General features: G+C 34.2%; 104 protein-coding genes and 2 riboswitches (2 of these 106 cut by a window edge). Of the genes, 13 read left to right on the top strand and 91 right to left on the bottom strand.

Annotation, left to right across the window (positions count from 1 at the left end):
• Nucleotides 1–412 carry the 3' portion of an S-layer homology domain-containing protein gene (locus tag C1Y58_RS13760; RefSeq protein ID WP_105616637.1) on the top strand. It extends 647 nt beyond the left edge of the window, so the window shows 412 of its 1059 coding nt (coding positions 648–1059); the start codon falls outside the window, past its left edge; it ends in the stop codon at nucleotides 410–412.
• 48 nt (nucleotides 413–460) lie between these two features.
• Here the strand turns inward: C1Y58_RS13760 and C1Y58_RS13755 are convergent, their stop codons facing one another.
• From C1Y58_RS13755 to tsaE, 16 genes are all read right to left on the bottom strand, one after another.
• Entirely contained in the window at nucleotides 461–1219 is a 759-nt protein-coding gene (locus C1Y58_RS13755; RefSeq protein WP_105616636.1) for a response regulator transcription factor, read from the bottom strand.
• Nucleotides 1220–1242: 23 nt separating this feature from the next.
• On the bottom strand, nucleotides 1243–2985 hold the full coding sequence (locus C1Y58_RS13750; protein WP_105616635.1) for a sensor histidine kinase: 1743 nt from the start codon (nucleotides 2983–2985) through the stop codon (nucleotides 1243–1245).
• A 71-nt stretch (nucleotides 2986–3056) separates the two neighbouring features.
• On the bottom strand, nucleotides 3057–4625 hold the full coding sequence (locus C1Y58_RS13745) for a type 2 periplasmic-binding domain-containing protein (protein ID WP_105616634.1): 1569 nt from the start codon (nucleotides 4623–4625) through the stop codon (nucleotides 3057–3059).
• Nucleotides 4626–4697: 72 nt separating this feature from the next.
• Nucleotides 4698–5567, bottom strand: a complete 870-nt coding sequence (locus C1Y58_RS13740) for a carbohydrate ABC transporter permease (protein WP_105616633.1) — start codon at nucleotides 5565–5567, stop codon at nucleotides 4698–4700.
• Nucleotides 5568–5585: 18 nt separating this feature from the next.
• Nucleotides 5586–6530 (bottom strand): ABC transporter permease, encoded by a 945-nt coding sequence (locus C1Y58_RS13735; RefSeq protein ID WP_242985403.1) that lies wholly within the window; start codon nucleotides 6528–6530, stop codon nucleotides 5586–5588.
• 152 nt (nucleotides 6531–6682) lie between these two features.
• Complete coding sequence (locus C1Y58_RS13730; RefSeq protein ID WP_105616632.1) at nucleotides 6683–8710, bottom strand: glycoside hydrolase family protein; 2028 nt, start codon at nucleotides 8708–8710, stop codon at nucleotides 6683–6685.
• Between the two features lie 158 nt (nucleotides 8711–8868).
• Nucleotides 8869–9870, bottom strand: a complete 1002-nt coding sequence (gene tsaD / locus C1Y58_RS13725; RefSeq protein ID WP_105616631.1) for a tRNA (adenosine(37)-N6)-threonylcarbamoyltransferase complex transferase subunit TsaD — start codon at nucleotides 9868–9870, stop codon at nucleotides 8869–8871.
• 2 nt (nucleotides 9871–9872) lie between these two features.
• Nucleotides 9873–10448: a DUF6715 family protein gene (locus C1Y58_RS13720; RefSeq protein WP_105616630.1), complete on the bottom strand. Its 576-nt coding sequence runs from the start codon at nucleotides 10446–10448 to the stop codon at nucleotides 9873–9875.
• A gap of 70 nt (nucleotides 10449–10518) precedes the next feature.
• A complete protein-coding gene (locus C1Y58_RS13715; protein WP_105616629.1) occupies nucleotides 10519–11433 on the bottom strand; it encodes a ribonuclease Z in 915 nt (304 codons plus the stop codon).
• A 198-nt stretch (nucleotides 11434–11631) separates the two neighbouring features.
• A complete protein-coding gene (locus C1Y58_RS13710; RefSeq protein WP_105616628.1) occupies nucleotides 11632–11874 on the bottom strand; it encodes a hypothetical protein in 243 nt (80 codons plus the stop codon).
• A gap of 45 nt (nucleotides 11875–11919) precedes the next feature.
• Nucleotides 11920–12972 (bottom strand): type I phosphomannose isomerase catalytic subunit, encoded by a 1053-nt coding sequence (locus tag C1Y58_RS13705; protein WP_105616627.1) that lies wholly within the window; start codon nucleotides 12970–12972, stop codon nucleotides 11920–11922.
• Between the two features lie 108 nt (nucleotides 12973–13080).
• The gene (tkt, locus tag C1Y58_RS13700) at nucleotides 13081–15066 is read right to left on the bottom strand and encodes a transketolase (protein ID WP_105616626.1); all 1986 of its coding nucleotides are present in this window, start codon (nucleotides 15064–15066) and stop codon (nucleotides 13081–13083) included.
• Between the two features lie 264 nt (nucleotides 15067–15330).
• Nucleotides 15331–17691 (bottom strand): Lon protease family protein, encoded by a 2361-nt coding sequence (locus C1Y58_RS13695; RefSeq protein ID WP_105616625.1) that lies wholly within the window; start codon nucleotides 17689–17691, stop codon nucleotides 15331–15333.
• Between the two features lie 159 nt (nucleotides 17692–17850).
• Nucleotides 17851–18282 (bottom strand): ribosomal protein S18-alanine N-acetyltransferase, encoded by a 432-nt coding sequence (rimI, locus tag C1Y58_RS13690; RefSeq protein ID WP_105616624.1) that lies wholly within the window; start codon nucleotides 18280–18282, stop codon nucleotides 17851–17853.
• Between the two features lie 5 nt (nucleotides 18283–18287).
• The gene (gene tsaB, locus C1Y58_RS13685; protein WP_105616623.1) at nucleotides 18288–18989 is read right to left on the bottom strand and encodes a tRNA (adenosine(37)-N6)-threonylcarbamoyltransferase complex dimerization subunit type 1 TsaB; all 702 of its coding nucleotides are present in this window, start codon (nucleotides 18987–18989) and stop codon (nucleotides 18288–18290) included.
• Nucleotides 18989–19423, bottom strand: a complete 435-nt coding sequence (gene tsaE / locus C1Y58_RS13680) for a tRNA (adenosine(37)-N6)-threonylcarbamoyltransferase complex ATPase subunit type 1 TsaE (protein WP_105616622.1) — start codon at nucleotides 19421–19423, stop codon at nucleotides 18989–18991. The genes tsaB and tsaE overlap by 1 nt, the downstream gene beginning before the upstream one ends.
• Nucleotides 19424–19685: 262 nt before the next feature.
• On the opposite strand from tsaE, the gene C1Y58_RS13675 reads away from it, so the two are divergent.
• Nucleotides 19686–19991, top strand: coding sequence for a hypothetical protein (locus C1Y58_RS13675; RefSeq protein WP_105616621.1), 306 nt, complete (start codon nucleotides 19686–19688; stop codon nucleotides 19989–19991).
• Between the two features lie 64 nt (nucleotides 19992–20055).
• Here C1Y58_RS13675 and C1Y58_RS13670 read toward each other — a convergent pair whose 3' ends face one another.
• The 7 genes from C1Y58_RS13670 to C1Y58_RS13640 all read right to left on the bottom strand — a co-directional run bounded on the left by C1Y58_RS13670 (nucleotide 20056) and on the right by C1Y58_RS13640 (nucleotide 27132).
• The gene (locus tag C1Y58_RS13670) at nucleotides 20056–20490 is read right to left on the bottom strand and encodes a hypothetical protein (protein WP_105616620.1); all 435 of its coding nucleotides are present in this window, start codon (nucleotides 20488–20490) and stop codon (nucleotides 20056–20058) included.
• Nucleotide 20491: 1 nt separating this feature from the next.
• Nucleotides 20492–20692, bottom strand: coding sequence for a helix-turn-helix transcriptional regulator (locus C1Y58_RS13665; protein ID WP_105616619.1), 201 nt, complete (start codon nucleotides 20690–20692; stop codon nucleotides 20492–20494).
• Between the two features lie 169 nt (nucleotides 20693–20861).
• Nucleotides 20862–21776, bottom strand: coding sequence for a PocR ligand-binding domain-containing protein (locus tag C1Y58_RS13660; protein ID WP_105616618.1), 915 nt, complete (start codon nucleotides 21774–21776; stop codon nucleotides 20862–20864).
• A 28-nt stretch (nucleotides 21777–21804) separates the two neighbouring features.
• Nucleotides 21805–23079, bottom strand: coding sequence for an extracellular solute-binding protein (locus C1Y58_RS13655; protein ID WP_105616617.1), 1275 nt, complete (start codon nucleotides 23077–23079; stop codon nucleotides 21805–21807).
• 104 nt (nucleotides 23080–23183) lie between these two features.
• Entirely contained in the window at nucleotides 23184–24683 is a 1500-nt protein-coding gene (locus C1Y58_RS13650; protein WP_105616616.1) for a BCCT family transporter, read from the bottom strand.
• Between the two features lie 158 nt (nucleotides 24684–24841).
• Nucleotides 24842–25804, bottom strand: a complete 963-nt coding sequence (locus tag C1Y58_RS13645; protein WP_105616615.1) for a sugar phosphate isomerase/epimerase family protein — start codon at nucleotides 25802–25804, stop codon at nucleotides 24842–24844.
• Between the two features lie 41 nt (nucleotides 25805–25845).
• Complete coding sequence (locus C1Y58_RS13640; RefSeq protein WP_105616614.1) at nucleotides 25846–27132, bottom strand: MFS transporter; 1287 nt, start codon at nucleotides 27130–27132, stop codon at nucleotides 25846–25848.
• Nucleotides 27133–27374: 242 nt separating this feature from the next.
• Between C1Y58_RS13640 and C1Y58_RS13635 the strand changes: the two genes are divergently transcribed.
• A complete protein-coding gene (locus C1Y58_RS13635; RefSeq protein ID WP_157950098.1) occupies nucleotides 27375–29153 on the top strand; it encodes a sensor histidine kinase in 1779 nt (592 codons plus the stop codon).
• A gap of 5 nt (nucleotides 29154–29158) precedes the next feature.
• On the top strand, nucleotides 29159–30727 hold the full coding sequence (locus C1Y58_RS13630; RefSeq protein ID WP_170311596.1) for a response regulator transcription factor: 1569 nt from the start codon (nucleotides 29159–29161) through the stop codon (nucleotides 30725–30727).
• A 131-nt stretch (nucleotides 30728–30858) separates the two neighbouring features.
• Here C1Y58_RS13630 and dhaL (C1Y58_RS27145) read toward each other — a convergent pair whose 3' ends face one another.
• The 15 genes from dhaL (C1Y58_RS27145) to C1Y58_RS13560 form a co-directional block, all read right to left on the bottom strand.
• Nucleotides 30859–31503 carry a dihydroxyacetone kinase subunit DhaL gene (gene dhaL, locus C1Y58_RS27145; protein WP_170311595.1) on the bottom strand — a complete coding sequence of 215 codons (645 nt, stop codon included), beginning with the start codon at nucleotides 31501–31503 and terminating at the stop codon, nucleotides 30859–30861.
• A gap of 59 nt (nucleotides 31504–31562) precedes the next feature.
• Nucleotides 31563–32558, bottom strand: a complete 996-nt coding sequence (dhaK, locus tag C1Y58_RS27140; RefSeq protein ID WP_170311594.1) for a dihydroxyacetone kinase subunit DhaK — start codon at nucleotides 32556–32558, stop codon at nucleotides 31563–31565.
• Nucleotides 32559–32619: 61 nt separating this feature from the next.
• On the bottom strand, nucleotides 32620–33705 hold the full coding sequence (locus tag C1Y58_RS13620) for a glycerol dehydrogenase (RefSeq protein ID WP_105616611.1): 1086 nt from the start codon (nucleotides 33703–33705) through the stop codon (nucleotides 32620–32622).
• A gap of 278 nt (nucleotides 33706–33983) precedes the next feature.
• The gene (locus tag C1Y58_RS13615; protein WP_105616610.1) at nucleotides 33984–34646 is read right to left on the bottom strand and encodes a BUD32 family EKC/KEOPS complex subunit; all 663 of its coding nucleotides are present in this window, start codon (nucleotides 34644–34646) and stop codon (nucleotides 33984–33986) included.
• Nucleotides 34643–35404: a molybdopterin-guanine dinucleotide biosynthesis protein B gene (mobB, locus tag C1Y58_RS13610; protein WP_105616609.1), complete on the bottom strand. Its 762-nt coding sequence runs from the start codon at nucleotides 35402–35404 to the stop codon at nucleotides 34643–34645. Before mobB ends, C1Y58_RS13615 begins: the two co-directional genes overlap by 4 nt.
• A gap of 1 nt (nucleotide 35405) precedes the next feature.
• The gene (locus C1Y58_RS13605; protein WP_105616608.1) at nucleotides 35406–36152 is read right to left on the bottom strand and encodes an energy-coupling factor transporter transmembrane component T family protein; all 747 of its coding nucleotides are present in this window, start codon (nucleotides 36150–36152) and stop codon (nucleotides 35406–35408) included.
• Nucleotides 36127–36801, bottom strand: coding sequence for an energy-coupling factor ABC transporter ATP-binding protein (locus tag C1Y58_RS13600; RefSeq protein ID WP_157950097.1), 675 nt, complete (start codon nucleotides 36799–36801; stop codon nucleotides 36127–36129). Before C1Y58_RS13600 ends, C1Y58_RS13605 begins: the two co-directional genes overlap by 26 nt.
• Nucleotides 36802–36814: 13 nt before the next feature.
• Nucleotides 36815–37486 (bottom strand): energy-coupling factor ABC transporter ATP-binding protein, encoded by a 672-nt coding sequence (locus C1Y58_RS13595; protein ID WP_157950096.1) that lies wholly within the window; start codon nucleotides 37484–37486, stop codon nucleotides 36815–36817.
• On the bottom strand, nucleotides 37483–37998 hold the full coding sequence (locus C1Y58_RS13590; protein ID WP_105616605.1) for a molybdopterin-dependent oxidoreductase: 516 nt from the start codon (nucleotides 37996–37998) through the stop codon (nucleotides 37483–37485). The genes C1Y58_RS13595 and C1Y58_RS13590 overlap by 4 nt, the downstream gene beginning before the upstream one ends.
• Nucleotides 37988–39412: an alkaline phosphatase family protein gene (locus tag C1Y58_RS13585; protein ID WP_105616604.1), complete on the bottom strand. Its 1425-nt coding sequence runs from the start codon at nucleotides 39410–39412 to the stop codon at nucleotides 37988–37990. The genes C1Y58_RS13590 and C1Y58_RS13585 overlap by 11 nt, the downstream gene beginning before the upstream one ends.
• A gap of 9 nt (nucleotides 39413–39421) precedes the next feature.
• A complete protein-coding gene (locus C1Y58_RS13580) occupies nucleotides 39422–39973 on the bottom strand; it encodes an ECF transporter S component (protein ID WP_105616603.1) in 552 nt (183 codons plus the stop codon).
• Between the two features lie 15 nt (nucleotides 39974–39988).
• The gene (locus C1Y58_RS13575; RefSeq protein WP_105616602.1) at nucleotides 39989–41098 is read right to left on the bottom strand and encodes a molybdopterin-dependent oxidoreductase; all 1110 of its coding nucleotides are present in this window, start codon (nucleotides 41096–41098) and stop codon (nucleotides 39989–39991) included.
• A 1-nt stretch (nucleotide 41099) separates the two neighbouring features.
• Nucleotides 41100–41624 (bottom strand): FMN-binding protein, encoded by a 525-nt coding sequence (locus C1Y58_RS13570; RefSeq protein ID WP_105616601.1) that lies wholly within the window; start codon nucleotides 41622–41624, stop codon nucleotides 41100–41102.
• Between the two features lie 112 nt (nucleotides 41625–41736).
• A riboswitch (molybdenum cofactor riboswitch) is annotated at nucleotides 41737–41855 on the bottom strand.
• A gap of 233 nt (nucleotides 41856–42088) precedes the next feature.
• Nucleotides 42089–43003: a metallophosphoesterase gene (locus tag C1Y58_RS13565; protein WP_105616600.1), complete on the bottom strand. Its 915-nt coding sequence runs from the start codon at nucleotides 43001–43003 to the stop codon at nucleotides 42089–42091.
• A gap of 102 nt (nucleotides 43004–43105) precedes the next feature.
• Nucleotides 43106–44179 carry a DUF4474 domain-containing protein gene (locus tag C1Y58_RS13560; RefSeq protein ID WP_242985402.1) on the bottom strand — a complete coding sequence of 358 codons (1074 nt, stop codon included), beginning with the start codon at nucleotides 44177–44179 and terminating at the stop codon, nucleotides 43106–43108.
• Nucleotides 44180–44398: 219 nt separating this feature from the next.
• Between C1Y58_RS13560 and C1Y58_RS13555 the strand changes: the two genes are divergently transcribed.
• Nucleotides 44399–44986 carry an HD domain-containing protein gene (locus C1Y58_RS13555; RefSeq protein WP_105616599.1) on the top strand — a complete coding sequence of 196 codons (588 nt, stop codon included), beginning with the start codon at nucleotides 44399–44401 and terminating at the stop codon, nucleotides 44984–44986.
• A 104-nt stretch (nucleotides 44987–45090) separates the two neighbouring features.
• Here C1Y58_RS13555 and C1Y58_RS13550 read toward each other — a convergent pair whose 3' ends face one another.
• From C1Y58_RS13550 to C1Y58_RS13445, 22 genes are all read right to left on the bottom strand, one after another.
• Nucleotides 45091–45720 (bottom strand): ECF transporter S component, encoded by a 630-nt coding sequence (locus C1Y58_RS13550; RefSeq protein ID WP_105616598.1) that lies wholly within the window; start codon nucleotides 45718–45720, stop codon nucleotides 45091–45093.
• An 86-nt stretch (nucleotides 45721–45806) separates the two neighbouring features.
• A riboswitch (FMN riboswitch) is annotated at nucleotides 45807–45928 on the bottom strand.
• A 64-nt stretch (nucleotides 45929–45992) separates the two neighbouring features.
• Entirely contained in the window at nucleotides 45993–47180 is a 1188-nt protein-coding gene (locus C1Y58_RS13545; protein ID WP_105616597.1) for a patatin-like phospholipase family protein, read from the bottom strand.
• 173 nt (nucleotides 47181–47353) lie between these two features.
• On the bottom strand, nucleotides 47354–48124 hold the full coding sequence (locus C1Y58_RS13540; protein WP_105616596.1) for a TIGR00266 family protein: 771 nt from the start codon (nucleotides 48122–48124) through the stop codon (nucleotides 47354–47356).
• Between the two features lie 204 nt (nucleotides 48125–48328).
• Nucleotides 48329–48700, bottom strand: a complete 372-nt coding sequence (locus C1Y58_RS13535; RefSeq protein WP_105616595.1) for a DUF1667 domain-containing protein — start codon at nucleotides 48698–48700, stop codon at nucleotides 48329–48331.
• Complete coding sequence (locus C1Y58_RS13530) at nucleotides 48697–49968, bottom strand: NAD(P)/FAD-dependent oxidoreductase (RefSeq protein WP_105616594.1); 1272 nt, start codon at nucleotides 49966–49968, stop codon at nucleotides 48697–48699. The genes C1Y58_RS13535 and C1Y58_RS13530 overlap by 4 nt, the downstream gene beginning before the upstream one ends.
• 64 nt (nucleotides 49969–50032) lie before the next feature.
• A complete protein-coding gene (locus C1Y58_RS13525; protein ID WP_105616593.1) occupies nucleotides 50033–51484 on the bottom strand; it encodes an NAD(P)/FAD-dependent oxidoreductase in 1452 nt (483 codons plus the stop codon).
• A 95-nt stretch (nucleotides 51485–51579) separates the two neighbouring features.
• The gene (glpK, locus tag C1Y58_RS13520; protein ID WP_105616592.1) at nucleotides 51580–53067 is read right to left on the bottom strand and encodes a glycerol kinase GlpK; all 1488 of its coding nucleotides are present in this window, start codon (nucleotides 53065–53067) and stop codon (nucleotides 51580–51582) included.
• Between the two features lie 75 nt (nucleotides 53068–53142).
• On the bottom strand, nucleotides 53143–53478 hold the full coding sequence (locus C1Y58_RS13515) for a Lin0368 family putative glycerol transporter subunit (protein ID WP_105616591.1): 336 nt from the start codon (nucleotides 53476–53478) through the stop codon (nucleotides 53143–53145).
• Nucleotides 53479–53513: 35 nt separating this feature from the next.
• The gene (locus tag C1Y58_RS13510; RefSeq protein WP_105616590.1) at nucleotides 53514–53867 is read right to left on the bottom strand and encodes a Lin0368 family putative glycerol transporter subunit; all 354 of its coding nucleotides are present in this window, start codon (nucleotides 53865–53867) and stop codon (nucleotides 53514–53516) included.
• Nucleotides 53868–54147: 280 nt separating this feature from the next.
• The gene (locus tag C1Y58_RS13505) at nucleotides 54148–54711 is read right to left on the bottom strand and encodes a glycerol-3-phosphate responsive antiterminator (protein WP_105616589.1); all 564 of its coding nucleotides are present in this window, start codon (nucleotides 54709–54711) and stop codon (nucleotides 54148–54150) included.
• Nucleotides 54712–54979: 268 nt separating this feature from the next.
• On the bottom strand, nucleotides 54980–55543 hold the full coding sequence (locus C1Y58_RS13500; protein ID WP_105616588.1) for a glycerol-3-phosphate responsive antiterminator: 564 nt from the start codon (nucleotides 55541–55543) through the stop codon (nucleotides 54980–54982).
• A gap of 123 nt (nucleotides 55544–55666) precedes the next feature.
• Nucleotides 55667–56164, bottom strand: coding sequence for a dihydrofolate reductase (locus C1Y58_RS13495; protein ID WP_105616587.1), 498 nt, complete (start codon nucleotides 56162–56164; stop codon nucleotides 55667–55669).
• Nucleotides 56165–56174: 10 nt separating this feature from the next.
• Nucleotides 56175–57005, bottom strand: a complete 831-nt coding sequence (thyA, locus tag C1Y58_RS13490) for a thymidylate synthase (RefSeq protein ID WP_105616586.1) — start codon at nucleotides 57003–57005, stop codon at nucleotides 56175–56177.
• A gap of 270 nt (nucleotides 57006–57275) precedes the next feature.
• Complete coding sequence (locus C1Y58_RS13485; protein ID WP_105616585.1) at nucleotides 57276–58115, bottom strand: hypothetical protein; 840 nt, start codon at nucleotides 58113–58115, stop codon at nucleotides 57276–57278.
• An 87-nt stretch (nucleotides 58116–58202) separates the two neighbouring features.
• Complete coding sequence (locus tag C1Y58_RS13480; protein WP_105616584.1) at nucleotides 58203–59780, bottom strand: response regulator transcription factor; 1578 nt, start codon at nucleotides 59778–59780, stop codon at nucleotides 58203–58205.
• A gap of 1 nt (nucleotide 59781) precedes the next feature.
• The gene (locus tag C1Y58_RS13475) at nucleotides 59782–61539 is read right to left on the bottom strand and encodes a cache domain-containing sensor histidine kinase (RefSeq protein ID WP_105616583.1); all 1758 of its coding nucleotides are present in this window, start codon (nucleotides 61537–61539) and stop codon (nucleotides 59782–59784) included.
• Nucleotides 61540–61681: 142 nt separating this feature from the next.
• The gene (locus tag C1Y58_RS13470; protein WP_105616778.1) at nucleotides 61682–62488 is read right to left on the bottom strand and encodes a carbohydrate ABC transporter permease; all 807 of its coding nucleotides are present in this window, start codon (nucleotides 62486–62488) and stop codon (nucleotides 61682–61684) included.
• Between the two features lie 10 nt (nucleotides 62489–62498).
• A complete protein-coding gene (locus tag C1Y58_RS13465; RefSeq protein ID WP_242985401.1) occupies nucleotides 62499–63392 on the bottom strand; it encodes a carbohydrate ABC transporter permease in 894 nt (297 codons plus the stop codon).
• 57 nt (nucleotides 63393–63449) lie between these two features.
• Nucleotides 63450–64769: an ABC transporter substrate-binding protein gene (locus C1Y58_RS13460; RefSeq protein ID WP_105616582.1), complete on the bottom strand. Its 1320-nt coding sequence runs from the start codon at nucleotides 64767–64769 to the stop codon at nucleotides 63450–63452.
• Nucleotides 64770–65049: 280 nt separating this feature from the next.
• On the bottom strand, nucleotides 65050–65886 hold the full coding sequence (locus C1Y58_RS13455; RefSeq protein ID WP_105616581.1) for a sugar phosphate isomerase/epimerase family protein: 837 nt from the start codon (nucleotides 65884–65886) through the stop codon (nucleotides 65050–65052).
• A 103-nt stretch (nucleotides 65887–65989) separates the two neighbouring features.
• On the bottom strand, nucleotides 65990–67021 hold the full coding sequence (locus C1Y58_RS13450) for a LacI family DNA-binding transcriptional regulator (RefSeq protein ID WP_105616580.1): 1032 nt from the start codon (nucleotides 67019–67021) through the stop codon (nucleotides 65990–65992).
• Between the two features lie 275 nt (nucleotides 67022–67296).
• Entirely contained in the window at nucleotides 67297–68586 is a 1290-nt protein-coding gene (locus tag C1Y58_RS13445; RefSeq protein ID WP_157950095.1) for an ABC transporter substrate-binding protein, read from the bottom strand.
• Nucleotides 68587–68772: 186 nt separating this feature from the next.
• On the opposite strand from C1Y58_RS13445, the gene C1Y58_RS13440 reads away from it, so the two are divergent.
• Nucleotides 68773–69585 (top strand): helix-turn-helix domain-containing protein, encoded by an 813-nt coding sequence (locus C1Y58_RS13440; RefSeq protein WP_105616578.1) that lies wholly within the window; start codon nucleotides 68773–68775, stop codon nucleotides 69583–69585.
• 55 nt (nucleotides 69586–69640) lie between these two features.
• On the opposite strand, the gene C1Y58_RS13435 is transcribed toward C1Y58_RS13440, so the two are convergent.
• The 18 genes from C1Y58_RS13435 to C1Y58_RS13350 form a co-directional block, all read right to left on the bottom strand.
• Nucleotides 69641–72781 carry an alpha-mannosidase gene (locus tag C1Y58_RS13435; RefSeq protein WP_105616577.1) on the bottom strand — a complete coding sequence of 1047 codons (3141 nt, stop codon included), beginning with the start codon at nucleotides 72779–72781 and terminating at the stop codon, nucleotides 69641–69643.
• A gap of 203 nt (nucleotides 72782–72984) precedes the next feature.
• Nucleotides 72985–76167: a cellobiose phosphorylase gene (locus C1Y58_RS13430; RefSeq protein ID WP_105616576.1), complete on the bottom strand. Its 3183-nt coding sequence runs from the start codon at nucleotides 76165–76167 to the stop codon at nucleotides 72985–72987.
• A gap of 24 nt (nucleotides 76168–76191) precedes the next feature.
• Nucleotides 76192–77529 carry a glycoside hydrolase family 30 protein gene (locus C1Y58_RS13425; RefSeq protein WP_105616575.1) on the bottom strand — a complete coding sequence of 446 codons (1338 nt, stop codon included), beginning with the start codon at nucleotides 77527–77529 and terminating at the stop codon, nucleotides 76192–76194.
• A gap of 21 nt (nucleotides 77530–77550) precedes the next feature.
• Nucleotides 77551–78258: a response regulator transcription factor gene (locus C1Y58_RS13420; protein WP_105616574.1), complete on the bottom strand. Its 708-nt coding sequence runs from the start codon at nucleotides 78256–78258 to the stop codon at nucleotides 77551–77553.
• Entirely contained in the window at nucleotides 78255–80027 is a 1773-nt protein-coding gene (locus C1Y58_RS13415; protein WP_157950094.1) for a sensor histidine kinase, read from the bottom strand. Before C1Y58_RS13415 ends, C1Y58_RS13420 begins: the two co-directional genes overlap by 4 nt.
• A 199-nt stretch (nucleotides 80028–80226) precedes the next feature.
• A complete protein-coding gene (locus C1Y58_RS13410) occupies nucleotides 80227–81906 on the bottom strand; it encodes an extracellular solute-binding protein (protein WP_105616572.1) in 1680 nt (559 codons plus the stop codon).
• 68 nt (nucleotides 81907–81974) lie between these two features.
• The gene (locus tag C1Y58_RS13405; protein ID WP_242985400.1) at nucleotides 81975–82955 is read right to left on the bottom strand and encodes a carbohydrate ABC transporter permease; all 981 of its coding nucleotides are present in this window, start codon (nucleotides 82953–82955) and stop codon (nucleotides 81975–81977) included.
• 13 nt (nucleotides 82956–82968) lie between these two features.
• Nucleotides 82969–83883, bottom strand: coding sequence for an ABC transporter permease (locus C1Y58_RS13400; RefSeq protein ID WP_242985399.1), 915 nt, complete (start codon nucleotides 83881–83883; stop codon nucleotides 82969–82971).
• Nucleotides 83884–84129: 246 nt separating this feature from the next.
• Entirely contained in the window at nucleotides 84130–84444 is a 315-nt protein-coding gene (locus C1Y58_RS13395; protein WP_105616570.1) for a hypothetical protein, read from the bottom strand.
• A 14-nt stretch (nucleotides 84445–84458) separates the two neighbouring features.
• Nucleotides 84459–85004, bottom strand: a complete 546-nt coding sequence (locus C1Y58_RS13390) for a DUF1097 domain-containing protein (RefSeq protein ID WP_105616569.1) — start codon at nucleotides 85002–85004, stop codon at nucleotides 84459–84461.
• A 30-nt stretch (nucleotides 85005–85034) separates the two neighbouring features.
• Nucleotides 85035–85910, bottom strand: a complete 876-nt coding sequence (lsrF, locus tag C1Y58_RS13385; RefSeq protein WP_105616568.1) for a 3-hydroxy-5-phosphonooxypentane-2,4-dione thiolase — start codon at nucleotides 85908–85910, stop codon at nucleotides 85035–85037.
• Between the two features lie 42 nt (nucleotides 85911–85952).
• Nucleotides 85953–86951 carry a dihydroxyacetone kinase subunit DhaK gene (locus C1Y58_RS13380; RefSeq protein ID WP_105616567.1) on the bottom strand — a complete coding sequence of 333 codons (999 nt, stop codon included), beginning with the start codon at nucleotides 86949–86951 and terminating at the stop codon, nucleotides 85953–85955.
• A 26-nt stretch (nucleotides 86952–86977) separates the two neighbouring features.
• Nucleotides 86978–87592 carry a dihydroxyacetone kinase subunit DhaL gene (dhaL, locus tag C1Y58_RS13375; protein ID WP_157950093.1) on the bottom strand — a complete coding sequence of 205 codons (615 nt, stop codon included), beginning with the start codon at nucleotides 87590–87592 and terminating at the stop codon, nucleotides 86978–86980.
• A 155-nt stretch (nucleotides 87593–87747) separates the two neighbouring features.
• Nucleotides 87748–88683, bottom strand: coding sequence for a sugar-binding transcriptional regulator (locus C1Y58_RS13370; RefSeq protein ID WP_105616565.1), 936 nt, complete (start codon nucleotides 88681–88683; stop codon nucleotides 87748–87750).
• 196 nt (nucleotides 88684–88879) lie between these two features.
• The gene (locus C1Y58_RS13365) at nucleotides 88880–89596 is read right to left on the bottom strand and encodes an amino acid ABC transporter ATP-binding protein (protein WP_105616564.1); all 717 of its coding nucleotides are present in this window, start codon (nucleotides 89594–89596) and stop codon (nucleotides 88880–88882) included.
• A gap of 9 nt (nucleotides 89597–89605) precedes the next feature.
• Nucleotides 89606–90247 carry an amino acid ABC transporter permease gene (locus tag C1Y58_RS13360; RefSeq protein WP_105616563.1) on the bottom strand — a complete coding sequence of 214 codons (642 nt, stop codon included), beginning with the start codon at nucleotides 90245–90247 and terminating at the stop codon, nucleotides 89606–89608.
• Between the two features lie 12 nt (nucleotides 90248–90259).
• On the bottom strand, nucleotides 90260–91063 hold the full coding sequence (locus tag C1Y58_RS13355; protein WP_105616562.1) for an amino acid ABC transporter substrate-binding protein: 804 nt from the start codon (nucleotides 91061–91063) through the stop codon (nucleotides 90260–90262).
• A gap of 159 nt (nucleotides 91064–91222) precedes the next feature.
• On the bottom strand, nucleotides 91223–91522 hold the full coding sequence (locus C1Y58_RS13350; protein ID WP_105616561.1) for a cupin domain-containing protein: 300 nt from the start codon (nucleotides 91520–91522) through the stop codon (nucleotides 91223–91225).
• 129 nt (nucleotides 91523–91651) lie between these two features.
• Between C1Y58_RS13350 and C1Y58_RS13345 the strand changes: the two genes are divergently transcribed.
• The 5 genes from C1Y58_RS13345 (at nucleotide 91652) to C1Y58_RS13325 (ending at nucleotide 97686) form a co-directional block, all read left to right on the top strand.
• Entirely contained in the window at nucleotides 91652–93049 is a 1398-nt protein-coding gene (locus C1Y58_RS13345) for a sensor histidine kinase (RefSeq protein WP_170311593.1), read from the top strand.
• Between the two features lies 1 nt (nucleotide 93050).
• Nucleotides 93051–94547 (top strand): response regulator transcription factor, encoded by a 1497-nt coding sequence (locus C1Y58_RS13340; RefSeq protein WP_105616559.1) that lies wholly within the window; start codon nucleotides 93051–93053, stop codon nucleotides 94545–94547.
• 172 nt (nucleotides 94548–94719) lie between these two features.
• A complete protein-coding gene (locus C1Y58_RS13335) occupies nucleotides 94720–95793 on the top strand; it encodes a TRAP transporter substrate-binding protein (protein WP_105616558.1) in 1074 nt (357 codons plus the stop codon).
• A gap of 123 nt (nucleotides 95794–95916) precedes the next feature.
• Entirely contained in the window at nucleotides 95917–96381 is a 465-nt protein-coding gene (locus C1Y58_RS13330) for a TRAP transporter small permease (RefSeq protein WP_105616557.1), read from the top strand.
• 12 nt (nucleotides 96382–96393) lie between these two features.
• Nucleotides 96394–97686, top strand: coding sequence for a TRAP transporter large permease (locus tag C1Y58_RS13325; RefSeq protein ID WP_105616556.1), 1293 nt, complete (start codon nucleotides 96394–96396; stop codon nucleotides 97684–97686).
• A gap of 28 nt (nucleotides 97687–97714) precedes the next feature.
• Here C1Y58_RS13325 and C1Y58_RS13320 read toward each other — a convergent pair whose 3' ends face one another.
• From C1Y58_RS13320 to C1Y58_RS13270, 11 genes are all read right to left on the bottom strand, one after another.
• Nucleotides 97715–99121: a stalk domain-containing protein gene (locus C1Y58_RS13320; protein ID WP_105616555.1), complete on the bottom strand. Its 1407-nt coding sequence runs from the start codon at nucleotides 99119–99121 to the stop codon at nucleotides 97715–97717.
• A gap of 272 nt (nucleotides 99122–99393) precedes the next feature.
• Nucleotides 99394–100548: a M20 metallopeptidase family protein gene (locus tag C1Y58_RS13315; RefSeq protein ID WP_157950092.1), complete on the bottom strand. Its 1155-nt coding sequence runs from the start codon at nucleotides 100546–100548 to the stop codon at nucleotides 99394–99396.
• A 116-nt stretch (nucleotides 100549–100664) separates the two neighbouring features.
• Nucleotides 100665–101699 carry a LacI family DNA-binding transcriptional regulator gene (locus C1Y58_RS13310; RefSeq protein ID WP_207655751.1) on the bottom strand — a complete coding sequence of 345 codons (1035 nt, stop codon included), beginning with the start codon at nucleotides 101697–101699 and terminating at the stop codon, nucleotides 100665–100667.
• 42 nt (nucleotides 101700–101741) lie between these two features.
• Nucleotides 101742–102932 carry an MFS transporter gene (locus tag C1Y58_RS13305; RefSeq protein ID WP_105616553.1) on the bottom strand — a complete coding sequence of 397 codons (1191 nt, stop codon included), beginning with the start codon at nucleotides 102930–102932 and terminating at the stop codon, nucleotides 101742–101744.
• 175 nt (nucleotides 102933–103107) lie between these two features.
• Complete coding sequence (locus C1Y58_RS13300; RefSeq protein ID WP_105616552.1) at nucleotides 103108–103785, bottom strand: PIG-L family deacetylase; 678 nt, start codon at nucleotides 103783–103785, stop codon at nucleotides 103108–103110.
• 15 nt (nucleotides 103786–103800) lie between these two features.
• The gene (locus C1Y58_RS13295; protein WP_408646596.1) at nucleotides 103801–104628 is read right to left on the bottom strand and encodes a carbohydrate ABC transporter permease; all 828 of its coding nucleotides are present in this window, start codon (nucleotides 104626–104628) and stop codon (nucleotides 103801–103803) included.
• Nucleotides 104629–104635: 7 nt separating this feature from the next.
• Complete coding sequence (locus C1Y58_RS13290) at nucleotides 104636–105535, bottom strand: carbohydrate ABC transporter permease (protein WP_105616551.1); 900 nt, start codon at nucleotides 105533–105535, stop codon at nucleotides 104636–104638.
• 157 nt (nucleotides 105536–105692) lie between these two features.
• Nucleotides 105693–107021: an ABC transporter substrate-binding protein gene (locus tag C1Y58_RS13285; protein WP_105616550.1), complete on the bottom strand. Its 1329-nt coding sequence runs from the start codon at nucleotides 107019–107021 to the stop codon at nucleotides 105693–105695.
• 193 nt (nucleotides 107022–107214) lie between these two features.
• Nucleotides 107215–108135: a carbohydrate kinase family protein gene (locus C1Y58_RS13280; protein ID WP_105616549.1), complete on the bottom strand. Its 921-nt coding sequence runs from the start codon at nucleotides 108133–108135 to the stop codon at nucleotides 107215–107217.
• Entirely contained in the window at nucleotides 108135–109517 is a 1383-nt protein-coding gene (locus C1Y58_RS13275; RefSeq protein ID WP_105616548.1) for a family 4 glycosyl hydrolase, read from the bottom strand. The genes C1Y58_RS13280 and C1Y58_RS13275 overlap by 1 nt, the downstream gene beginning before the upstream one ends.
• 700 nt (nucleotides 109518–110217) lie before the next feature.
• The gene (locus C1Y58_RS13270) at nucleotides 110218–111849 is read right to left on the bottom strand and encodes a glycoside hydrolase family 13 protein (protein WP_105616547.1); all 1632 of its coding nucleotides are present in this window, start codon (nucleotides 111847–111849) and stop codon (nucleotides 110218–110220) included.
• A 158-nt stretch (nucleotides 111850–112007) separates the two neighbouring features.
• On the opposite strand from C1Y58_RS13270, the gene C1Y58_RS13265 reads away from it, so the two are divergent.
• Nucleotides 112008–112463: a MarR family winged helix-turn-helix transcriptional regulator gene (locus C1Y58_RS13265; protein ID WP_157950090.1), complete on the top strand. Its 456-nt coding sequence runs from the start codon at nucleotides 112008–112010 to the stop codon at nucleotides 112461–112463.
• A gap of 314 nt (nucleotides 112464–112777) precedes the next feature.
• On the opposite strand, the gene C1Y58_RS13260 is transcribed toward C1Y58_RS13265, so the two are convergent.
• Nucleotides 112778–113368, bottom strand: coding sequence for a DUF3793 family protein (locus tag C1Y58_RS13260; protein WP_105616545.1), 591 nt, complete (start codon nucleotides 113366–113368; stop codon nucleotides 112778–112780).
• A 386-nt stretch (nucleotides 113369–113754) separates the two neighbouring features.
• Here C1Y58_RS13260 and C1Y58_RS13255 point away from each other — a divergent pair, with 386 nt between their 5' ends.
• Nucleotides 113755–114180 carry a flavodoxin gene (locus C1Y58_RS13255; protein WP_105616544.1) on the top strand — a complete coding sequence of 142 codons (426 nt, stop codon included), beginning with the start codon at nucleotides 113755–113757 and terminating at the stop codon, nucleotides 114178–114180.
• Between the two features lie 233 nt (nucleotides 114181–114413).
• On the opposite strand, the gene C1Y58_RS13250 is transcribed toward C1Y58_RS13255, so the two are convergent.
• On the bottom strand, nucleotides 114414–115343 hold the 3' portion of the coding sequence (locus C1Y58_RS13250) for an MATE family efflux transporter (protein WP_105616543.1). Its footprint extends 429 nt past the window's final position; the window shows 930 of its 1359 coding nt (coding positions 430–1359); its start codon lies beyond the right edge, outside the window; the stop codon is at nucleotides 114414–114416.

Genomic DNA, 115343 nt, shown 5'->3' with positions numbered 1-115343 from the left:
TGAAGATAAAGTAACTTATGACGATGAAAAGGTGACCTATGACGAAGAAGATTTAGAATTATCTACTGAGAGAGAAGCGCCTTATCTCGAATACGCTGTAACCGATGATGGTGTAGTTCTTGAATGGGATGAAGTGAGCTCACGTGGATTCAAGTATTATAAAGTAGTTGTTTCAAAGTATAATAAAACGCCTGAATATCCTGATGATGGTTACCTTGTATGTTTAGAAAATGTTCGTAATAACAGATACGTAGTAAAGCCTTATGCTAAATATAATGATAGTGATTTTGGTGATAAAATTCAACCTGGTGATTCCTATTACATCAGCATAACTGCTGTCTACAAAGATGAAACTATTACCGGAAATACGATTTATGTTGAAGTTCCTGATGAAGAATATGAAGACGATTAAAAAAATACTTCCTAGTCACATGAATATGTGCTAGGAAGTATTTTTATTTCACTCTCTATAACGGTTACGATACTGCTGGGGGCTTTCTCCGCGATGTTTTTTAAATAACTTACTAAAATGGACGTAATCACTATAGCCGATTTTATCGCTTATTTCATTAATGCTCAATTCTGTTTGAATAAGTAAATCTTCAGCCCTTGCAAGTCGTAAATCAAGTATATAACTAGTAAATGATTTCCCCGTTTCTTGCTTAAACTGCTGACTTAAGTAGCTGGAATTGATAAAATATTTCTCGGCATAATAGGATAGTTTTAGTTTCTTATAATAGTTTTGTCTGACATCATTGATCACCCGCTTTATAATACTTTTTGCATTTTCAGTATTCTCCTCATTGTTAGCCAGCAGATTCCTTGCAACCTTATTTCGCTGTTTATCTTCCAAGATTTTTTTTAGTCGTTGAAGTTCATTGAGGAGCATCATATCATCAACGGGCTTAAGCAAATAACCTTGAGCTCCTAGATGTATAGCCTCTCTCGCATAATTAAACTCACTATAGGCTGTAAGATAGATAACCTCGATTGTACTTTTCTGTTCACGTAAACGTCTTAAAAATGAAATACCATCCTCTTCTGGCATCTTAATATCACAAAACAAAAGATCTGGTTTGAATTTTTTAATGAGTCTTTCTGCCATTTTTGTATCCTGAACAGCTGCAACAATTTCAAATCCAACTTCTTGCCAATCGATAACCGATTTGAAATCTTCTAAGACCCAATATTCGTCATCTAATAGCATAACACTAAACATTTTAATCCCCCTTAACGGTTATATTAAATCCTATCACCTGATAGTAAGGGTAGTTTCATTATCATAACCGTTCCTCTACCCTCCCAACTTCTGACTTCAATACCGTATTGTTGTCCATATTCTAGTTGTATCCTTCGTTGAATATTGTGTAAGCCTATATGCTCTTCTTGATTCTTTTCAGCTTTAAAAAATGTATTAATAAGCTTCAATCTCTCTAATGTCATTCCACATCCATTATCCATCACCTTTATTAACAAATCCTTCTCTATTTTCTTTATTGTAATTTTAATAATACCTCTTCCACACCATTGATTTAAACCATGTTTAGCAGCATTTTCTATCAGAGGTTGCATCAAGAGCTTTAACAGTTTTTCTTCTTTAACTTCAGTACCAACATCTACGATTACCTTAATTTTATTATTAAACCGCTTTTGCTGAATATAAGTATAATTTTTTAGATGCTCTAATTCTTCTTTTATACTAACGTATTGAGATTCTCTTGCTATATAACGAAGATAAGCTACCAATTTATTGATGAGTTCACCCATTTCCTGCTTTTGCCCCGAATAAGCCATGCCCCTTATCATGTTGAGGGTATTATACAAGAAATGTGAACTGATCTGATTCTGCAAAGAACGATATTCAAATTGCTTTTTATCCAATTCAGCTTCATACAACATACTCTGATTCTTTATTATATTTTTATTAAGTGTATAGATTTCATTCATCATGTTATTAAAGTTTTGCTCAATAGCTGTAATTTCATTTTTATATGTGAATTTCAAACGTGATTTCAGATCTCCAGTGGCTACTTTATCAAATGCATCTGCCAGCTCCTTAATAGGTTTAGTGACATGAATATTTAATAACAAGCTACCGATAACAGTAATTATTAACAAAATGATCATAGCAATAACGATATAAGTTGAGTAAACATAAAGATCTCTATAAAAATAATCTCTTGGTAAGTGACAAATTAATGTAAAATTGTTATCGAAAGCATCAATACCGGTTTTTTTGATGATAAACCCTTTCTTCTCCTCTTCCAGTGTATAATAATATCCTTGAGTATCATTGGTCGATGCTAAAATCTTACCAGCCTCATCAATCAAATAAGTAGCTGTAGCTGGTGGAAGATTACTGTTGTGGAGTATACTGTTGACTTCATCTTGCTTCATGGCCATAATGCCAATTCCTATCTCTTCTAAATAATTCGGTAAGTCAATACTCATCCCTTTAACTCGTCTAATAAAGTAGAAATCATCGGACTCCACATTGTCCAATATTAAGGGTCCTATTACATGTAACTTATAATCTTTAATATGTTTTAAGTAGTTTTCTCTTTTTAAAAAGGTATCCACAGGATAAACATGAATATAGTCATTATAATAATAGTAATCCCCATCATTCTTCATAAAGATAATATCGTTCATTGTGGTATCCATTTCCATATATTTGCCAATTAGATTATCATAATCTTGATACTCCTGCCAATTCCCACTATACCCAAGAGCTATGGTCTGCATGGCCGCATTATAAAATACTACTTCTGACATAACCTCTACTTGATCAAAGTACCTCTGTAAGCGTTCAGATACTTCATAGAAATAGATATCCGTGAGGTTATTAACATTCTCCTCCATTTTATTATAATATATGGTGAAACCACCTACGCTAAAAATGAGAATAGCACTAAGAGCTATTAATAGATTAATAGTAATTAACTGTATTCGTAACTTGTACTTATGAAAGTATTGAAGCCCCACCAATACCCCTCCTAAAAGAAATGACAAAAATTCCTATGCACCTACATAGGAATCTTTGCAACTCTATTGAATTAATTCATAGCCTCATTTACTGCATCTTGATATTCCTGTCCTACATTATACCATCCATCTACATGTGCTTGCCAATCAGACTCAACATCTTCTGAATCTGCAATTAATTTGATTAAACTTTCAATGGTATACTCTTTAACCTGAGCTTGAACAGCAGGATCAACATCCACATCCACATAAAGCAATGGATCACCATTTGCAGCTGCCATAGAATCCTTGTAGGACTCTAAACACTCTTCAGCATTTGGTATCGCCTCTGGGAATAATCCATCTAGCCATACGACTAAATGATGTAATTCACCATGCTTTTCTACTTGGTGAAGTTGTTTACCCTCTGGTAATAAAGAAACGATTTTGTCACCTTCCATCTTATAGTGCTCGCCTTCTACACCATAGAAGAATAATTTTTGGCCTTCTTCGCTTCCTAAGAAATTTAATAATTCAAGGGATTTTTGAATCTTCACCTCATCTCCAGTATTACCAAGGCAAGTAGCTGCCCAATAGTTAGCACCACCGTCTAGACGCTTCACACCACTCTCAGGACCTGCCACAATTGGCATCCAAGTAAACATATCTTGTGGATCTTGTTCAGGATAAGCATCTTGAAGTTGATCATAAACTACATTGTAGTGAATCCCCGCATTCTTGATCATAACCCCAGCTTTGCCAGATACGAAGTTTTCATAAACGCGACCACTCTTGCTGATCATGAATTCTTGATCTAATACGCCATCAGAATAGAGTTTATTAAGATATTTAACTGCATCTTTCATATTATCTGTTAAGGCTTCTGGTACCCACTCATCATCAACTTCGGTGAAACGTCTCTCACTTGCATCAAACATATTATAGAAAAAGTATAACCAATAGGTACTATCCATCGTTACACCAAAAGTATCATTTTTACCGTTTCCATCTGGATCATCGAAAGTAAATGCATAGAGTAGATCATTTAACTCATCAAATGTTGTAGGCATTTCTATCCCTAGATTCTCCATCCAATCTGTTCGTACAAAGAAAGCGTGATCATTAACCACTTCTGCATCTTGTACTTGACGTTGGATATTTAACATATAGTATTGATTATTAGTTAAATTCTTAGCATCTGGAAATTTTTCAAGCTGTGCTTTGACAACAGGATAATCATCCATATATGCATCATATGGTAGGATTAAACCTTGCTTAATCCATTTTTGCATCTCTTCTGAATAAGGTTTTGCTGAAGTAAAGAATAAATCAGGAATTTCTCCTGTAGCTAAACTAATGTTAACTTTTTCTTTTCTATTCTCAACAGTTGTCTCAATAACATTAATTTTAATACCAAGCTGTCTTTGAAGTTCTTGATAAACTAATGAGGACTCATCTGGACCTTCTCCTTTATGAGTGATCATTGTTAATTCCACTAATTCTTCTTGATCTTTTGCTTTCCCTTCTTTACCTTGACTAGTCTTATCAACTTTAGTACTTTCATTCGTCTCTTGACTATCGCTGGCACACCCCACCACTAAAGAAACAACTAGACTCACTACAAGTGCTAATGATATGATCTTTCTCCATTTAATCATCATTAACAAACCCTCCTTATAATATTATATCATATTTAATAAATCATAGACATTTAATGTCGAATGATTGTATTACTAACTTTTAACAGCTCCAACCATTGTCCCCTTAACGAAATACTTCTGTACAAATGGGTATATACATAAGATTGGGATAACTGCAACAACTACTGAAGCATATTTTATACCATCACTGAAGAAAAATTCATTTGTTGAAAAGAACATGGTTTCAGGATCAGCTTCAACAACCATACTTCTTAAAATCAATGCCATAGGCCATAATTCTCTATCATTCAAATACAGCATGGGTGTAAACCAGTTATTCCATTGACTAACAGCAATGAATAATGAGATGGTTGCTATAACAGGCTTCGACAGAGGTATGATCATGGTCCAAAATATTCTTTGATACCCTGCTCCATCAATTTTGGCTGCTTCCTTTATCTCTTCAGGTATTCCTAAGAAAAAGGTTCTCATTAAAATGATATGAAAGGCATTTGAGAATACAGGTAAAATCATGACGAGTAAGTTATCAACTAGACCTAATTGTCTAATCAAGAGATAAACAGGTATCATCCCTCCCGAAAAGAACATGGTGAAGATAATAAGCTTAAATATCAATTTTCTACCTGGTAAGTTCTCAAAGGTTAAGCCATAAGATACCATTGCCGTAACGATAACATGGTAAACCGTTGATATAGTTGTAATACCAAATGAGATCATTATACCCCTTAAAAATGTATCATCAGAAAAGATATATTCATAAGAGCTAAGATCAATAGAAGTCGGTATCAATACTATAGAACTCTGAATTTGATCTGAGAAAGGTAAAACTGATCCTACAACTACAACCCAAAAGGGGAATAGTGTTATAAATCCTGCTAAAGCTAAAATGATATAAATAAAGACATCTGCTGTTCTTTCTAAAATATTACCTTTATAATACAAATTACTTCCCCCTCTCTCTTAATACAGACCTGTACCACTTACTTTTTTGGATATTTTATTAACTGCTACTAAGATAAATAAATTGATAACATTTAAGAACAGATTGACTGCAGTTGCAGACTCGTATTGACCTTTTGTAACCCCGATACGGTATACATAAGTTTCTACAATATCTCCAACTTCATAAACTGCTTCATTATAGAGGTTCAGTATTTGATCAAAACCAGCAGTCATTAACTTACCACAATCTAAAATTAATAATGTTGAAATCGTTGGCAAGATAGAAGGTAAAGTGATATGCCACATTTTTTTCCATCGATTGGCACCATCAACAGTTGCTGATTCATATAAGCTTGGATCAATTCCCGCTAAGGCTGCAAGATAAATGATCGACTTCCATCCTGCATTCTTCCAGATTTGAGAGATTATTACCATGGGTCTAAAGTAATCTGGATTAGAGAGGAAATTGATTTTTTCTTCCCCTATATTAACGAAGAAAGAATTGACAACTCCTGTACTGCCTAATAAGGCATAAATAACACCATACATGATGACCCATGAAACGAAATGAGGTAAATAGACAACGGTTTGTATAGTCTTTTTAAATTTATTATGATAGACTTCATTTAGTAATAATGCTAATATAATAGGCATTGGAAAACCAAATATTAATTTTTCAAAACTGATAATTAATGTATTACCCATAACCTCCCAAAACTTTTCTAGTTGAAAGATTTCTATAAAGTTCTCAAAACCAACCCAAGGACTTCCTGCAATTCCTTCCATTACCCAGTATTCTTTAAAAGCTAACTGAATCCCATAGAGAGGAGCATAATTGAATATTGCAAAGCCAATAATTGCAGGTAACATCATTAAATACACTGATTTGTATTCCATGATACGACTCAATGTTGTCTTTTTCTTAACCATTCGTAATGAAGATGCGTTTTGTTTAACTCTCACCTTATTATGCCTCCATTCCTTTGTCTTAATCTTATTATGACAGTTAAAGACCCCTATGAACATGTATCCAGTTAATGAAAATATGGTGTTTTATTAGAAAAGAAAAGACTGCTTCAAAATAAAATTTGAAGCAGTCTCAATATTTTTCTTTGTTATTCTAACTCTTCCCAATCATCCAACCGCATTAATGTAACCAGCCTAAAAGCTGTAGGCCACGCAACAAGCCAGTTATTAATACGATGCTTATTATCTCCTTCTGTGTGAAAAGCCCAATTGGTATGAAAATAGGCTTCATTCTGAGACCCTTTTGGTCTAATCAATCCATGTATTTCAAGTGTTCCATTAGATAAGCAATGCTGCGCATTTTGCCATGTTGCTAATGCTCGATGACGCCACCTTTCATCACCTGTAAGCTTAGCAAGTCTTAACCAATCTAAAGCAATTAATGCTCCCCATGGATCAAGATGATGATGTTGTGCTGAAACAGATGTACCACCATAGGTCTTATAGCCATATCGATTAAATTCATCATCTAGCTTTTCTTCTGATACTGTTTCGTAATGATACATCCAACTCAATAAATAATAGCCAGCTTTTATTGACTGGTTCTTATAATACTCATCTTTGGTTATTTCATAAAGATCAATACCTGTCTTTAATAATGGCCAACAAGTCTCTTTATCAACGCAGCATGTATCTAAAGCACCTGCCGTACAAACCATTTGATCTAGATCACGTTCAGAATAGTTCCTATAAGCTTTTGTAGCACATTTAAGATATGATGGATTATTAGTCATCTCATAAGCCTTTATAAGGGCAATAATCATAAATGCACCAATGGTTCCTCCTGTATCTAACGGTGTACCATTAGTAACATCCCAGCTCTTACCGAAAAACCATTCTTCATTATAGTTATCCAAAAAGAAATCACATAATTTCATTGCCGTATCAAGCCATTTTGGCTTATCTATCCCTGCCTCTTTAGCTAGATTATAAGCCTCCATCATCTGCCAAGCTCCCCAAGCTAAGTTGCAAGTATCAGCTACATTATTCTTTCTCACTTCATCCAATGACTTATTATAATCTACATAGAATAAGCCGTTTTCTCTAACAGCATGCGCTTGCCAAGTATCGAGAACTTTTATTCCCTTTTCTAAAGAATTTTTATTCCCTTTTAATAAGTAATCTTTAATTAGAGCACAGGATAATGCTCCATTTTGACCACACCACCCGATTTCATACTTGCTATGGGGACGATAATCCCATTTCTTTGCTCCTTCTGTTTTAACATAATGCTTTCCTTCTGGAAGTAAACCCATCCGAAAGAGCCCATCATTTCCTAAATCTTCATATAAAATATCACCAGCATAGCTTATACCTAATTCCCAAATCTGTTGTGGAGAAAGAGGCATTTTTATATCTTTCTTAAATATATCTAAAGCATGATCATAAGCTTTTGTCCAGCCTGTATAAGCTTCATGTACATGACCCACACTTATGTATACAGTAACTCCATAAACTTCTTGAGATTGTAAAGTCAAGGTATTGGTTAAAGCATCTGTATACTGATCGCGATCACAATATGTATAAGGTCCTTCTACTTCCGGCCATGTGATACGATGCATCATTTTGTTATCAGCAGTTTTCTCAAGAGAACCTGCGGAGTTCATACTCCTCTTTTCGTCTGTTGCAAAAATCCCTAGTGAATACTGATTGTTTTCTGAGAATGTGGCTGATGGCAAACCTGTTCGACTAAAGGAGAATACCAACGGTTGTCCATCCCGCGTTAAACCTTTGGGTTCATTACCATTCCCCCATGGATTTCCGTTATAACTTACCCCTGGAATCAAATAATAAGCAGGTTCAAAGGATGAGACTATGTCAAAGAATAGATTCACATTTTTATCTCTCTGTGACTGATTACACCATGATCGTCTAACTTGATAAAAACCTTCTCCAATCTCTTTTACTCTATCAGTCATAAGCCATCCTTCAGCTTCAAATTCCATGCACAACACGTCATTTACTTCAATAGCTTTTTTTCTACTAAAGCAAATAGGTTTATTATTTTCTTTGACACCTATGATTTGATTGTTCTTATTCTGCATGAGAAATAGATTCTTGTTGCCATCATTGACGCCCCAAGTCTTCTCTGTACAAGTCATCTCATATCGATTCATAACATCTCCGCCTTTTTATAACTTTTTGGTTCATTAATAATTATTTTAGTCAATTATATCAAATATATTATAGCTAAACAAGCAGAAAATTCTAGGATGAATGAAAAAAACCAGTACACTAAGTTTTCTATCCTTAGCATACTGGTTAACGTTATAGGTTATTTATCACCTAATTTTAAATTAGGTACGGCATTTAAAGTCATATCGTGAACAATACCTTTTTGATAATCGTAATAAGCAGCTGCCCCAATCATTGCAGCATTATCTGTACACAAAACATGAGAGGGGTACTGGAATGTTATTTGATGATCATCGCAAGCTTTCTGCATCGCTTCACGAAGACCAGAATTAGCTGCAACACCACCAGCGATGGCTACTTGTTGAACGCCTTTTTCCTTTGCTGCTTTGATTGTCTTTGTGACTAAAACATCTATGACAGCTTCTTGAAAACTTGCAGCGATATCTGCCTCAATCATTTCCTCATCTTTCATTTTACACTGATTGAGATAGTTAAGAACTGCTGATTTGAGACCACTAAAACTGAAATCATAGGCTTCAACTTGAGCTCGTGGAAAGTTTATTGATGCCTTCCCCTCTTTTGAGAGTTTATCAATTTTAGGACCCCCAGGATAACCAAGACCAATTGCTCTCGCTACCTTATCAAATGCTTCTCCAGCAGCGTCGTCTCTGGTTTTACCCATGATCTCATATTCACCATAGTCTTTTACATAAACAAGATGTGTATGCCCACCCGATACAACAAGGCATATATATGGCGGTTTAAATTCTGGATTCTCAATATAATTAGCTGATATATGTCCCTCGATATGATGCACACCGATGAGAGGCTTTTTCAATGCATAAGCCAATGCCTTAGCTTCTGCTAACCCAACTAACAATGCTCCTACTAATCCAGGTCCATAAGTAACTGCTATTGCATCAATATCTTCAAAGGTCATATCTGCTTCCGTTAACGCTTCATCAATAACAGGATTTATTTTTTCAATATGTTTTCTAGAAGCAATCTCTGGCACAACGCCACCAAATAATTTATGCAGCTCAATCTGAGATGAAATAATATTGGATAATACTTTAGTACCATCTTTCACCACAGCTGCTGATGTCTCATCACAAGATGACTCAATTGCAAGTATGTTCATATCTATTCCTCCGCTATTTTAAACATTTCAATCTGCTTAAATCCAACTATTTTCCACTGCTTATCTGTTTTTCTTAACCCAAATTCCATATAAATATTTTGTGAAACTGTTGTATAATAAACAATTCTTACCTTAGCCATTTCTCTATCTTCCTCATCCTTAGATGGTAAGTACTCAGGATGCATGATTTTACTATCAATGATATAGATTTCTTTCATATCATAATCTTCTAGTTCCTTTTTTAATTTCTCAACCTGCACTTCATAAGGATTATAAAGTAATAATTCCTCATCGTATAGCTTTCTTTGTAATTGTATGATCTTAGGTAACTGTTCTGCATAAAAGGTTTCTAGATCCATATCTTCTTTGGGACCATAAGTATATTCCATCATTTCATTATAAACAACCATTACTTCATCTATGGTTGTAGGATATTCATTTTCAAAGTCATAACCCATCAAGGCTTCGAATTCGCTTGGTGGCTTATTCTGAGCATTCTCACTCATCTTAGAGCCGGTGTACCAGAATAATAAAACACCTAGTAATATCAAAACTGTTATAGCAATCGCTTTCCTCATAAAATCACATCCTCAATTATTTCAGGCATTATCATCTATGCCCATGTTATGTCCTTTGTCTTCTACTATTTTAATCGTCAGAAAACTTCAAAACTTTAGTTTTGCGGTCATATCCAAAGTAAGTGGGATTAAAGATTTTCTTTACTTGGTCTTTATACTTTTCTGGATAAATCAAAGCAGGACTGTAGTGGGTTAACCATAATTCACCGACACCAGCTTCTTTGGCTAATTCTGCTGCTTCATAGATAGTCATGTGCTTATATTTTTTAGCATTTTCCTGCTTCTCATCATCACCATACATGCCTTCACAGATGAATAAGTCTGCCCCTTTAGCATGTTCAGTAATACTTTTTGCAGGTCGCGTATCCGTACAGTAAGTAACCTTCAAACCTTTTCTTTCTGAACCAAGAACCATATCAGATGTATAGGTTTTTCCATCATATTCTACAGAATTACCTTTTTGCAGCTGCCCCCAATATTGAACAGGTAATCCTAAGGCTTTTGCCTGCTCAGGTATAAATTTGGGCTGTCGACTAACGGTCATACTATAGCCTAAGCATGGCATTCCATGATCCACTGGGAAAGCAGTTAATTGAATTTCACCTAATTCTAAGGTATTAACTTTATTATTTTCCAGCTCAATAAATTCAATTCTAAATGGTAAATCAGGCGCAATCAACAGTAGACCTTTAACAACTCGACTTAAACCTTTTGGTCCAATTAAAATTAATGGCTCTCTTCTATCAGAGTTACCGATTGTCAGCAATAAACCTGGTAAACCACCTATATGGTCTCCGTGATAATGTGTAAAGCATATATAATCAATGGACTTAAAGCTCCATCCAAGTTCCCTTAAAGTAATTTGTGTACCTTCTCCACAGTCAATTAAAATACTGCTGCCATTATAACGACCAATCATTGCAGTTAGCCATCTACCTGGCAACGGCATCATTCCACCAGTACCTAGTAGTGAAATATCAAACATCTTTTACACTCCTCTTGTTCTTCCATCATTTTCATAAGTTCTTACCTATTGTATCACATAACTGAAACTTCGTACAACACTTAAACGGGGTCACCCATTATGGATGCTGCTCACTGATTAATGTGCGAAGTTAAAAAATTTATTATAGATTAATTATATCCGAAAAAAGGATAAAAAAACCGACACAAATTGTGCCGGTTAGTCATCTTTAAGAGAAAACTTATGTTTAAAGGATTTAATCCATTTTTCATAACAATCATTACATACATCTAGCTCATGACTCTGCCCATCAAAAGCCGAATTATACCCCCAGGTTTTTTTAATGGTAATATAATCTTCCATTAAACCATATTGATCTTTATTTATTTCTCTACCACAGCAATTGCAAATAACAGAATCAACTTCAGTCTTTTTTATAACAATTGTTTTGTACTTTTTCATGAGCTACCCCTCATCTCTTTAGATTCTATAGGATGGACCTATGTACTAAAATCTAATATCGATTTTTTGCTTCAGCTCTAGGATGGTACACCCACTTGTCTGATGAAGAGTTTGTATATAATTATTCTCATCTGGTACATAGCTTCTTAATAGTTCAGCATTTCCTTCAATACTATATTCCCCTAAGTTAGCAGGTATCATGAAGGTTTGTCCAGCCTTGAATGAAATATCTTGATCTGTATATCTTATTATACCTCGTCCTGCTACGCATGTATAGAGGTAAAAATTGATATTATCTGTATGATCACACCAGCTACCATGAATATCTAGCTTCTCCATAGCAAAGTACTGATTAGCTATGTAATAAGTCATGGTATAATCATTGTTCTTAAGGGCTAACCCCTTAACCTTTTCAGATTTTAGTTGTCCTTCAAAATCTATAACCTTTAAAGCATCTTCAATATGAAGTTCTCTAGGTTTTCCATCTAATCCTACTCTATTCCAATCATATACACGATATGTTGTATCTGAATTCTGTTGAATTTCAGCAAGTACAATACCATCCTCTATGGCGTGCAACATTCCGGCTGGAATATTGATCACGTCTCCTGCCTGAACTTCTAGTTCTTCAATATGTTCTTCTAATTGCCCTTCGATAATCCCTTGGTTAAACATTTCCATAGTTGTGCCAGGTTTAGTCCCCAAAACTAACTTAGCATCTTTTTTAGCGCTTAAAACATACCACATTTCTGTTTTTCCTAATTCGCCATTAGCATATTGATGAGCATAAACATCGTCAGGATGAACTTGAATAGACAATTTATCATTAGCATCAATGAGCTTAACGAGCAATGGAAATTTATTAGCATCTTTAAAACGAGGACCTAGTAAGTTCACTTTCTCTTCTTCCATTAAATCCTTAAGTGATTTTCCTTTGTAAATACCATTAGCAACAATACTTGTTCCATTTTCATGGCAGGCTATTTCCCAACTTTCACCCGTATGCTCTGACGGTAGCTCTCTGTCATACATCTCTTTCAGGTGTTGGCCACCCCATACAGTTTCTTTATAAATGGGATCAAAAAAAATTGGGTACATATCGATTCCTCCCTTATACCAATTAGCTTTTGAGTTCAATATCTATTCCTTGATTTACTCTAAAAAGCTTTTTGAAAAAGCTATGGTAATATACCATAGCTTTAATAATTATTGTACCATAGCTTTAACTTTTTCTACAACATTATTTACTGTGAATCCATATGCTTCAAATACTTGTGCTGCAGGAGCAGATGCACCAAATGTATCAATGGAGATAACGTCACCATCTAATCCTATATACTTAAACCAGTTTGTGCTGCATCCTGCCTCCACAGCTAATCTTGCTCTAACTGCATTTGGCATTACAGATTCTCTATAATCTGAGTCTTGTGCATCAAATAGTTCCATAGATGGTACACTGATTACACGTACATCAACGCCCTCTTCTTTCAAAGCTTTACGTGCCTCATAGACTAATTCAACTTCTGAACCACTAGCCATTAAGATAGCATCTGGAGTTTCTTTATCACTATCCACAAGTGTATAAGCACCTTTTAATGCTTCTTTACTTGATTCTTTATATTGAGGTAAGTTTTGTCTTGTTAAAACAAGACCTACTGGACCATCATTCTTTGTCATAGCTAAATACCATGCTGCAGCTGTCTCTGTAGCATCGGCTGGACGGAAAATAGTGAAGTTTGGTATTGTTCTTAATGAGGTCAAGTGTTCAACTGGTTGATGAGTTGGTCCATCTTCACCTACACCAATACTATCATGAGTTAATACATAAGTTACAGGTTGCTTCATTAAAGCTGATAAACGCATTGAATGTTTCATATAATCACAGAAGACGAAGAATGTTGATACGTAGGTTCTTAATCCACCATGTAGGCTCATTCCATTACCAATAGCGGCCATAGCATGTTCACGTACACCAAAGTGTAAGTTTGATCCTGAGTAGTCTTCTGCAGAAAAATGTCCTCTGTCATTCATAATCGTTTTAGTAGACGGTGATAAGTCCGCAGAACCACCGATTAAATTTGGTACACGTTTAGCTAATTTATTGATCATTTGTCCAGATAAAGCTCTTGTAGCCACTGCCTTATCTTCATAATTCCAATAGTCTTCATCATTTAATAAATCTACAGCAATCTCACTGTTATGCCACACCTTCCATTCAGCGGCTAATTCAGGATACTTCTCCGTATAAGTCTTAAATAATTCATTCCATGCTTCTTCAGCTTTTTCGCCTTTAGTCCCGACCTCTTTCATATGATTATAGACTTCAGCAGGAACATAGAAATCTTGATCAACTGGCCATCCAAGATTTTCTTTAGTTGCAACAAGATTGTCCGTACCTAAAGGTTCTCCATGAGCTGATGCTTTACCTTGTTTAGCTGGGCAGCCAAAGCCGATTTGTGTCTTAACTATGATAAGTGATGGCTGATCTGTACAACCTTTAGCTTCTTCGATAGCTTTTGAAATGGCTACTAAATCATTACCATCTTCAACAGTAAGCACTTGCCAGTTATAGGATTCATAGCGTTTAGCAACATCCTCTGTAAAAGCAATATCTGTATTACCTTCGATGCTTATTTTATTTGAATCATAGAAGGCAATAAGTTTACCTAATTTTAATGTTCCAGCAAGTGAGGATGCTTCGCTTGTGATACCTTCCATCATACAACCGTCACCAGCTAATGCATATGTATAGTGATCTACAAGTTTCAAATCATCTTTATTAAATTTAGCAGCAATATGAGCTTCTGCCATAGCCATACCAACAGCATTGGCCAAGCCTTGTCCTAAAGGTCCTGTAGTAGTCTCAACACCTACTGTATGACCATACTCTGGATGACCTGGTGTCATACTATCCCATTGTCTAAATTGCTTTAAATCTTCAATGGTTAATCCGTACCCAAATAAATGAAGTAATGAATATAAAAGCATAGAACCATGTCCTGCTGATAAAACAAAACGATCTCGATTTTCCCAATTTGGATTCTTTGGATTGTGAGTCATGTGATTTGCCCAAAGTTCATACGCAATAGGTGCAGTCCCCATTGGTAACCCTGGATGACCTGAATTGGCTTTTTGAATAGCTTCTGCAGATAAAATTCGAATGGCATTAACAGTTGATTGTGCTGTTCCCATCTGTATCCTCCTTATGTATCTTTTATTTTACAGAACTCGCTTTATGTATAGGCTCATTCTGCGACGTACATTGAATATAAATCATGTATCATTATAGCCGCAAGCGTGTTAAAAGTCAATGAAGCATTAAGATTATCTTGGCTACGTCATTTGACCTAAGTAAAAATATGTTGAAAGGATACGTGATATACAATGAAGTAGTGAACATGTACGTGTAGTTATTACTAAGACAAAAGCATAGGCTTTCACCTATGCTTAAAGAATTTATAAAATACCACGTTTTTTATTGTCTGATCGTAACTTCTTTGATATAACGGTATGAATTTTATCAGCTGGCATTCCCATAAGAATTTCAAGAGCTTCATCCACATTTTCCACAGCATATATGTGGAATTTTTTCTCCCGAACAGCTTCCAATATTTCTTCTTTCAACACTAAATCTCTTACATTTTGGTATGGGACAATAACCCCTTGATTGCCAGTCAGTCCTTTCTTCTTACAAACATTATAAAATCCTTCTACTTTATAAGTTGCCCCACCAATGGGTTGTATTTCCCCAAACTGATTGATTGAACCAGTTACAGCAATACTCTGTTTAATCGGTATCTCGGATATACTGGATATAATGGCATAAAGTTCAGCTGATGAAGCACTATCGCCATCCACATAACTGTAATTTTGTTCAAAACATATCTGACACGTCAAAGACAACGGAAACTGTTTAGCATATTTATGTCCTAAATAGCCGGATAGAACATGCACACCTTTATTATGCACGTTACCACTCATATTGGATTCCTTCTCAATATTAATGATTCCAGCTTTACCTTTATACGCTGTAGCAGTAATTCTAGATGGTTTCGCAAAAGTATAATCTCCTAGATCAATGACCGCCAGCGCATTAATTTGACCGACTTTATCCCCATTAACATCAATCAAAATTTGATTATTAGAGATGAGTTCATCAAGTCGCTCCTCAACATAATTACTGCGCTCTTCTCTTTCTTTGATTACTTTTTCAATTAGATCTTCTGTAATAATATCTATATCAAGCTTATGTGCCCATTGACAACATTCTACTAACAATTCACGTATTGGTTCCAGATCTGAAGTAATTTTATCACTTTCCATTACCAAACGTGTTGCATATTTTAAAATAGCTACTAAAGCCTTTTTATCAATACTCGTAATATTCTTTTTCTTAACAAAATTAATGATGAATGCAACTAATTTCTCTTTATTTTCTTCGGTTTTCTTAGCTTCATGTTGAAAATAAATTTTCATTTTGAATAAATCTCTAAAATTGCTGTCATACTCAGATAATAATTGATAGTAAACACTCTCACCAATTAAAACAATCTTAATATCCAGTGGTATAGGTAGTGGATGTAGAGATTCTGTTGGTGTAGTTGTAGAATCCTTGATTTCTTTAAAATGTATCTTCCCTGTCTTCAGTATAAGCTTCAATATATACCACGAATACCCGTGATTCAAAAGTTCATCCATTTCTAAAATAAGAAAACCACCGTTAGCTTTATGAAGTAGTCCTGGCTTTATTTTTGTAAAATCAGACTTTATGTTACCTAAATCCGTTTCATGTTCAACCTTACCAACCAGATTGTAAAAAGATGGACTAATACCATATACAATAGGAGCTCCTTCTGTCTCTCCATGATCAATAAGTAGGTTAACCTCATACCTTTTTTTGTGATCTTTATTATTCCCCTTGTATAAGCTTGGTAATAGTGAAACTAAGCTATCTGACCCTTCATCAGTACTAATCCAACTATCAATGCTGTCAACAATATCTGCTTCTACCTCTTCTAAATAGGTGCTTACATCAGATGCGTCTTTATACTTTTCCATCAACGATAAAATATGTTCTCTTAATAAAATAAGGGCTATGCTGGTCTGCAATTCAATAACCTTTGAATCTGACTCCTTCTGATTCTCCCGAATCATTTTTAGTACTTTAGTCGCTCGTTGTTGTAATATTTCAGATTTTCGTACTATAGAGTCTTGTTGTTCGTCTGTCAGGTTATCAAACATCTCCTCACTTAATTTTTCACCATTAATGATGGGGATAAAATAGATATCCTTCTCTGTCACCTGAGTATCAAATTGAAATTCTTCTGCATCAATTTTGATTTGCTTCATTAAATTCTCATTTTTCTCTTTAAAAGCATTCACTATTTTACTTTTTTGTAGTTGAAATTCTATACTATCAAATTGTTTATCTATTTCTTTTTCAAACTCTGTAATAAAGAGTTTCATATCATTTTTAAATTCTTTCCCTTTACCAGGACTTAACCTTATAGGCTTCGGCATTGAAGGATCGTTGAAATTATATACGTAACACCAATCATCTGGTGTATCGAATTCTTTTGCTTTTCGTTTAATAAACTTTTCTATATACCTTGCTTTATTGACAACCGAATGACCTGCTAAGTAGATATTGTAGCCATGTTCCTGTATACTAAGTCCAAAATCCAAGGCTTGAAACGATTTCTCTTGCCCTAATAAATCGTCTTCCTCAACCTTAACGTCATCACTACATTCATCAGCTATTTGATCGCAACATATGGCTTTCAACTCTGAGAATGACAACTCCCTTTTCGTCAACATGAAATATCTCCTTTCTTGCCCGTATACTATAGTTTATACAGAAGGAAAGGAGATTGCTAATTAATTTTTATACAATTTAAATCTTTTATATAGATTGAAGTTAGTACACCCCACTTAATCCGTTGTGTTCTATATGTTTTATAGATTTTATAATTTAAATTATCTTTTCCACATGATTAACGCATCCTCTTTAGGATGGGAATAATAGTTCTTTCGTCTACCTGCTACTTCAAACCCTTGCTTTCGATAAAGTGATATAGCAGGTTCATTACTTGCACGGACTTCCAAGGTCATGGATATACAACCTCTATCACTGGTCTCATCTATAGCTCTCAATAATAATTCCTTACCATAACCTAACCCACGATAACTTGGTTTAACTGCAATATTGGTGATGTGAGCTTCATCACCGATGACCCACATCCCCATATAAGCAATGAGTTCATCTTCATTTATTCCTACTAAATACAATGCAAGAGGATTGTTAATTTCATTTGTAAAAGCTTGTTTTGACCACGGTTCACGAAAAGAAGCTGCTTCAACTAAATGAACATCCTCTATATGTTCTTCTGACATTTGAAGAATCTTCATTAAATCTACCCTCTTTGTCTCTCTTCATATTCTCTCTCAGCTTGTGATTTTCGAATATACATAGGTGCATGATCCATATGGTTTTCTACTCGACCTTCAGCATAATATCTTCTACCTAATGAGGCTATGGTACTTGCTCTTTGACGATTAAGATGTGCATCAGCAAAAAATACACCTTCTAATTCCTCTTTCAGTTGATCTCTAAAGACAGGTATACCATCACCTACAAATATTATATTTGATTCTTTTTCTTTCAAGTTTTCAATGAGTTCATCAATGGTGATATTTAAATAATCCGTATCTCTTACGAGTTGTTCATCTTCCCAATGGTAAATAGCTGAATATACTTGGCTACGTCTAGCGTCCATAATAGGGCAAATTAAATACTCCGTGTAGTGAATATTGTATGCTAATCCATCTAATGTTGGTACTGGAATAATAGGTTTATTGAGTCCATAAGCCAGTCCTTTTACAGTTGCAGCTCCAATTCTCAAACCAGTAAAGGACCCCGGACCACTTGCTACTGCAATAGCATCCACTTCTTCAAGCTTCAGATGACAAGATTGACAAACATCATCCAACATAGGCATTAATGTCTGAGAATGTGTTAATTTATAATTTAAGGTAAACTCACTTATCAATAAATCATCTTCAATATAAGCTACTGAAGCTACATTAGAAGATGTATCTACACCTAGTATTTTCATTAGATTTCCTCCCTGTTATCAACTATAGCAACTCGACGATAATCAAGTCCTTTTTCAAGATCTTTTTCAATTTTAATCCATTTACAATCAACTGGTAAAAGTTCCTCAATAAGATTAGCCCATTCAATAAGAACAATACCATTACCGCCAATGTATTCTTCAAATCCGATCTCATACATTTCTTCAATATCAGCAATACGATAAACATCAAAATGATAGAAAGGTATATCCCCATCATATTCATTAACGATTGTAAAAGTAGGACTCGTAATATGTTCATCAATCCCTAATCCTTTAGCAAATCCCTTTGTAAAGATTGTTTTACCTACTCCTAAATCACCAACCAAGCAATAAACTTGTCCTTTTTCGGTTTTCTGTCCTAACTCTAATGCTATATTATAAGTTTCCTCTGGCGAGTAACTTTCCATAATCATCTTATATTCTCCTTCTGTCTCTTAACTCAGTATATAAAAATTAAACTACTTTTTGGTTTTAATCATATTATACCCTAAAAAAGAGAAACTTCAAGCTATTGGTACCTAAAAGCAAACAATTTATCTACTTAGGCAATTAGCATATTTTAACATTTTCAATAAACATGGTATACTATGTTTATTGAACTGATTAACTATAAGGCATTGTTCTTGAGTCCAATATGTTTTCATTGATTCTGGATATTTAATTAGGAGGTCTATCATGAGAAAATTTAATTACAGATTAATTGTGTTAACCCTACTTTTATTATCATTACTTATGTTGATGACTGGATGTATGCCAGGAGATGGCTCCTATACCCCAAACGACCCCGCAGGATTTTTATCAGGTATATGGCACGGATGGATCGCACCCATTTCATTAATTGTATCTTTGTTTTCTGATAACATTCATTTGTATGAACCCATTAACACAGGTTTTTGGTATGAATTTGGCTTCTATATAGCGATCATTAGTGGTTTTGGAGGCTTATCATTATCGAGACGTAGAAGAAAGAATAAGGATTAGTTTATAAAGACTAGAACTCCCTACTCAATTGGTAGGGAGTTCTCATTTATTTGGACATCTTTTACTACTTAAATCTTTTAAAACTATAATATAAAGCAACGTATACCACCATCATTAGTCCAATAATTGATGCTAATCTCATAATCATCGTAGAATCGTTAAAAACATAATAGATAGATGCTATATATAAAATAAGGGTTGTTGTTAACATTGAATAATAGCCAGCTTTATAACCTAATAAGAGGTTTCTTTCATCTGTTTCCTCAATCATCATACTCTTTTGCTTATCTTTGTTTCTTAATGCCATTAAATTTTTAATAATCAATACCACACTTGCACCAAATAGACCTCCACCTGACCCCGTTAAATAACCTGCTGCAAAGCTTTCAATATCTTGTGATGATTCTGCTACTATGCCACTGATAAGGGCGATGATCGCCACTACTGCTAATACTGCATATAACATAATTCTTGATTTCAGTTTCTTTTCATAATTCATATTACTCATCCTCCTCATAAATAAATATGGCTTCTATAGGTTGTTTGAAAATTCTTGAAATTTTAATTGCTAAAATAACTGAAGGGTTAAATTTTCCCCTTTCAATGGCATTGATAGTTTGGCGGGAAACTTCTAGCATATCAGCTAACTGTTGTTGGGTATAACCATGTTCTTTCCTCAGTTGCAATAAAATATTCTCCAATATTTACTCACCTCACAATGTAAAGTTTTATTTACATATAGCATATATCACTTTTAACATAATGTCAAGTTTTATTTACATATCTTCTTATATCACACTGCAAAAAAAATGTATAAATAAACAGTTCACTTCAATCAGTAGTCTTTGCTGAAGTAAACTGCTTTCTCTTTTAATTGCTTCTTAAAGTTTTACGGTATTTAGCTGGTGTTACTTTATAACATTTTTTAAATATTTTAATGAAGTAACCACAGTCATCATAACCTAAATCTAAGGATATATTAATGATAGGTAAAGTAGTATTTTCTAGTAATTCTTTAGCCTTCTCAAGTTTAATTTGATTAACATATGCTGAGAAGTTTATACCAATTTGTCTCTTAAATAGTTTGCTAAAATAGCTTGTACTAATATTACATCGTTTGGCCATATCATCCATCATTATTTTTTTCTGATAATTTGATTTTATATAATCTAGCGCTGGCAGCAATAAATTATTTTGAGATTTAGACTCAGTTGTATAGTATAGCTGAACATCATGTACTTCATCATATATTGCACTTTTGAATACTGCTTCGTCGATAAAATAGCTGATCATATGTTGCATTGTTTGCGCTATAGCTTCAATCTTCTTTTTAGATAGAATAGGAATACTCTTAAATAACTCTTTTAGTTCTGGATACTGTTCTAAGTTAATCTGGTATGTATTACTCACGATCCGTTCTAAGTTCTCTGAGTTTTCTTCCTCTATAACTCTTACCTGTCCTGCCATAAGTGCACCTAAATACTGGTCTTCAATAATTATAGGTATAGCTATATCCACTAATCCTACATGACATTGATACATAAATGCTTTTTGACTTCTTGCTGCTTCTAATCCTCCTCTGGAGTCACACTTTTCGCATAACCTATTTAATTTTGAATCTTTTCGAACTCCATAGCAAAATTGGCTACAATTGCTATGCCTGGTAATAGGGTTTCCTTTGTAATCTACAAGAATAATAGCTATATCCATTGCTATAGCAAGATTATCCTGTATGTATTGTATTTTTTCAATATTTATAATGGTATTAAGATTTAAACTTTGCATATTAACCTCTGCATACTGTCATGATTAATTATTCTCTTTCAATCTTATCGAGTTCCTTTTGAGCCTTAGCTTTAGCTTCATTTAAAACAATTTCTGCCGGAATATTATCATTGATTAACTTCTCAGCAGCCTCTATAATAGCTTCGTTGATTTTACCACCTGTTGGGTCATAATAGGGTGGACTTGTATAGGATAATTGATTTCTTGATACATTTATCCTTTCATTTGACTCTGCATATTCTTTAAATAGTTGTGTCTCATAGGCATTCAAGTTCCCTGGTAAATATCCTGATAATTTTACCCACTTAGCACTTACTTCTGGGGACATAAGATATTCAATCCACCGACTCGCTGCCTCCTTATCTTCCTCATCCACATTTCTTGGAATAACAAGACCAATGGCATAAGTTACAGGTGCAGAAATTCCCTCTTCCCATCCTAAATGTAGCATAGGTGTTACTTCTTCATCACTAAAAATATCCATATCACTTACTGAACTGATACAACCAATAGCCCTACCTGACTTCACATCGTTAATAACCTCATAATAATTGTCCCATCCTAAATTCTTATCATAATAGCGAATAAGCTCATCCTCATGTATCCATTTTCTAAATTCTTCCCAAACTTCTATCCATTCTGGCTTGTCAATGAGCACTTCCTTGTAATCACTACTTATAAACTCTCCTCCATTAGACATAACTGCATTAATAAGGGTGGTATCATCATTAATTATCTCAAATACTAGTGACTCATCATCACTTATTTTTCGGCGTTCACTTAGCACTTTCATTAATTCTTGAAACGAATAGATATCTTTACCGTCTTCAAGCTCATCTATAAAATCATTACGCATATAGGTAATCCAAACCGTAGCATACATGGGCAAACTATACATATAATCATCTTGAGTGAACATCTGAAGAAATTGGTCTGGAATATCCTCTGTATCTACAATGGAATCACTTAGTACACTAAGTGCATCTCTTTTTATTAATGAGATAATATCCCGTTGTTCTAACAATGCAACACTTGGTGGCATATTGGTTGCAATTGCAATCTCCAAAGAATTAAATGTTTCAGTATAGTTTCCTTGTCTATGACCAACGACTATTACATCATCTTGTGATCGATTGAAATCTTCTATTAATATTTCTACATAATCACCTAAGACACCCTCAAGTCCATACCAAAAACTAATCTCGTTTTTCTGGATTATTACTACTTCTTCGTTAAATTTACAGCTTGTTAATATTGTTAGTGATATCGTTAAAAGCATTAACCCCAGTACCAACCTTTTCATAAGCTTACCTCCCCCTCTAAGTCAGCTTATCATTATCACATGCATCATAGTTATTATTCATTATAGCATCATATATTAACATATGAATAGTTTCTCTATAACAATCAACGATCTTCATTTACCATTTTTATGTATGCCCACGCAGTCAAAACGCCAATCAATGTAACGGGAAGTGCAGCTACTATAGATGCAGTCTGTAGTATGGAAAGCTCACTCTCTAATAAGATAAAACTAATAGGAACTACTCCAAGTGTTAAAGCCCAAAATACCCGAATCCATCGATCTGGCTCATAATTTTCTACTTGTTTTTTATGTACTGTAACTGCCATCACATAGGAAGCTGAATCAAACGTCGTTGCCATAAAAACGATGGAAACGATGGTCACTAATAGTATAATAACTTTACTTACTGGCATTGTTTCTAGAATATTAATAATTGTTACAGCTCCTCCAAAATTACTAAGACTATCAATGACATTATATGAACCTGATAGCTGAAGATTAAGTCCGTAATTGCCAAGAATGATAAAAAACACTGCGCAACCAATGGACCCAAATGTAATAGAACCTAGTAACATATTTTTAACCGTTCTGCCTTTGGAGATCCTAGCAATAAACATTCCCATAAAGGGGGCATATGCTACCCACCAAGCCCAATAAAATACTGTCCAATCTTGTGGAAATCCTGACTTCCCTACAGGATCTAACCATGTCATCATAATTGGAAATTTATCAATAAGAACCCCTATAGATGAAGTACCCATGTTAATCATAAAAATCGTATCACCAACAACAAATACAAATAGTAATAAAAAGATGGTCAATATAATATTAATGTTACTTAATATTTTTATACCTTTCTTCAATCCAGAATATGCACTTACTGCAAATAAAAGTGTAATAATAAGCAGTACAGCTATCTCAAGAAAAATGGTAATTTCAATATTGAAAATTCTAGCAATACCTTCTGTTGCAAGTGGTGTACCAAGTCCTAAACTTGTACCAGCTCCTCCTAGTAATCCAAGAATAAATAATACATCAATCCCTTTACCTAGAATTCCATCCACTTTCTCCTTTAGGATTGGACGGCAAGCCTCACTTATTCTAAGTACCGGAACTTTTCTTACATGATATAAATAACCGATAGATGCTGAGGATACAGCGTAAATTGACCATGCTACTGGCCCCCAATGAAAAATACCATATGTTGCCGCAAGTTCTGCTGCTTGAAAAGATTCAATTTTTCCCCCATACGGTAAGGCTATATAATAATACGCCCATTCAATGACACCCCAATAGATAACACTTGCTCCAATACCTGCGCAAAATAGCATTGCTGCCCAACTGAAAGTCTTGAATTCTGGCCCCTCTTCTTTACTTCCAAGCCTTACTCGTCCATATTTAGAAAAAGAGATTCCAATAACAAAAACAAATGCAAATATGCCATACCAGATATAGATGTATCCATATTGATTCGTAATAATCTCCTGTGTTTGAGTGATTATTCTCTTGCTCGTTTCTGGATTAATTATGATTCCAAAGCTAATACCTAATACAATCAAAATGGATGGAATCATTATTCCCTTCTCTATACGTTTTAACATACTAACTCTCTCCTTAATGCGTTAACATACAATAAGAAGTTCTTCTAGCTTCATTTTATATAAATCGAAGGGCATAACCCATGTCATACCCTTCATAGAAGTTTGTGTTGTCACCTCTTATAGAAATTTACTCTACCTTCATTAACTATTTCATCCCTTTAGCCCTGTCTATACGCAAGAACCATTTCATTCAATCTAACGCCTTTTTCTTTTGCATCAACAAGATTCTTCATTTCTTCCTCCTCAGTATCACCATAAACGCCAACTTCTAATGTTATAGGTAATTCATAAGGTGAATCAGCAATAAGTTGAGCTAAATCTTCCCAGTTTATAGCTCCTGTAAAAGGCACTTTATGTTTATCATGTTTAAGAACCTGTATATCATCATCACGCAACTCTTCTTCAATACCATCTGTATCTTGAAGATGAAGAGCTATTAATCGATCTTTATACCTTCTTGCAAAGAATAAATAATCCTCATGACAAACTACTGAACCATGCCCAGAATCGAAGCAAAATCCCATAAAATCAGAATCATATCTGTCAAAAAGTTTATCAAATTGTTTCATTTGATCTTCCTGAGGGGTACAGATTAAGTTTTCCATAGCCACTTTCACACCCTTGTCCTTACAATATTCCTGTAGTTCATCAAGGGACTTAAAAGTTTGACTCCAATAGGCATCGTTGAATTCCTTTGACTCTCTAAGTTCCACATAGGGCATTTGCATATGTAATACGATTTCTTGAGCACCAATTGCCACAGCTAAGTCCACTCGATTTTTGAGTAGCTCTACTCCTGCTAATCTTGTATACTCATTAAGACAAGTATAATCTTTACGGTTTTCAAGATTTCGATAGCGGTTGACAAAAGTAAAAACACCATCTACCTTTCTAGCCCTTGTACCACCTTCTGTTGCATGAATACCTTTTAACTTAAATCCATATTTGTCGATAAGTTCTTTTATCTGAATAAGTTCACTAGGACTGTACATATACTCACCTTGCCAGTCATGTACCCATTGAATATGAGTGAACCCTGCTTTTGCAATATTTGATAATTGTTCTTCTATTGCTTCTATACTAAGTATATCATTTTTATAATCCGTATTAATTGCTACCATGATATGCCTCCAAACCTTCCCAAATTACTCTTTTCACCGGCTTAAGCAACACTTTCTGTCGCGCTCTTAGCATCTTGTTCATTTTGCTGTTTTTTTAGCTTCTTTTGTTGTCTAATAATCAATGTTGTAAATATAAACCCAATAGCTAATAATGCGAATTGTAACATGTGAACATTAGTGTAACCCGCTGCGTTCCAACTTCCGTCTGCATGAGTTATAAAATTCGCAACCCAAGTATGTATAAAGGTATCAGCTGAATAGGCTAATATTGAAATCACACCTGTAGCAGTACCCAAAATATGATTTGGGATAGCTGCTTCGGCCATTTGTCCAAAATATATAGACCTAACACCTAACTGTAAGAATGCAACCATTAATACAATAACAATAGCCATGATTATTAAAGAATCATTTATTGGTGCAAACATCAATGCTGCAATTAAAATAGCTTCTATTACTGCAACTATTCTAATTAATTTTGCATTAGATTTCATTTTAATGCCAATAGCTGCTAAAATTGGTCCAGCGACTAAGCCAAGACCATTGGCTCTAAAAACTGCTACAAATGATGCTTGAGCATCTGACATACCATAACCTTCGGATAAAAGTTGGTTAAAAGAGTTTGTTGTAGCAAGACATGCATAGAAAGCAAAAACAACTATACCAACATACCAAACACCAGGAGTTTTTAAAACTTCACCTAAATGTGCTAGCTTAAATTTATCATCTTTATTATCTGAGGATAAATTCCGAGGTAAAATAACTTGGAATACTATGGCACCTATTAAATGGATGCCTGCTATTATATACACTAAGAGTGGGATTTTTGATGCATCATTACCAACAATGGCAGTTGCAACTAACCCAATAACAATGTTTCCAAGGGCAACAACTGTATATCCATATGCAAATGACTTCCCTTGATCTTCATCACTTCCAGCTTTAGCTAAAGCTACTAACCAAGAAGACCAGAAAGTAAATATAGTAGTAAGTGATAACAATACCATAATGACTTTTAATTGAGTAATAGAACTAGTTGTTGCATACCAAACTAACAATACAGTTGTTGCTAACATGGAAAATACTATACCTCTTTTTGCACCTACTATATCGGTGAAGATACCAGCAGGAACGTAAGAAATCATAGCAATAAGACCATACAAAGCTAGGAAACCTGCTATGGTTGGTAAATCAGTTTGAAAATAATCAGCCATTTGATTACCTAATGTATAATACATGTAAGGTACAAAATAAACCATCGGTTGAAAAAAACCCAATAACACAACGCGCATCCAGTAAGCTGATTTACTTAAATTTTTAGAACTCATAAAACCCTCCTATATACATATATTTATGAGTTGAATTATAGCAACTTATGAGGTTTAAAAAAATAATTCACATTGACTTCTTCTATGGGATATTGACCTTATTGGTACTTTTGTATACTTTTACTATTATCTATCCTTTTTTTTGTATATTATCATGCATTATATTCATCTTTTCAGATATTTACATTAGGTATTTTCTATGATAACATTAAATCAACTTTTTTGAGAGGATGATCTCTTTTATGCTAGAACTTATTCGTAAACTAAGTTTCAAAAAAATACAACATAGAATAACCTTTAACTTTACAGTCGTTATGACAATAACATTGTTAATCATCCTCTTACTCATTAATTTTTTAACAAGTCAGACTCTATTAAATCATCTAACAATTAATGCAAAAAAGGATCTGCAACTCTACTCTAACGCCATTAATACTCAAATAGACGAACTCTATTCATTTCATTATAATATTGTAAGTGATTCGGAGATTCAACAACTAATGCTTCCTCCAGTCACTAAAACATCTGAAAGTTCAATTAGCAGTATACTTAAAAATTATGTAAATAATTATCCTATGATCAATGCTGTATTTATTTTTGATGTTGATGGTAAGGTAATTAACCCAATATATCAACAACCTCCTTACGATCAATTAATAAGCAATTATACAGAACTTTATACATTTATGAAGAGTGAAAAAGCATTTCAACTATCAAAGCCTACTCAATTTCCACTCAATCCAGAGATTCATTTCTCAGCCAAGCGTGATAACCTTTCTTTTTTCACTCAATTTGTTGATATACAATCCTTAAAAAAGACAGGCTATTTATTAATTAACTTTAAAAGAAAATGGGTATTTGAAGAAATGATAAAAGATAATCTTGGAATTTTTGATGCCTTAGCTGTACTTGATGAAAATGATACCCCTATTTTTTACATTCAAAAAGAAGTTACCGCCTCTCCAATTGACGTGAATTCATTATCTCAAACCCATGAGAAATCATTGTTCTTAAAGAGAGGAGAATACATAAGTTTTGATAATCCCCTTGATAGCTATGATAATTGGAGAATAGTTGGTCTAATGCCCCAAGATATTATACTAAATGAAATTCAACCCATGTCCCTGGCAATCTTATTTATTGGTTTTATCGGTCTCTTACTAATGGCGCTTTTTAATACATGGATTTCCAGCAAAATAACTTATCCTATTAATCTTGTCATGAGATCTTTTGCAAAATTTGAAAATAAGGAATGGCCAGAGCCTATAGAACATTTCGCTAGAGATGAAACACAACAACTTACAAATGGGGTTAATAACTTATTTACTTATATACAGCAATTGATGAATGACATACAACAAGAACATGAGGAGAATATCAATTTAGAATTTGACTTATTACAAGCTCAGATAAACCCCCATTTCATTCATAATACTATGAATGCACTTGAATGTATTGCTCTTGAAGAAGAAAATGAGCAAATTGCAACCACCATTCAAGCTATGAATTATTTATTCAGGATAAGCATATCTCTAAAAAAAAATACTTATACCGTAAAAAGGGAATTTGAATGCATCCATCATTTTGTACAGATCATGAAGATTCGTTACAAAGATCGTTTTACCTACGAATGCAAAATCGATCAACAATTAAATAGTTTGCAAATCCCCAAATTTTTGCTTCAACCTATTGTAGAGAATGCTATTTTTCATGGTATATTGCCAAGTGATAAAGAAGGGTTAATAACTATTTATGGTATAAACAATGAGTCTTCTATGTTATTTATTATACGAGACAACGGTATTGGCTTTGATACAAATTCTTTATTTAATGAGACCGATATTCATACGGATAACACCCAACCATTCATACCAAAATCCAGACGAGGTTATGGACATATTGGTCTATCCAATATTAAGGATAGGCTAGCGCTTTTTTATAAAGATCAATATGGCTTTGCTATCGAAAGTCAACGTGGCAAAGGTACTATCATAACGATTGAGCTACCAAAGAAAGGATGAGCATTATGTTTAAAATAGTTATCATTGATGATGAGCCATTATCTATAAGAAAATTGGAATTATTGATTACAAAATCACAGTTACCTGTTGAAATACTAGGAACTGCAAATGATGGTGATGAAGGTCTCGCATTAATACATGAGAAAAAACCTAATCTCATTTTTTCTGATATTCAGATGCCTAAAATGGATGGACTTGAAATGATCAGGATGTTAAGAGACTCTCAAATTGAAACTCCCATTATCATTTTGAGTTGTCATGAAAATTTCTACTATGCCAAAGAAGCAATTAAATTAAACACTTATGATTATCTTTTAAAAGATTTGTTGGATGAGAATAGCCTTAATTCCCTATTTGCTAGATTAATAGTAGATAAACCAACCTTAAACAAAGTTACTCCTTCTGCTACAACAGATGATCATCTTGAGTTACAACTTCAACAGCTTTTAATGTATCATGGCAAAGACTCCCTTCACTTATTATCTCAACACTACGCCCTGTCTTCTCATTCAAATCGATTTGTTCTATATTATATAAAGCTTGCCTTTACCAGTCCTTTTTTTGGTCATACATATAATAGTAGTACTCTAAAAAAATTAGTAACAAAGTTAAATCAGCAGACTACTACAACAGCAATCATCACCTCTATCAATCAAAATATTATTATTCTTGATAAAATTGATTGTGGTGCAAGTCGACTGGATTACTATACTGAATGTCAAAAAACCAGTAGAGAATTAGTTATGACATTAAAAAAAGAAAATATATCTCTCTTTATGGTTAGTATTAGCTCATCATTCTATCATTTACACGATATTAATACGTATTATCAAGAAGTACTTGATAGTAGCTTCAACCTACTACCATCACAAATGAACCCTGTTTTTTTTGCCAATGATACACATTATACTCCTAATATGACTTATGATATTATTGATCAAAATCTCCAAACACTAATATGCTATATTAATGAAATGGATAATCAAGGCGTTCAGGCGATTATACATGAACTTTTCAATGATGAAGAAAATGGCTTCTTACAAATCAATTATCTCGATTACATCCATCTTTGTTTACTTACCTGTATCAAACAGTCCATTGATATACATAAAATTGTGAAGAAAGAGATTTTCGGCTATGGACATATATCATTTGATGAGATAAAATCGTTGGAAAATCTAAAAGAAATAGAGAGTTGGTATATATCGAAAATCAATAAAATAATCAACTTGCTCAATACTCGTAAACTAACCAACTATTCCTTCAAGATTAGCAAATGTATTCAAATTATAGATGCTAATCCAAGCATTTCTCTAACAGAATTATCAGACCAAATTCAAACAAATAAATCTTACTTATGTCGCTTATTTAAGAAAGAGGTTAAAATCAACTTAACAGACTATACCTTAAATGTTCGGATTGAAAAAGCAAAGAAGTTATTAGTCGAAACCGAGTTAAAAGTTAATGCTATTAGTCAAGAACTTGGCTATATTTATCCTCATCAATTCAGTAAAGATTTTAAAAAGGTTACGAATATCATTCCAACTGATTATCGACGAAAATATCAAATATAGCAACTCAAGTATAAAGAAAAAAGGAGCTGCTCTATCTAATAATTTGATAGGGCAGCTCTTAATTTTCTATTTAGCAGAGTCTTAACGTCTAATATTAATAGTAACTTCTAATACATATAAACTTCTAATAGTTATTTAATTGACTCCATCATTTCTGTAAAAATGACTCCAAGTGCCATTGCACCTGCATCTGGATAATCAAGGCTACGCTCACCTACATAGCTTGCGCGACCTCTTTTAGCAACCATTTTCTTTGTTTTTTCAGCACCTTCTCGTGCTGCTTTTGCGCCTTTTTCCATAGCCACTGTTAGTTCCACGTTTTTTGCAGCGCATTCTCTAAGAGCTACTGCTGTAGGGATTAATGCATCAAGTAAGGTTTTATCACCTAACTTAGAATTACCTCTTTTTTGTATCCCCTCAACTGCAGCTTCTACCATACTTGCTAATTCATCTAGATTTACTTCTTTTTTCCCTTTCGCCTCTTTTGCAGCTGCTCTGAAGCCAGATCCCCATATTGGTCCAGATGCACCACCACAATATTCAGTAATAATCATACTTGTGTCTCTTAAGAATGATCCAATATTATCATTTGATAAGTCATCCCACTCTTTTTTAAGTTGCTTAAATCCTTTAGCAACCGACATGCCAAAATCACCATCTCCAGCTACAGAATCAAGTTCACAAAAATATGTTTCATTAGCAATAATTATATCAGCCATTTTATCAATAAGTCCCATCATACTTTCTGTTGTAATAGTGTTGGTTTTTGTTATCATCACACTACCTCCTATTGTCTTATCATTTACTTTTGAAGAACTCTATGATTCCTTCTTTTCTATCGATTAATTGCAATTGTATTTACCGGTGCATCTAATAATTCCTTCAATTCATCATCCAGCTTTAACATGGTTACTGAAGCGCCTGCCATATCTATTGATGTCATATAATTGCCAACCATAGTATCATAAATCTTGATATTGTATCCATTTAGTAATTTACTTACTGCATTATTAAATACATAGAGCTCTTTCAATGGTGTTGCTCCAAACCCATTTATCATTAATGCCACTTCGTCTCCACTTTCAAAAGGTAGATCTTTAAGAAGCAAAGAGATACAATCTTGAGCAAGTTCATTTGCTGTCTTAATTGCTTGCCTTGCTACACCTGGTTCCCCATGAATACCTACACCAAACTCAATTTCTTTTTCTGATATCTCAAATGTAGGTGTCCCTTTTGCAGGTACTGTACATGAAGTAAGGGCAAATCCAATAGATCTAACATTGTTAATAACTTTTTCTGCCACTGCTTTGACTTCTTCAAGGGATTTCTCAGCTTCAGCAGCAGCTCCAGCTAATTTATGTACGTAAACAGTACCAGCAACCCCTCTACGACCTACTGTATACAGGCTATCTTTTACTGCAATATCATCATTAACATATACTTTAGCAACTTCCATATCACAGTCTTCTTCTGCCATTTCTGCAGCAGCTTCAAAATTCATCACATCTCCTGAATAATTTTTAATAACCAATAGCGTACCTTTATTAGATTCTGATTCGAGAATGGCATTATATACTTGAATAGTTGACGGAGAAGCAAACACGTCTCCACAGACTGCAACATCTAGCATACCTTCACCTACGTATCCCGCATGGGCAGGTTCATGCCCAGATCCCCCACCGCTAATCAAACTAACTTTATTGGAATTCAGTTTCTTTCTCATCAGCAGTTTGTATTTTCTATTGAAGGCCAATTTTTTAGGATGTGCCGCAACCATACCTTCACACATCTCAATTACCATATTTTCTGCCTTATTGATTATCTTTTTCATATTCTTTATCTCCCTTTTTCACTATATTAATAGCTACTTATCATTAAACCCTAATGAAATATTAATTTCTACCTAACTTATCAGCAGTATAGATCGCTGCATAAACATCTTCCATAGTTACTTCAAATGGCATGTTGTGAATCGTCTCATTTTGGGCAGTTGATAGTTTGGCTACTGCACGTACTTTTTCATCCGTTACTTCTTTTACACCTAAGTCAGCTAGACATGTTGGTAAACCGACAGACTTACAATAAGCATATACTTCTTCAATTTCTTCCTGTGGAGCATTTTCTAAGATCAAGTGCACAATCGTTCCAAAAGAAACTTTTTCACCATGATAACAATGATGTGTTTCCTCTAATGCAGTCAATCCATTGTGAATAGCATGAGCAGCAGCAAGTCCTGATGATTCAAATCCTAGTCCACTAAGTAATGTGTTCGCTTCAATAATGTTTTCTAATGCTTGTGTGACCACATTGGCCTTACATGCTGCTACAGCTTTTAGTGAATCTTCTAGTAGGGTTTCATAACACAATTTTGCAGCCGCTATAGCCAGCTTTGTACTTTTTCCACCTGGAATATTACTTGCAAATGCACGCCGGCAAGCTCTTGCTTCAAAATACGTAGATAATGCATCCCCCATTCCAGCAACTAAAAATCTTACTGGTGCTTTAGCAATAATCGCCGTATCTACTAAAACCACATCTGGATTACTCTTATAAAATCTGTATTCTTGAAATTCTCCTTTATCATTATAAACAACGGATAATGAAGAACAGGGGGCATCTGTTGATGCTATCGTTGGTATGGTGATAACTGGTAAGTCCGATGCATCGGCAACTGCTTTTGCAGTATCTAAAGCTTTACCCCCGCCAAGACCAATGGCAACTTCACATTGCTTTTCTTTGCATACAGAAATGAGTCGTTCAACTTCTTCTCCTGTACATTCTGCTCCAAAACCTCCATATACGATTTGGAAAGCTTTTTTGTTTAAGGCTTTATCTAAAGTTCCTTGTACACGACTACAATCTTCCTCTGATGCTACCAGTAATGCTTTCTTTCCAAAAGAAAGAACATATTCTCCTAAATTTTCTAAAGCTCCATTTTCTTGTACATACTTTGATGGTGAAATTAGTATTTTCCTCATATCTTCTCCTCTTCCTGGGAACTGCATCCCATATCTTTGTAATTACTATGACTATAACTTTAACTGCATTAAGTATAATTGAAACTAAAATATTTTACATCCAATTAACTTTCCAAGATCATGTACTTTTTTATAGATTTATTATGTATTTTTGTAATAAAAAAATCGTAATATTATGTCTTGAATGTACATAATATTACGATTTCATTAGCATAAAAGTAGTTATATCCCCTAAGAAATTATAGTCTCTTGAGTCGTATGCTATAAAGTGATTTATACTATTTCTTCTTGAAGATAGAACGTCGCTCTTTGATTATATCAAGATAATAATTTGTTGCTTTTTCTAATCTGTTCTTTTCGTAGTGAAAGTCTTCAATCATGATACTCTGTAAAACCCCACAAGCCTTTTGCTTCCATGATGTATATTCAGGATAGTAGGTTAGAAGATGTGCGCAGATTGCTCCTCCATCTTCTTCTGGTGATCCTTCTCTGCAATCTTCAAAATCAAAACCATATAGATGATCATTTATAATAAAGTTTCTAAAGTTGACATCTCCAAAGATCATTTTCTTTTCTAAGACATTCTCTGTAATTCTATAGAATTGACCTAACCAAGAAAGTAACTGGTTAAATACCTCCTTAACCATTGGTAATTCGGGATCAATTTGTCTTTCTTCTAGATTGATAATTCGTTCCAATAATAATTCTCCTGCTAAATACTCCAGTAGGATCATTTGGTCATGCTGGTCAAGAATCTTAGGTACCTTAATATTATGATCACGAAGAAGCTGTAAATAGAAGATTTCTTGTTGCTTACTCTCTATGGAATTAAAGTCTTTGAGCACCGCCCTTTTCTTCTCCCCATTAGATGAGAATTCTACAGCATAGACGTGATTTTTCTTACTCTTATATTTTTCAATCCTTTCAATGGGAGTCATCATATTGATTTACCCTTCAATTCGATATGAATATCACTGCCTTCACAAAACCCATCTAACTCACTTACTATTCCCATGACAGCATTTCTGAGAATATTTTGTACAAAGGGAACAAGATCCAGCTCTTTATTACCTACTGTTAAACGTATTGTATTATCATCTTTGATTTTACATTGAGACAATAGAGCTTTTCCTTGAAGCACTCGCTTCAAATGTTCTTTACAGTTGGTACCGCATAACCCACAACAGGTTTCACTAAAATCCGGTAATGGCTCTATAGCATAATCTTCTATTCGATCGACTAACTCCTCAATATTATCCAAACTGTTCATAACAGGCAATTCTTTATACGTGGATTTCTCATTAGCTATCCTACCAGAGATTATAAATACATGACCATCAATCCGAGTAGTTATATCCGCTTCAGTTTTGGCAGTTAAAATTTTGGGACAATTACAATCTGTAACACCTTCCATAATCACATAATCGTAAAGTTTATATAGATTCAATATCTCCTGAATGGATAGCTTTTCTTGGTACAATATATCCGTTTCAGTATATCCTCTAGCTGTAACCAGTTCTGAGCCAGCTTCTTTATGTCGATAAGTATTGGTCCCTTCTTGATCTATCGTGAATCCTTCAAAATGTATCTCTTTAACCGAAGCTACCTTGTATCGCCTTCTTTTCAATTCCTTTATAATATTTTCAATGGTGGTGGTCTTCCCTGTTCCAGAGTAACCGTATACTGATATAACCTTCATTTTAACCTCCCACAACACGAATAGTTAAATATAAACCTAAAATTCCTACTGCCACCAAACATAATACATAATCTAACCATCGAAACCTTAATTCTATTAAACTTGTCCGCTGGTGATAAGCTCTAAATCCCCTACTCTCCATAGAAATAGCTAACTGTTTTGACTTATTCAAAGCCCCTAAAATAATGGGCGTTAATACATACTGATAGAGCTTCAATTTGTTTGACATGGACATGGCTTTAGGATTCACGCCCCTTAACATAATTGCGTTTAAACTATCTTGCATTTCTTCTTTCAGTAAAGGCAGAAATCGAATAGCTATGGATACCATATAAGCTAATTCATAGGGTAGCCCTAGTTGAATTAATCCTTGCAATAATCTCCTCTCACTAGAGGTCATCAAAATGGAGACAGACAATATGACGATGGTTATACGGAGTAGATAATTAACACCACGCCATATCCCTATATCTGTTATTAAGTTTAGGTTACCAACTTGAAGTACGGGGTTTCCACCTCTTGTAAAGATGCTTTGTATAATGATTATTCCAATAAGTAATATATAAAGCTTTTTTAATTTAACTATTAGGGGCTTTAACTTTCCTCCCATACATAAAGACGTAAGTATAACAAGTAGCAGTAAAGCTACTAACCATATAAGGCCATTAACCAAAACAGCAGAGGTAGAAAAAGTAATAACTAGGATGAGTTTAGTGCGAGGATCAATAGTATGCATTCTCATTATCATAAACCCGTCCTTTCTTAATGTTCAGGAACCTTTCCCCTAGCTCTTTTGAAAATTCTTCATCGTGAGTAATGATAAGAAAACCTGTCCCCTGATTGTTAAGATCCTTTATGATTCTCATCAGTTGCTTTTTCCTTTTAATATCCAATCCTGTTGTTGGTTCATCCAAAATAATATACTGAGGATTATTCATTAAGATCGCTGCTAAGGCTAGCCGTTGTTTTTCACCGTAGCTTAGGGTATGTATCAACTGATTACACTTATCGTGAAGATCAAATTGCTTTAAAAGACTATCAGCCCGATTCTTCACCTCTTGTTGACCACCTCTCTGTAAGGTTGATAAAAAAACTAGTTCTTCTTCAACAGTCAAGGCGAAAAGTTGCTTCTCTGGATTCTGAAATAAATAACCTAGACTTTTACCAATTTCATGTAAAGATAATTGGCTTATATCCTGTCCATTAAGGCTAACGATGCCTTCTGTAGGTTTTAGTATCCCTATCAATAACTTACTTAGGGTAGTCTTACCACACCCGTTTTCTCCCCTAAGGAAAGTAACTTCCCCTTGGTTGAGTGAAAGATTGATGTGATGAAGAATGCTCTTCTTCTTCTCATATTGAAAGGATACGTTGTTTAAGCATATCTTTCCTTCCATACCTCTTCTCCCTTTAAACAATTAGCCGTCCTTCCTGCATACGGAGCAGGCGGTCACCAATATGTAAGTCTTCCAGTTGATGGTCAATCATTAAAATGCCTTTCCCTCTTTTCTTCAATTCGATTAATACAGTAAGCATTTGCTTTTTGATTCCAAGGCTCAGCTGACTAAATGCTTCATCCAGTATAAGTATATCAGGATCCATGCAAAGGATGGAGCCTAATACTACCAACTGTTTTTGTCCGCCAGATAACTGATTAGGGTTGTCTTTAAGCAAGTCCGCCAGACCAATTAAATCACTTATTTCCTTGATTTTATCTCTCATCTCTTCTCTACTAATACAGTGATTCTCCATACCAAAAGCTAGTTCGTCTTCTACTGTCGAAGAGAAAATCTGATAGTCTGGATTCTGAAAGACAACTCCCATACGCTTAGATATCTCAGCTAAAGTTAGTTTCTCCATCTCTACACCCATTAGATAAACATGTCCATCAAAAGGCTTGTGTATCAATTTAGGGATAACCCCACATGCAATATGGCAAAGAGTACTTTTCCCACAGCCACTATGTCCGGTTAGGGCTATGATCTCTCCTTGATATAACTCTAAATTTAAGTCTTGTATTAACTGCAATCGTTGATTACTGTATCGGAAGTTAATCTCTTTTAACTCTAAAAGCGGGGTCATTGAACATCCACCTCTATAGCCCATTTACACCAATATTGACTGAATGGATCTTTACTAATTATAATCTGATAAGGTCCATCGCCACCGTCTTCCTTATTACCAATAGCTTCACCTTCTCGTTTAACAGCTATATAGACATTGTTTTCTTCCAATACTTTATCAAGTGCTATGGCACTAGAGTATCCATCAACAGCAGTTGCCACTACAGCCTTTGCCTGACTTAAGTCCACCTTAGCATCTTCAAGTACTGTTTTAAGTAAAACACCTGTATAGGTGTATGTGACAGGCTCTTGTCCATTCTTTTTAAGATTTGCTTGAAAGTCTTCCATGCCTAATTCATTGAGTGCTTGTAAATTGTATGTCTTAACAATCTCTCCATTGGTTTTTATATTCAGTTCAGCATCATTTTGCATAGCTTTTCGAGCTTCTAAATTTCTAGCGTTGAGAATTCCAAATATAACAACACATACAATAATGATACCCATGATTATACCAACCACTTTATTCTTCATTGTATTTACCTCCTTTAGTCACTATATAGGGAACAACCATGTCTTCATAACGAGCTGTTCCATGATTGCCTCCTATTTTTTCTTGATGCATGCCGTGGTCAGATGTGATAATAACAAACCCCTCCCAGTTAGCAATGAGCTCAGTTACATAACCATTAATAGCTTCTATTTGCTCCATAGTCTTATTATGCATTGGACCATAAGAATGACCAAAATCGTCTATGCTATGAAAATGAGCCATTAATAAATCTGGTTCCTCTTCTATCAAAGCTAAAGTCTTTTCATAGATTTCATCATCAATGGTACCATTTTTATTCGTATCAATATGTAGGAGGGGGTCTACTTCTGTGTTAAGTATTTTAATATCCCCTTCCACCAGGTAGGTTTCTTTATCTAAATCCTTAGCTTTTTGAAAGATACTACCTACACGCAACTCTCTATACTCACGATTTAAAACACCGTTTTCTTTAGGCGATTTACCTGTAATCATTGCAGCGAAACCAGCATTTGTTACCGGTTGATAGACCGATAACACTGGATTTACCTGATAGTCTTTAAAGGTTGATAGCTTGAACTGTTTATAACTTAAGCCATCCAAAAAAAGTATTAATACCTGTTGATTATTTTCTAGATAATGAAGGGTATCATAGTATAGGTCCATAATCGATCCCATTGAATTATCTGATACCATCCCTTTAACATCTGAAATGTATAACCTTTCATCTGGCTCATAATAATTAATTTGGTTCTCATATAATTCCAAGTATCCACCTTTAATAGGTATACATGTTCCATCGGCACCGAATAACACTTGTTGCTGACCTGCTTCAATTAATGAAGAAATCGGAAGCAGTTTCCTCTCCTTTATGGCAATTAGATTATACGCTTTATCATCGACGATTTGAGTAGGGTTTCCTTGAATATCATTCAGCCGATAAGAAGACTGCAAATAAAGTTGTCCAGGTGTAATATGACCTAAATTAGTACTCTGAGAAAAAATAGTAAAACCTTGATCCCCTAGATTTCCTTCAGCTATAACGACTATTTCCTTCACATCTTTTATCTTAGAACTAGGAGGATAGTTCTCTGCAATAAGTACCCATCCCTCTTCTTTCTCAAATTGTAGAACACAATCCTCCTTTGTAGTTCCCTTTAATTGAACCATGACACCATCATGACCTACAACAATAAAGCTATACTCCTCATTACGTGGTTGCGCTGCATCTAAGACTTCTTCAAGGCGAAAATATTTATTATTTTTTATATGAGGCTCTGACTCATTAGTTCCTAAGGTCAAAACATTCTCCACATCACCTATAATTTTGATTGTAGGTATGAATGACTTACTCTGACTCCATAAGAACATAGTCAAACCAATCAAGATTAGGATCCATATTAACCAGTACTTTTTCATAAGAACCACCTACTCGCTTTCTATAATCTCATAAGCTCGAAATCTATTGATGAGAAAATATGCTATATAGCCTCCTATCCCGCCAGAAAAAGCCGCTAAACTTATCGAAAATAATAATGGGATGATGGGTAGTCTAAAAAATAATAGATTACTCATAAAAGTACCTGTTATATTAGCTAAGATGCAAGCAAAAAAACAAGCACCTAAAGAACGACATTGTCCTTTAAATAATAGTAAGAAAATATCTATCATTATTCCTGGCAATGTATAGCTAATAATGCTTAAAGCACCATGTGAACCATAGAACCCCATAACCATCACCATAACCCCTTGGACTAGAGCGATTAATGTAGCCGTTCCCTTCTTATTAATGAATCCTGCTCCTAATATCAGCCACATCATATAGAAGCCTCCAGCTAAAGATCCACCTGGTATATATAAAGGTCCAGTAATCATATGGATGAGAGGAACAATGATACTCTTGGTTGCAATCCCTAAACTAGCCATTAATGCAATTAGCATCATTTCAAAAACGGTAAAGTACCTTAGCTTTTGTCTCATAAAATTCACCTGCTATCACTTTTCAAGTTCTATGGTTTCTATACCTTTGACCTTACTCCATTTTTCTCCATCCATATATGTCAGAATATATCCTGCATCTTCTCGCTCATAAATATAACTGTTGTTAAGTTGTTCAGCAGTCAAAACACAATTATAACCGTCAAAACCTGTACACACATAGTTGCCCTCCCCCATCACACCTAACTCTTTTAAGATAGGAGCTAACTCTATGGCATCATAATCCTCAATTTTGACTTTTTCATAAATCTCCATAGCACTGGATAATGATATAAAAGCATCACTTTGATAACTCATCGTTAGAATCTCTTTGATGTGCATTCCCTTAGGTAATTCTGGTGATAAGAAAAGCGGCGTGTCTTTACCTGTTATCTTGAAATAGCCAGTCTTAAGCACTTCAATAGTTTCCTCTTTTTCTAGACCATCCTTTGCTTTAATGGAAGCCTTTTTGCCAGCAGTATCAATATCATAATATGTAAATAATTCTTCAACAGCAATAGCCTTATCAACAGCATCATAGTAAGTATAGTCAACAGCCTCTAAATGATCTTTTGCTGTATCAATTATAATCAGTCTAGCTAAAGATTGTCCCTCTTCTCTCATCAGATTGATTTCAACCAAATTCTTTACCCAATACATGGATCTCTCATCAGGAATAGCTGTCATTAATGGCTGTGCTTTATCCTCGAGAGGTTCACCATCTACTTCGTATGCTAAAACAATATCCCTTTTCTTTATTATTTCAAGAGGAACAACCATGGAATAACCGTCACCGGCTACTAATTGTATGGCACTGAAGTCTTCTTCACAACTATCATAATCCTTTAAAAGATCTTGAAGCAAAATACCTTTAATAGAATTTTTCTTAATTTCTCCACTGGATCTAATGGATTCTATAGTCATATCTTTGGCTTCTCTCTCTTTTATATCAGTTATAGATATCAGGACATCCCCCTGTGACAAACCAGTAATTTTAACTGTCTGATTCCCTGCCTCTTGTACTTGAAGTGTAGCCTGACTATTTTTTTCTTCTTTTTGTGCTTGACAGCTGGTTAGAACCATTAAGATGGCTAATAAACTGATTATCCATATCCTTTGAAATCTCATTTTAATCCCCTTTCATTTCCTCATAATATACTAAACAATCATTAACTGCCTTTACTACTCCTTTACTAGTAATCGTAGCACCTGTAATAGCTACAATCTCATTGGGATTTTCAGCTTTCATTTTGACAACTTCTATAGTCTCCTTAGTTGCTATACCTTGAAAACGATTTAAAAACCAAGACTCAGTAACGTATTCTCCATAACCTATGGACTCCTTTTCGTCCAATATTTCTATTTCAGTAATAATTTCCTTTTGTGTGTCAATTACCACCAATGCTTGTATCATATCTTCATAACCTTTTTCTTCTACTACAAAGCAAATATATTCTTCTAATTGTTGATTATTAATGATATAGGCTTGCTGAACAGCATTTTCACTATCCACTTTAATCTTTTCTATTACATATCCTTCGTATTTCTTAATCAACTGCTCTTGTAATGAGTCTTCACTTGTACAACTTGCAACAACTATTGTGAGACTGCATAAAAGAGCTAGTAGTCTTAAATGTAACGTCCACTTTTTCATTTATCAACCTCCAATGCATGAATTTTTCTTAAATTCTGTCAATAATAGTTTTAAATAAAAAATAGCTACGGAAAGATAGCTATCTGCGCACAAATATATCATGAGTCAATTGATACTCATGGCATATTTCCTTTCCAAATACGGGAGGCAATATAATTTCTCATATTACCCATCGGCATACTATCATGCGATCAATCGTTTAGATTCATATGCTCGGAAATAACAAGATTCAGTTTTTGAACTATTTAATATTTATTTATCCCCCTCTCTTGACTAATGCTTTCATATGTTTTTTTCGTTGAAGTATTATATGTTAAATTATAACATAAAAAGAAACATATTTGAATCTTGTATTTAATAGAATTTTCTGTATCTAAAAAAACCTATATTAACAATAGGTGCATAAAGTCATAGGATTAACTATACAACAAGTAAGGAGGAACGTCGAGTCCCTCCGTTTTTCGCTATCCTGTTTCTGATATTAATGTGGTGTCAAAATAGTCCTTTAATCTTCTTGGACCAGCCAATACATCTTTACCGATATACATTATACCTTCCTTCGTGGTTTTAACATGCCATTTAACCAACATGATACTGCCATTTACAATTTCAATGGCTGTTATACACCTGGGATGAACGCAACTGCCATCATTAAAATAAGGAACTTCTCCAACCTCCGGAAATACGGGGAGATGGGTATGGCCTGCTATCAGTATCTGATTTTCTTTCTTCACCCATTGAGTGAGTTTTTTACCAACGGCCTCTTTTTTAGTATAATTTTTTGCCGCACGTGTGGGATCGTTAACCCCAAATAACTCAAGAGGCTTCCATAAATACCTTACTAAAAATCTTGCTAATCGCCATAATGTATCATTTAAAAAGTCAACCTGGTGTCCATGAACAAGGAAAATTTTATCTCCTGTAATGCGATGGATTAATACTAATCCTTCATGAATTTGCATATCTGTAAATAGAGATTTGTATCGTCTATCACGTTCATCAAAATATTGACTCAAATTTCTTTGCACAAAGTTATAATCTCTCTTCACAATATCATGATTCCCATAAATAAAATACAATCGCCCTTCATTATAAAACTTTGATAGTAACCAAAAGGCATTGCTATGGGTTTGAATAATGGTCTCAAATTTTTTATTCTCCCAAAGTTCGTCCCCGTCCCCAAGTTCAATATACAGATAATCTTTATGATAATACTGGGTTAGTGCAGCAAAGAAAAGGTTTTGATTCTTAGAAAAATCATCTGCCCAACTACCATCCCCTCTATGACAATCACTCATAAGAACAATTCGGGAGCCATCATCAAAGGGAATTTGTTCTGCCCTTTCAAAAATTTTTGATAATCTTTTTTCTGAATACATCATTAAAACCTTCTTTAAGTAGCAAAAAATAAATGATCTATTCTAAATATAAAAAAGAAATATTTGTTTTATGACAAAAATAAGTATCTTTATTTATTATGACTACAAATATTCATCAATGGTTTTATAGATGTCAAAAAATTGAATTATTTTACCTATATGCATAATCTTTTCATATAATTCTGGTGACTGTTTTCGGATAGCATTCAATTTATTGGGCATATTTTTATAGCCTCTTGTAATTTCTTGATATTGATCACACATTAACTTGTTTTTCATCTGTATCAGTCGATCTGTTTCCTTTGTCCGCGTGAGGGGTTGTGGTACATGTGGTTTGTCAAACTTTATATCTACCCTAGTTCCTTGAATTCTTATTTCACGCCTATCATAACCCGCGTTTTTTAAGCCCTTCAAAAAAGCATAAAGCATAGACTCATCTTTCAATAAAATACTAATGTCCATTGATAACTCCATAGGTTGCGAAAACTCGCCCAACTTAAAACCTGTTAACCACCAATGTTTAGCTTTACGTCTAAAAAGTATTCGACCATTCTTCCTTAGAGTATAAGACATTTTTAACATGTCTTTATCACCAACACTATGATAAAAGGTTCCATTGAATAGTCCAGGGATGTCTAAATCTGGTCCATCTGTTGCATAAACACCTATCTCACATCCGGTGGTTAAATCGTATTGACCTTTCCAAAATTCAATTAACCATCTTCTCCCTTTATAGCGAAAATAAATGGGCTCACAATCAATGATCATACCAAGGGGAGCAGAAGCTTCATCATACAAACGACAATAACCAAATTTTCTTTGCCATGGATTTCTATGTGAATAAAATATATCTTTTTTCGGATTGTATACAAAGCCACTTGCCTCCATTACAGTAGCCAGTGGATCATCCTCGTCTTCCTCTAAGTCTTTTTCCAAATCATCATTGCTGTTTTTTTTATGGTCCCTTTCTTTTATTGAAGTCATAAAATACTTGGAATATTTTTGCTTAATTTTTAGGTATTTGCTGTATAATATAACAATACTTACTGATAAAATGAGAACCAATAAAATCAGTAATAAAACGCCATAGGACGGACTATAGGATGCCGTCTTTTCCTCAACTACTTGCAAAAGATTTAAAGACATATGGCTTACAACTATTAAATTAGATAGCATAAAGATCACACCAATTAAGTTTTCTATAATATATTATTCCAAGCTTGATCTATTTGTTAAATAGGTTTCACAAAGGGTAATGTAAGAAAAAGATATTGCTTTACTAGTAATGACAGGTAGAACTTTTATACCGTTATAAATGAAGTGTATTATTTAATAATTTGTAGTATGATAATATATATCACTCTTACAGTATGATCTAAACAAGGAGGTAAGATGATGAATACAGAAAATCAGATAAAAGTTGAAGAGATCATCACTTTCATAAAAGAACTGGAACGATTAAAAAATATCACTCGAACTGCTTGGACCTCTGAAGGAAAGCAAGAAAGTGTTGCCGAGCATTCTTGGCGATTGGCTATGTTGGCTCTTGTATTAACACCTTATATTCCTGAAGTGAACTTTTCTAAAGTTATAAGCATGTGTCTCGTTCATGATTTAGGTGAAGCCTATGAAGGAGATATTTCTGCTACCATACCAATTGATCAAGATGAGAAATTGATTAATGAAGAAAGAGATATTCTTAGACTAATTAACACCTTACCTAAGTCTTCTAAGGAAATGATCACATCACTCTGGAAGGAATATAATGAAGCTATTTCTATTGAAGCTAAAATTGCTAAGTCCCTAGATAAAATGGAAACAATTATTCAGCATAACCAAGGAAAAAACCCATCGGATTTTAATTATGCATTCAATCTTACTTATGGAACAGAATATGTTACTATTAATGAAATCATAGAAAAATTACGCAAAATCATTGACGATGATACTCACATAAAACTGAGTGATAAACAAGAAAAGTGACTATCGTCATATTTCAAATATGTGTACTTTGTGTTTACTAATACATGTTTGTTTCCTATACTATAAAAAGCGTACCCTCAGGTACGCTTAAAATATTCTAAATGTTACTTTTTCATTCTTAAAATAGCTGGTTTTAACATTTGGTAGAGGTAATATCCCGCTATAGATATAACAGTACCTTTTATGAGGTTAAATGGTGTAATTGCAAATAGTACCATTGTTTTAAAGTCTGTTACTAATGGATTGACTACGTTTGACATACTAACAAAAGATTCAATTGGCATGCCATAAAATCTTGAGTATGCAGGTATAAAGAAGAAATAATTCCCTATAGCGCCAACTACCAACATGGAAACAAGACCAATAATTACACCGTATAAAGATCTTTTCTCATTTTTACTCCACTTCAATACCATTCCTAATGGAACAATATAAGAAATTCCTACGATAAAGTTAGCAACTTCACCAATTCCACCTGATGATGTTCCTTTGATAACAAGATAAAGTAAATTCTTAATTAATTCAATAAAGATTCCTGCAATAGGTCCTAATGCAAATGTACCAATAACTGCAGGGATATCACTCAAATCAATCTTCAAAAACTCTGGAAATAAGGGTAGTGGAAAATCAAAGTACATTAATACAAAGGATATTGCTGATAACATACCGATATTAATGACATTTTGAGTAGATAGTATTTTTTTTTGATGCGTTGTTATTGTATTTGTAGACATAAAAAATCTCCTTTCATCATGGGGCAATGATAGGAGTCTACGTAAATGCAGAATCAATTTTCTGCAAACATTTTCATTCTTGTTTCTAACTTCTTCTCCCATCCAGACTTTACTGTCGGTTTTGGAATTTCACCAAATCAGCAGCTCTAACAACTACTCGCGGACTATAACCGCCGGTCGGGAATTTCACCCTGCCCCGAAGAAATCTATTTAATTACTTATATTATATGCAAAAAAATTAACAATGTCAATATGACATTTTAATTTTTTAGTTACCAATGTTTACATGTATAAATCATAACTTTGCTGAATCGATCATCTAGAAGTCTATCTAGAAGTGTTTCTTCATGTTGTACAACGGATCCTCCTTTAACCATTTGAATAAAATTTTCTAAATCATAGATTTGAAATCTTTCAATCCCCATAGTTGATGCCACATGTTCATAGATACTGATAAAAAGTTCTTCATAACTCCAGCTATTAGGTAGCCCAACTTTTTTAGCTAGTCGTGGTAAAATATATTCCATTATATTTCTTTCATCGCTCAGCTCATCATTACCATATCGCATCGTAAAATATTTTACTGCTTTCTTTGGTAAATCTAAAAATTTTGAGATGTAATAAGCTTCATCATATGTTGATTGAATATAGTATTGATTTCCTTTCAATTCTTGAAAAATATTCATGGTATCGTGGTAACCTAGCTTTATATTATAGCGTGCATTATCACTTATAAAATCCAATGACCCTCCTAATGATTCTTTTGGTTCAATATATGTGACAGAAACATCCTCAGGTACTTCATAGCGTGGAATATGACCAATACCATGAATGCGGATAACTATAATATCTTTATAACCTTTATCAATAAGCATTTTAATAGGTAAGTTATTATAGAAGCCGCCATCCATATAGTATTTACCATGAAGCTTCTCAGTCTTAAAAACAGGTAGATAGGCACTGGCTAATAAGAAATCTTCTAGTAATCCATTAGGTATATCCTCTATAAATGTTTCTATGGACTTAAAATCTGAAAGAGATATAGTCACAAGACCAAAATCAATACCAGATTGTCTTATCTTCTCTTCTTCTAGGACTTCACTTAACATTTGGCGCATGGGTGTAATATCAAAACCACTATTTTTAATCAGTTTTTTAAGTCCTACAGCTACATCCTTCAGGTCTTCTTGGACAATATTTAAACTTCTAATCTTCTCAAAAAGCTGATCATCCACATCGATAACTTGTGAGTACTTAATATTCTGCCACAGTTTATATGCCTGATCATATTCATCTTGAGCCATCATCGCTCCATTCAAAGCCCCTACTGATGCACCTACCACTCCTTTAATAGTGACGCCAATTTCACGAAGCGCCTTCCAAGCTCCAATTTGATAAGCTCCTCTTGCCCCTCCACCTTCAAGAACGATACCAACTTCCTTATTCACAAAATCTTTCATCAATGCCGTCCTCCTATCACCACGAACTGGATTAGTTTTCTAATATTCATATAATAATTATCTCACTTTAATAGATTATTGTAAACATAGTTAGGAAAATAGTACAAGGTCCTACAGACAAATATAAAGCACATGACAAGTAATAACTTCTATTACTTATCATGTGCAAATGATTAATCAAATAAATTAATTTTAACTTCTCCTTTGCCTCTTTCAGAAGATAGGTTAGAAGCACGAATGATTCGATCTGCCATTCTACTAAATGGTAATGATTGTAACCATATCTTACCTGGCCCTGTTAATGTAGCAAAGAATAAACCTTCTCCGCCAAAGAATGCACTTTTGATACCTCCAACAAATTGAACATCAAAATTGACATCTCTTGTCATCGCAACTAGACATCCAGTATCCACTTTGAGTATTTCTCCAGGTTGAAGTGTTCTCTCAATGATAGCCCCACCTGCATGACAAAATGCCATGCCGTCACCTTCTAGCTTTTGCATGATGAATCCCTCACCACCAAAGAAGCCAGCACCTAATTTTCTTTGAAATTCAACACCGACAGAAACACCTTTAGCAGCACATAGAAAAGCATCCTTTTGACAAACTATTTTACCACTATATGCTGTTAAATCAAATGGGATGATCTTACCTGGATATGGCGCTGCAAATGAAACCTGAGCTTTCTCGTGCATTTGATTCGTAAACACTGTCATGAATAAACTTTCACCTGTTAATACTCTCTTACCTGCACTAAATAATTTCCCCATAAATCCATTATCAGTCTGTGTACCATCTCCAAAGATCGTATCCATTTGAATACCATTATCCATATACATCATGGCTCCAGCTTCTGCTACAACTGATTCACTTGGGTCAAGCTCAATTTCTACCAATTGCATATCATCACCATAAATTTTGTAATCAATTTCATGTGCGTTCATAATACTCCTCCTTCTCTTTATCCACTGCTATGCTTACATATAGCTGTAAGACATTTCCCTTTTATTATACTACACAACTTCATAAAATATATTAAATACATCTTAAAACTTGTGAGTATATATCAAATTACTGTTAGGAGTAAATGAAAATTAGAAAATCAGATGATACAAAGTACCACCTGATTAGCATCTCTATAATAATATTTAAACTTTCTCCCTCTCATCCATATCGCGTGTAGCAACCACATCAACACCTGTATCTAATATGTTAGCAATTATGATATCTCCCACTTTAGTAGGTGCAACGACTTCCACCTTGTTAATAATCTTCATTGCATCAAATATTTTATCCTTTGGAATAGGAGCATTGGTCTTCACTGGCAGACGTGGGAGTATCCCATTCTTTATAGATACTGTCGTAGGTAATACTCTAGTCGGGAAAGTTAGCTCTTTTAAAGCATATTCCTTGCCCCTCTTACATTTGTTACCTTCAACACGTAGTTCTACATTTTCTGTTACCTTTAAACGACATCCCAAAGGGCATACAATACAAATCATTTCATGTGTTTTACTCATTCATCCTCGCCCCCCTTTACTTCAACTTCCACAGTTAGTAAGGCGATCTTGTCAGCATTGAAGTCAGACCTTTTGATTTGAATATGTTCCATTTCCCCTGGTGCTAAATGACGTTTCTTTATTCTTTTAATTACCTCTCCATCTGCCTTGATAATGAGAGATGCATCTTTATATACTGTACGAACACGCATGAATAAATCAAGATGTTCTTCAATATTCTCAAGTCGAATAACTTGAGGAACAATGTAAGCTATTCCATCTTCTGCTTTAGTGGAAATGATATCTCCCTCATTGCTTAACTGATTCTTAACAAACTTGGCAGCATTTTTCCCTGCTCTCCTACTTTCTTCTGTAACAAAGTCCACCAAATCATGGACGTGAACCACATTACCACAAGCAAAAATACCTGTTATTGCTGTCTCCATAGCTTCATTAACCTTTGGTCCCTTTGTTACAGGGTCAATTTCTATACCAGCGCTTTCGGATAACTCGTTTTCTGGTATCAATCCCACAGATAATAACAATGTATCACATTCGTAATGAATTTCTGTTCCTGGAATAGGTTTGAATTGATTATCTACTTTAGCTACAGTCACACCTTCTAGTCGATCTTTCCCTATTACGTCTACCACCGTATGACTCAATAACAATGGAATATTATAATCATCTAAGCACTGGACAATATTTCTTGTCAATCCTCCCGAAAATGGAAGTAATTCTGCAACTGCTAGTACCTCAGCACCTTCAAGTGTTAATCGTCTTGCCATAATAAGACCTATATCACCTGACCCTAAAATGAGGACTCTCTTACCTACCATATAACCTTCCATGTTAATATATCTTTGAGCCGTACCAGCACTGAATATACCTGAAGGTCTTTGACCTGGAATGCTAATGGCTCCTCTTGTTCTTTCTCGACATCCCATAGCTAACACAATGGCTTTAGCGTTAATGGACATGAAGCCATCTTTTGTATTAACGACTTTTATTTCCTTCTCCTCTGATATATCCAAAACCATTGTATCCAATTTGTATTCAATACCTTCTTTTCTTAACTCATCAATAAATTTTTGAGCATACTCCGGACCAGTCAATTCTTCTTTAAAAACATGTAGTCCGAAACCATTATGAATACACTGTTGAAGTATCCCGCCTAGTTCTCTATCACGTTCAATAACAAGAATATTGTTAACACCATTTTTCTTTGCTTCAATCGCCGCTGCTAAACCAGCAGGTCCACCCCCAATAACTGCAATATCATAAGTCATTCTAACACCACCACCTAAATTTTTAGCCTTCTTTTTTCTTCTGATGAGATATAGCTATACTACTTTATTGTTTATATAAGTCGTTTTCCTTTGTCTTACCTGTTAAAATATAGGAGTCCAAGCTATCTAAATTAATATTAATCATTTCTTCGCCTAATTCTCTTGCAAGAATTTCTACTACCTTTGGACTACAAAATCCTCCTTGGCATCTACCCATCCCTGATCTTGTTCTTTTTTTAACACCTTTAACAGTAGTTGCACCAGCATTTCGATGGATAGAGTCCACTATTTCCCCTTCAGTCACTGTTTCACAACGACAAATAACCCTTCCATAACGCGGATCTTCCTTGATAACCTCAGCTTTTTCTTCATCAGTGAGCTCATTAAATCGTATAAATTTCTTTCTAGTAGCTATAAAGTTTTCATTCTCCTCCATACCACCGCTTATTTCTTTCAATAAATTAACAACGTATTCGGCTATAGCAGGGGCAGCAGAAAGTCCTGGAGACTCAATTCCGCCTACATTGATAAAACCTTTAGCTTCCTTAGATTCTTCAATAATAAAATCACCAATATCTGCAGTGGCTCTTAGTCCTGTAAAGGATCTAATAATCGTATGATATGGAATTTGAGTTGTTGTCTTAAGTGCCATAGTTCTAATAAAATCTAAACGCTCAGCTGTTGTCCCAAGATTCTCTTTATCATCAATAAATTCAGAATCTGGTCCGATTAATATATTACCATGTACTGTAGGAGCAACCAGTATCCCCTTGCCTTTATCGGAAGGACATTGAAAAATAACATGATTAACTAAGCTTCCTACACTCTTATCCAGTATAAAGTAGTGACCCTTTCTCGGCTTAATCTCAAAGCTAGATGAAGCAACCATATTGTTAATGTGATCCGCATAGACACCAGCGCAATTAATCACATATTGTGCTTCAACTTTTCTATCACCTATTTCGAGCATATAACCGTTATCCACCTTCTTAATATCCGTCACTTCACTATTTAAAATCAGTTCTGCACCGTTATCCATTGCATTTTCTGCAAGTGCGATAGCCATCTCAAATGGTGAAATAATACCAGCTGACGGTGCATATAAGGCACCAGTGACTGTATCATTCAAATTTGGCTCCATCTCTAATACTTGTTCTTTGTTTAGTATCTCCATACCCTCAACATCATTCTCAAGACCATTCTTATAGAGTTCTTTGATTGTATTTTGATCTTCTTCATCAAACCCAATCACTAAAGACCCTATTTTCTTGAAGGGTACATCTAACTCGTCACAAAGTTTTTCATACATCTTGTTACCAGGAGCGTTAAATTTCCCTTTATTCTTATCTGCTTTTGCATCATAACCAGCATGGATAATTGCACTGTTAGCCATGGTCGTACCATTAGCAATATCATTTTCTTTATCAATCATAAGTATCTTTAACTGATACTTGGATAATTCTCTAGCAATAAATGTTCCAATAATTCCTGTACCAATGACTGCTACGTCATACATACCTCTTTCCTCCTCAAAAGAAAAAGAGCCGCGATTAAAAACCTGCATAGTAACAGTTCAATCGCGGCTCTCCCTATTCTCAGCCTAAATAACGATTATTCAGTTTCCCAGTCTTTTGCTCTATCTACAGCTTTTACCCAGCCTTTATATAACTTAGCACGCTTTTCTTCTTCCATATCAGGCTGGAATTTGCGATCGATAGCCCATCCATCAATTACATCTTGTTTACTTTCCCAGAACCCTACTGCTAACCCAGCTAAATATGCAGCACCAAGAGCAGTTGTTTCAATAACTTCTGGTCTTTCAACTGGAACACCTAATATATCTGATTGGAACTGCATTAAGAAGTTATTGGCTACTGCACCACCATCAACTTTTAATGTTGTTAAGTCAATACCTGAGTCTTCTTGCATAGCTCCAATAACATCTTTTGTCTGATAAGCTAAAGATTCTAAGCTTGCTCTAATAAGATGATTTCTATTTGCACCACGAGTTAAGCCTACGATAGCACCTCTAGCATACATATCCCAGTACGGAGCACCTAAACCAGCAAAGGCAGGAACCACATATACGCCATTAGAATCTTCAACCTGTGTAGCAAAATACTCACTATCTTTAGCATTATGAATAAGCTTCAATTCATCTCTTAACCATTGAATTGTAGCACCAGCAACAAATACACTACCCTCTAAAGCATATTCAACCTTGCCATCTACACCCCATGCAATCGTAGTCAATAAACCATTATCGGATGGTACTAATTCTTCACCAGTGTTCATTAACATAAAGCAGCCTGTACCATAAGTATTCTTGACCATACCAGGTTTGAAACATGCTTGACCGAATAAAGCTGCTTGTTGGTCACCTGCAGCACCTGAGATAGGTATCTCAACTCCAAATAATTCAGCATAGCCATAAACTTCACTAGATTGCTTAACTTCTGGCATCATACACTTTGGTACGTTTAATACTTCTAATAATTTCTCATCCCATTTTAATTCTTTGATATTATACATTAATGTTCTTGACGCATTTGAATACTCAGTAACGTGCTCTTTACCTTTAGTCAAGTTCCAAATAAGCCATGTATCCATTGTACCAAATATTAAATCACCATTCTCAGCTTTTTCTCTAGCTCCCTCAACATGATCTAATATCCATTTCACTTTTGTTCCAGAGAAATAAGCATCTACAACAAGTCCTGTAGTTTCTCTAAAATAAGTTTCATGTCCAGCAGCTTTAATCTCTTCACATATATCAGCTGTTTGACGTGACTGCCATACGATAGCGTTATATACAGGTTGACCAGTGTTCTTATCCCAGACTACTGCTGTTTCTCTTTGATTCGTGATACCAATAGCTGCAATCTCTTCAGCCTTAATTCCCGCACTTTCAATTACGTTCATCATTACACCACTTTGGGTTTTCCAAATTTCTAAAGCATTGTGCTCAACCCAACCTGGCTTAGGATAGATTTGTGTGAATTCTTTCTGAGCAACTTCTACTATATTTCCGCCTTTATCAAATAATATCGCTCTGCAACTTGTGGTTCCTTGATCTAAAGCCATAACATATTTTTTCATGTTTATCCTCCTATAATTAACATAAAATTCTAAATATTCTGCATAATATATCCAGTATCTTATCCATTGATCTGATTAGTGAAACATTAAGCTATATAATATAAATCCACCGAGGATACCACCGATAATCCCCATAACTGCATTCACTAAACCTTTCTTCATATCATCACCATCAACTATAGCACTGGCTAAGAATAGACCAGAGAAAGCTGCAAAAGCCATATCAATCCAAGCTCCACCACTTTGGTAGATTAAACCAACACCGTGATTAAGTGTCCAAGCCGTACCAACAATAACACCAGCTGCCATCCAGCCACCGATTGAACCCCAATCCTCAACAAACTTACCCCATAATAAGCGAATCATGAATGCGAATATAAATCCGCCAGCAAAAGTTGAAATCATCCACATACTATATTACCCCCATTTAGTTTATTTAAACTTTTTTACTTACTTTCTGCCTTCATTCTTTTTTGTATTAATGCTGCTGTGATACCCCCAAAAGCTCCACCAATTAATACAACAACTAATGTAGGTAATGAATCTATACCCGCTTGTATACCTTGTTCAAACATACCTCTTGTAAGGCCTACCATACCTATTCCTAATGCCATGTCTACCCAAGCTCCGTCATTTTTGTGAATGCCAAGATAGTGATTGAGATACCACATTGATCCAATAATGATTAATCCAGCGAACCAACCCCCACCTATACCGTATGCTTCCACAAATGCTCCCCATACACTCATGACGAAAATACCCGCAATGGCACTTCCCAAAATTGTTCCTAGATGTTTCATTTACAATACACCTCCGCTAAAATTGTAATGATGAACTATAATCTTGAACAACAAGGGGCACAGAAAAACCGCATAAACTCATCTATATATTTATAATATAGACTTCATTCAGCGGCTCTCATATCCTTACCCTTGTTATTCAACTGTGAATCCATTATAACATTTAAATAATTATTTGTAAAGCATTTTATTTTTAATGTTTAATTTGCACATAGTTAAATATTTTTTGTTATATTTTTAACAGTTGTTCTTATTTATTAATAATTATTTTTATTTAAAATTACATATACCATATTTCCTCTCTACTTGTTGATATACATACCGCCCCCGCCTTTAAACTATCGATGACTTCTTTCTTCTCCTTAATTAAACCACCGGCTATGATAGGGGTATTGGTAATATGACACACTTCAGATGTTACCTTATTAATCACTCCAGGTACTACCTCAACAGCATGGGGCTTCGTACTCTTAATATCGTGAATCCCTTTTTCAACAGATATGGAATCCAGAAGAAAAATCCTCTGTATTGTATAAAAGCCTGCTTCATTTGCCCTTTTAATAAGGCTTGACCTTGTGGATATAATACCAAATGGATTAATGTATTCTTGTACAAATTTTAATCCCGTTGAATCTTTCGTAATACCATCCATTAAATCCAGATGTATAAATACTTTTTTCTCCAACCTATCTGCCTGTTTGACGTAATCACTTAAATTCAATATACTGCCTGTTAGTAGAAAGATGATTTTGCATGGGGACGCTAAGGCTAGTTCAAATTTATTGATATCATTTACTGCCGCGATTATAGGGTTACTATGTAATAAATTTTTGTAATCCATCATTTTGATTCTAACCTCCCTAGTCTTTTAATTAAATTTTGTTTTAGAAAGCATAAAAAAACCACTATAAATACAACTATAATTAACCTTATAGTATGATTTAGAGCGGCTCTCATATCCTTACCCAATTTTTAATTATAATGTCATTATAACAATTTCACAATTACTTGTAAAGTACTTCAAAATAAATGTTGATTTTGCACACTCAAACCTAACCTTTGATATATTATTAACAATTTATTCAACTAAACCTAGCTATTGTTAGACACAATTACATGTACCATATTTCTTTTCTACTTGTTGAAATACACACTGCACCTGCACTCAAATTATCAATAACATCTTTTTTCTCTTTAATTAACCCTCCAGCAATAACTGGTACATGGGTCATTGCACAGACTTCAGCTGTCATTTTGGTTACAACACCGGGCATGATTTCAATTGCATCAGGTCTACTGGTTTTTATATCATTAATCCCCTTTTCAAAGGAAATAGAATCCAATAAAAAGATTCTTTGAATAGTAAAAAAATCTGCATCATTTGCTCTTTTGATTAAACTTGACCGGGTAGAAATAATACCATAAGGTTGAACATGCTCTTTAACAAATTTTAACCCTGTGGTATCTTTTGTGAGACCATCCATTAAGTCAAAGTGAATAAAGACCTTTTTATCATATTCTCTTGCTTGATTAACTAAACTTCTTAAATTCAGTATATTACCTGTAAGAAGAAAAATTATGCTGCAAGGTGATTCAAGAGCTATCTTATATTTTTCTATATCATTTACAGCTGCAATTATTGGATTATTGGATAGTATCCCCACGTGATCGTTCATCTTTTATTATCTCCTTTAAAGATCTAATTACTTCTATTGTTCCTATTTCATAAGAAAATAATTCAAAAGAGAGTTATATACTAAAACCCCACACTCTCACAAAAGTATGGGGTAGAATCACGTTTATTTTTCATTATTCTCATAGACTGTAAATTTAAATACTGCACCTTTTTTACTTGTTTGCCAAGGACTTTCTTCGATCTTTTTCCATGAAGGGATTTGATCCATATTCATAATTTTTGTATCTGCTTTATACTCACCTTTTAAAATAGTAATATATCCTTTTTTGCAATAAGGTATAAGTAGATTATAAATTTCACTACCTCCAATAACCCAAATATTTTCCTCTGGATACTGTTTAAGTTCCTCCATCAATTGCTCCACTGAATGACAAATTATAACATCTTCAGGCTGATAATTTTTATTTCTTGTCAAAACAATATTCTTACGATTTTTCAGTGGCTTTCCTTCTGGAAATGATTCCAAAGTCTTTCGCCCCATCACCACAACACCACCTGTTGTAGTCCTTCTAAAGTTGGCCATATCTTCGGGAACATGCGTTAGTAACTGTCCATTGCAACCAATATTCCATGCTTCATCAACTGCTACAATAAAATTCATACAACCCCTCCTAAACGGCAACAGGCAAGTTTTTTATTTGTGGATTCTTTTCATATCCTTCTAATTGAAAATCATCTTTAGTAAAGGCGTAAAAATCCTCTATCTCTTTATTCAAAATTAGTTTTGGTGCTTTAAATACTGGTCGTTCAATTAATTCCTTGACAATAGGTATATGACGATCATAAATATGGGCATCTGCAATAACATGTACAAACTCTCCAACTTCCAATTGACTCACTTGAGCTAGCATATGCACCAAAGCGGCATACTGACATACATTCCACCCGTTAGCAACTAGAATATCTTGTGATCGTTGATTTAAAATCGCATTGAGTTTGTTACCAGTAACGTTAAAGGTGACACTATACGCACATGGATAAAGATTCATTTCATGTAAGTCTTGGTGAACATAGATATTAGTCATAATTCTTCTGCTCATTGGATTGTGTTTAAGATCGTATAGTACACGCTCTACCTGGTCAAACATGCCCTCTGTATATTGATGTTTAACCCCTAACTGGTAGCCATACGCTTTACCAATACTCCCCTGTTCATCAGCCCATGAATCCCATATCTTACTATTAAGATCTTTAATATTGTTGGATTTCTTTTGCCAAATCCAAAGTATCTCATCAATAGCACTCTTTAACGGAACAGGTCTTAAAGTAAGTATAGGAAACTCCTTTGATAAATCATATCGATTAACCACTCCAAACTTTTTAATCGTATGGGCTGGTGTTCCATCTTCCCATCTAGGACGCACTTCTTGTCCCTCTGAACTGTAGCCATTCTCTATAATATCCTGACACATCTCTATAAAAACTTGATCTGCATAACTCATTCCATCACCCTATCCGTTCAAAATTATCTTTTCCATTATATAATAAAAAATAAGAGACGTCGAGTCTCTCTTTCTCCTATTTCTCTCTTCTCCTCATACTTCAATATGTAATTTTTCTTAATGAACTATAATCACTGATATACTTGGCAAAATAAATATTGAAAGATATAAGACCTTCTATGGAGTAGCGCACCACGGATGGTGAGCCCAGCCGTCTAAAACATGGACGTCTTTCCATCTGGCGCAATAGGAGGTCTTATATGCTTGACCCTATTCCGATATATGAGATTGAAGTTCCTCTTCTTTTTTTACGACTCTAACACGATTATTCTTCACATAACGCCCTGCATAGCTTTTAAAATAACATTTCCCTTGATAATTGCGTATTGGATTATAGATAGCCACTACATTTTCAGCTTTGCATAGCTTTTCACATATTTTACCTAAATAATAGCATTTTAAAACATGTACATAAGTATTTCCGTCCAAAAAGATACTTCTTAAACGATAAAGAATATCCTTCTCTTCCATATTCTCAAAATCATAATCCCTCAGTTCCATATACTCTTCTGATAAATCCTCAATCATGTCAAGGATAGATAGCTCATTACCACTCATAAGTTGTATATAGTAATTCATAAAATCTAGGAAGACTCGTCCATCAGCTTTCTTTGCCTCTTGGATATCTGCTTCTGCCTTTTCATACTCTTTCACATGAATGAGGTTAGTTGCTCTCATGGAGTAGAAATTTGCTTGAAGCATATCTGTTAATGCATCTACTTCAATGTCCTCCATAGCTTCCAAAGACTCACTAAACTTTCCTCGTCTCTGATAAGCATCAGCCTTGATCACTAACATAAAATGTTTATATTTTCTTGAAAGTAAAGGTATTTTCATAGTCTTATTTACTTTTTCTACAACTTGGTCAAATTGACCTTCTTGCAACAAATTTTTTGCTTTTTTTAACCCGCCAGTGTACATCATGGATGGTATAAGATAAATTAATGCTCCAATAATAAAAGCATATGTTATTGGTAATCCTAATAAAAATGCTACGACACCAATAAGAATAGCTGTAATAATTGTCATGTTATTTTTTAGAAACTTCATCTAAACACCTCGTCAGAAAAATTCTTTATACCCATTATAGCGAATAAATTCTATAGAATCTACAGTCGAATTTCACAGATTTAAGTTTTATTTTTCGTTACCATGTTTCCTTATTTGACTTGGTGAACACTTATAGAAATTTTTAAAACTTCTATTAAAGTGGTTAATGTCTTTATAACCAACTCTAAAACATATATCAGAAATCTTTAAATCAGTTTCTAAAAGCAACGCTTTCGCTTTCTCCATGCGATGTTTAAAAAGATATTCATGAAAATTTATCCCGATAATCTTCTTAAAAAGTTTAGCAAAATAAGTACGGTTAAGATTCACTTCATAAGCTGCCATTTCCAATGTAAGTTTATTGTGATAATTTAGTTTGATAAATTCGAGAGCTCTTTCAATATCCTTATTCTTATCAGCCTCTGGCTTACATACTCGCTTTCTGAAATCCTTGATCCACGTATTCGTACATTGAACCAATGCTCGATAATAGTTAATCTGCTGATATTGTTCTGTGTATCTTTTATAGATATCTTCACCATCATCATTTAGTTCAATTAAGTAAGGACTCATTTGTCCAAGAAGCGAAAGCATCAAGCGTATAACTATTTCTGGAGCCACAAGATTCTTTTTAAAAATAACTAAAATCTCATTTAACCGTTCTTCAATTGCAGTAAAATTATGATGATGTATATAGATATCAATTTGATCTTTGATCTCCCAATAGCGTTCTAAGTGATTAATGGTATAAGAATAGTTATTTTCTTCTTGTATACAACATAAGGTTTTGTAGTTATAGAATTGCCATTGCATATATCTTTTTATATCCTTAAGATGACTATAAAACTCATCATAATTTTTATAATTGATACCGTATATAATCCTCGTATCTAGATCTAAGAATTCTTCAATAAACATGCTTAATTTCTCAGCAATGAAAGTGTCAGTACTTTTCCTATGAAGAAATAATAAGTAAATACCTTTTTCAATTTGAACACTTTTATAACTTTTCTCCGCAGTTAATATCTCTTTTACTAAGTCTTCTACAACTTTTTTCAAGGCATCCTCTGCACCTTCAAAGCGATGTTGAATGATATTATCATAATCATTGATTTGAAGAATAATTATTTTCCCTTGTAGGGTAGGTATACACCGTTCAAATCTGTTGAGCAACATTTTAGAGTCTTGTTTGTTTAATCGCCCTTGTGAAATTTCTATAAGTGTATTTCTTAAAATAATATTTTGATCTTCTATAGCCAACTCAAAGTCTGGTATCTCATTGATGTTACTGGTTATTTTCTTTTTTAACTCCCTTAATAAATTTGTCAATTCATTGATATCGATAGTTACCTTGTATAAATAATCAATGGCTCCATGTTTCATAGCCTTCTTAACCAGCTCAAAATCATTATAATTACTTAGTACAATACACTTCATAGAAGGGTATTGACTTGTCATATGTTTAATGAGTTCGATACCATCCATTATTGGCATTTTTATATCTGTAATAACCAAGTCTACATCCATTTCTTCCATTATTGACATGGCTTCTCTTCCATTGCTGGCTTCAGCAATTATTTTATATCCTTCCTTGTTCCAATCAATAGCATTTTTGATACCCATACGCATGAAAACTTCGTCATCAACTATTAGAACTCTTATCACGCTACCCCTCACCCCTTGAAGCTATTTCTTTAAACGGAAATATAATATCAATACAGGTTCCTAACCCCATTTCACTCTCTACTTTTAAACCATATTGCTTACCATAATGAAGTTTTAATCGTTGATCCACATTAGCCATACCAATCCCACTAAATCTGGACTTTTCATGATTTTGATCATCTTCTAATATTTTTTTCAAGTTCTGTTCACAGATACCCTTACCATTATCTTCTACCCTGATTCTTATTTCATCTTTCTGGCGCCATACACGAATATTTATAATCCCTTTATAATCTATCCCTTCAAATCCATGAATAACTGCATTTTCCACTATCGGCTGGAGAATTAACTTTAATATTTCATGCTGCTTTAACTCTTCCTCAATATTGATTTGACAAGTGAATAGAGCCATGAAGCGGTACTTCTGTATGGTTAAATAGTTTTTGATATTATTCATTTCTTCTTCAATAGTAACAAATTCATCAGTGGTGATGATACTGCTCTTTAATAAGTTAGACAAAGCTACTATCATTCTGCTTATGTTGAATACTTTGCTCGTTTCAGCCATCCACCTGATGGAATTTAGCGTATTAAATAAGAAATGTGGATTGATTTGAGCATATAACATTTTTAGCTCTAACTGCCTCTTAGCTTTCTCATCTTCGTTAATCTGAACGATAAGATTTTCTAATTGATCTGTCATGTTATTAAAATTCTTAGTTAAGATTGCAACCTCATCTTCTCCTTGATTATCCAGTTTAATAAAATGCCCCTCTGCAACTTCTTTTGATGCAGCACTCAATTTCTTAATTGGATCAGAAATATTGGAAGCAAATAAATTAGATACTATCAGAAAGAGTATAATGAAGCAACCATTCAATACTAAAAGCAAAATAAGCACGGTAAGCATTTCTTGAAAAAGCAGCTCTTCTTCAATCACCTGTACTAAGTAAAAATCTGCTACATCTAAGGCTAAACTATAGATATAAGCATTGTCTTCTTCCAACCTTTGCTGATGGATACTGTAATGGTCTATGAAACCTAATTGGTATGGAAATTCTTGATCAAGCTCATCAAAATGCGATGAAATGACAATTCTACCTTGACTATCAACAATATAAAAATCACTGCCATTATTGTTTTCAAGATAAGACCAAAGATGAATAAACTCATCTACTGCCACACCAATACAAATTTGTCCTTGTTTATTTCCCCAAACAAAATCTGAATAATCCTTCTTTAATAATAAATATTTCTCCTCAGCATAATCCATATCTGAATAAAGATCATGAGTAATAAACCTCTTTTCACTTGCTTTATTAAAAAAACTATGTAAATCATCATTTTGATCATAAAGACTTGATCGATTCGACGAATAGACTTGACCTTTTTGATCCTCTATAGCTAAGATTGTATCTGAATAAGCTTCCAATACAGATAATCGCATCTCAATATATTTACTATTGAGCATAATATTCTTTTGTTGATAGGTTCCTTCTTTATTTAATATTTCTGAAATTTCATGATCCAAAATTAGAATATCTGCAGTAATTGTTAAATCTTTAAATATTCTTTCAACTCCCATAGCAATTTGTGATAAATTATTCATTTGATGGGTATTGACTTTATCTTCGTATATTTTTTGAAACACAACCATGGTTAGTATATTAGAAAAGACCATTGGAAGAATAATAAGAATTAAGAAAGCAGCGGATAGTTTTCTTCGAATTGTTTTGGTCATGTAACGAAAAAATTGCATTGTTCTTCCCCCAGTCTATTTTACCTATTATACCATAAAACCTTAAAGATAAAGGTGGAAAACTCAGTAAAGTACAAATTAAGCAGCTTGTTGGATCTACCAACAAAGCTGCCACAAAAGCTAACTATTTAATTAAAAGTTCTTATTTAATTCCTGACATAGCTATACTCTCAACAAAGGTCCGTTGAAGAATAATAAACATAAGGATCATTGGCCAGATAGCAATGATACATCCTGCCATTAATACTGGATAATTGGTAAGATGTTGACCTTTTAAGGAAGCTAATCCAACAGATAAAGTAAGTTTATCCATTGACGTATTACAAATTAATGGCCATAGTAAATCATTCCAACTGTAGAGCACTGTAAATATAGTTAACGCTGAAATCCCTGGGATAACTAAAGGCATCATAATGCGATAGTATACTTTAAAATGACTACAACCATCGATAATCGCTGCATCTTCCAGTGATTTTGGTATTGTTCTGAAGAATTGTACCATTAAGAAGGTCCCAAAAGCACTGAACATACCAGGTAAAATAAGGGCTGTTATTGTATTGAGTAGATGTAACTTATTCATAATCATGTATTGGGGTACTAGAAATATTTGCCCTGGAACCATTAAAATAGATAAAATGGCTGCAAAAATAAAATTTTTTCCAGGAAATTCAATACGTCCAAAGGCATAAGCCGCCATAGAGCAGAATACAATTTGTCCTACCGTTCGTCCTATTGTCATCAGTATGGTGTTTAGATAATAGGTACCAAAAGGAAGAATCGCTAAAGCTTCTTTATAGTTATTTAAATTCCATACTTCCGGAAAAAATACTAAGGGAATTTGAGTCGCTTCTGTCATAGTCTTAAATGATGTGAGTACCATCCAGAAGAATGGTAATATGGTCAGTAAAGCTCCTATTATTAAAGCTATATGAATACTGGTCTTCTTCATTTCAACACTCCTATTCTTCATAGTGCACCCACTTTTTTTGCAATTTCAATTGAAAGTATGTAATGATTAGTATGAGAACAAAGAGTACCATAATGATAGATGATGCATATCCTTTTTCATGAAGTACAAAAGCCTCATCAAAGTATAGATATACTAAGGATTGAGTTCTTTCTAAAGCGATACTAGACTTATCCACCATCATATAGATGTATTCAAAAACTTGGAAAGAACGAATAAGTGACATTACAACTACAAAGAAAATTGTCGGTGAAATAAGAGGTATCGTGATGTTGAAAAACTTCTGAATGCTACCTGCTCCATCAATTTCTGCTGCTTCATAGTAAGTTCTTGAACACCTTTGCATGCCAGCTAAAATGATAATCATATTATAACCAACAACACTCCATACACCCACAATGACAATGGCATACAACGCTATATCAGGTTCTGAAATCCAAGCTTGCCCTTCTATTGAAAAAAAACCAAGAAAAGCATTGATAAGTCCATATTGAGAATTATATAACCACCTCCATACAAGTGCAACAGCTGCTGGCATCGTTACAGCTGGTAAAAAATAAAGCACCCTGTATACCGTTAATCCTTTAATGGCTGTATTTAATAAGGCAGCTACTAGAATGGATAATGCAACACTTATTGGAACTGCTAACACTGTATAAATCAAGGTATTTAGGAAAGCTTGCCAAACTTCCTTATCTTTAAATAAATTGATATAATTATCAAGTCCTACCCAAGAATACATGCCGAAGGCACCTAGATCAGTAAAACTATATAAGACCGTTTGAAAAAAAGGTATGATATAAAAAATAAATAGTCCAAAAACAGTAGGGAAAATCATCGTATAGGCCCAAAAATAATCTTTTCTTTTACGAACTGATAAACTCACCGCTATCCTTCACTCCTTTCTAGCTAATGAAACCCCCTAAGGGGTTTCATTCTCTTTTTATTCTTTATCCAATATGCCATTCATTTCTTCGGCAATCTTTTTGCATGCTTCTTCTACAGTCATTTCTCCTGTATAAGCTTGCTTTAGGTAATCCCTCTCTACCGCTTGCCATTTTGATGTATGCTTTGAATTTGGATACATGGCTGAATAGCTCACTTGGTCGGTAAACACAGCTACATTATAGCCAGTTGAAGATTCCTGATCGATAAATTTATTGACTGATGGTAAATATGCAGGTAAACCACCCTTTTCCATAGCAAAAATATCATTAGCTTCTTCGCTTCCTAAGAACTTCACAAATTGCCACGCTTCATCAGGATAATCCGTAGCAGGGTTGATGCATGCACCTAAACCATGAATGACAGATGCTCTTTCTTCCATCATTGGTAAGACCTCTAAATCAAATTTGCCTGCTAGATTTTCATTTTTAGCGTATTGAGGGTACATCCATGAACCACTATAAACCATAGCTAATTTACCTGACTCAAATAAGCTGGCTGCATTAGTTTCATTTAGCTCCATTAATGTAGGAGATATCCCTTGATTAATCATATCTACCCATACTTGAATACCTTTGATGGTCGCTGGATCATCGAACCCAGATGTTTTCTTATCATCCGAGATAATATAGCCACCAGCTTGGTGGATAGTATTATAATAGTTTTGTTGATTATCCAAAGGTGCTGCAATACCATAAACACCTGTATCAGGATTTGTTAATTCTGTTGCAGCTTGAACTAAATCCTCCATTGTCCATGAATCCGTTGGATACTCTACACCTGCTTGGTCAAATATTTCTTTATTATAGTACAATGCTATAGTATCCCAAAATATTGGTATAGCATAATTCTCTCCATTAACAGTATATAGATCTACTAAACTTTGTGGATAATTGGACAGATCGAACTGATCATCTTCTACATATTCTGTAATAGGTAAGACCACATTAGCATCTGCATACATAGTGATGTTAGGACCATTCATCCAAAAAATATCTGGTAAAACACCACCTGAAGCGGCTGCTTCTAACTTGGTCCAATAATCACTCCATGGTGTAATTTCTATAACAATATCAATTTCTGGATTTTGCTTCTCAAATTCAATTGCGATTTTTTCATAGATAGGCTGTAGATTTTTATCCCATAAAGCATAAGTCAATTCTAACTTTTTACTTTCCTTAGTTGTGTTTTCCTTTTCTTTGGTTTCACTTACTTTCTTAGTCTCCTCTGCACCATCCTTTGATGCTGTGTCATTACTACATCCAATAATCCCTAGAACCATTACCAATATGAGCATCACACTTATTAATTTTTTCAATTTATTTCCCCCTTATTATTTATAAATGATTGTTACTGTGTTACTTATTTAGCATGCTATTTACATCTTCTATTCTATCAACTCATATTTTCTCTATCTATAGAGTTTAAACAGTACTTTCTTGTAAAAAGATTGAGCAGTTTTCACTAATGTTTTGGGAACTTGGTAATTTCATGTTTTATATCTTGATAAAATCGTGGCATTGGAAAAACCCCTTTCTGATAAGCAGACTCTTATCAAAAAGGGGTTAAATGAGAATATTTATGTACATGTAATTTTTCTAAGCGATATTAAAATACTTACTAACAACAGCTTCAGTACTTTCTTTGCCTACTTTAATTGTTTTATCAATTTCCCATTCCCAGTACTCTGGTCTAAATAATTCTACTGAAACCATATGATCATAACCAATTTCTTTAAGGGTGGATAAAATTGCATCTAAATCTATAGCACCTTCACCAGGCCATAAGCGTTTATCATCTCTTAATGCACCTACAGGTAAATCTTCTGAATCATCAATATGGAAGATAAAGATTTTATTTGGATCTGCTTTCTTTAGATCTTCAATTCTTGAACCCATTGCATGGAAATGGAAACAATCTAATACCATACCAACGTTTTCTCTATCTACAGCTTGTATGATGTCGTAGGTTTGACCAAATGTATTCACAGAACAGTTTGGGTAACCAACAAATTCATAAGCCAACTTTACATTGAAAGGCTCTGCCATATCTGCTAATTCATTAAGTACTCTGATAGACTCTTCTTTAATTTCTTCTTTTGAATAACCGCCTATATCAAAGGTAGGGACAACAACAATCTTTTTACAATTAATTTTTTCTCCTACTTGACATAAGAAGTTTAAATCACTTTTTATTTGTTCATAGCCTTCAGCATCTCTGAATGTTATGAATTCAAGAGCATTAAAAGCATAAGGTTTCAAATTACTATTGTTAAAAAACGCTACTAAATCCTCTACGGTATGATTAACTAAATAATCTTTTAGTTTGTCTAATCGAATCTCGATTAAATCATAACCATATTTCTCACAAAACTCTAAATCCTTTTCTAAAGTAGAGTATTTCATTGTAGTTGCTTGATTAAAACAAATTTTCATCTTACCTCAACCTCCTATATTGGCTTTTTATATGATTATATTAAATGATACACATATTGATATTTAGCAAAATACAAACGTTTGTATTTTGCTCTAAAAAAATTTATATTCTAGACCCGCAAGATTCTCTAATGATCAATGAGGGTGGTAATTCCGTTTTCTTTTTTCTTTTTCTATCTGTATTTTTACTGCTTAGAAGTTCATATAACCTTTCACATGTTAGTGCAGCAATTTCTTCTCTAGGTTGACGAATAGTTGTTATTCTAGGTGTTATATATGTGCTTAACTCTATATCATCGTACCCAACTACAGCAATATCCTGGGGTACTTTAATATTCTTCTCTTTTAATGCTTCGATGACACCCCACGCCAGTAAATCATTTTGTGCAAATATGGCGTCAGCAGATCTAACTACTTCGAATTTTTCTATGATAAGTTCCTTAGCTAATTCAAAATAAGGTCTTCCTTCTATAATCAAATCATCCTTAAAAACTAAACCATGATCATCTAATGCAGCCCTATACCCACCAGTCCTAAGCTGAAATTCAAGTTCATCACCAGCTGTCATGCAAATGATCCGTTGATGCCCTTGCTCTATTAGATGCTTTGTTGCTAAATATCCACCTTGAAAATGATCTGTATAAACAGCATCTACGTCCTCAAACTTTGTATCAACTGGATGATGAAAAAATACAAAAGGTACTTTAGCTTTAGCTATAAAACGAAGCGTTTCTTGGTCTAAATCTGACTGCGCTATTATAAGTCCATCTACTTTTTGTTTTGTAATCAATTTTTTCACGTTATTTTCTTTAGTAATTCTGTTCTTGGGAAAAGCAACAATCAAATCTAAATCGAGCTTTTCTAAACTTTTCCTAAGTTGATGATGCAATGAACTATAGTAAAGATGAATACCAAACTCATCAAAATTCTCTGGATATATAATACCAATGGTTCCTGTCTTACTCGTTGTTAAACTTCTTGCATTAGCATTAAACTCAAAGCCAAGTTCTTCAGCTATTTTCTTAATTCTATCTTTTGTAGGTTGCGCTACAAGAGGACTATCATTTAAACTACGTGATACTGTAGAATAATTGACACCCGCTATTTTTGCAATATCCTTAATCGTAATCGCCACGACGATGCCACCTCTTACAAACGTTTGTATTTTGATATTTTCATTATATCTTGTATCTCAGTCATTGTAAAGCATTAAATTTTTTTACGTTCTTACATCATAAGTTTTTTAGTTAGTAATAAACTTTCCTATTCTTTCACAGATAGCATGTAGGGTGTTCTATGAAGCAGTGAGCCAAGGACGGCGAACCCAGCTGTCTAAGACATGGACGTCTTTCCAGCTGGCGTAATAGAATTCCCTACATGCTTGACTCTATTAAAGTTAGCTAACTAAACTTACTTACTATATCTCTCTGCTTCCAACACCTCATTAATCCCTTTATCAATCTTATCACATGCTTCATCAACACTTAGCTCGTCTTGAAAAATTAAATCAATATTCTCATTAATCACTTTCAGCCACTCTGTTGTATATTGAGAATAAGGATATATGACCCCATCTTTTAATTGATCTCTAAAGGCATTCATATTATACCCTTTTTTACCTTCCTCATGATAAAACAACTCTAAAGAAGGTAAGTAGGTGCTTAAACCAGCTCCACTTTTAGCAAAGAAATCATTAACTTTCTTACTGCTTAAGTACTTGATAAAAAGCCACGCTTCATCTGGATAATCAGTAGTAGAGGTAATCGCCATCCCTATCCCATGAACGATAGTCCCCTCTTGCTCCATAGCAGGCAAGGCTTCTATACCAATAGAATCTCCTATCTTTTCATCACGCGTTAGTTCTGGGTATACCCATGATCCATGATAGATCATCGCCGCTTTGCCTTCTTTAAAATATTCTGCTAAGTCAGTATCATCTTTAAGATAGGGAATAGTCCCTTCTTTATACAGGTTATACCACACTTCTATTCCATTCTTTGTAGCCTCAGAACTAAAGCCTGATTGCTTTTTATCTTCACTTAGAATATAGCCACCACACTGAACGATACTATTATAGTATAAACTCTGTTCATTATCTAATGCTACAGCTAGCCCCCATATATCCTCTTCTTTATTATTAAACTTTTCGGCTACTAGCAATAGATCATCAAATTTCCAGTCACTTGTTGGGTACGGCATACCATATGCATCAAAAATGTCTTTATTGTACCAAAGACATATGATATCCCAAAATATAGGCATTGCATAAAGCTGGTCATTGACGGTATACATATCTGTTGTTAGAGAAAAGTAGTCATTCATATTAATTGCATCTTCTTTAATATAGGTATCCAATGGTATAATGTAAGATTTTTCAGAAAAGTTTATAACATTTGGTGCATTCATCCAAATAACATCTGGTAATGTTCCTACCTCAGCTGCTAACTGAATGTTATTCCAATAATTATCCCAATCAACAATTTGCATTTCAACATCAATGTTAGGATAAAGCTCTTCGAATTCATCAATCACCTTCCCATAAAATAGTTGAAGGTTCTTATCCCACATTGCAAACTTTATTTTAATTTTCTCTTCTCCACGAATCATCTCATCTTTTCCCATATTATTTATTAAAGAACTGGTAATTAATAATATAGTAATAACCACCACACCAATCATAAAGTAGCTGAATCGTTTCATACTAACCAACCCCCTATTCATATTATAGATGAATAAGGGGTTGAAAGAAAGAGTTATGTTTAGACAGTGGACATAGAGATCCTTATCTTGCGTCTTCTCCATTTGCGCAATGTGCCTATTTTTATTATAATTTATACTATCAACCATTAACATGGAATTTATATTGAAAAGGATGTACTTTTTATTATGAAAGTAACATATAAAGCCTTAGAATTTTTTAATCAATATTTCAAATTAGAAATAATAGAAGATGGTTTTGTAAAACTAAATAACTCTTGGAATATGTTCAAGGATTCATCCCCTTATAATCGCCTATACTTTATTACAGGAGGTAAAGGCTACCTTAAAAGAGATGACTCTGTGATTGAACTTACACCTCATCATTGTTATTTAATTCCTTCCAATTCCATGTACGACTTTATCTGTGATGAAAATTTAGATAAGTTTTATATCCATTTTAAAGCTTCTTTAGTTCCTGGATTAGAGGTTTTTAGTGATGTCTATCATTGTCTAAGTATTCCTTATAGTGATACTCAGATAGAGACTCTGCTTAAATGGGTCAAAGATGATCGTATAGAAAACCAAATCATGTGTAGAGCTGAACTCTTAAAAGTTATCAGTCAATTTATAACTCTGTATAATATTGATAAAAAGCTATTGGATCACACCATAAAATATAAAGATATTTTTCAGTACATAGACAAGCATCTTTCCATTGAACTGCATCCAAATGATATTTGTGATAGAATAAACATTTCATATGATTCACTACGTCGTATAATTAAAAGTGATACGGGTAAGACCCTTAAGCAGCATATCGATAGTATGATTATGCAAAGAGCCAAAGAACAGCTTGTGATAACCGACAAAACCATTAAGACAATAGCTTATGAACTAGATTTCAAAGATGAATTTTATTTTTCTAGATATTTCAAAAAACATGAGGGGAAATCACCTACTCAATATAAAACGAAATACTCCACGTTTAATAGAAAATAAAACCACTGATCTCAACCAGTGGTTTTAACTATTCTGTTAATGTAAGCTATCTCTATTATTTGAATTTAACTTTATAAGTCTTTATTTCATAGGGATCAATATCTACATTAACTTGATTTGTAATCATTTTATCTCCAATCTCTCTTTCTATCAAGTTGACTTCTTGGAAGCTTTCAATTTCAAAATCACTTGTTATCTTAATCTTTTGCCTTCCACCTTTGAATTCATGCAAACGTAAAATAACTGAATCAGAGTATTCCGCTTTTTTCACTGCATCAATCTCTACTGCATCACAATTAATTTTGAATAATGATCGATTATCAATTTGACCTTGAGTGTAAGTTAGTGGGTTATTCAATTTCCAAGAACCTTCTTCAACTCCAGCTTCTCTCCATGTTCCTTTGTGAGGAAGTAGTGAATAAGTAAAGTAATGTTCACCTTGATCTGCATCAGGATCAGGATTGATACCACTTTTAATTAGCGTTAAGCCCATCTTGTTTTCTTTAATATCGTGTCCATACTTACAATCATTCAGCAAAGCAACACCATAGGAATATTCACTTAAATCCGCCCACTTATGACCAACAACTTCAAAACGAGCTAAATCCCAACTTGTATTCCAATGAGTTGGTCGTTCACAGTTACCATATTGAATATCATAGGTTGCTTTATTGGAACGAATATCAATACCAAATGATGTTCTTAATAATCTCTGACTTTCATGCCAATCAACAAAAGTTTTAAAATCGATACGTCTATCCTTTGCATAAAGAATCAAATCTTGAGCAATAGTTGATTTCAAATGCTTCCATGTAAATCTTAATACTATACGTAAACGATTATTTTCAACTACTTCTATACTCTCGAGTTCATCAACGTTTTTAGGTTTATCTTTATAAAATATATCAACATCCCAAGCTTCCCAATAAAGTGGACGATCTTCGAAGGATTGTAAATGATTTGCATATTCTCCTTGAGCAAGCACTTGACGTTGATTCTCCTTATCGTAAAGAGAGGTAATGTTCCCTGAATCATTTATTTGGATTTCATAATAAGGCGTTTCAATTATGTTATCTTCAAACTTAAAAATTTCATCATGAACACATTCTTGTTCATTAAACTGAATGGTGGTATAACTAAGTGGTTGCATATTATCTAAATAGATTAGATACCCTTCATCTATCTTTTCACTGATTAATTCCTGTCCATCCCGAGTAAAAACTCCTTCTTTCTCAATATCCCTAATGACTACTGAATCATTAATCTCCCAGTTGGAATTGTTATAAACACTGTATGAATGAGAGGATAATTGAGTTATTGAAGCTTGTAGTTGACTTTTGTATTGTAAGATATCGTGTTTAGCTTTTTCATAGTCTTCTCTAGCATCATGGTAAACTTCAGCTATAGATGAACCAGGTATAATGTCATGGAACTGATTTAACAACACTGTTTTCCAGTTCTTTTCAATTAACTGTGCATCATATATATTCCAGCTATCATTCAATAAACTTGCTAATACACCTACGGATTCTGTTTCACGATATAAAAATTCTAATTCACGATTATATCTTTTAGTAAAGGCTTGAGATGTTAAGGTACCTCGGTGAAGTTCTAAATATAATTCACCATCCCACTTATGAACATATTCTTCAGTTGTGGATGCAGTATCGTTCAATCTGTCAAAATAATCACCTGCCTTCTCCATCTCAATGTATGGAAGACCTGGCATATCATTGAATCGATGCAACATTTCAATGTTTCTTGCAGTAGGACCTCCCCCACCATCACCAAGGCCAAATTGATAAAGAATACCTTCAGCCAACTCTTTATCTTTATACTTTTCCCAGCCTTGTACCATTGTCTTAGCTTCCATATCCATGAAGTTAACATCTTCTATTAAATGAGTTAAGATTTCTGTTCCATCAAGACCTTTCCACCAAAAAGTATTAAAAGGCATTCTGTTATACTGATTCCATGCCATTTTGGTGGTACAGAAAGTATCAACATCACTCTTTTTAAGAATCTGTGGTAAAGCCCATGAATAGCCAAACACATCAGGCATCCATAGATACTTAGACTCTATATCAAATTCTTCCTTCATAAATTTCTTTCCATATAGAATTTGTCGTGTTAAGCTTTCACCACTAGGAATATTGCAATCACTTTCCAGCCACATCGCACCATCAACTTCAAATCGTCCTTCTTTAACACGTTCTTTAATTTGATCAAAAATACTTGGATAATCCTGCTTTAAATACTCTAGTAATTGGGGTTGGCTTTGCATATAAATAAAGTCTGGATATTCCTCTATTAACCTTAGTGCGGTACTAAAAGTTCGGGCTATTTTCTCCCGAGTGTGTTTAATCCGCCATAACCAAGCCACGTCGATATGTGATTGACCAACAGCACTGAATTTAACTTGACTCAGTTTCTTAATCTTTCTTTTTTCCTCAATAAGAATATCATGAGCCACATATAATTGTTTTCTATGAGCATCTTCATCGAATTCTTGAATAGTAGGATCTATGAGTCGATATGCTTTATCAACAGCTCTAAGCAATGCATCACTTTCCGTGGAGTTACTGTCTTTCAAGACATGTACAGTTTGCATAATGGCTTCTACATCATAATAAAATTCATTAATCTTCTTATCTAGAATCCCAAAATCCATGGTCTTTATTGTATGAATTTCTCCTATTGGTCCTTTAACCTCTTGGAATCCATCTTCTCTTCTATTATATCGATGTAGATTAGGGACACCACACCAAGAACGGAAAATAAATTCTGTATTTGATTGAAGAGTATTAGGTAAGACAACTTCCATATGGTTGGAGTCTACCCCCTTAAAAGGATGACCATCTACAAACAATAATGTTTCAGCACCAATGGTGAGTCCTGGCTTCCCAAAACCAAAATCAAAGATACCCACGATCTTTTCTTTCTTCCAATGTTCTGGGAACTCAAAGTTGAACTTTGTCCATAAATAATTATCAAGTTCACCCCATTTAAATCCTACGCTTGTAGGTTGCCAACCTTCACATGGAATTTCAGGACTTACCTCTTCCGATTTTTCTTGGATGACGTGAAAATTCTTAACTGCTATACGTTCTTTGAAACGATACTTTTCAATATCTGGAGCAAATTTCTTTAACTTTCCTTCACGATGAAACAATTCACTTCTTCTTCCTAATGCCATTTAACCCACCTTCTCCTTATATACTTAAAGTTTCATGTAAGTAATCTCATAAAAGCTATTTCATACTTTATATTATAATTTTTATAACGAATTTAGAGAATATTTTAATCAGACTTTTCTTTAATATTTTTAGACATTAATAAACCTCTTAAATTCACAAATTTAAGAGGTTTGTCCTAACTTATAACTTATATTGATTTTTTCTACTCCATATAGGCTTTTATTTGATTAACTTCTCCATTTCTTATGCTTACTGCAAGTTGCCCCATTATACGATTTCCTTCAATCATAATAGAGTTATCGAGTTCGATTGTGTGAACTTTAACTCCCTTTTCTCCAAAAGTATTCTTTCTTTTTTTATTAATATAAGTTACTTGCGTATGTCCTAAAAAGGTATACTTTAATATGCCTTCTTCATTAAACATATCACCTGAGAGAATAGGTGCAAGTTCTAGATATAACTGCTCCTTCTCAACTCCAAATACTTTTTGCCCAGTCATCATAATAACCCACATAGATAACATCTCTGCAGTTGACCCACTTAATCTAGCCACGAATCCTTGTCCATGAAGTTTAGGATTAGGATTCACACTACTAGCAATAAAAGATGAATTTTCTAATATACTTCTACCGTATACACTTGGGTCTAAGTTACAGATTAAATTAGTCTTTATTTCTTCATAAAACTCATCATACAATCCTACTTTCAATAAAGCAAGCATGTACTTATAAGTCATATGCAAAAAGATAGACTCACGCTCTAACCATCCAGGGGTAAAAGCTTTAATTCTCCCTATTTCAAAAGACTCATCATTCAGTGTACCGGATGTCTTATACATCTTTAATTTTCTGTCATACAAATCAGTCTCTTTAAGTCTATCATAAATTTCTTTTGCTGTATTTTCTTCTATCACTTTCATTGCTCTTGCAGGACCTTCTAGAAAATAATTAATCGGTTTTTGACAAAATGATTTTACGTTAACTTTTGGTAAACCATAATGGCTAAGTATTGCTTTACCATCTTGATCTTTTAACACATCAAATTCTGTAGCTTCATAGGTGTAATAGGTATGATAGAGCCCATTACCTAATATCTGTGCTTCATGTATACCTCTCATTAACTTTCTTTGCATCTCATTGAATAGTTGAGTAAGTTCTGTAAGCTTAACTACTTTCTCTTTCCCTGAAATGCTATATCTTATCTCTCGCCTAAAATCTTCTCTTATTTGAGCTGAAGCTTCCCAATAGTCCATATTCATCATCTGCATGGCATTATTTTTTTGCAAAGGTTTTATGATTAGATGGATGACGTTAAAAATTTCTTCTGGTATGGCGATGGTCACTTCTTTATAGTTTTTACATACTAAATCTAAATATTTTACAATCCTAACTAACTCAAAAGTCTCACTTAATCCTGAACTCAATAATCCTGGCAATCCGTTCATTGCATCATTCCACCCTGGTTTATTGGCTTCCATTTCAATCCCCATTCCAAAGGGATCCAAAAGGAGAAATTTATTGACTGCTAAAACCAATAACTTCGTATAAAGGTTAGTAGTATAAACATCACCAGATGCTGTTTTCAACCATCTAGTTTCATTGATATCTACACTTGTCTCCTCCTCTATCATGACAGAACCATATTGACGGACTTTTCCTTCATTTGTTAAGACATACTTCTCACTTCTCGGCAGAACATAAACTGGTGACTGAAAAAATTTATAGTTCCTATCACAAAACACTAACTCTTTTTCACAATCAGGGAAAACTTTTAGATAGTTATCAATTAAGTCCATATTATATGTAAAATGATCGCTCCAGTATCCTTCTCCAAAGGATGCTTCAATGCATTGATTAGCATTTGCAAGAACTTCTGAGAGGAATACATTTTCATCATCCCTAAGATTAACTCCATGCCATCTTATGTAACTTAACAATTCTCCTGGTGTAAACTTTTTCTGTAGTATTGCCTTGATTGCTTTCTTGTTTGTCATAATGTATTTGTCGATGATTTCTTCTAATACTTCTAGGTTCAGCTCAAACTTTGTACCTTTTACAACTAATGGGTTATAACCATCCATTTGGATGAGACTCATAAAAGTCTTTATATTTGTCTTCCCTGCCTTTGGCTCAATAAAAACATCATTTCGTCTATTTTGATTGACATCTCTAAAATTTCCATTTCCTTGAGAATAGAATTCTGGTGCAATATGAAATGCATTATATTCTCTCTCAGGATCACCATGCTTTCTTGAATAAATATGATATACAAAATCTTCATTATGACTTTTCAAAATCTCAGGATAACCACCTCTTAATACATTATCTAAGAAATTCTGTTTGATATAAGCATCAAAGAGTACATTATTAGTTTGTGTATCAACTTGATTTGTAAGTTTCTCTACTAACGCTTTAGCTTCCCTTTGTTTTGAATCTATGTAGTCATTCTTACATAAATCCAAAGCTTTTTTATTAATAATCTCTATGTCTGATACATGACCAATAAATGAATTGATCCTTATCGTATCCAGTGGCTGTAATACCTTAGAAAGTAATGTAAATGCTCCTGGCACCTTATTCGCAGTCACCTGCACTTCTTCCTCAATTTCACTTACAGAACGCTCTTGGAATTTCATTGGATATGTTAATCCAGTATCATTCCCAAAAATAAGCTCGACATCAACAACAGGTCGAATAGGTTGTTGATCATCGCTAAAAGTTAAGAAAAAGTGGCCTTCATTAATTGTTGTTACCTCTGCTTCGTCTGTAGTACTCGCTCTTAATTTATAAAAGGCTATATTGTTCTCAAGATTATAAACTTCCATCCAACTTCTAAATAAATTACCAACAGCTTTATACTCCTCATTCTTAATGCCTGCAGGTAGTATAGCTGGATGTCCATCAATTATCTCAATGGTTCTTTCTTCATTCTTTAAGTTTTCCACTTCAATTTTTCTAACCAAGGATCCAAAATCTTCGTTGGGCAATACAAAATAGGTCACGCAATACTTAATGGCATGATGATAATTAATTTCTTCAATTGTTAATTGATTCATTTCAATTTTCATGGTTCTCTTGATATTTTCATCAGAACCATGTATTGGAGCAAAAGCTTCATAAAAGCTATTATCCACTTTGATAAAACTTCTAAATCCATTGACATGGTTATATTGGTAAGCAGCATTAGCTGGAAAAAACTCAGTGATAGGATTATCCTTATCTTTGATACCAAAACTGCAGATGCCTTGCCCTCTATTAACATAGAATGCCCATATAGGAATACCTTTTTTGCCTGCTATACCAGGCAAAAAACTTGAAAAGGCCTTCTCTCTATCATAATTCTTTATATAATATTCAAAATCTTTAGACAAAAAATCTTTTTTCATATTTATGATGACCCCTTTATTATCTTAGTCATTACCGACAACATAAGTCCTTATGGAATGCGGTGCTGCAACTGCATTAAACTGTTCATCTGCCACTTTAAAGCAATAATTTAGAGCAGCCTCCGATTCATTTAATAGGATTAAAATGATATCTTCATTAGGATTTTTAAAAGCACATACCTTTAGCTTATTATCCTGTGAACAAGAGCCTATTCGTTTTGCTCCAGGCATTACATATTTACTGAACTGACCAATATAATAATAGGAACTATTATAGTGTAATTCATTAGCCTGGGTATCTGCAATAATTGGCGCGTCACATAAATTATTGACATGATTAGGTCCACCTGTTTCATCTAGAACGATGTTCCAATCTAAATATCCTTCGCACCAGTTATTGAAATCACCGATCATATTCCTTGCGTACCTTTCACCTGTATACCATTCACCTAGTTTCACCCCACCTTCTTGGCACCCTTCAGTAAATAGTAAATGTTTATCTGGAAAGAGTTGATGAACTTTACCGACGTTATCAAATTCCTCACTAACATACCAGTGGAACCCTGTTCCCCAAACATATTGTGCCGCTTCATCATCCTCTAAAATCCTTTTGGCTCTTTCCACCATGATGTCTCTATTATGATCCCAGATGAGTATCTTTGTATCCTGCAAGCCTTCTTTGTACATGGTTGGTCCCAAATGATCCTTTATAAAATCTCTTTCCTCTTCAGCTGAATAAATGCATGAATCCCATACCTGAACAGCAGCAGGTTCATTTTGTACTGTTATACCCCAAACATCTAAACCCTCGTCCTCATAGGCTTTAATAAATTTTGTATAATATCTAGCCCATATGTCTTTATAGCTATCTAGCAATTTACCTCCGTTATTCATCTCATGATTACTTTTCATCCATGCTGGCGGACTCCAAGGTGAGGCTAATAGCTTAATCCCATCTCCTCTTTGCTTCATAGCATCTTTTATTAAAGGAATTATGTGTGTTTTATCTCTCGATATACTAAAGCTCTTTAGTTCATGATCATTCTCTTCAACATAAGTATAGTTACCAAGTGAAAAGTCACAACTATGTATATGTACTCTCCCCAAGGAATAACCAATCCCTTTCTCCTGGTCAAAATATCTTTCTAGAACTTCTTGTCTCTTGTCTGTTGATATTTTACTCAGAGTAACCGCTGCCGCTTCTGTAAAAGCCCCTCCAAAACCTATCATCTCTTGATACTCTTGATCCATATGAATATCTATAGTAACGCTATCTCCATCTATCTTTTCATACTTAAAATCAATTTCTGTAAGTCTACTCCCGTTGTCTTTAGCTGTCTCGATGACTTTCTTTATTTGCATGGTAGCCTCCTAAAACTTATTCTATTGTAATGAATGGCTTCTAAACTCCTTTGGTGACATACCCACCTGAAGTTTAAACATTTTTACAAATTGCTTGGTATCTTTATACCCAACTTTCTCTGCTATTTCATATACTTTATAGGCTGTGTGTACTAATAAATCTTTAGCATTATTTACTCTTAACTTAATAAGATAATCTACAAATTTAACACCAGTACACTCTTTGAAAAGCTGAGAAAAATAAGAGTAATTTAAGGATACATAATTAGATACTATGGACATACTTAAATTTTTATCTGAATAATTTTCTTCAATGTACTTAATAGCTTTATCGATATTCTCATACTTATTCTGCTCGATCTTTAAGAAGGGATTTATTTTGTCAATCTCTTCTATTAGCTCATTTTTTTTCACTGGCTTTAATAAATAGGCTCTTACTCCGTGCTTAATGGCTTCTTTGGCATATTCAAACTCTTCATAACCACTAACAAAAATAACTTCGCACCTATAACTGCTCTTTGATAAAGCTTTTATTAATTCAATGCCTGTCATTTTTGGCATCTTGATATCACTAATAATCAAATCAATCTTATGCCTTTGAATGATCTCCAATACTTCCATACCATTTCTAGCTTCAAAGAGCTTAATATTGTCGGCATAGTTTTTGGATAATATGGTGATTATACCTCGTCGTATGAATTTCTCATCATCTGCCACTAATATATTCATTGCTTATTACCTACTTTCGGTACTTTAATTATTGCTTTAGTGAATTTATTTTGTACACTTTCATAGGTGATGCCATAGTCGATTCCATAGAACAATTTGATTCGATCACTAATATTTTTAATACCGATTCCCATTTCAGTTGTTTCATCATGATCAATATCAATACCTCTTAATGCTCTATTGATACTCTTTAATTGGTTTTTGTGCATACCAATACCATCATCTGTTATGGTTATGCAAATCGCATCACAACCTAAATCTTCAACTGCATCAATAATAATGTTACTATCTTCACACTTTGCTTCAATACCGTGAATAAAACTATTTTCTACAATAGGCTGGATAGACATTTTAGGTATTTCTACCTCAAGTAATTCCTCATTTACATGAATCATAAGATTAATTTCATAATCAAATCTTACATTTAGCAATGCTATATACTTTTGGATATACACTAATTCTTGACTTAATGTAACAGTTTTCTTTTCATTCCATTTCATACTATAACGCAGTAAATCACCAAAATTTGTGATTAAATCCGAAAGCTCGTAGTTTTCATCAATCTCAGCCATCATTTTAAAGGTTTCTAACGTATTATAGATAAAATGAGAATTAATTTGTGTCTGAAGAGCTTTCAACTCAGCATTTAGTGCTAGCTGCTGCTCATATAATGCTTCTTTATTCAATTGATCTATCTCCACTAACATTTCCTTTATTTTTAGGGATAGGTGACTAATTTCATCACTACCCTTAATTACCTTAAATTTTTCAGGCTGACTCTTATCCATATTTTCTACGGAATAAATAACTTTTCTAAGCCTCATAAACAGAACATATGTGATAATGTAAGTTACTGCGGTGAGTGTGAAAAACATGATAAGACCCGTTAAAACAATACCATTTCTATCTTTTTGTAAAACTGTACTGATGCCTTCTAAAGATAATCCTTTATAAATGATCATATCTAATTCAGGTATACTTATCTTCCCTATAATTATTTCATCACTGTAGTGATATACTCCACCATCTTCAGTACTCCTATTCACTAACCACTCTTCAAATTGAAGCATCTTTTCTTCATGAATAAAGTTTCCATTATCAGATTGATCAAGTATTTGATTATCTTTTATAACATAGTAAAAGCTATCTAAATTAAAGGGTGATTGATTCAATGATTCAAAAAAAATCTCTTTTAACATACCTACTTCTACAATAATATTGTAGTCGTGATGGATTTTCTTTATATTTTTAAAAAAAGAGACACTTTCATAGTTGTTGGCAACATTTTCATACATCTCTAAATACTCTTGCTTTTCAATCACGCGCCATATTTCATTATTCTTCTCAATGTCAGTCATTAATGTTTCATTCTTAATTCTATTTTCACTCATGATAGATGGCCAATATTCATGCATATTTGGATTATCATTAAATATTCTAACTGCAAAGAGCTGTGGATTGCTATTTAATAGGACTTCTAAGTTTTTTGCATAAACATCATCAATGAGAAATATTTCTTCATATTCGAAGGTTTTATCTGCTCCAACTCGGTCAAGTAGCCCATTATTTAAGGATATGGAAAAAGCAATCTTTTTCATTAATGCCATTTTAGCTTGGATATCATCTTCTATATACTTGACTTCTTTATTTAATTGTTCTTGCAGTCGATTCCTATTTTCTTCTTCATACCTTTTGACCAAGGAGTTACTCATAAATATGATTGGAATAACTAATATAAGAATGTAGGCAATAATAAGCTTTTTGGTCAATTTTAAAATCCTCTTATTACTGAGTTGATTTGTTTGCATATTCCTTATGGCTGATGAAATCTAGCCTACCACCTTCCCATATGATTGCTCAGCTAATAGCTTTTTAATTATACCATATTTATAAAATATCTCTCCTTATTTATTGATGAGCATAATGAAATAAGTGTATATTTCATTATGCTCATTGAGTAAGGTGACCTTAATTGATCCCTAATCGTTTTTTATTATCATCAAGTTTTTGTTGCTGATAGTCAAAAATCTCTTCCCAACTGTGTTCTTCTCTATAAGACATAAATTCAGTCCAAATCTGGTCAAACTCTTCCTCTGTTTCAGCCATAATCAGTTGAGGTAAAGTTTCTCCCCATTCTGAATTGATTTTACCCTCTTCAATTGCTAGCTTAGAACCAGGTTCTAAAGTTAAATCTGAGTATTGGCTCTTATTAACTGCTTTTCCTTTAGTCCAATTATAAAGCTGAGCAAAAGGCTCAACAGGCTCTGACTCCCATTGCTTAGACATAGGGTTATCCATTAACATCCAGTAAGTATAAGATGCTCCATATAAATTATCAAAAGTGTTACGATCAGTATCTAAAGTTTCTTTAACTTCTGGCTTCCATGTTGGTTTTCCATTAATATTTTCCCATGTTACCCCTTCAGGCCCCATAAATAAGTCCAATTGACCTTCTTCACTCATCATATAAGACATGAATTTTATAGCTCTTTCAGGATCTTTACAATTCTTTGATATTAAGGTTAATGTCCAACCTGCAATGCCATCACCATCAAGTAAAGGCTGATCTAGACGATCATTAGCAGGTCCATCCACTGCTATATAAACTGTATCAGGATCTTCTTGGAAACGTATATTATTTTGTGCAGTTAAATCTGATCTTTGATAAAGCATTGAGAAATATCTGCCTTGTGCTATTTTTTCTTCCATTTGTGGACGAGAATCAATAAATACATCAACTGCAATTAACCCTTCCTCATTGGCTTGTCTAAAGACCTTTAACCATTCTATATATTCTGGATCCTTTGTTCGATCAACCAAATTTCCATTCTCATCTTCTTGTTGTATTGCTAAAAAGTTTTGTAAATATTCTTCTAAGGAAGAACATCCTTCATCATTAAAATCATGAAATCCAATAGGTATCAATGGCTGTCCATTTACTTCTGGAAACATGGCTTTTACATCCCTTAATGCTTGTAAAAAACCTTCGGGAGTTCGCATATCAGGAGACCCAATGGCTTCATACATGTCTTTTCTAACAAGAAATGTTTGGTTAGAGGTTAATTCATATTTCTCGTAATCCTCTGGTGAATAGGAAGCATTAGGGTAGCCGTAAACATGTCCATCATCCTTTGTATACCAATTGATACGCCCTGAATTTGCTACTTGGAAGAAGTACGGATCATATTCTTCTGCTAACTCATCTAAAGCATACACAAGATCACCTTGGATCATGGCATCAACTTGTGATTCCCACCATCCTAAAGTAATTAAATCTGGAAGTGTATCACCAGCTATCATAGAATTAATCTTTTCTGCTTCATTACCAGCAGGAACGATATAATTGATAGAAACACCTGTTTTTTCTGTAATATATTCTGATGTTGCGTCTCCACCCCATTTAGTAGGAAACCAAGAAAAGTTAATGTACCAATCTAATGTGATTGGAGATGTATCATCTAAATAAGATGGTTGAATTTCTTCATTGGCGACCTTGGCTTCTTCAACCTTTTCTGCTATTTCTGATGGTTCGGATGGATCCTTCTTTTCAGATTGTGATTGTGTTTGTTCCGTTTTTTGCTCACTACATGCTGTAAGAAACACTCCCATTAATGCAACAATTAGTACCATTGCTAATACCTTTTTCATTTCTTTTCCTCCCTTAATTTATATATTAATTTAATTAATATCCCCTGTCCATAACTAATATCATCCACCTAACCTTTAACAGAACCTAACAGCATCCCTTTAACAAAGTACTTCTGTAAGAAAGGATATACAAGGACTATTGGTAACGTTGTCACTACCATTGTTGCCAATTTAATAGAACCTGATGTTGTTGTAGCTTTTTGAACACCATCTGGCATATTGGCCATGGCTTGATTAGAAGCACTTTCTGCTACAATTCTATACAAATATGTTTGTATAGGTTGTAAATCAACATTTTTAGTTATATAAATAACACCCATGAAGTAATCATTCCAATGCCATACACCACAAAACAATGCAATTGTTGCTAATACTGGTTTTGATAAAGGTAATATAATTCTTCTAAAAATATAGAAGTACCCTGCTCCGTCTATTGTTGCTGCTTCCTCTAAACTATCAGGTATCCCCCTAAAGAATGATTGAAATATAATTAAATCGTAAAAGCTAAACATGGTGGGTATAATGTAAACCCAAAACGAATCCAATAAGTTCATGTTTTTGAATAGTATAAATGTCGGTATCAAGCCACCACTAAAGAACATTGTGATTATTCCCATGGTCAACCAAATTTTCCGGCCAACTAAATCCCTTTTACTTAATGAATAGGCAATCATGGCTGTGAATAATACATGAGTTGTTGTGCCAATAACCGTTCGAGCTACAGTGACTATAAATGCTTTAAAGATATCGTTATTACTTAAAACGATCTTATAGTTATCCAGTGTGAATTCCCTTACCCACCAATAGATTCCTCCCATCATGGCATCGGAACCTTCATTAAACGAAAGAATGAGTACATACCACACAGGGTATAACATGATAAAGCAGATCAATAGCATAAAGATAATATTAACAATATCAAATATTTTTGAACCTGTTGATTGCCTACTGAACATTTCTTTAATCTCATACCTGGATTGCTTGCTAATTCCTAGCACTATGATCACAAGAAACCCAATCATTAAAATAGCTAACATAACCTCTAACATGCTTTACCCCTTTCTAAAATAAAGAGTTACCAGTTAATCTTCTTGTTACTTTATTCGCTGTAAACAATAGTGCAAATGCCACAACAGATTTAAATAAACCAATAGCAGTTGCATAAGAATATCTTGCTGCTCGTATACCAGTCCGATAGACATAAAGATCCAGGACTTCACTGGCATTACTGTTTAAAGGATTATTTAAAACAAATACTTGATCAAAATTACTGTTTAACACACCACTAACAGCTAAAATAAATAACATGGCTATGGTTGGAGCAATACTAGGTAGCGTTATGTACTTTATTTTTTGGAATCTATTAGCACCATCAATAACTGCTGCTTCATACATACTTACATCGATTGCTGCTATAGCTGCTAAGTAAATGATGGCATTCCACCCTATTTCCTTCCAGATATCCGATGCTATGGCAATCCCCCAGAAGTACTTTGGATCTCCCAAAAAGGCAATAGGTTTTTGAATGATACCTATTCCTAATAGTACTTCATTGACCAATCCTGCTTCTGATGTCCATGTGATCATAATTCCTCCTAATACCACCCATGATAAAAAATGAGGTAGATAGGATATTGTCTGAATATTTTTTTTAAACCTGGATAATTTCAATTCATTGAGCAAAACTGCAAAAGCTATTGGCAATGGAAATCCAATTAATAACTTTAAAAAACTCATACCCAATGTATTCTTCATGACAAGAAAAAAATCTTCGTCTTTAAAAAACTCTATAAAATGATAAAAACCTACCCAAGGTGCTTCAAACATGCTTTGATAAATTTTAAATTCTTTAAAAGCTATAATAATTCCGTACATTGGTAAATAATTAAAAATGATCATCCACAATACTCCAGGAAGAACCATTAACAACAGCGTTCTTTGTACTTTTATTTTTTTCAATATGTTAGTGTTTGTCACCTCATCCCCTCCTCTCCATTGTTCTGATAGTATCATTATATATTTTTATATTTTTTATAAATAGGTCACTTATTTCATAAAAGTGTGCTTTTTTTAGTTACATAGGATATATTTTTTATTTTAAATAAACTGATAAGAAGTAATAGATTAAATGATCATCCTATTTAAACATAATAAAAAAAACCTCTTAATAATCTAAACTAAGAGATTTTAACATGCAATGAAAAAAGCCCCTTAAAAGGGCTTTTAACTTTCTTGCATTAATTCAAATATAACACCATCTCTTATAATAAACGCTACACTTAAGCTTTCATTAACCGCAAATGGCTCTACTATAACTTCATACTGATCTAAATAAGGTTGCATATCATCAACCATAAAAGCAATATGTGGATTGTTTTGCATCACTTCTGGTAATGGTGTGTCTGGTTCATATCTTAAGTATTCAAACATGAAGTCATGTTCAGCTGGGTCTGTGATATGTACTTTTAAGCCATCAGCATAGTTTTCACCATCTTGAACTTCTTTAGTAGGTACACCAACATGCATAAACTTAACCATCAAGTCACTCCTCCTTATTCACTTATAGCTGTTTCTTTACTGGTTGAAGCATTAACTTTGGCTTCGTATTTAGTTCGAAGATAAACTGTTATCACCCCATAGGCCAGGCCGATAAAGCAGTATATAAGTTCTGTCACTGCTGCAGCGCCATAAGTTGCACCACTAACATAACTCATAAATCCAAAGAAAACGCCTGCTCCAACAAAGACAGCAGGAACATAATCGAACCATGGTACTTTTTCTAGGCTGATTACTGGGATAACTATGATGAATACCGCTAAAGGTACACCGAAGAAACCTAATCCAGTTAATAAACCACCTAATTCCATGATTAGAATTGAAGCTATTATACCACTTACATAACCCAGAAAAGTCTTTACACCTCCCTTTATATTGCACCCAGCTATAAAATACATAGCCCAGGCTTGGAAAGCGATCCATCCGAATCCGATATTTCCAGCAGGTGGTACTAAAGGACTAAGTAACTGATCCACAATCTGAATTGTGAATGCTAGAAAAGCAATAATAATAGGAATAACAATGAACTTACTAAATTTCAACCATATCATCTCCTAATTTTAGTTATCACTTTATGCTTTTAAATCTTTGTACATCTCAAAGCCTTGTTTTCCAGTTAAACCATCATGAACAACTGCTCTAACTGCTTTAATCATAGCAATAGGATCTTCTGCTTGAAATACGTTTCTCCCCATATCTACACCGTGAGCTCCCTGACAGATGGCTCTATAAGTCATTTCTAGTGCATCGTCCTCAGGAAGCTTTTTCCCTCCTGCTATAACAATAGGCACAGGACATGCTGCTGTTATTTTTTCAAACTCCTCACAATAATAGGTCTTAACAATGGATGCTCCTAGTTCAGCTAACATTCGAGTAGCTAATAAGAAGTATTTAGTAGTTCTTTCCATTTGTTTACCAACTGCTACAACTCCCAGCACTGGAATACCATAACGATTACCTGCATCAACTGTTCTTACAAGATTATCAATGGATTGGCATTCACCATCTGATCCAATAAAGGTCTGTATAGCCATACAACTGGCATTCATTCTGATAACATCTTCAATGTCAACTCCAATAACTTCATGGCTCATATCTTCTTTCAAAACTGAGCTACCTGCTGAGCAACGTAAGGCAATGGCTTTATTATGATCAGGCATGATACAACTTCTTAATGCCCCTCTTGTAGCCATTAAACAATCTGCCTGCTCTGCTAAAGGTGGAATGTTCAGATCTAAACGTTCTAATCCAGCTGTAGAACCCATAATATATCCATGATCAAAAGCCAGCATAACCGTATGACCCGATTTTGGATTGAAGATTTTAGATAAACGAGTTTTCATTCCCCAGTCCACATGCTCCATGCCCTTGATGTGAAAAAATTGTCTAGGTGGCTTAATGCCTATTCCGTAATCTTTTGCACTCTTTACGCCATCTTTATCAGCCATATTCTTCCCCCTTATCTGTGACTTGATTGAGATCATCAACGCTTAACGATTGAAATATGGTGTTCTACAAGGCGCATTCCAGTATTTTAATAACTCATCATCCATACGAGCAATAAACATTTGGAATCCAGCCGTTTCTTGAACAGTGAGTAATTCGTCAACAACACTGGCTACCACTTGAATCCCTCTCTCTTCTAAAAGTTTATAGCACTTTCTGAAGACAATCAGTTGTTCCATTAGAGTTGTTGAACCTGAACCATTAATAATGAGCATTAGCTTCTCTCCAGATTCAATACTGAGATCTTTAAGTAATGCCTCCAACATGATTTTGGCGGTTTCATCAGCAGTCGCTAATTTTTGGCGTCCACCTCCGCCTTCACCGTGTTGACCCATCCCTACTTCCATCTCATCTTCTCCAAGTGTAGAGATCATTGTACCAGTTGCTGGATGAGTAGCCCCCCTAGCTGCAACAGCGATTGTAGCCATGTTATCAGCAAAATTCTGAGCAATAGCGGCCACCTCTTCTAAGGTCTTTCCTTCCTTAGCAGCACCTGCAACGATTTTATATAATGGTACACATCCAACTAAACCACGACGGTCATCTGCTTGTTTACGTGGTGCATTTGAGATATCCTCTTGTGTAACCACTTTAATGACATTTAATCCTTCCTTTTCTACTGCCTTCATAGTCAAATTACCTGTCAACATATCACCTGCATGATTAAGAACAACAAATAAAACACCTTTACCTTGATCTGCAAGTTTTAAAGCCTCAATGCATGGAGTAGGTCCAGGAGCGGCAAAAATATCTCCTGGTACGGAGATATCCAACATTCCCTCTCCTACAAAACCACTTAAAGCAGGCTCATGACCTGTACCCCCAAGGGATACAATTGTTACTCGTTCAGCTTCCTTAAGCTTCTTGTTCATAACTAGGTTGCTCTCTGTCAAATCAATCAAATCTGGGTTAGATAACGCTAATCCTTCTAGCAATTCTCTCGTTAAGTCTTCAGGACTGTTCATGAACTTTTTCATCTTCATAAAAAAAATCCCCCTTTAAAATATGGCTATTGAATAGCACCTAAATACATACCTTTTATAAAGATAGCTGTGGATGTTGCACCTGGATCTTTATGACCAATGCTTCTTTCTCCTAAGTTTTTTGCACGCCCATACTTTGCTTGATAGTCTTTTGTTTTCTCAGTGCCTTTCATAGCTTCACTACTAGCAGCCTCTAATTTTTCAATTAAACCTCCATCCGAATCTCTTAAAGCATTAACAGCTGGGATGAGAGCATCCATCATGGTTTTATCCCCTTCTGTAGCTTTTGAAATTGTACCTAACTCCATCAGCCCTTGAGTAAACATGGACTCTAATGCTGTTTCATCAAACTCTTTTTTTCCATCAAGGCCCTTTGCAAATCCCATAAATAATGTACCCCACAAAGAGGCTGCTGAACCTCCCCCAATACTCATAAACTTCCATCCACAATCGTCTAGTAGTTCATCCATTGGTTTCATAGATGTCTCTAGCTCTTCCATAATTATATCTGCTATCTTACCAATGGTAATCCCATGATCTCCATCTCCGGCTATAGCATCTAACTCTGATAACATAGTCGTATTTACCTGAAGTTCTTTCGCTGCATACTTTAGAGCTTTTTTGAATTCTATATCTGTCATCCAATACTCCCTCCTATGTTTTGAATTAGCCATTTTTGAATATATTTTCCAATCATTAAATTCATTATAACATTTGTCATATCAAATGTAAATAACTTTTCAGAAAATTTAGTCTTTATAAATCGACAAAAAAAATGGAGTGAAATTCTTCACTCTTAACCATCTATAATATCTTTTACAGTGCGATCATCGGCTATCAGATGGGTGATAATTCCGGTCTTCAACGCACCGATCAAGGCATTTTTATTATTTGTAGGACATATTGCAATAACTTTCTGAACTTTACTCAATTGATCAAGTGATATCTGTATGGCATGGTCTTCTTCGCTTTCTACGAATCCTCCTTTGTTATCATAATAATAAGATAAGAATGTACCAACAACTTTTTGAACGTTAAGTTTATTACCAAATCTTAGTGCTGTTGCTAAATCCGGTATATCAGGATAAGGTCTAATAGCTATAATCACAGCATCGAGTTGTTCCCATTTTTTTTGTATGGTGAGCTGTTGTTCTGTTTGAATATAGATCTTCTTTTCTTGATTGGATGCTGGTAAAGCAGGTGCATAGGTAAAGATAGGTTCAAAATCAGTTTTCTCACTGAAAATTCTAATTAACTCATTAGGGTGATAACCTTTATTGGGTATGTGAGCTGTACCTATAAGCGGACAAACTTGCCCACCATTGTAGTTACCCATCTCACTGCCATCAATCTTATCAACCAAAGTTCCAATAGTATATCCCCAGCCCATTCCTAGCGTATGTATATGCTTTAATTCATCTTTAATATAATAAATGGAATGATTAAGTATCATTTGTTCTGTTAAGTATTCTGTTTTCGCTTCTGGAACAATAACCCCACCTTTAATACCATAATGCTCTTTTAATTTATTCATCAGGTAATCATCATTGGTGAGAGGTGATTTAATCTGAATCTGAACGATTCCTAACTCTCTTGCATTACTCAACATTTTGCTGACCATTGGTCTGGATACACCCATTCGTTTTGCTATTTCTGCTTGAGTCAAATTATCTTCATAATACATTTTAGCTACTTCAACAAGTTTCAATACTTCATCTCTATCGTAAATCATGAACTCACCTCAACTAACTCACTATATGAAAAAACTAGCTTATATAAAAGACAATTACAATTATTTTTTTACCTTTTATATCCATTATACACCAATTTGGGTTATCTGTCGCCTAAATCTACCGAGGTGTAATTCTTAACATTATAGAGATAATTACATTTTAACCAGTAATAAAGCCGAGATAGTTAATCTCGGCTTAAATCATCTTATTTAAAAATGCTTGTATACGTGGGTGTTTAGGGTTAATCAGCACATCTTCAACTGACCCACTTTCTATAATTTCACCCTCATCCATAAATATGATTCTATCAGATACTTCTTTAGCAAAAGCCATCTCATGGGTGACGATTATCATGGTGAGGTTCTCTTTGGTCAACTCCTTCATAACCCCCAGAACTTCACCTACTAACTCTGGATCTAAGGCAGATGTTGGCTCATCAAATAAAAGTATCTCTGGTTCCATGGCTAGTGCTCTAGCTATGGCAACTCTTTGCTTCTGCCCTCCAGATAATTGAGACGGATAGGCTTTTAGCTTATCTCCTAAACCTACTTTTTCAAGTAAAACCTCTGCTTTTTTTATTGCATCATCTCTGTTTAGCTTATTGACAATCATGGGGGCTTCAATGACATTGCCTAATACCGTCTTATGAGGGAATAGATTAAAGTTTTGAAATACCATCCCCACTCCCCTGACAGCTTCTTTATCAGCTTGAATATCTACATCATCAATGGTGATAATTCCTTGGTCTATTGGTTCAAGAGTTTGTATACACCGCAATAAAGTACTTTTCCCAGAACCACTAGGACCAATAACGGAGATTACTTCTCCTTTTTTCACATTGACGGACACATTATTTAATACAACTAACTCACCAAATTTTTTAGTAACACTTTGTATGTTTATATCTCTCATCTTATCACCCTATGCATATATTGCTAATTTCTTTTCTAGTTTCTTAAAGACCATGACAATAATCCAAGTTAATGCCAAATAGATCGCTGCAGCTATGATGAATGGTACTACTGAGAAGTCCCTAGTCACAAGTTCTTTCGAGGCTCTCAATATATCCCCAAGTCCAATGGCTGCAACTAAAGCTGTGTCTTTTATCAATGTAATGGCCTCATTGCTGGTAGCAGGTAAAACCCTTTTTGCTGCTTGGGGAAGTATAATCCTCTTCATGGTCTGATAATAATTCATCCCTAAAGCTTTGGCCGCTTCATATTGCCCTTTATCAATGGACTGAATACCACCTCTGAATATCTCAGTAAAATATGCTCCATAATTAAGCACAAAGGTTATAGCTGCTGCTTGAAATCGTGTTAAGTTAACCCCTAGAACTGGTAATCCAAAATAGATAAAGAACAGTTGGAGTAATAAAGGTGTTCCTCTGAAAACCCAAGTATATACTTCTAGCAATCCATTGAGCATTTTTGATTTGGATATCTTCATTAACGCACATAAAACGCCTAAGGGTATAGAGAAGATAAACGTGACAATATAAAGTTTAATGGTTATGCTGCTTCCTTCTAGAATATATAGCGTGTTGTTTAAAATGTTGTCCATCGGTTAATCCCCCTACTTGAGAGCTGCATCATCTCCAAACCATTTTTCAGCGATCTCAGTTGTTACACCCTCAGCTTTCATTTCTTCTAAAATTGTATCTACTTCTTGTAATAAGACTTGGTCTGTCTTTCTAAACCCAATCCCGTATTCTTCTGATCCAAAATTCTCAGAAGCTACTTTATATTCTCCAGGTTTCTTAGCTATATAATAACGACCTACTACCTCATCCACTACCACTGCATCAACACGACCCGCCTTTAGATCTAATAATGCTTCAGTATAATTACTATACTTAACAATTTCTTTAATGCTATCAGCTTCTTCGCTGGCAGTAAGGGCTTCTTCACCACTACTTCCCATTTGGACACCTACTAGTTTTCCATCAAGATCAGCTTTCTTATCAATCTCTGAGTCAGCTCCTACAATCATAATTTGCCTATTATTTAAGTAGGGGGTAGAGAAACCAATCTTCTCTTTTCTATCTTCTGTTATTGTAAGCCCGTTCCAAATAACATCAATGTTACCGTTATCTAATTCCATAACTTTAGCATCCCAATCAATAGGTTGTAATTTTAATTCCACTCCCAGACGGTTAGCTACTTCTTTTGCCATATCAATATCAAAACCTACGATTTCATTGTCTTCACCACGGAATCCCATTGGTGGAAAACTATCATCAAGTCCTAAGACAAAATAACCTTTATCCTTAATTTCCTGAAGAGAATTATCACCGGACACCTCTTCTTCTTTACTACAACCTACAAAACTCATTACCGCAATGATTAAAACTAATATAGCTATAAATGCTTTCTTCACTATTAATTCCTCCCTCAAACTCCTAATAAATCTTAAATTATTTATTTAGCTTTTTATAATAATTTTCTAAGTGCTTCTTATTATACTTTAGTATGATAAAGTTGTAAAGTGTTAAATTAAAAATTAAGGAATAACTTTTGAAGTTATCCCCATTCTATACTACATTCTTTTAATGACAAAGAGTTCTGTTATGCTTTGACTTTTATTGCTCAATGTTGTTTCTGTACCCATTGGTATATTTAGAACTTGGCCAGCACTAAAAGTTTGTTCAGAACCCACTTCTAATTCAACTGTAACCTCTCCTTTATTAATGATCATAAAAACTTCAGCATCTGTTGCATGTCTTGGAAATGCTTTTCCTACCTCCATCACTACGTGGTTAAGTAGCATATCCTCTGTCTTTAGAATATTTTCAAATAGGTCATCTTCTGTTTGAGTAAACTCAAATTTTTGAAACACCTTCTCACTCCTTTTATTGTATCTTTAAATTGGTTTGTCATATACAATAGTTATTTTACCATTAACTACGGTTTCTTGTATATGATTAGCTGTGATATAATGATACTACTTAATACAGGGGGTGTCTTTTTGAAGAAAACTAGAACAACTATTAAAAAAAGCATTTATAAATTAATATTATTTATTACTATTTTTCTTTTTCTTCTTAATGTCTTAACAACAGTTATTGTTAATATCATTACTAAGGATTATACGGAACTTATGGAGAATTCCATCCAATTGAGTCAAGTTACCGTTAATCTACAAAACAGTAATCATACCATCAATCGAATTATTTCAACAAACGATCCTGATTTGTGGGATGCATTAGACAATCAATTGCTGGATATTAATAGACAACTAGATCATATTCGAATAACCCTTGAATTCACTTCCACAGGACGCATCTATTTTAGAAATATACAAAACATGTACGATAATTATAAATTTCTTATCAATCAATATGCTTTGGTGCAGCACGAAAATAATCTCGTCGAGTACGGCATTGCTCAAGATATAAAAACGCAATTTAGTTACATAAACAATCACTGCCAACTCCTAACTCAAGAATATTTACAACATAGTAGTGAGACCTATGCACAGGCTTTAGCTACTTATAACAAATATCGAAGCATTACTTTTATCGCCCTAATATTATTTATCATTTTACTTATTGGGTTCAGTGTGCTTTTTATCAGAAGTATGAACCGTTCTTTAGAACGTCTCTGTTATAAAGCCGAAGAACTTTCTAAAAAGAATTGGACTATCGAAGATATTGAGGAAAATAGATACGAGGAATTACATACTTTAGCTCAGGCTTTTAATAACATGAAGCACGAGATTATTACCTATATTGATGATGTAAAAGATAAGGCCAAACTTCAGATCATATTAAAGGAAACTCAACTATCTGCTCTACAAATGCAGATAAATCCTCACTTTTTATTTAATACACTAAATATCATATCACGTATCGCACTATTCAATAATGTTCCTGAGATTATGGCATTAATTGACGCTATATCAAAAATCCTTCGCTATAGTCTCTCTCATGCTAAAGAGTTAGTTCCTCTATCGCAAGAGTTAGATGTATTGAATGCCTATATTCATATTCAAGAAACTCGTTTTAGTGATACCATTCAATTCCAGGTAAACATGAAAGAACACGATGATATTCCTGTACCTCCTATGATTTTGCAGCCTATCGTCGAAAATGCCATTGAGCATGGATTGAAAACTAAAAGTGAAAATGGACAAATTACTATCACCATCTATCAAGATGATCAACTTGTCATTCAAATAGCTGATAACGGCATTGGTATGCAAGCACTATCTACAGAGAAGAAACAAACTACCGGAATTGGACTTAATAATGTTAGGCAACGTCTCCAATTAACTTTTAACCAGGATAATCTTCTTAACATACAGAGCCATCAAGGTGAAGGTACCACTGTAACGATTAAAATTCCTTTAGAAGGAGGCGTATAAGATGCTAAAGTTATTAATAGCTGAAGATGAAAAACTCGAACGTGATGCCATACGCTTTTTAATTAACAAGTATTTTGGAAAAGACTTTACAGCTATTTATGAAGCTAAGAATGGCCAAGAAGCCCTTCAAATAGCCATGAAAGAAAAACCCGATTTAATCTTTATGGATATACAAATGCCTTTATTAGATGGGTTAGATGCTGCTGAGCAAATACGACTGCTTCTTCCCGACGTTGAATTTATCATCTTAACAGCTTATAGCTATTTTGATTATGCCCGTAAAGCTATAAAGATTCCAGTGAATGATTATTTACTGAAACCTATACCTGTCGATGCCTTTAAAATTAGTGTAGGTAAAGCTATTAAAGATATCAAAAATAAGTACGAAAATCAAAATCGTGTGAAAAGACTAAAGGAGCAAATGAATAACTTTAGACCTCTCATGCATAAAAATATCATCCATCAAATTATAAGAGGTACCATGAATGAATGGGATTATAATAATTACTTCGAACTCTATGACTTAGCTTTTAAAGAGTATTTTTGCCTAATTATTGAGATAAATGAAGATAACCATCAGATGGTTAATCTCTATCAACCGCTTTATAAAAAGCTTTCCTTTGGACATGTTGATGTTATTGGCGAATGTCATCTCATGAAAATGATCTATTTTATATTCAGTGAAAAAAATTTATATATAGACCACATAACCAAAGAAATAATATCACTCTTAGATGAACATGGCATTAGTCAGTATTATATGGGTATTAGTCAAACATATGATGAAAAAAATCCATTAAATATCTGCTACAATGAAGCTGACCAAAAAATCTCTGATATGATCAAACAAGCCCACAATCCCAGCCCCTCACTGCATTTAGAATTAAAGTTATATGATTCTATTATTAATGAAAACTTAGAACTAACCTATCAGTTGCTAAATGCTATATTGAATGCTAAAAAGAATATAGCTTTGACGGAAATGATCTTATATTCCGAACAACTTATCCACAATTTATCAAGAAAGATCACCTTTTATATTAATACATCAACAGATGAAGATTTTGTTCAACTCTGGCATCAAGGCCTTAAAAATATACAAGATATCTTACAGTTGCAGCAATATTTAAGTGAATATGTTCATCATTTAATTAACACGATTAAAGATTATCGTAATTCAAGTGATGAAAAAATAGTGCAGTCCGCCATCAAATACATGAATGCTCATTTTTGTGATCAAACAATTTCATTAAACACCGTTGCAGAAGTCATTAATATTAGTTCTTTTTATCTTAGCAAGCTTTTTAAAGAAGTTACAGGTAAGAACTTTAAACAACATCTTATCGAGATGAGAATGGATTTTGCCAAAGAATTGCTTATGAAAAGTCAAATGTCTGTCAAGGAAGTCTGCCAAGAGATCGGCTATACGGACCCTAATTACTTTAGTAGAGCTTTTAAAAAGTATACTGGTGCATCACCAACTAAATACATCACCTAAACCCAATATGTCTTTATGAATTAAAATCATAACAAGAAATGTAAGATAAAAACAAGTTTATCCATAGTCACAAAAACAGTGAATAAGATAAGATAATATTAGTTAAAGTGATTATTAGCTTCAACTAATAGGAGCATTGCTTCTGAAAACTAACTAAAAAGGGGATAGAGTTATGAAAAGAATTGTAGCATTATTACTTGCATTGAGTTTGTTCTTATCTTTGGTACTTGTGGGTTGTTCAAGTAATGAAACACAATCTACTGATGGCGACTCTCAGCCTAAGGCCACAGAAGAAAAGAAAGAAGAACCTAAGGCGAAAAAAGAAGAACCTAAAGAAGAAATCATTCTTCGATTAGCCGATGTTCACAATGAAGGTTATCCAACTATGGATGGTAATTACGAGTTCAAAAGACTTGTAGAAGAGAAAACTAATGGTCGTATTAAAGTAGAAATCTATGGTGGTGGTCAATTAGGTGATGAAAAAACAGTTATTGAACAAGTACAATTTGGTGCTATTGATTTAACGCGTACCAGTATATCACCATTAACAGAATTTAACGATATGTTTAATGTTTTGATGCTGCCATACTTATATCGTGATAAAGAACATATGTTTAACGTATTAGATGGTGAGATTGGTGATATGATGCTTGAAGACTTAGCTGATACTGGCTTTGTTGGTCTCGGCTGGTATGACTCAGGTTCAAGATGTTTTTATAATTCTAAAGGCGAAATTGAAAGTGTTGCTGATTTAGAAGGTTTAAAGATACGTGTTCAGAAAAGTTCATTAATGATGGGATTAGTTGAAGCTCTTGGTGCTTCACCAACTCCAATGGCCTTCTCGGAAGTTTATAGTGCTTTACAAACTGGTGTTATCGATGGTGCTGAAAACAACTGGCCAAGCTACCTAACAACAAGTCATTATGAAGTTGCACCATTCTACGTTGTTGATGAACATACCCGTGTACCTGAACTGGTTATGATCAGTAAAATTACTTATGATAAGTTATCTGATGAAGATAAAGCTATCTTACATGAAGCTGGTCAAGCGGCTGCCGAATTAGAAAGAGAAAAATGGGCTGAATTCGAGGTTGAATCAGAAAAGACCGTAGTTGAAGCAGGATGTACAATTACTCGTTTAGAAGCAGCAAGTAAGGCTGAATTCCAAGAAGCTGTTAAACCTCTCTATGATGAATTTGCAGGTGATTATACGCAAGTTATCGAAGATATTCTTAATACAAAATAATTAGTCACAACCTCAAACTTACTTACTCAACGATTGGTGACAAAATACCGCCTAGAAAAGTAAGCAACAAGACACTTTTCTAGGCTTCATTAAACTATACATCTTTTATGAAAGGAGGACAATATGGTAAAAAAAATAGTTCATATTATTGAGGCAATATTCGAAAATATCGCAATGTTCTTTCTTGCAATAATGACCATTATTATTTCTTACCAAGTCTTCTGTCGTTACTTTTTAAATTATACACCTAGTTGGTCTGAAGAAGTCTCTTTACTCTTAATGGTATGGATGGGCTTTCTTGGTATCGCTTTAGGCGTCATCAAAGGTGTCCATATTGGTATTGAATTTTTCGCTTCTATCTTGCCTCATCAAATTCAGAAGGTACTCTTTATAGTAGATGATCTATTAGTGGCATTATTTGGAGCTAGCTTACTCATTTACGGTTATGAATTAGTTGAAAAAACAATGAGTTCAAAATTACCAGCTACAGGTTGGCCAGCAGCTACACTATATGCACTAGTCCCTTTCTGTGGCCTTCTCATTATCTGCTTTATTATCTATAAATTAATCCACGGGACTAAAGAATGAAAGAGGTGACTTATGGATACCAATACAATAGCAATGCTTATTCTTCTAGGTAGTTTCTTTTTAATGCTTATTATGCGGGTACCTATTGCCTTTGCTCTAGGTTTATCGACCCTTTTCACCACCTGGTATTTGGATATTCCTTTGCTGATTGTTGCCCAACAAATGGTAAAAGGAATCAACTCATTTTCACTTATGGCAATTCCTTTCTTCATATTAGCTGGTGAAATCATGAGCGAAGGTGGTATATCAAAACGACTTATCGACTTTTCCAATGTTTTGATTGGACGAGTGCGAGGTGGTTTAGCTATGGTTAATATATTAGCCAGTATGTTCTTTGGAGGTATATCTGGCTCATCAGTAGCTGATACATCTTCCATAGGCTCTATTATGATTCCGATGATGGAAAAAGAAGGTTATGATAAGGATTATTCCATCAACGTTACTATCACATCTTCTACTCAAGGTGTGATCATTCCACCAAGCCACAATATGATCATCTATTCTATGGCAGCAGGAGGAATTTCAGTTGGAAAACTGTTTTTAGGTGGTATGATACCTGGAATTTTACTAGGTGTATCTTTAATGATCCTTTCATATGCCATTGCTGTAAAACGTCATTATCCAAAAGGTGAAAAAATAAGTTTTAGTGATGCAAAGAAGATAATTAGTGAAAGTCTTCTCGGTTTATTTACGGCAATTATCATCGTTGGTGGTGTTTTATCAGGTATATTTACTGCCACTGAGTCTGCTGCTATCGCGGCTGTTTATGCTTTTATTATTACTTTTTTCGTATACAAAGACATACCTTTCAAACATATGTATGTTATTCTAAGAAATTCCATTAAGACACTAGCTATTATCATGGCAATCATTGCAACTTCAAGTGCCTTTGGTTGGATGATGGCATACCTGAAGATACCAACCTTAATTACCCAAACACTGATTGGTATATCTAGTAGCAAGCTAGTCATCTTATTGATTGTTAATGTTGTATTATTATTACTAGGTATGATTATGGATATGGCACCTCTTATTATGATAGCAACACCTATACTTCTACCTGTAGTAACGGCTGTAGGTATGGACCCTATCCAATTTGGTATTGTAATGATGCTTAATCTAGGTATAGGTCTGATTACTCCTCCAGTAGGTTCCACCCTCTTTGTCGGTTGTTCCATTGGCGGTGCTAAAATCGAGCAAATTGCAAAATCCCTCCTTCCATTTTACCTCTTGCTATTCGCCTATTTAATGCTGATTACTTTTATTCCACAGATAACCCTTGCCATTCCAAACTTCTTTATGTAAAAAAAGGGGCGTCATGCCCCTTTAGAATTTACTTGATAAAATTTTGTGTATAATAGGGTTGATCATCATTAGCAAACCAAACACCAACACCTAATCCAGTGTAGTCTGAACTGAGTATGCTCTTTCGGTGTCCTGATGAATTCATCCACCCATTGATTACATATATAGCATTTTTTTGCCCCATAGCTATGTTTTCACCATAATAAGAATAGTTTATCCCCGCCTGTTTTGCTCTATCCCATGGTGCTTGTCCTTGTAAATTCGTGTGACTAAAGTAGCTATTATCACTCATATCTTTACTATGTTCACGAGCTATTACAGTTACATCATCTTCCCACGTATAGGGTTGTAACCCTTTATTAACACGTTCTACATTAGTTAAATCAAATATCTCTTTTTCATAGCTTATTCTTAATTCTTCGCTACCATTTCCATAATAGTGACTACTCGTAACACTGGAGTCCATTATAAGAACGGATGTAACCTTATTACCATCTAGTTGATCTACTAAGAATGTATAATTAATATTATTACTCGTTGCTTGTAGCTGTGAACCATAATATTCAGCTCCAAGGTTTTGCTTCACTGTCTGAGCAGATGCACCATATTCTACACCATCAGCTAATTTCCAATAGGAAGCGTTTGTGTAAAGTGCAATAACTTTATTATCCTTAACCCCTACTTGCAGATAATGACTATAGTCATTATTATAGATATACCACTTAAAACCATAATCACTTGCATCTGTTCGATGAGGTTGTCCTAAATTATCCACCAATTGGGTTACATCATCACCTATATGAATGCCTCTCAAGGCTTCTTTACTTACTGCTACTGGTTCCTTTTCATCTTCTTTATTCTCTGTTGGTACAGTGTCTTCTTCACCTTCAGTTGAAGTTGGTTGCTCTTTATCTTCTGTTGGAGCTGGCTGCCAATCACATTCTATATCTGTTCCTTTCTGGTCTTCTGATGGTTTTGATACCTCACTCCCATCTTGAGTAACATAAATTGCCCAGTTGTTTGAATCCCAATCAACATTACAATTAAAGGATTCCATTACTATACGTAATGGTACATGAACACGATCATTAATAATACTATTTTCAGTATCACTATCAATTTTGTGACCATTTCTAGAAATATAATTTTTCCCAACTGGAATAGCAATTGTTATGTTATCTTTAACTGCATAAGCTACTCTAGCATCACCATCCCATGTAACTTCTGAACCAAAAGCTTCGGAAAAAGCTCTAAAAGGAATTTGAGTTCTTCCGTTATTATCGATAAAGGGAAAACCTAAATCTTCACTGAAACAGACTTTCTTCCCATCTGAATATAACTTTAGCTCTTTAGCTTCTGATTGAATAGGTTCACCTATTAATCCCAAAGCCATCACGCTTACTACTAAAAACGATACTACTTTCTTATACATCATCTATTGCCCCTTTCTGTAGTCTGTGGTGAATAATGTTTACTCCTCGTAATATAGAGATGGGGGGGAATTAAATATATTACATAGTTATTAACTATAACAGAGTAAACATTATTCACTACAAACTGCTTTATATCTTAATTATACATGCCATCAATATATAATTCAATTAAATATATTACCATATTATTAAACATGAGTTTCATTTAGTTAACATTTTTGTAATATATCAAAATAAAAAACCTACTCAATTTGAGTAAGTTCTTTCAGACTTCTTATTTATCAAAAATATAATCCATAATAAATTGAACATGCAACGCAGCACCATCTATCAAAATATCTTCATCAACGTCAAAATTGTTTGTATGAAGAAGCGGTTTCTTATTCTCATCAGCTATTCCTATAAAGGTCATAGCTCCTCTTCGACTGTCCATAAGGATTGAGAAATCTTCACTAATTGTTACCGGTTCAATCGCTATACTTTTGCACCCTATTTTTTCAACTGACGTTTTTAACACCTGTATTACATCCTTATCATTGATAACTGGAGGTAATCCCTCTATATAATTAAGTTGCCCTATACCACCATATCCCTCAGCAATATGTTTTATCTTTCTATCCATTAACTCTTTAAGTTTATGCTTTAGATTAGGATTAAAATAACGTATCGTCCCTTCTATAATGACTTCCTCTGCTATAATATTAATGCCTGTTCCTCCATTTATTTTACCTACTGTGATGACTGCTGGATCAAGAGGACTGAGTTCACGACTAATAATAGATTGCAAATTCGTCACGATATGGGATGCTATTAGGATGGCATCTACGCCTTTTTGTGGCATTGCTCCATGAGCACTTAACCCTTTAATAGTAATCTTGAAAGCATCCACAGCCGCCATCAAAGGACCTTCTTTAATAGCTATCTCACCTTTATTCAGTTCACTCCACACATGAATCCCATGAATACACGACACATTATGATAAGCTTCATCTTTGATGAGTTCCTTGGCACCAGCCATTTTTTCTTCTGCTGGCTGAAATACTAATTTCACTTCACCTTTAAGGGACTCTTCATGTTCTTTTAATACTTTTGCTGCCCCTAAAAGCATGGCAAGATGACAATCATGTCCACAGGCATGCATAATCCCCTTATGACAAGACGCATAACTGACCTCATTAACTTCTGTAATAGGCAATGCATCCATATCAGCTCTTAAAGCAATGGCATCTTCACTCTTTCCCTCACCTAAAGTTGCAATGATACCTGTATCTGCTACCTTCTTATATTGAATACCTAATCCATTGAGTTCTTCTTCTATATAAGACTGTGTCTTATATTCTTCATGACTTAATTCTGGATATCGATGAAAATATCGGCGATGCTTAATCAAATAATTTCTTTGCTTTTCCATCTCGCGGCGAATATCCACGCTTTTCCCTCCTAACAATGGATCCTTTCCTTCCATGTAGCTTGAAAATTATTATGTATAAAGTAAAAGCAGCATGGTAGAATATTTTACCTTAGCTGCTTGGCTCTCTATAGTCCTTACTTCACTTCCTTGCAGGTACTACCTTCTACAATGGAGTGATCAAGTATAATATCTTTTTTTGTATTTTTCCCATTGATTAATGCAATAAGGGTTTTCATGGATTGTCTCCCGATTTCTTCTGCTGGTTGATTCACTGTTGTGAGTCTTGGACGTACCGCAGCAGCTAAATCAATGTTATCAAAACCTATAATTGATATATCATCAGGAACCTGATATCCTCTGTCTATAGCGCAATTCATAGCTCCAATAGCCATGGAATCACTAACAGCAAAAATCGCCGTTGGTTTTACCTGACTATTATCTAATATATCATCCATGGCTTGGTAACCGTCCTCAATTTTAAACTTTCCTTCTCGCATGTATAATGGATTTTGCTTAATACCATGACCCTTCAATGCATCAATAAAACCTCTATATCTTTGTTGCCCAGCTGTAATATCTTGCATATCACCAGCTATGATTCCTATACGTTCATGCCCTTTTTGGATTAAATAATTAGTTGCATCATAGGCTGCATGATAGTCATCAATATTAACTGATGGTACCTTGAGTCCATCAATTTTAACACTAGCTAATACAACTGGAATTTTATAAGCCTTAAGCATTTCCTTAGTACGTTCATCAACCTTTTCATGCATGAGGATAATGCCATCAGCCCACATTTCTTTCAGTACATTCAAATAGCGAACCTCTTTATCAAGATTCTCTTTAATGTTACAGACGACAATATTGTAATTCCGCTCACTTGCATATTCTTCAATGCTACTGATCATTCTTGAATAGTAATGATTGGTTAAGTCAGGAACAATAATACCAATAAGATTGGTTCTTTGAGAAGCTAAACTTCTAGCTACTTGATTAGGTCGATATTCTAACTCTTCAACGGCTTTTGTTACTTTATCCTTCAGCTCATCACTAACATGTTTATAACCGTTAAGGACTCGTGACACAGTTGATATGGATACGCCTGCTTTCTTCGCAACATCTTGTATTTTAACAGCTATCCCTGCCACCTCCTCTTTCAACAACATCATTTAAACTCAATCATACCATGGGGTTCTTTTATTGTCAATTCACCTAAGTTGACAGGATTTTTTAGGGATTTTCTCCCTTTTTTTAAACAGAAAAACAAGACATCCTGTTATACCAAAGATGATAGCAGCTAATATAAAAGGCAGATTATAGCTTAGCTCAAAAGCAAAGCCTGAAAGCAACCCGCCTAGTATCATCCCTAAAGCATTAAAAGAATTCATGATTCCAAAAATAACACCTTGATCATTACGGGTACTTACTGATATAATCATCTGATTTAATGGTTTATACATAGCTAAGAAAGTTAAGTATATGGTTAGTGTTGGTATAATAATCCGAATGTCTTTAAACCCAACAAAACAAAACAGAGATAAACTTAGTATCAGTGACTCTACAAATAGAATCTTCGTAGGACTGAATTTCTTTAAAAACATAGGTAATAAAACCATGTTGGCTATTAAATTGAGAAATCCTGAAAATGTCATGAAATACCCAACAAAAGATGATGGCATATTCCAGATTGTCACTAAATAATAAGGTATGGTATTGGTATAAAGTGTATAGCCAAAGGTTAATAAAAAGGTATATATAAAAACTTTCCCCATGGGTTGCACAATATATAGCGAAACTTTGTCTATAATAATTCTGAAGGATACTGCAGCTGCACTTGTATGCTCATTATCTTTTAATTGTTGTATACAGAACAAAACAAGTATAGGCAATAATAGTAATAAACCAACTTGAGCAAAGAAGGTATACTGATACTTTTGTTCACCAATTAGCCCTCCCAATAAATAACCTAACATGGATCCAATACCTGTAAGAGCTGCTGAATAAGCTAAATTCTTCTTTTTATCTTCTTCTGAGGAAACAGCAGCTAGGTATACTAAACTTACAGATACTGTAGCCATAGAAAACGCGCCTGTAAAAGCTCTAAAAAAAATAGTTAATCCTAAATGAGTTGATAAACCAAATCCTAATTGACCTAAGGCACTACCGAAAGGGCCTATAAATAACACTTTTTTATGCCCGATTTTATCAGCTAATTGTCCCCATAAAGGAGCCGTAACAAAAGATAATAAAGACATGGTTGCAAATAGAATGCCAAAAGCATAATCAGGATAACTTAACTCTTTTATAAGGGCTGGTGTCACAGGATGAGCTAAATTAAAGATCATCATGGATATAAATTGATAAAACAGAATTCTTTTAATACTTCCTTTATATGTCATGGTATACTCCTCCTGATGTCAACCAACCAATACCAATTTGTTAGCCACTAATTCTTATCGTCTATATATTGTACTTAATTATTGACTTTGCATCAACTTTCTTTTATCAATACAAATCATTTTTCTTATATTAAGCTTCTGCATTAATCTTAACACATATTGCTTGATAATCCCATTAACGACCAATCTTATTCTGGCTTAATAATGCATTAATATCGCTTAACCTAAAAGGTTGACGAATGTAGAGGCCTTCACCATATTCAAAGCCGCCTAACATCCCCATTTGTTTTGCACTTAACTCAACAAATTGCGCAATTCCTTGGGATTGGTGACAACCAACTACTTCTAACTTTTTCTCATAAACATCTGAAATATCGATAATCATATCAGGTCTTTGTGAATTGGTACGAGGATCCAGTGAAAAGTAGAGTACTTGCTTAGGATGCCATGTTTTATCATCTGATGAATGTTTCTTGAGCCCCGCTACAAACACTGCTCGATCAACTGTCTTTGATACTGCTACGTGATCGGGATGATAATCGTCTGGATGAATTGTCAATACAACTTGAGGACTTGCTTCTCTCAACAATGGAACAAGTTCCTCTACTGCTTCAATCCCATATTCAACCCCAGCATCTGGATGATCTAAATGCTTAAAATAATCTAATTCTAATAGTTCTGCAGCATTTTTCAACTCTCTAACTCGATCTTCCTTTGTTGCAAAGCCTCCTGCTTCCCCTTTAGTAAAGCAGATCAAACCTGTTTTTTTCCCTTCCTTTTTAGCTTTTAAAAGTAAGCCTGTCACCACTGACTCATCGTCTGGATGAGCACCAACAACTAAAAAATCGATCATAATTCCACTCCTCTTCTAGCCTTTAATCCCTTGAGATGCAATTCCTTCAACAATTTGATTTTGGAAGATAATAAAGATAATAATCATTGGTAATACCGCTATAACACCACCAGCCATAACTTGCTCGTAATAAGTGGTATGCTCTCCGATTAAGAAAGCAAGACCTGCTGACAATGTCATTTTATCAATTGATCTATTAACGATAATTGGCCACATTAACGATTTCCAAGTTGCTAAAGCTGTTAAGATAGACAATGAAACAAGGCTTGGTTTAGCTAATGGTAAGATAATTTTAGCAAAGATAGAGAAGTAACTACAACCATCTATTTTCGCTGCTTCATCCAAATCTTTTGGTATCGACATAAAAAACTGTCTCAACAAAAATACACCAAAAACACTGAACAAACTTGGTAACATTAATGCAAATAATGTATTGGTCAGACCAAGCCCAACCATAATATTATAATGTGGAATCAAAAAGATCTGTCCAGGTATCATTAATAATGCTAGAATACCAACAAAAATAACATTCTTTCCTGGGAAATCTAATCTTGCAAATGCAAATGCTGCCATTGAGCTTATAAATAATTGACCTACGATTACAGCTATAACTACTGTGAAAGTATTAATGTATAGTCGCCCAAATGGGAATTTTTCTAATACAATTTGATAATTCTCCCACCTTAGTGTATCTGGGAAGATAATTGGTGGAATCATAATAGCCTCTTCATAAGTTTTAATGGACGTTAAGAACATCCATATAAAAGGTCCTACTGTCGCAATTACAGCTAAAATTAATATAATATAAATCCATGTATTACCTTTTTTATTCAAAGTCTCCACCTTCTTTCTAACTATAATGAACCCATTTTTTCTGTAATTTCATTTGAATCAATGTAATCACTAATATAATGACAAATAACATCATCGAAACAGCTGATGCATAGCCTTTTTCAAATGTTATAAATGCACGATCATAGAAATAGTAAACCAATGACATGGCATATTTCATACTTAATGCCGTAGGTTGAATCATTAAGAAAATAAAGTCAAAGATTTGGAATACATTGATTATGGACATTACAGTCACAAAGAAGAGTGTTGGTGTTAATAAGGGAATGGTTACCCTAAAAAGTGTTTGGAACTTATTTGCACCATCAATTTGCGCTGCCTCATAGTAAACTTTTGAAATGCCTTGTAGCCCAGCCAATATAATAATCATCTGTGTACTAATCATGGTCCATACGAGAACAATCGTAATAGCATAGATAACTATATCAGGATCGGATAACCAAGCTATGGAGTCTAAACCTATTTTTCCAAGTATAAAATTGATGATACCAAATTCGTAATTATAAAGCCATCTCCACAATAACCCAATTGCCGCAGGCATGGTTACTGCTGGGAGGAATAATGCTGTTCTAAAAAAAGTACGTCCTTTAATCTGTGAATTAATTAAAATAGCTGCTCCAGTTGATAGGATAACAATGGATGGTACGCCGATAACAACGTAAGTTAATGTGTTCTTTAATGCTTGATAGAATTTTTCGTCTTGAAATAAACGAATATAATTATCTAACCCTATAAATTCAGGTGCCCCAAATGACCCAAGTTTTGTAAAGCTATAATAGAAGTTTTGAAAAAAGGCAAAGTAATAAAAAACGAATAAGCCAATCATTAATGGGGCGATAAATATATAAGCCCATTTAATCTCATTCTTACGTATTGGCGATAATTTTTTACGTGCCATTTTCACCCCTCCTTCTCCCTGTATTATTAAACTTAAGTGCTTCTTCTTAAGTTTTATATTCTTGATAATATGGAATCATAAGTATTCTATGCTTCAGAAAACTTATGATTCCTTTTTCAACTTAACTCTTTATAAACTCAGTTTTTCTTTGGTTTTATTATTCCTCGTCAATAATCTTTTGCATTTCTTCGTAAATCTTTGCACAACCCTCTTCTGCTGTGATTTCACCTGCAAATATTTGAGCTGCGTAATCGTTAACTGGTCCTAACCACTTAGTTAATGTTGGACCTGCTGGGAATGGTACCGCAGTTTCAGCTGCATCAAAGAAAATGCCCGTTTCGATGTTTTGGAAGTTATTTAAATAATATTGTTGTGATTCTTTATGTGCTGGAATATCAATACCTGCTTCACCTTGAATTTTGTTACCCACTGGACCTGTTATGAACTTTACAAGTTCCCAAGCTGCATCAGGGTGATCTGTATTACCATAGATTGAATAACCTAAACCGCCCAATACAGATGCATTAGATTGACTTTGTTTAGGCATTGTAATAAGTCCAACATTGCCTTCTTGTCCCATTGTAGATTCTTCTAAAACAGTAGCTTTCCATGAACCTAAGAAAACAATAGCACCTTTACCTGATAAGAATAAATCTGTACCTTTTGTTTCAGAAAGAACAACATAAGGAGCTAATAATTCTTGATCTAATAAATCTACAACATTTTGATAAGCTTCTACAGTTTCTGGTTGGTTATAACCTGATTGTGAAAAATCTTCACTAATGATATAGCCACCTGTTTGATGTGCGAAGTTGAAGTGAGATGGTTGAGCATCAAGTTCCATTAAAATTGGGTACTCACTACCATTAGCTGTTGCAATTGCTGCTTTTAATTCTTCAGCTATAGCAACCATATCATCCCAAGTCCATCCATCTTGTGGATATTCAACGCCATATTGATCAAAGATTGCTTTATTGTAAGCCACAGCTACTGAATCTACACCTTTAGGCATCGCCCATTGCTGTCCTTCATAGTTATAAGTGTTAACAATTGCATCAACATAGTCGCCAGTGTTGACATTATCTCTTGCAATGTACTCATCCATAGGAAGTAACACGCCACCGTCAACATATTTAGGTAAGTATACATTCATCCAGAATACGTCTGGTGCTTCTCCTGCACCTGCTGCAGCGTCTAATTTTGTCCAATAGCTTGACCATGGTGTTAATTCAATTGTTGCATGAATGCTTTCATTCTCAGCATTAAATGCATCTACGATTTCTTGAAGCGCATCCTTTTGGTTTTCATCCCAAATACCAAGTGTAATTTCTTCTACTTCCTTCTTCTCTTTTTTTTCTGAGCTACTGCTTGAGCTATTTGTGTTATCTCCTGCAGTTGAAGGTTTTTCCTCATCCTTAGCACACCCAGCAAATAATGCCATTGCAAGAATGATTACCATTGTTAAAGAAAGAATTTTTTTCATCATTACTACCTCCACCTTTTTTAATATTGAAGAAAATATTCTCCATAACACTGTTCCCTAGAGAACATTTATATAAAGGATACTATTTACGTTGTACTATCGATAAACCCCTATAGACTTAGGATATACGTTCAGTGTATCACAATATACCCAGAACATATACACCAATAAATAGTTCCTTTAATACGTTTTGCTATTATGATGCCATGATAGACTTATATTTTTTCATATAATCCATAGCAACCTCTAACGTAATACCAGCCTTATAACAACCTAATGCAGTCGTAGAATAGCCACCTAGAATATTCCCCATTTGCATAGACTTAATAATATCCCAATCATTATATAAACCATAAATGATACCAGCTAAAAAGTTATCACCAGCACCTGTTGTATCTATGGCATTAAACTTAACAGGCATGGGAACATGTACAACTTGATTGTTATAATAGGTTAAACAACCTTCTCCACCCACACTTATAACAGGATGCTTCACATACTCAGCGAGAACTTTAATCGCATCTTGTAGGTTGTTGGTTTCAGTCATTTTCAGCGCCTCTTTATCATTAGGAGTAAATACCTCTACATATTTTAGTGTTTCTTTAAACATACTGATATGCAGATCATCTTCCCACCCTGTATCAAAAATAATCTTTGTCCCCTCATTTTTTAGTCGTATCATCACTTCGTCAAACCCATGAGGTGCAAAGACAACTTTTGATCCTGTAAGAAAGTCATAAACTTTCTGATCATCAAGTGAATTCTCCCTTACCCCTTCATTAAAGCAAATAAAGCTACGATCTGTAGGAAATGATAGGACACTGGTAACAACAACAGGATGCCCTTCTTTTCCTTCATAAAAATTTACATAGTCTTTAAAATCCATTTGTCCTAGAAGTTCTTTAGCAATTCGACTTGCTAAATCATCTCCTAAAAAAGTCCCTAGACGTCCAGGTATACCTAATCGGTTAAGAACAATTGGATATACCATAGGTCCGCCACCTAACTGAACATCGAAATTCTTAGCAAAAACCTCTTCACCTAAGTCGGGTAAACGACCGAACTCATCAAATATTATATCAACGTTCATCTGTCCAAATACTGAAATATGTGCCATTAATTCCACTCTCCAACGTAATCCTTGTATTGTTCTAAATATCCATCCACTAGCTCAGTCGCTAAAGAATAAGAGTTAATTAGCGGATGAACTGTTAATGCCTTAATTGCCATATCCCTATCTTTGTTTAAAATGGCTTCGATAGTTTTTCTTTCATAATATTTGATGGTCTTAATGAGGTTCATTTGCATATCCTTAATTTCACCAACAGCTATAGGTGTCACTTTTTTCTTATCAATAACACATGAAATTTCAACCACATCATCGTCTGCTAGACCTTCTATAGCACCTTCATTAGGTATAGATAATACCATAAGGGTTCTTTCTCCAGTTGAGTAAGCTCTGACAAAGTTAAGTGCTACACCTGCATAACCACCTTCATCTGGCGTCTCAATAACTTCTTGAACAGAAGGTACATTCAATTGTTTAGGTCTTAATTGACCTGATTCAATAGAGAAATAACTGTTTTCACGTATTAAATAATGGGTCATAAAGATTTTAAATGCTTCTTCAAAATCTTCATCAATATTGATCTCTTTTAAAGCTTTAGTCATTTGATTATTGATTTCTAAGATAGTCTCACCACGAGTTTTACCGGATTTGTTGATAGAATCGATGGCTTGCTCTCTATAATAATAGAAATATAAATACTCATTTAATAACAAATCTCCTGACATTCTTGTCAACTCTGGTTGAAAAAGTCTCATTTCTGTATCTGTATAAAGTTTAGGATGATTAAGAATCTCACCCATCACGTCTTTTCCTTTTACTTTAGCGTCTTTAAACCAAGATAAATGATTCAAACCAAAGCAAGTGATATCAAAATCTTCAGGTTCTACATCCAATATTTCACGTAATTGTTTGATGAATTCACTTGGAGCATCGCATATTCCATATACGTTATCAAATCCTTGACTTCTTAATGCTTGCGTAACAATTCCTGAAGGATTTGTAAAGTTAAAAACTAATGCCTCTGGTTTCGCAACTTCTCTAATTAAATGACAATAATCAATAAGAGCAGGAACAGATCTTAGGGCCATTGCAAAACCACCTGCACCAGTTGTTTCTTGACCTAATAAACCATTATTTAATGCTATACGCTCATCACTTACTCGACCTTCATCGCCACCAACCCTTAGAGTTGTAATGACAAAATCTGCATCTGTTAAAGCTTCTTTAGCATCACTTGTTATAGAAAACTTAATATCTGGATTAATTCTTTTAGCCAAATTCATGGCTATCTTACCATATATAAAGAGTTTTTCTTTATCGTTATCCATAAATACAATTTCATTTATTCCTACCATGTCTGCATTACTGACAATGGATTTAGCTAAAAATGGTGATCTAACGCCTCCACCACCAAGCACTGTTAGTTTCATAAGCTTCCTCCTCGCTTTCTAATACCTCTATTAGAACTAAAATAAACCTATATCTATACTAAAAACGCTTTCATATAACTCATTATTGAGTAAAACATTAGGTCTTCAGATAGAGCTTTCACTCTACCTGAAGTTTGAGTCAAGAATTTGGAAGGATTGAAAACGTTTTTAAGAAAAGTTGAACAATATGAAAGCGTTTTCAAGCAATTTAAAAAAATATAGAGCTTGAAAGCGTTTTCAATTATCTATGAACTTATTATACATGCATTTTTAAAATTAGTCAACAACAATTCCATTAACTTAGAAATTTCATATAACTATTAGACAAATAACAGAATAATTTTGTGCACTTTTATCACATTCCCTCTATCATCTTACCAACTACTATACACTGGAGTATGACTGACCCATTTACTCGAGCAAAACTCGAACTTTCCTATTCCAGTACAAAAGTGGCTAACGCCACGGTAAAACTGAAATAGAAAAGTACGGTACCTTGCGAGCAAAACTCGGACTTTCCTATTCCACAAGAAAAGTGACTAACGTCACGTTTCAAGTATGTGCAAGAAAGTATGGTACCTTGCGAGCAAAACGCAGTACTTTCTTACACTATAAAATTAGAGATAGGATTTTAAAATCCTACCTCACTCTATTAATTTCATCTAATCATTTTATATTGTACTTTTATATAGTAGTCATATTATTTTATTTTGTAAGCAACAGCTTCATAAGGACGCAATACCATTGAGTTTGGTTGCGCTTTTGCATCCCTATAATTGCTAATTAATGTTTCAGTAACTTCATAAGCTTCTGGACTTTCAAAAGTAACTTCTTGGTCTGTTACATTATTGATGACTAATATCTTTTCTTCACCTAATGTTCTCGTATAAGCAAAGATATTTAGATCTTCTTTTAGGATCAACTCAAACTCACCATAAACAATAACATCCATATTCTTACGCAATTCAATGAGTTTTTTATAATAATAGAAGATTGAATCTTGATCACTTAGAGCATTTTCAGCATTAATGGTTGTATAATTGGGATTAACTTTTATCCAAGGCTCTCCTGTGGTAAAACCAGCGTTATCTGATGCATCCCATTGCACTGGTGTACGAGCATTATCTCGACCATTTTCCCATATAGCTTTCATCATTTCCTCATGGCTAAAGCCTTCTTCTGTTTTTTCCTTATAGAAATTAATAGTTTCAATATCATCATAATCATCCAGAGAATTGAATTGAACATTAGTCATCCCAAGCTCTTCTCCTTGATAAATATAAGGTGTTCCCTTCATGAAATGAAGTAATGTGGCTAACATCTTAGCCGACTCAACACGATACTTTTGCTCATTCCCTCTTTTAGAAACAACTCTTGGTAAATCATGATTATTCCAGAACAAAGAGTTCCATCCTTGATCTTTTAATTCCACTTGCCATTTAGATAAAATTTCTTTTAATTTGACTAAATCTAATTCCTTTGGACGCCATTTGCCATGTTCTTCATCCCAGTCCAATGTGATGTGTTCAAATTGAAATACCATGCTGACTTCATTTCTCTTTGGATCTGAATACATTTTAGCAATCTCTGGCGTTGCTCCCCATGTTTCACCTACTGTTAAAACATCTCTCTTACCGAATGTTGCTTTGTTCATTTCTTGAAGGAGTTGATGAAGTCGAGGTCCATTCCCTGTGATACCTTTATCTATTTCTTTACCGATAAGGTCGATTACATCCATTCTGAAACCGCCAATTCCCTTATCTAACCACCAATTCATCATGTTATGAACTTCTTCTTGAACCTTAGGATTCTCCCAATTAAGGTCCGGTTGTCTTTTCGAGAATAAATGTAAGAAATACTCACCTGATGCTTCATCGTATTCCCAAGCAGAACCTCCAAAGACAGAATCTAAATCATTTGGTACACCACCATCCTCAGCAGGTTTTCTCCAGATATAATAATCACGATAAGGATTTTCCTTAGATTTTAACGCTTCTTTAAACCAAGGATGCTCATCCGATGTATGATTGACCACTAAGTCCATAATTATCTTAATACCACGCTGTTGGGCAGCCTTTATCAATTCTTCCATGTCATCCAAAGTACCAAACTCATGGGCAATATCTTGATAATCAGAGATATCATAGCCGTTATCATCCATAGGAGATTTGTACACAGGACTTAACCAAATGACATTAATACCTAATTCTCTTAAGTAATCTAACTTCTCTATAATACCTTTTAAATCACCTATACCATCACCATTGGTATCATTAAAACTTCTAGGATAAATTTGATACACAACTGAACTATGCCACCATTTTTTCTCCATTTTTTCACCTCAATGTAATTTTATTATACGCTTCTTAATAGCTTCTTTTCGATACATCTAATATCTGATATAATTTAGGAAGATATTCTCTAAGAATAGTATAGTACATAGAATAAATAACTTTCAACGGTGTAAATTACACATATGAGGTGATGCATTTGGCTGATCAATATGAAAATCACAAACTGATCTATGATATTACAGATAAGGCAGGATTAATCCTTTCTGAGATGGCGAAACTCTCAAGATTAATTGATGAAAATAGTGATATCCCTAATTCTTTACAAAGCACTCTTGGCAAGATATATCGTTATGAAGGTAAAACTCAAAGTGAAATTTCCAAGATTTATAATATGGATAAGCAGAATACTATTAAGTATGTATCTGAATTAGAAAAAAGAGGTTACATTTATAAAGTTGACTTGGATAGTAAACGTAAAGGAATTTATTTAACGGATAAAGGGAAAAAGATCAATGAACATTTTATGAAAACACGGGGAGCTTTTTTAGATCTTGCTCTTGCACAAATCTCACCAGACCATTTACTCCTAACCCGCCAGACAATGGAGCAATTATGTGATATATTGATAACATATATCGAAGGTATAGAATAATAATTATCTATAAATATTGATTGTAATTTTCAAAATCTATTGACATGATAGAAAACCTTATGATATACTATAGTTGTTATTAAATAATGATTATCGTTTTCATTATTAACCCTGTATTATCCCCCCTCACATAACCTACCTTCCCAAAAGTAAGGTTATGTACAAACTTAGTCATAAAGATACTAATGCCTCAAAGGAATCAAGGATAGTCTATATGGACTATCCCCTTTTTTTTGCATATAATAATAAAATTTTATAATAACTTTCATAAAGTTCCTTTCATGCAAAGTTAAAGTTAATTATCTTGACTTCCACTATGCGGCTATCGTCTTATCTTGAACAAAGGACTGTAGCATGTTGTATCGTAGCTGATCGAATAATTTAAAAGTCTTTTCAGCATATTCTTGATCCTTATAAACCTTCCAATATCCACACAATAGACACTCTTGATTGGGGCACTCCATATAGGCAATGACTTCATCTAAGGGAAATCCTAAAAAGATACCCATTTCATGAGGACATAAATGTTCAAAACGGTCTTTAAGACGTTCTAATGATTGATGTAGCGCAGCATTATTATAACCGAATCTTTTTAAGAAAGCTCTATGCTTAGGCTGTCTTAAGGTAGCTTCAAGACTAATTGAATGGTATAGCAAGATTGTTACTTTTCTCTCATCTTCTTTAATTGTATGTACATATAGTCCTAATTCATCAATAACTTTCCGACCATAACTATCCCATAATGCTTTGACACCCTTTTGATTATTAATTGTTATAATAGTTGATGGCTTAACTCCCACAATTGTTGGGGCTGTATAGTAGATTAGGTATGCTTTTAGGTAGTCCCTTTTTTCTAATTGTTCAATAGATAAAAAGCATTCTTGCATAAGCCTTTTATGTTCCATAAGCACCCTCCTTATTACTGCTCACGTATATATAAATGATATTCATTTTAAATTGATAATTTATATCAATATTATACTGGAAAATCTTTTTAAAATCAAGATTGACTTTAATATCGGATTATGATATAGTTTAATTGTTGATAACGATTATCATTATCATACTCTAAGAAGTTAAATTAACCCTATTACAACCATGTTAGTACAAAAATGGCTACCACCATGTTAAAACCGGAATAGGAATGTACGGTACCTTGCGAGCAAAACACGAACTTTCCTATACCAAAAAAAAGTGACTAACACACTTTTACATTGTGCAGGTGTAAGTATAGGGAATACTCTCTTGCACTGCAATTATTATTAATCTTATTTTAATAAGGAGGTTTTCCATGAAAGATCTAGCAATCATTTACTGGAGTGGAACCGGTAATACTGAAGCTATGGCAAACGCAATTGCAGATGGTGCTAAAGAAGCTGGTTCATCTGTAAAACTATTAGACGTAGATAGTGCTACTATTGAAGATGTTACATCAGCAAGTGTCTTAGCCTTTGGTTGTCCTTCAATGGGCGATGAAGTATTAGAAGAAATGTCTTTTGAACCATTTATTGAATCTTTAGAAGGCAATGATATTAAGAAACCTACACTTTTATTCGGCTCTTACGACTGGGGAGATGGTCAGTGGATGCGTGAGTGGGCTGACAGAATGAAAGGTTATGGCTCACTATTAATTAATGATGGGCATATCGTTAACAATGAGCCTGGTGATGACGATATTAAAGAACTTCAAGATTTAGGAGCTTCTTTAGTAAAGTAAGTACGTAAAATGAATGAATTACTTAACCCTGTTTACATGACTTAACCTTGGATAAGGTGGCATTATCTCTTGGATAAGTCTTGACATATGATCTCTTAATATGAAAAGTGACTAAAGTCACCTTTTCAAGTGCAGGAAAGTACAGTTCCTTGCTTATTCATTTCTCTTAAAGTGAAAATGAACTTTCCTTAAACAAAGGATGGCCGAAGCCATCCTCCTTTTTTGTTAGTAACTTAGCTTAACACTTCTTGATGCTTACTATCTAAATGTCTAAGCTCATATATAAGAAATGCTCCAGTGAGTACTGAGGATAGTAAATCAGCAAGTGGACCAGCCATCCATAAACCTTGAAGTTCAAAGAATCTAGGTAATATGAGTATTGCTGGTATTAGGAAAAGTACTTGTCTAGATAAACTTAGGAACATAGCCCGAGCCGCCTTACCAACTGCTTGGAAATAATTTGAACTTACTATTTGGAATCCTATGATTGGTAACATGATCAAGAATATTCTCATCCCTTGGCTTCCTATTCTAATTAATTCTGCATCTTTACTATTAAACATACTTATTAATCCAGTAGAAAAGAGTTCTACGATTACAAATCCTATCAAAACAATTCCAGTGGCTGCTAAAATAGCTAATAGCAATGTTTTTTTAACCCGATCATATTGCTTTGCTCCATAGTTATAACCAATAATGGGCTGACTACCTTGGTTGATACCGAATATTGGCATGAGGATGAGCATAGCTATACTATTAATAATCCCAAAAGCAGCTATAGCTGTATCACCACCAAAGTTACCCAGTTGTATGTTAAAAATTGCTGTTACTCCACTTGCAGCTAATTGCATAGAGAAAGGTGCTGAACCAATGGCAAAAATTCTTAATACAACTGACCAATCAAGTCTAAAATTCTTTTTATGGATATTTAATAAACTCTTACCACCAAAGAAGTAATAAAGAACCCATATTGATGATATAGCTTGAGCTGTGATAGTCGCAAGAGCCGCACCAGCTATTCCCATATCCAATACAAAGATAAAGATTGGATCAAGAATAATATTAGCCACTGCACCGATAACCATTGTTAACATAGCAATCATCGGATTACCTTCACCTCGTATAAAACCGTTCATTCCAAAGCCTATACACTGAAAAATTGA

The sequence above is a fragment of the Vallitalea okinawensis genome (assembly GCF_002964605.1).
Lineage (GTDB): Bacteria > Bacillota > Clostridia > Lachnospirales > PQDH01 > Vallitalea_A > Vallitalea_A okinawensis.
The sequence above is the reverse complement of the archived record's forward strand: the minus strand, read 5'-3'. Positions and strand labels throughout refer to the sequence as shown.

Excerpts from the sequence above, each read along its gene's own strand:
- dhaL (WP_157950093.1), bottom strand. The coding sequence starts at position 87,592 with ATGACAGATATAGAATTCAAAAAAGCTCTAAAGTATGCAGCGAAAGAA.
- C1Y58_RS13500 (WP_105616588.1), bottom strand. The coding sequence starts at position 55,543 with ATGAACGATCACGTGGGGATACTATCCAATAATCCAATAATTGCAGCT.
- C1Y58_RS13370 (WP_105616565.1), bottom strand. The coding sequence starts at position 88,683 with ATGATTTACGATAGAGATGAAGTATTGAAACTTGTTGAAGTAGCTAAA.
- C1Y58_RS13290 (WP_105616551.1), bottom strand. The coding sequence starts at position 105,535 with ATGGCACGTAAAAAATTATCGCCAATACGTAAGAATGAGATTAAATGG.
- C1Y58_RS13590 (WP_105616605.1), bottom strand. The coding sequence starts at position 37,998 with ATGAAGAATAAAGTGGTTGGTATAATCATGGGTATCATTATTGTATGT.
- C1Y58_RS13420 (WP_105616574.1), bottom strand. The coding sequence starts at position 78,258 with ATGAATATATTAGTGGCAGATGATGAGAAATTCATACGACGAGGTATA.
- C1Y58_RS13260 (WP_105616545.1), bottom strand. The coding sequence starts at position 113,368 with ATGGAACATAAAAGGCTTATGCAAGAATGCTTTTTATCTATTGAACAA.
- C1Y58_RS13595 (WP_157950096.1), bottom strand. The coding sequence starts at position 37,486 with ATGACCCCGCTTTTAGAGTTAAAAGAGATTAACTTCCGATACAGTAAT.
- C1Y58_RS13745 (WP_105616634.1), bottom strand. The coding sequence starts at position 4,625 with ATGATGATTAAATGGAGAAAGATCATATCATTAGCACTTGTAGTGAGT.
- C1Y58_RS13285 (WP_105616550.1), bottom strand. The coding sequence starts at position 107,021 with ATGATGAAAAAAATTCTTTCTTTAACAATGGTAATCATTCTTGCAATG.
- C1Y58_RS13430 (WP_105616576.1), bottom strand. The coding sequence starts at position 76,167 with ATGAAAAAAGATTTTTTGTCTAAAGATTTTGAATATTATATAAAGAAT.
- C1Y58_RS13670 (WP_105616620.1), bottom strand. The coding sequence starts at position 20,490 with ATGAATTATGAAAAGAAACTGAAATCAAGAATTATGTTATATGCAGTA.
- C1Y58_RS13650 (WP_105616616.1), bottom strand. The coding sequence starts at position 24,683 with ATGTTAAAACGTATAGAGAAGGGAATAATGATTCCATCCATTTTGATT.
- C1Y58_RS13495 (WP_105616587.1), bottom strand. The coding sequence starts at position 56,164 with ATGAATTTTATTGTAGCAGTTGATGAAGCATGGAATATTGGTTGCAAT.
- C1Y58_RS13395 (WP_105616570.1), bottom strand. The coding sequence starts at position 84,444 with ATGGTTAAGTTTATGCATGTTGGTGTACCTACTAAAGAAGTTCAAGAT.
- C1Y58_RS13445 (WP_157950095.1), bottom strand. The coding sequence starts at position 68,586 with ATGAAACGATTCAGCTACTTTATGATTGGTGTGGTGGTTATTACTATA.
- C1Y58_RS13555 (WP_105616599.1), top strand. The coding sequence starts at position 44,399 with ATGAATACAGAAAATCAGATAAAAGTTGAAGAGATCATCACTTTCATA.
- C1Y58_RS13505 (WP_105616589.1), bottom strand. The coding sequence starts at position 54,711 with ATGATGGATTACAAAAATTTATTACATAGTAACCCTATAATCGCGGCA.
- C1Y58_RS13515 (WP_105616591.1), bottom strand. The coding sequence starts at position 53,478 with ATGTGGATGATTTCAACTTTTGCTGGCGGATTTATATTCGCATTCATG.
- C1Y58_RS13585 (WP_105616604.1), bottom strand. The coding sequence starts at position 39,412 with ATGAAAAAGTACTGGTTAATATGGATCCTAATCTTGATTGGTTTGACT.
- C1Y58_RS13410 (WP_105616572.1), bottom strand. The coding sequence starts at position 81,906 with ATGAAAAAGGTATTAGCAATGGTACTAATTGTTGCATTAATGGGAGTG.
- C1Y58_RS13720 (WP_105616630.1), bottom strand. The coding sequence starts at position 10,448 with ATGAGGAAAGCGATTGCTATAACAGTTTTGATATTACTAGGTGTTTTA.
- tsaE (WP_105616622.1), bottom strand. The coding sequence starts at position 19,423 with ATGATTATGGAAAGTTACTCGCCAGAGGAAACTTATAATATAGCATTA.
- C1Y58_RS13275 (WP_105616548.1), bottom strand. The coding sequence starts at position 109,517 with ATGAAACTAACAGTGCTTGGTGGTGGAGGCGTTAGATCACCATTTTTA.
- C1Y58_RS13570 (WP_105616601.1), bottom strand. The coding sequence starts at position 41,624 with ATGAAAAAGTGGACGTTACATTTAAGACTACTAGCTCTTTTATGCAGT.
- C1Y58_RS13755 (WP_105616636.1), bottom strand. The coding sequence starts at position 1,219 with ATGTTTAGTGTTATGCTATTAGATGACGAATATTGGGTCTTAGAAGAT.
- C1Y58_RS13545 (WP_105616597.1), bottom strand. The coding sequence starts at position 47,180 with ATGAAAGATTTTGTGAATAAGGAAGTTGGTATCGTTCTTGAAGGTGGA.
- dhaL (WP_170311595.1), bottom strand. The coding sequence starts at position 31,503 with ATGATAACAAAAACCAACACTATTACAACAGAAAGTATGATGGGACTT.
- C1Y58_RS13510 (WP_105616590.1), bottom strand. The coding sequence starts at position 53,867 with ATGAAACATCTAGGAACAATTTTGGGAAGTGCCATTGCGGGTATTTTC.
- C1Y58_RS13540 (WP_105616596.1), bottom strand. The coding sequence starts at position 48,124 with ATGAACGCACATGAAATTGATTACAAAATTTATGGTGATGATATGCAA.
- C1Y58_RS13335 (WP_105616558.1), top strand. The coding sequence starts at position 94,720 with ATGAAAAGAATTGTAGCATTATTACTTGCATTGAGTTTGTTCTTATCT.
- C1Y58_RS13580 (WP_105616603.1), bottom strand. The coding sequence starts at position 39,973 with ATGAGACAAAAGCTAAGGTACTTTACCGTTTTTGAAATGATGCTAATT.
- C1Y58_RS13340 (WP_105616559.1), top strand. The coding sequence starts at position 93,051 with ATGCTAAAGTTATTAATAGCTGAAGATGAAAAACTCGAACGTGATGCC.
- C1Y58_RS13635 (WP_157950098.1), top strand. The coding sequence starts at position 27,375 with ATGCTAGAACTTATTCGTAAACTAAGTTTCAAAAAAATACAACATAGA.
- C1Y58_RS13380 (WP_105616567.1), bottom strand. The coding sequence starts at position 86,951 with ATGAAGATGAAAAAGTTCATGAACAGTCCTGAAGACTTAACGAGAGAA.
- C1Y58_RS13365 (WP_105616564.1), bottom strand. The coding sequence starts at position 89,596 with ATGAGAGATATAAACATACAAAGTGTTACTAAAAAATTTGGTGAGTTA.
- mobB (WP_105616609.1), bottom strand. The coding sequence starts at position 35,404 with ATGAAGGTTATATCAGTATACGGTTACTCTGGAACAGGGAAGACCACC.
- C1Y58_RS13280 (WP_105616549.1), bottom strand. The coding sequence starts at position 108,135 with ATGGCACATATTTCAGTATTTGGACAGATGAACGTTGATATAATATTT.
- C1Y58_RS13675 (WP_105616621.1), top strand. The coding sequence starts at position 19,686 with ATGAGAAAATTTAATTACAGATTAATTGTGTTAACCCTACTTTTATTA.
- C1Y58_RS13360 (WP_105616563.1), bottom strand. The coding sequence starts at position 90,247 with ATGGACAACATTTTAAACAACACGCTATATATTCTAGAAGGAAGCAGC.
- C1Y58_RS13310 (WP_207655751.1), bottom strand. The coding sequence starts at position 101,699 with ATGTTGTTGAAAGAGGAGGTGGCAGGGATAGCTGTTAAAATACAAGAT.
- C1Y58_RS13660 (WP_105616618.1), bottom strand. The coding sequence starts at position 21,776 with ATGCAAAGTTTAAATCTTAATACCATTATAAATATTGAAAAAATACAA.
- C1Y58_RS13405 (WP_242985400.1), bottom strand. The coding sequence starts at position 82,955 with ATGTTAGAGGTTATGTTAGCTATTTTAATGATTGGGTTTCTTGTGATC.
- C1Y58_RS13525 (WP_105616593.1), bottom strand. The coding sequence starts at position 51,484 with ATGTATGACGTAGCAGTCATTGGTACAGGAATTATTGGAACATTTATT.
- tkt (WP_105616626.1), bottom strand. The coding sequence starts at position 15,066 with ATGGGAACAGCACAATCAACTGTTAATGCCATTCGAATTTTATCTGCA.
- C1Y58_RS13565 (WP_105616600.1), bottom strand. The coding sequence starts at position 43,003 with ATGTATTCAGAAAAAAGATTATCAAAAATTTTTGAAAGGGCAGAACAA.
- tsaB (WP_105616623.1), bottom strand. The coding sequence starts at position 18,989 with ATGAAAATACTAGGTGTAGATACATCTTCTAATGTAGCTTCAGTAGCT.
- C1Y58_RS13305 (WP_105616553.1), bottom strand. The coding sequence starts at position 102,932 with ATGACATATAAAGGAAGTATTAAAAGAATTCTGTTTTATCAATTTATA.
- C1Y58_RS13695 (WP_105616625.1), bottom strand. The coding sequence starts at position 17,691 with ATGTTGACGAAAAGGGAGTTGTCATTCTCAGAGTTGAAAGCCATATGT.
- C1Y58_RS13425 (WP_105616575.1), bottom strand. The coding sequence starts at position 77,529 with ATGCAAATAAAGAAAGTCATCGAGACAGCTAAAGACAACGGGAGTAGA.
- C1Y58_RS13575 (WP_105616602.1), bottom strand. The coding sequence starts at position 41,098 with ATGAGATTTCAAAGGATATGGATAATCAGTTTATTAGCCATCTTAATG.
- C1Y58_RS13470 (WP_105616778.1), bottom strand. The coding sequence starts at position 62,488 with ATGAAGAAGACCAGTATTCATATAGCTTTAATAATAGGAGCTTTACTG.
- C1Y58_RS13320 (WP_105616555.1), bottom strand. The coding sequence starts at position 99,121 with ATGATGTATAAGAAAGTAGTATCGTTTTTAGTAGTAAGCGTGATGGCT.
- C1Y58_RS13605 (WP_105616608.1), bottom strand. The coding sequence starts at position 36,152 with ATGATAATGAGAATGCATACTATTGATCCTCGCACTAAACTCATCCTA.
- C1Y58_RS13615 (WP_105616610.1), bottom strand. The coding sequence starts at position 34,646 with ATGATGACTCCCATTGAAAGGATTGAAAAATATAAGAGTAAGAAAAAT.
- C1Y58_RS13645 (WP_105616615.1), bottom strand. The coding sequence starts at position 25,804 with ATGGTAGCAATTAATACGGATTATAAAAATGATATACTTAGTATAGAA.
- C1Y58_RS13715 (WP_105616629.1), bottom strand. The coding sequence starts at position 11,433 with ATGTTTGATATTTCACTACTAGGTACTGGTGGAATGATGCCGTTGCCA.
- C1Y58_RS13730 (WP_105616632.1), bottom strand. The coding sequence starts at position 8,710 with ATGAATCGATATGAGATGACTTGTACAGAGAAGACTTGGGGCGTCAAT.
- C1Y58_RS13630 (WP_170311596.1), top strand. The coding sequence starts at position 29,159 with ATGTTTAAAATAGTTATCATTGATGATGAGCCATTATCTATAAGAAAA.
- C1Y58_RS13330 (WP_105616557.1), top strand. The coding sequence starts at position 95,917 with ATGGTAAAAAAAATAGTTCATATTATTGAGGCAATATTCGAAAATATC.
- C1Y58_RS13535 (WP_105616595.1), bottom strand. The coding sequence starts at position 48,700 with ATGAGTAAAACACATGAAATGATTTGTATTGTATGCCCTTTGGGATGT.
- lsrF (WP_105616568.1), bottom strand. The coding sequence starts at position 85,910 with ATGGCTGATAAAGATGGCGTAAAGAGTGCAAAAGATTACGGAATAGGC.
- C1Y58_RS13440 (WP_105616578.1), top strand. The coding sequence starts at position 68,773 with ATGAAAGTAACATATAAAGCCTTAGAATTTTTTAATCAATATTTCAAA.
- C1Y58_RS13600 (WP_157950097.1), bottom strand. The coding sequence starts at position 36,801 with ATGGAAGGAAAGATATGCTTAAACAACGTATCCTTTCAATATGAGAAG.
- C1Y58_RS13485 (WP_105616585.1), bottom strand. The coding sequence starts at position 58,115 with ATGAAGTTTCTAAAAAATAACATGACAATTATTACAGCTATTCTTATT.
- C1Y58_RS13560 (WP_242985402.1), bottom strand. The coding sequence starts at position 44,179 with ATGCTATCTAATTTAATAGTTGTAAGCCATATGTCTTTAAATCTTTTG.
- C1Y58_RS13435 (WP_105616577.1), bottom strand. The coding sequence starts at position 72,781 with ATGGCATTAGGAAGAAGAAGTGAATTGTTTCATCGTGAAGGAAAGTTA.
- C1Y58_RS13300 (WP_105616552.1), bottom strand. The coding sequence starts at position 103,785 with ATGATCGATTTTTTAGTTGTTGGTGCTCATCCAGACGATGAGTCAGTG.
- C1Y58_RS13270 (WP_105616547.1), bottom strand. The coding sequence starts at position 111,849 with ATGGAGAAAAAATGGTGGCATAGTTCAGTTGTGTATCAAATTTATCCT.
- thyA (WP_105616586.1), bottom strand. The coding sequence starts at position 57,005 with ATGAGTTATGCAGATCAAGTTTTTATAGAGATGTGTCAGGATATTATA.
- C1Y58_RS13255 (WP_105616544.1), top strand. The coding sequence starts at position 113,755 with ATGAAAGATCTAGCAATCATTTACTGGAGTGGAACCGGTAATACTGAA.
- C1Y58_RS13455 (WP_105616581.1), bottom strand. The coding sequence starts at position 65,886 with ATGAAAATTTGTTTTAATCAAGCAACTACAATGAAATACTCTACTTTA.
- rimI (WP_105616624.1), bottom strand. The coding sequence starts at position 18,282 with ATGAAGATTCTTCAAATGTCAGAAGAACATATAGAGGATGTTCATTTA.
- C1Y58_RS13620 (WP_105616611.1), bottom strand. The coding sequence starts at position 33,705 with ATGAGGAAAATACTAATTTCACCATCAAAGTATGTACAAGAAAATGGA.
- C1Y58_RS13710 (WP_105616628.1), bottom strand. The coding sequence starts at position 11,874 with ATGAAAAAGTACAAAACAATTGTTATAAAAAAGACTGAAGTTGATTCT.
- C1Y58_RS13325 (WP_105616556.1), top strand. The coding sequence starts at position 96,394 with ATGGATACCAATACAATAGCAATGCTTATTCTTCTAGGTAGTTTCTTT.
- dhaK (WP_170311594.1), bottom strand. The coding sequence starts at position 32,558 with ATGAAAAAGATAATCAATAAGGCAGAAAATATGGTAATTGAGATGTGT.
- C1Y58_RS13655 (WP_105616617.1), bottom strand. The coding sequence starts at position 23,079 with ATGAAAAGGTTGGTACTGGGGTTAATGCTTTTAACGATATCACTAACA.
- C1Y58_RS13530 (WP_105616594.1), bottom strand. The coding sequence starts at position 49,968 with ATGACTTATGATATTGCAGTTATTGGGGGTGGACCTGCTGGTTTAGCA.
- glpK (WP_105616592.1), bottom strand. The coding sequence starts at position 53,067 with ATGAAAAAATATGTTATGGCTTTAGATCAAGGAACCACAAGTTGCAGA.
- C1Y58_RS13550 (WP_105616598.1), bottom strand. The coding sequence starts at position 45,720 with ATGTCTACAAATACAATAACAACGCATCAAAAAAAAATACTATCTACT.
- C1Y58_RS13705 (WP_105616627.1), bottom strand. The coding sequence starts at position 12,972 with ATGTACCCAATTTTTTTTGATCCCATTTATAAAGAAACTGTATGGGGT.
- tsaD (WP_105616631.1), bottom strand. The coding sequence starts at position 9,870 with ATGAACATACTTGCAATTGAGTCATCTTGTGATGAGACATCAGCAGCT.
- C1Y58_RS13475 (WP_105616583.1), bottom strand. The coding sequence starts at position 61,539 with ATGCAATTTTTTCGTTACATGACCAAAACAATTCGAAGAAAACTATCC.
- C1Y58_RS13640 (WP_105616614.1), bottom strand. The coding sequence starts at position 27,132 with ATGAGTTCTAAAAATTTAAGTAAATCAGCTTACTGGATGCGCGTTGTG.